Source organism: Tatumella ptyseos (assembly GCF_030552895.1).
In the GTDB taxonomy this organism is placed as follows: domain Bacteria; phylum Pseudomonadota; class Gammaproteobacteria; order Enterobacterales; family Enterobacteriaceae; genus Rosenbergiella; species Rosenbergiella ptyseos_A.
In genome coordinates, this window is record NZ_CP130649.1 from 634,388 (window position 1) to 749,730 (window position 115,343).

At 46.2% G+C, this 115,343-nt stretch carries 93 protein-coding genes, 3 tRNA genes and 1 pseudogene (2 of these 97 running past the window's edge); 74 read left to right on the forward strand and 23 right to left on the reverse strand.

The features are described 5' to 3' along the window. Positions 1-1,782, forward strand: partial view of an aminomethyl-transferring glycine dehydrogenase gene (gene gcvP, locus QJR74_RS03130; protein ID WP_304373156.1) — the 3' portion only. It extends 1,086 nt beyond the left edge of the window; 1,782 of the gene's 2,868 nt are visible here — the last part of the coding sequence; its start codon lies off the left edge, out of view; its stop codon occupies positions 1,780-1,782. Positions 1,783-1,922: 140 nt separating this feature from the next. Beyond that, entirely contained in the window at positions 1,923-2,576 is a 654-nt protein-coding gene (trhA, locus tag QJR74_RS03135; RefSeq protein ID WP_304373157.1) for a PAQR family membrane homeostasis protein TrhA, read from the forward strand. A gap of 88 nt (positions 2,577-2,664) precedes the next feature. Here the strand turns inward: trhA and ygfZ are convergent, their stop codons facing one another. Next, positions 2,665-3,630 (reverse strand): tRNA-modifying protein YgfZ, encoded by a 966-nt coding sequence (gene ygfZ, locus QJR74_RS03140; RefSeq protein WP_304373159.1) that lies wholly within the window; start codon positions 3,628-3,630, stop codon positions 2,665-2,667. A gap of 276 nt (positions 3,631-3,906) precedes the next feature. Between ygfZ and QJR74_RS03145 the strand changes: the two genes are divergently transcribed. Next, a complete protein-coding gene (locus tag QJR74_RS03145; RefSeq protein ID WP_244986472.1) occupies positions 3,907-4,125 on the forward strand; it encodes a succinate dehydrogenase assembly factor 2 in 219 nt (72 codons plus the stop codon). Beyond that, positions 4,100-4,516, forward strand: coding sequence for a protein YgfX (locus QJR74_RS03150; RefSeq protein ID WP_304373160.1), 417 nt, complete (start codon positions 4,100-4,102; stop codon positions 4,514-4,516). Before QJR74_RS03145 ends, QJR74_RS03150 begins: the two co-directional genes overlap by 26 nt. A gap of 3 nt (positions 4,517-4,519) precedes the next feature. Here the strand turns inward: QJR74_RS03150 and fldB are convergent, their stop codons facing one another. After that, positions 4,520-5,038, reverse strand: coding sequence for a flavodoxin FldB (gene fldB, locus QJR74_RS03155; protein WP_304373952.1), 519 nt, complete (start codon positions 5,036-5,038; stop codon positions 4,520-4,522). A 140-nt stretch (positions 5,039-5,178) separates the two neighbouring features. Here fldB and xerD point away from each other — a divergent pair, with 140 nt between their 5' ends. The 17 genes from xerD to QJR74_RS03240 all read left to right on the forward strand — a co-directional run bounded on the left by xerD (position 5,179) and on the right by QJR74_RS03240 (position 25,832). Further along, on the forward strand, positions 5,179-6,066 hold the full coding sequence (gene xerD, locus QJR74_RS03160; RefSeq protein ID WP_304373953.1) for a site-specific tyrosine recombinase XerD: 888 nt from the start codon (positions 5,179-5,181) through the stop codon (positions 6,064-6,066). Positions 6,067-6,094: 28 nt separating this feature from the next. Beyond that, complete coding sequence (gene dsbC / locus QJR74_RS03165; RefSeq protein WP_441007643.1) at positions 6,095-6,796, forward strand: bifunctional protein-disulfide isomerase/oxidoreductase DsbC; 702 nt, start codon at positions 6,095-6,097, stop codon at positions 6,794-6,796. Between the two features lie 4 nt (positions 6,797-6,800). Then, on the forward strand, positions 6,801-8,531 hold the full coding sequence (gene recJ, locus QJR74_RS03170; RefSeq protein WP_304373161.1) for a single-stranded-DNA-specific exonuclease RecJ: 1,731 nt from the start codon (positions 6,801-6,803) through the stop codon (positions 8,529-8,531). 87 nt (positions 8,532-8,618) lie between these two features. Next, positions 8,619-9,717, forward strand: a protein-coding gene (prfB, locus tag QJR74_RS03175) for a peptide chain release factor 2 (RefSeq protein ID WP_304373162.1) whose coding sequence is annotated in 2 segments (ribosomal slippage) — positions 8,619-8,693 and positions 8,695-9,717 — 1,098 coding nt in all. Because the reading frame shifts where the segments join, the coding sequence is not laid out codon by codon here. A 9-nt stretch (positions 9,718-9,726) separates the two neighbouring features. After that, on the forward strand, positions 9,727-11,247 hold the full coding sequence (lysS, locus tag QJR74_RS03180) for a lysine--tRNA ligase (protein ID WP_304373163.1): 1,521 nt from the start codon (positions 9,727-9,729) through the stop codon (positions 11,245-11,247). 646 nt (positions 11,248-11,893) lie between these two features. Beyond that, on the forward strand, positions 11,894-13,360 hold the full coding sequence (locus QJR74_RS03185) for a capsule assembly Wzi family protein (protein ID WP_441007644.1): 1,467 nt from the start codon (positions 11,894-11,896) through the stop codon (positions 13,358-13,360). 68 nt (positions 13,361-13,428) lie between these two features. After that, on the forward strand, positions 13,429-14,565 hold the full coding sequence (locus tag QJR74_RS03190; RefSeq protein WP_304373165.1) for a polysaccharide export protein: 1,137 nt from the start codon (positions 13,429-13,431) through the stop codon (positions 14,563-14,565). Continuing rightward, positions 14,565-15,002: an arsenate reductase/protein-tyrosine-phosphatase family protein gene (locus QJR74_RS03195; protein ID WP_304373166.1), complete on the forward strand. Its 438-nt coding sequence runs from the start codon at positions 14,565-14,567 to the stop codon at positions 15,000-15,002. The genes QJR74_RS03190 and QJR74_RS03195 overlap by 1 nt, the downstream gene beginning before the upstream one ends. A gap of 8 nt (positions 15,003-15,010) precedes the next feature. Further along, a complete protein-coding gene (locus QJR74_RS03200; RefSeq protein ID WP_304373167.1) occupies positions 15,011-17,176 on the forward strand; it encodes a polysaccharide biosynthesis tyrosine autokinase in 2,166 nt (721 codons plus the stop codon). A gap of 63 nt (positions 17,177-17,239) precedes the next feature. Next, on the forward strand, positions 17,240-18,643 hold the full coding sequence (wbaP, locus tag QJR74_RS03205; RefSeq protein ID WP_304373168.1) for an undecaprenyl-phosphate galactose phosphotransferase WbaP: 1,404 nt from the start codon (positions 17,240-17,242) through the stop codon (positions 18,641-18,643). Then, on the forward strand, positions 18,644-19,687 hold the full coding sequence (locus QJR74_RS03210) for a glycosyltransferase (RefSeq protein WP_304373169.1): 1,044 nt from the start codon (positions 18,644-18,646) through the stop codon (positions 19,685-19,687). 13 nt (positions 19,688-19,700) lie between these two features. Then, positions 19,701-20,516: a glycosyltransferase gene (locus QJR74_RS03215; protein ID WP_304373170.1), complete on the forward strand. Its 816-nt coding sequence runs from the start codon at positions 19,701-19,703 to the stop codon at positions 20,514-20,516. Further along, on the forward strand, positions 20,513-21,502 hold the full coding sequence (locus QJR74_RS03220; protein WP_304373171.1) for a glycosyltransferase family 2 protein: 990 nt from the start codon (positions 20,513-20,515) through the stop codon (positions 21,500-21,502). Before QJR74_RS03215 ends, QJR74_RS03220 begins: the two co-directional genes overlap by 4 nt. After that, on the forward strand, positions 21,492-22,367 hold the full coding sequence (locus tag QJR74_RS03225) for a glycosyltransferase (protein ID WP_304373172.1): 876 nt from the start codon (positions 21,492-21,494) through the stop codon (positions 22,365-22,367). The genes QJR74_RS03220 and QJR74_RS03225 overlap by 11 nt, the downstream gene beginning before the upstream one ends. A 16-nt stretch (positions 22,368-22,383) precedes the next feature. Next, positions 22,384-23,271 carry a glycosyltransferase family 2 protein gene (locus tag QJR74_RS03230; protein ID WP_304373173.1) on the forward strand — a complete coding sequence of 296 codons (888 nt, stop codon included), beginning with the start codon at positions 22,384-22,386 and terminating at the stop codon, positions 23,269-23,271. A gap of 14 nt (positions 23,272-23,285) precedes the next feature. Next, positions 23,286-24,596, forward strand: a complete 1,311-nt coding sequence (locus QJR74_RS03235) for an oligosaccharide flippase family protein (protein WP_304373174.1) — start codon at positions 23,286-23,288, stop codon at positions 24,594-24,596. Continuing rightward, positions 24,597-25,832 (forward strand): EpsG family protein, encoded by a 1,236-nt coding sequence (locus QJR74_RS03240; RefSeq protein ID WP_304373175.1) that lies wholly within the window; start codon positions 24,597-24,599, stop codon positions 25,830-25,832. Positions 25,833-25,886: 54 nt separating this feature from the next. On the opposite strand, the gene QJR74_RS03245 is transcribed toward QJR74_RS03240, so the two are convergent. After that, positions 25,887-26,942, reverse strand: a complete 1,056-nt coding sequence (locus QJR74_RS03245; protein ID WP_304373176.1) for a glycoside hydrolase family 43 protein — start codon at positions 26,940-26,942, stop codon at positions 25,887-25,889. 29 nt (positions 26,943-26,971) lie between these two features. On the opposite strand from QJR74_RS03245, the gene QJR74_RS03250 reads away from it, so the two are divergent. Then, positions 26,972-27,853, forward strand: coding sequence for a beta-1,6-N-acetylglucosaminyltransferase (locus tag QJR74_RS03250; protein WP_304373177.1), 882 nt, complete (start codon positions 26,972-26,974; stop codon positions 27,851-27,853). Between the two features lie 623 nt (positions 27,854-28,476). On the opposite strand, the gene QJR74_RS03255 is transcribed toward QJR74_RS03250, so the two are convergent. From QJR74_RS03255 to QJR74_RS03275, 5 genes are read right to left on the reverse strand one after another with little or no spacing between them, the layout of a single operon-like run. Further along, positions 28,477-29,424: a Csu type fimbrial protein gene (locus QJR74_RS03255; RefSeq protein ID WP_304373178.1), complete on the reverse strand. Its 948-nt coding sequence runs from the start codon at positions 29,422-29,424 to the stop codon at positions 28,477-28,479. Next, positions 29,421-31,787, reverse strand: coding sequence for a fimbria/pilus outer membrane usher protein (locus tag QJR74_RS03260; protein WP_304373179.1), 2,367 nt, complete (start codon positions 31,785-31,787; stop codon positions 29,421-29,423). The genes QJR74_RS03255 and QJR74_RS03260 overlap by 4 nt, the downstream gene beginning before the upstream one ends. Continuing rightward, a complete protein-coding gene (locus QJR74_RS03265) occupies positions 31,784-32,557 on the reverse strand; it encodes a fimbrial biogenesis chaperone (RefSeq protein ID WP_304373180.1) in 774 nt (257 codons plus the stop codon). The genes QJR74_RS03260 and QJR74_RS03265 overlap by 4 nt, the downstream gene beginning before the upstream one ends. Before the next feature lie 3 nt (positions 32,558-32,560). Further along, positions 32,561-33,091, reverse strand: a complete 531-nt coding sequence (locus QJR74_RS03270) for a Csu type fimbrial protein (RefSeq protein ID WP_441007627.1) — start codon at positions 33,089-33,091, stop codon at positions 32,561-32,563. Next, entirely contained in the window at positions 33,091-33,642 is a 552-nt protein-coding gene (locus QJR74_RS03275; protein ID WP_304373183.1) for a Csu type fimbrial protein, read from the reverse strand. Before QJR74_RS03275 ends, QJR74_RS03270 begins: the two co-directional genes overlap by 1 nt. 980 nt (positions 33,643-34,622) lie before the next feature. Here QJR74_RS03275 and manA point away from each other — a divergent pair. The 11 genes from manA (at position 34,623) to QJR74_RS03330 (ending at position 44,347) form a co-directional block, all read left to right on the forward strand. Then, positions 34,623-35,873, forward strand: coding sequence for a mannose-6-phosphate isomerase, class I (gene manA / locus QJR74_RS03280; RefSeq protein WP_304373185.1), 1,251 nt, complete (start codon positions 34,623-34,625; stop codon positions 35,871-35,873). Positions 35,874-36,040: 167 nt separating this feature from the next. Next, positions 36,041-36,991, forward strand: a complete 951-nt coding sequence (gene manX / locus QJR74_RS03285) for a PTS mannose transporter subunit IIAB (protein WP_304373186.1) — start codon at positions 36,041-36,043, stop codon at positions 36,989-36,991. Positions 36,992-37,045: 54 nt separating this feature from the next. Then, positions 37,046-37,840, forward strand: a complete 795-nt coding sequence (locus QJR74_RS03290; protein WP_241626939.1) for a PTS mannose/fructose/sorbose transporter subunit IIC — start codon at positions 37,046-37,048, stop codon at positions 37,838-37,840. Between the two features lie 10 nt (positions 37,841-37,850). Next, entirely contained in the window at positions 37,851-38,699 is an 849-nt protein-coding gene (locus QJR74_RS03295) for a PTS mannose transporter subunit IID (protein WP_304373187.1), read from the forward strand. Between the two features lie 46 nt (positions 38,700-38,745). Then, positions 38,746-39,210 carry a DUF986 family protein gene (locus QJR74_RS03300; RefSeq protein ID WP_304373188.1) on the forward strand — a complete coding sequence of 155 codons (465 nt, stop codon included), beginning with the start codon at positions 38,746-38,748 and terminating at the stop codon, positions 39,208-39,210. A 908-nt stretch (positions 39,211-40,118) separates the two neighbouring features. Beyond that, positions 40,119-41,180, forward strand: coding sequence for a dTDP-glucose 4,6-dehydratase (gene rffG, locus QJR74_RS03305; RefSeq protein WP_304373189.1), 1,062 nt, complete (start codon positions 40,119-40,121; stop codon positions 41,178-41,180). 18 nt (positions 41,181-41,198) lie between these two features. After that, a complete protein-coding gene (gene rfbA / locus QJR74_RS03310) occupies positions 41,199-42,068 on the forward strand; it encodes a glucose-1-phosphate thymidylyltransferase RfbA (RefSeq protein ID WP_304373190.1) in 870 nt (289 codons plus the stop codon). Beyond that, positions 42,069-42,602 (forward strand): dTDP-4-dehydrorhamnose 3,5-epimerase, encoded by a 534-nt coding sequence (rfbC, locus tag QJR74_RS03315; protein ID WP_304373191.1) that lies wholly within the window; start codon positions 42,069-42,071, stop codon positions 42,600-42,602. A 27-nt stretch (positions 42,603-42,629) separates the two neighbouring features. Next, positions 42,630-43,484, forward strand: coding sequence for a dTDP-4-dehydrorhamnose reductase (rfbD, locus tag QJR74_RS03320; protein WP_304373192.1), 855 nt, complete (start codon positions 42,630-42,632; stop codon positions 43,482-43,484). 132 nt (positions 43,485-43,616) lie between these two features. Beyond that, positions 43,617-43,976: a tlde1 domain-containing protein gene (locus QJR74_RS03325; protein ID WP_304373193.1), complete on the forward strand. Its 360-nt coding sequence runs from the start codon at positions 43,617-43,619 to the stop codon at positions 43,974-43,976. Next, on the forward strand, positions 43,973-44,347 hold the full coding sequence (locus QJR74_RS03330; protein ID WP_304373194.1) for a hypothetical protein: 375 nt from the start codon (positions 43,973-43,975) through the stop codon (positions 44,345-44,347). Before QJR74_RS03325 ends, QJR74_RS03330 begins: the two co-directional genes overlap by 4 nt. Before the next feature lie 146 nt (positions 44,348-44,493). On the opposite strand, the gene QJR74_RS03335 is transcribed toward QJR74_RS03330, so the two are convergent. After that, positions 44,494-45,417: a LysR family transcriptional regulator gene (locus tag QJR74_RS03335; RefSeq protein ID WP_304373195.1), complete on the reverse strand. Its 924-nt coding sequence runs from the start codon at positions 45,415-45,417 to the stop codon at positions 44,494-44,496. Between the two features lie 120 nt (positions 45,418-45,537). On the opposite strand from QJR74_RS03335, the gene hpxD reads away from it, so the two are divergent. Together hpxD and QJR74_RS03345 are read left to right on the forward strand one after the other, a co-directional pair. Then, positions 45,538-46,569 carry a molybdenum cofactor-independent xanthine hydroxylase subunit HpxD gene (hpxD, locus tag QJR74_RS03340; RefSeq protein WP_304373196.1) on the forward strand — a complete coding sequence of 344 codons (1,032 nt, stop codon included), beginning with the start codon at positions 45,538-45,540 and terminating at the stop codon, positions 46,567-46,569. A 10-nt stretch (positions 46,570-46,579) separates the two neighbouring features. Next, entirely contained in the window at positions 46,580-47,548 is a 969-nt protein-coding gene (locus QJR74_RS03345) for a PDR/VanB family oxidoreductase (RefSeq protein WP_304373197.1), read from the forward strand. Between the two features lie 40 nt (positions 47,549-47,588). On the opposite strand, the gene QJR74_RS03350 is transcribed toward QJR74_RS03345, so the two are convergent. Continuing rightward, positions 47,589-47,909, reverse strand: coding sequence for a hypothetical protein (locus QJR74_RS03350; RefSeq protein ID WP_304373198.1), 321 nt, complete (start codon positions 47,907-47,909; stop codon positions 47,589-47,591). Between the two features lie 370 nt (positions 47,910-48,279). Between QJR74_RS03350 and QJR74_RS03355 the strand changes: the two genes are divergently transcribed. Continuing rightward, positions 48,280-49,446 (forward strand): nucleotide sugar dehydrogenase, encoded by a 1,167-nt coding sequence (locus QJR74_RS03355; RefSeq protein WP_304373199.1) that lies wholly within the window; start codon positions 48,280-48,282, stop codon positions 49,444-49,446. A 292-nt stretch (positions 49,447-49,738) separates the two neighbouring features. On the opposite strand, the gene QJR74_RS03360 is transcribed toward QJR74_RS03355, so the two are convergent. Then, on the reverse strand, positions 49,739-49,876 hold the full coding sequence (locus QJR74_RS03360) for a hypothetical protein (protein ID WP_304373200.1): 138 nt from the start codon (positions 49,874-49,876) through the stop codon (positions 49,739-49,741). Between the two features lie 138 nt (positions 49,877-50,014). On the opposite strand from QJR74_RS03360, the gene QJR74_RS03365 reads away from it, so the two are divergent. From QJR74_RS03365 to QJR74_RS03420, 12 genes and pseudogenes are all read left to right on the forward strand, one after another. Further along, a complete protein-coding gene (locus QJR74_RS03365) occupies positions 50,015-50,323 on the forward strand; it encodes a hypothetical protein (protein WP_304373201.1) in 309 nt (102 codons plus the stop codon). Between the two features lie 214 nt (positions 50,324-50,537). After that, positions 50,538-51,050 (forward strand): hypothetical protein, encoded by a 513-nt coding sequence (locus QJR74_RS03370; RefSeq protein ID WP_304373202.1) that lies wholly within the window; start codon positions 50,538-50,540, stop codon positions 51,048-51,050. A gap of 41 nt (positions 51,051-51,091) precedes the next feature. Then, the gene (locus QJR74_RS03375; RefSeq protein ID WP_304373203.1) at positions 51,092-51,283 is read left to right on the forward strand and encodes a hypothetical protein; all 192 of its coding nucleotides are present in this window, start codon (positions 51,092-51,094) and stop codon (positions 51,281-51,283) included. A 70-nt stretch (positions 51,284-51,353) separates the two neighbouring features. Further along, positions 51,354-51,596 carry a HigA family addiction module antitoxin gene (locus QJR74_RS03380; RefSeq protein ID WP_304373204.1) on the forward strand — a complete coding sequence of 81 codons (243 nt, stop codon included), beginning with the start codon at positions 51,354-51,356 and terminating at the stop codon, positions 51,594-51,596. Positions 51,597-52,079: 483 nt separating this feature from the next. After that, complete coding sequence (locus QJR74_RS03385) at positions 52,080-53,825, forward strand: ShlB/FhaC/HecB family hemolysin secretion/activation protein (RefSeq protein WP_304373205.1); 1,746 nt, start codon at positions 52,080-52,082, stop codon at positions 53,823-53,825. Positions 53,826-53,835: 10 nt separating this feature from the next. Further along, positions 53,836-61,731, forward strand: coding sequence for a hemagglutinin repeat-containing protein (locus tag QJR74_RS03390; RefSeq protein WP_304373206.1), 7,896 nt, complete (start codon positions 53,836-53,838; stop codon positions 61,729-61,731). Continuing rightward, on the forward strand, positions 61,728-62,018 hold the full coding sequence (locus QJR74_RS03395; protein ID WP_304373207.1) for a hypothetical protein: 291 nt from the start codon (positions 61,728-61,730) through the stop codon (positions 62,016-62,018). The genes QJR74_RS03390 and QJR74_RS03395 overlap by 4 nt, the downstream gene beginning before the upstream one ends. 374 nt (positions 62,019-62,392) lie before the next feature. Then, positions 62,393-62,923, forward strand: coding sequence for a hypothetical protein (locus tag QJR74_RS03400; RefSeq protein WP_304373208.1), 531 nt, complete (start codon positions 62,393-62,395; stop codon positions 62,921-62,923). Positions 62,924-63,263: 340 nt separating this feature from the next. Continuing rightward, a complete protein-coding gene (locus QJR74_RS03405) occupies positions 63,264-64,100 on the forward strand; it encodes a VENN motif pre-toxin domain-containing protein (RefSeq protein ID WP_304373955.1) in 837 nt (278 codons plus the stop codon). Between the two features lie 276 nt (positions 64,101-64,376). Then, positions 64,377-64,531 (forward strand): annotated as a pseudogene (locus QJR74_RS15235) (VENN motif pre-toxin domain-containing protein); the annotation flags it as partial. A 203-nt stretch (positions 64,532-64,734) separates the two neighbouring features. Next, a complete protein-coding gene (locus QJR74_RS03415; RefSeq protein ID WP_304373210.1) occupies positions 64,735-65,658 on the forward strand; it encodes a VENN motif pre-toxin domain-containing protein in 924 nt (307 codons plus the stop codon). Further along, positions 65,658-65,966 carry a hypothetical protein gene (locus QJR74_RS03420; protein ID WP_304373211.1) on the forward strand — a complete coding sequence of 103 codons (309 nt, stop codon included), beginning with the start codon at positions 65,658-65,660 and terminating at the stop codon, positions 65,964-65,966. Before QJR74_RS03415 ends, QJR74_RS03420 begins: the two co-directional genes overlap by 1 nt. Positions 65,967-66,334: 368 nt before the next feature. Here QJR74_RS03420 and ykgO read toward each other — a convergent pair whose 3' ends face one another. The 3 genes from ykgO to QJR74_RS03435 all read right to left on the reverse strand — a co-directional run bounded on the left by ykgO (position 66,335) and on the right by QJR74_RS03435 (position 67,748). Next, positions 66,335-66,475 (reverse strand): type B 50S ribosomal protein L36, encoded by a 141-nt coding sequence (gene ykgO, locus QJR74_RS03425; RefSeq protein ID WP_048913566.1) that lies wholly within the window; start codon positions 66,473-66,475, stop codon positions 66,335-66,337. Then, a complete protein-coding gene (locus QJR74_RS03430; protein WP_304373212.1) occupies positions 66,472-66,741 on the reverse strand; it encodes a type B 50S ribosomal protein L31 in 270 nt (89 codons plus the stop codon). Before QJR74_RS03430 ends, ykgO begins: the two co-directional genes overlap by 4 nt. 86 nt (positions 66,742-66,827) lie before the next feature. Further along, complete coding sequence (locus tag QJR74_RS03435; protein ID WP_304373213.1) at positions 66,828-67,748, reverse strand: LysR family transcriptional regulator; 921 nt, start codon at positions 67,746-67,748, stop codon at positions 66,828-66,830. A gap of 109 nt (positions 67,749-67,857) precedes the next feature. On the opposite strand from QJR74_RS03435, the gene lysA reads away from it, so the two are divergent. After that, positions 67,858-69,129 carry a diaminopimelate decarboxylase gene (lysA, locus tag QJR74_RS03440; protein ID WP_304373215.1) on the forward strand — a complete coding sequence of 424 codons (1,272 nt, stop codon included), beginning with the start codon at positions 67,858-67,860 and terminating at the stop codon, positions 69,127-69,129. A 10-nt stretch (positions 69,130-69,139) separates the two neighbouring features. Here the strand turns inward: lysA and galR are convergent, their stop codons facing one another. After that, positions 69,140-70,147 (reverse strand): HTH-type transcriptional regulator GalR, encoded by a 1,008-nt coding sequence (galR, locus tag QJR74_RS03445; protein WP_304373217.1) that lies wholly within the window; start codon positions 70,145-70,147, stop codon positions 69,140-69,142. 439 nt (positions 70,148-70,586) lie between these two features. Between galR and QJR74_RS03450 the strand changes: the two genes are divergently transcribed. The 7 genes from QJR74_RS03450 to lplT all read left to right on the forward strand — a co-directional run bounded on the left by QJR74_RS03450 (position 70,587) and on the right by lplT (position 84,918). Then, the gene (locus QJR74_RS03450; RefSeq protein WP_304373219.1) at positions 70,587-72,320 is read left to right on the forward strand and encodes a penicillin-binding transpeptidase domain-containing protein; all 1,734 of its coding nucleotides are present in this window, start codon (positions 70,587-70,589) and stop codon (positions 72,318-72,320) included. Between the two features lie 201 nt (positions 72,321-72,521). Further along, on the forward strand, positions 72,522-73,745 hold the full coding sequence (locus QJR74_RS03455; protein ID WP_304373221.1) for an efflux RND transporter periplasmic adaptor subunit: 1,224 nt from the start codon (positions 72,522-72,524) through the stop codon (positions 73,743-73,745). After that, a complete protein-coding gene (locus tag QJR74_RS03460) occupies positions 73,745-76,942 on the forward strand; it encodes an efflux RND transporter permease subunit (RefSeq protein ID WP_304373223.1) in 3,198 nt (1,065 codons plus the stop codon). The genes QJR74_RS03455 and QJR74_RS03460 overlap by 1 nt, the downstream gene beginning before the upstream one ends. Then, complete coding sequence (locus QJR74_RS03465) at positions 76,939-80,043, forward strand: efflux RND transporter permease subunit (RefSeq protein ID WP_304373225.1); 3,105 nt, start codon at positions 76,939-76,941, stop codon at positions 80,041-80,043. Before QJR74_RS03460 ends, QJR74_RS03465 begins: the two co-directional genes overlap by 4 nt. Beyond that, the gene (locus QJR74_RS03470; protein ID WP_304373227.1) at positions 80,040-81,437 is read left to right on the forward strand and encodes an efflux transporter outer membrane subunit; all 1,398 of its coding nucleotides are present in this window, start codon (positions 80,040-80,042) and stop codon (positions 81,435-81,437) included. Before QJR74_RS03465 ends, QJR74_RS03470 begins: the two co-directional genes overlap by 4 nt. 122 nt (positions 81,438-81,559) lie before the next feature. Then, the gene (gene aas / locus QJR74_RS03475) at positions 81,560-83,722 is read left to right on the forward strand and encodes a bifunctional acyl-ACP--phospholipid O-acyltransferase/long-chain-fatty-acid--ACP ligase (RefSeq protein ID WP_304373229.1); all 2,163 of its coding nucleotides are present in this window, start codon (positions 81,560-81,562) and stop codon (positions 83,720-83,722) included. A gap of 2 nt (positions 83,723-83,724) precedes the next feature. Then, positions 83,725-84,918: a lysophospholipid transporter LplT gene (gene lplT, locus QJR74_RS03480; protein ID WP_304373230.1), complete on the forward strand. Its 1,194-nt coding sequence runs from the start codon at positions 83,725-83,727 to the stop codon at positions 84,916-84,918. Between the two features lie 7 nt (positions 84,919-84,925). Here the strand turns inward: lplT and QJR74_RS03485 are convergent, their stop codons facing one another. The 3 genes from QJR74_RS03485 to mutH all read right to left on the reverse strand — a co-directional run bounded on the left by QJR74_RS03485 (position 84,926) and on the right by mutH (position 87,191). After that, the gene (locus tag QJR74_RS03485; protein WP_304373232.1) at positions 84,926-85,966 is read right to left on the reverse strand and encodes an NADP(H)-dependent aldo-keto reductase; all 1,041 of its coding nucleotides are present in this window, start codon (positions 85,964-85,966) and stop codon (positions 84,926-84,928) included. Positions 85,967-85,979: 13 nt separating this feature from the next. Continuing rightward, positions 85,980-86,198, reverse strand: coding sequence for a YgdI/YgdR family lipoprotein (locus tag QJR74_RS03490; protein WP_304373233.1), 219 nt, complete (start codon positions 86,196-86,198; stop codon positions 85,980-85,982). A gap of 315 nt (positions 86,199-86,513) precedes the next feature. Next, positions 86,514-87,191, reverse strand: coding sequence for a DNA mismatch repair endonuclease MutH (mutH, locus tag QJR74_RS03495; RefSeq protein ID WP_304373234.1), 678 nt, complete (start codon positions 87,189-87,191; stop codon positions 86,514-86,516). A 681-nt stretch (positions 87,192-87,872) separates the two neighbouring features. Between mutH and rppH the strand changes: the two genes are divergently transcribed. The 13 genes from rppH to recD all read left to right on the forward strand — a co-directional run bounded on the left by rppH (position 87,873) and on the right by recD (position 105,100). Then, positions 87,873-88,400: an RNA pyrophosphohydrolase gene (rppH, locus tag QJR74_RS03500; protein ID WP_304373235.1), complete on the forward strand. Its 528-nt coding sequence runs from the start codon at positions 87,873-87,875 to the stop codon at positions 88,398-88,400. 3 nt (positions 88,401-88,403) lie between these two features. Continuing rightward, entirely contained in the window at positions 88,404-90,659 is a 2,256-nt protein-coding gene (gene ptsP / locus QJR74_RS03505; protein WP_304373236.1) for a phosphoenolpyruvate--protein phosphotransferase, read from the forward strand. Positions 90,660-90,780: 121 nt separating this feature from the next. Next, the gene (gene lgt / locus QJR74_RS03510; RefSeq protein ID WP_304373237.1) at positions 90,781-91,662 is read left to right on the forward strand and encodes a prolipoprotein diacylglyceryl transferase; all 882 of its coding nucleotides are present in this window, start codon (positions 90,781-90,783) and stop codon (positions 91,660-91,662) included. After that, the gene (gene thyA, locus QJR74_RS03515) at positions 91,659-92,453 is read left to right on the forward strand and encodes a thymidylate synthase (protein ID WP_304373238.1); all 795 of its coding nucleotides are present in this window, start codon (positions 91,659-91,661) and stop codon (positions 92,451-92,453) included. The genes lgt and thyA overlap by 4 nt, the downstream gene beginning before the upstream one ends. A gap of 288 nt (positions 92,454-92,741) precedes the next feature. After that, positions 92,742-93,452 (forward strand): bacteriorhodopsin, encoded by a 711-nt coding sequence (locus tag QJR74_RS03520; RefSeq protein WP_304373239.1) that lies wholly within the window; start codon positions 92,742-92,744, stop codon positions 93,450-93,452. Between the two features lie 29 nt (positions 93,453-93,481). Next, positions 93,482-94,264: a Brp/Blh family beta-carotene 15,15'-dioxygenase gene (locus QJR74_RS03525; RefSeq protein ID WP_304373240.1), complete on the forward strand. Its 783-nt coding sequence runs from the start codon at positions 93,482-93,484 to the stop codon at positions 94,262-94,264. 210 nt (positions 94,265-94,474) lie between these two features. Continuing rightward, on the forward strand, positions 94,475-94,951 hold the full coding sequence (locus QJR74_RS03530) for a prepilin-type N-terminal cleavage/methylation domain-containing protein (protein WP_304373241.1): 477 nt from the start codon (positions 94,475-94,477) through the stop codon (positions 94,949-94,951). After that, positions 94,948-95,499: a prepilin peptidase-dependent protein gene (locus tag QJR74_RS03535; protein ID WP_304373242.1), complete on the forward strand. Its 552-nt coding sequence runs from the start codon at positions 94,948-94,950 to the stop codon at positions 95,497-95,499. The genes QJR74_RS03530 and QJR74_RS03535 overlap by 4 nt, the downstream gene beginning before the upstream one ends. Continuing rightward, the gene (locus QJR74_RS03540) at positions 95,499-95,957 is read left to right on the forward strand and encodes a DUF2509 family protein (protein ID WP_304373244.1); all 459 of its coding nucleotides are present in this window, start codon (positions 95,499-95,501) and stop codon (positions 95,955-95,957) included. Before QJR74_RS03535 ends, QJR74_RS03540 begins: the two co-directional genes overlap by 1 nt. Then, entirely contained in the window at positions 95,950-96,237 is a 288-nt protein-coding gene (locus tag QJR74_RS03545) for a hypothetical protein (RefSeq protein WP_441007628.1), read from the forward strand. Before QJR74_RS03540 ends, QJR74_RS03545 begins: the two co-directional genes overlap by 8 nt. A gap of 61 nt (positions 96,238-96,298) precedes the next feature. Beyond that, a complete protein-coding gene (gene recC / locus QJR74_RS03550) occupies positions 96,299-99,727 on the forward strand; it encodes an exodeoxyribonuclease V subunit gamma (protein WP_304373245.1) in 3,429 nt (1,142 codons plus the stop codon). Continuing rightward, positions 99,724-103,272, forward strand: coding sequence for an exodeoxyribonuclease V subunit beta (gene recB / locus QJR74_RS03555; protein ID WP_304373246.1), 3,549 nt, complete (start codon positions 99,724-99,726; stop codon positions 103,270-103,272). Before recC ends, recB begins: the two co-directional genes overlap by 4 nt. Beyond that, positions 103,259-105,100 (forward strand): exodeoxyribonuclease V subunit alpha, encoded by a 1,842-nt coding sequence (gene recD / locus QJR74_RS03560; protein ID WP_304373247.1) that lies wholly within the window; start codon positions 103,259-103,261, stop codon positions 105,098-105,100. The genes recB and recD overlap by 14 nt, the downstream gene beginning before the upstream one ends. A gap of 2 nt (positions 105,101-105,102) precedes the next feature. Here recD and argA read toward each other — a convergent pair whose 3' ends face one another. Continuing rightward, positions 105,103-106,434 (reverse strand): amino-acid N-acetyltransferase, encoded by a 1,332-nt coding sequence (gene argA / locus QJR74_RS03565; protein ID WP_304373248.1) that lies wholly within the window; start codon positions 106,432-106,434, stop codon positions 105,103-105,105. 110 nt (positions 106,435-106,544) lie between these two features. Here argA and QJR74_RS03570 point away from each other — a divergent pair, with 110 nt between their 5' ends. Further along, the gene (locus QJR74_RS03570; RefSeq protein WP_304373249.1) at positions 106,545-107,759 is read left to right on the forward strand and encodes an N-acetylmuramoyl-L-alanine amidase; all 1,215 of its coding nucleotides are present in this window, start codon (positions 106,545-106,547) and stop codon (positions 107,757-107,759) included. A 54-nt stretch (positions 107,760-107,813) separates the two neighbouring features. Here QJR74_RS03570 and potE read toward each other — a convergent pair whose 3' ends face one another. Next, complete coding sequence (gene potE, locus QJR74_RS03575) at positions 107,814-109,136, reverse strand: putrescine-ornithine antiporter (RefSeq protein ID WP_304373250.1); 1,323 nt, start codon at positions 109,134-109,136, stop codon at positions 107,814-107,816. Between the two features lie 438 nt (positions 109,137-109,574). Between potE and adiA the strand changes: the two genes are divergently transcribed. The 3 genes from adiA to argS all read left to right on the forward strand — a co-directional run bounded on the left by adiA (position 109,575) and on the right by argS (position 114,378). Beyond that, positions 109,575-111,854 (forward strand): arginine decarboxylase, encoded by a 2,280-nt coding sequence (gene adiA / locus QJR74_RS03580; RefSeq protein WP_304373251.1) that lies wholly within the window; start codon positions 109,575-109,577, stop codon positions 111,852-111,854. Positions 111,855-112,128: 274 nt separating this feature from the next. Next, a complete protein-coding gene (argR, locus tag QJR74_RS03585; RefSeq protein WP_304373252.1) occupies positions 112,129-112,602 on the forward strand; it encodes a transcriptional regulator ArgR in 474 nt (157 codons plus the stop codon). A 33-nt stretch (positions 112,603-112,635) separates the two neighbouring features. Next, positions 112,636-114,378 (forward strand): arginine--tRNA ligase, encoded by a 1,743-nt coding sequence (gene argS, locus QJR74_RS03590; RefSeq protein WP_304373253.1) that lies wholly within the window; start codon positions 112,636-112,638, stop codon positions 114,376-114,378. Between the two features lie 42 nt (positions 114,379-114,420). Here the strand turns inward: argS and QJR74_RS03595 are convergent. From QJR74_RS03595 to QJR74_RS03605, 3 genes are all read right to left on the reverse strand, one after another. Continuing rightward, positions 114,421-114,497, reverse strand: a tRNA-Met gene (locus tag QJR74_RS03595). Between the two features lie 22 nt (positions 114,498-114,519). Next, a tRNA-Met gene (locus tag QJR74_RS03600) sits at positions 114,520-114,596 on the reverse strand. A 25-nt stretch (positions 114,597-114,621) separates the two neighbouring features. Continuing rightward, positions 114,622-114,698: transfer RNA gene (locus QJR74_RS03605), tRNA-Met, on the reverse strand. Positions 114,699-114,900: 202 nt separating this feature from the next. On the opposite strand from QJR74_RS03605, the gene mltA reads away from it, so the two are divergent. Then, on the forward strand, positions 114,901-115,343 hold the 5' portion of the coding sequence (gene mltA / locus QJR74_RS03610) for a murein transglycosylase A (protein ID WP_304373254.1). 679 nt of this gene lie beyond the right edge of the window; only the first 443 of its 1,122 coding nucleotides appear in the window; it begins with the start codon at positions 114,901-114,903; the stop codon falls past the right edge of the window.

Genomic DNA, 115,343 nt, shown 5'->3' on the forward strand with positions numbered 1-115,343 from the left:
CGTATTCACCGCTATACCAAGATTCTCGCGAAAATAGTGCAAGATAATGGTCTATCTCTGCGTTATTCACAGTGGTTTGATACCCTAACTATTGAGGTGTCAGATAAAGCCGAGTTACTAAAACGAGCCAAACAGCACCAGATTAATCTTCGCAGCGACCTTCATCATGCCGTGGGTATTACGCTAGATGAAACCACCCAGCGTCAAGACCTACTTGTGTTGGTAGAAGTCTTATTAGGAGAGCAGCGGCCCGTTGATTTAGACCAAGAAGATCGCCACGTAAGCCAACAACATATTATTCCACCAGCATTACACCGTCAGGAAGCTATTCTGACGCATCCGGTATTTAATCAGTATCATAGTGAAACCGAGATGTTGCGCTATCTCCACAAACTTGAACGTAAAGATCTAGCACTGAATCAGGCGATGATCCCGCTAGGTTCTTGTACGATGAAACTGAACGCCGTTGCCGAAATGTTACCTATTACTTGGCCGGAATTTGCTGATCTTCATCCATTCTGCCCGACAAGCCAAGCAGCTGGCTATTTGCAGATGATCGAACAACTCTCTGATTGGCTCATCACCCTTACCGGGTATGATGCATTATGTATGCAGCCGAACTCGGGCGCACAAGGTGAATATGCGGGGTTATTAGCGATTCGTCGCTACCATGAAAGCCGCCACCAAGCTCAACGTACTATCTGTCTTATTCCAGCCTCTGCCCATGGTACCAACCCAGCTTCAGCTCAGATGGCCGGAATGGAAGTGGTGGTGGTCGCCTGTGATAAGCAAGGTAATATCGATCTCGAAGATTTAAGAACTAAGGCAGAGCAGGTGGCCGAAAACCTCTCCTGCATCATGGTTACCTATCCTTCAACGCATGGGGTGTATGAACAGACTATCCGTGAAGTCTGTGAAATCGTACATCAGCACGGTGGGCAAGTTTACCTAGACGGTGCCAACATGAATGCCCAAGTGGGGATTACCACGCCAGGTCATATTGGTGCCGATGTTTCTCACCTTAATCTGCATAAAACATTCTGTATTCCGCACGGTGGGGGAGGACCAGGAATGGGGCCAATTGGGGTAAAAGCCCATCTCGCGCCTTTTGTGCCGGGTCATAGCATCGTTCAGTCAACGCTGCTTACCGAGCAAGGTGCGGTGACGGCAGCCCCATTTGGTAGTGCGTCAATTCTGCCTATCAGTTGGATGTATATCAGAATGATGGGGGGCGAGGGCCTTAAACAAGCAAGCTCGCTGGCGATCTTAAATGCCAACTATATTGCTAATCGGTTATCGTCGGACTACGACATTCTTTACACCGGACCAGAGGGAAGAGTGGCGCATGAGTGTATTCTTGATATTCGGCCTCTTAAAGAACGGACCGGGATCAGTGAGATGGATATCGCTAAGCGATTAATCGACTATGGTTTTCATGCCCCTACCATGTCTTTCCCTGTCGCGGGCACTTTAATGGTAGAGCCAACCGAATCGGAAAGCCTGACTGAGCTCGATCGCTTTATCAACGCCATGCAGGCTATCCGCCGTGAAATCGAAAAAGTCGAAAAGGGCGAATGGCCCTTGGATGATAATCCATTGGTTAATGCGCCACACATACAACAAGAACTGGTCAGCGACTGGCATCATGCCTATTCCCGCGAGATAGCCGTTTTCCCCGCAGGGGGAGAAGATAAATACTGGCCGACGGTGAAAAGAGTCGACGATGTTTACGGCGATCGTCATTTGTCGTGCTCCTGTGTGCCGATCTCCGAGTATCAATAAAGGTTTTTTAAGCCCTCTGCTGTCAGGGGGCTGTTACACCTCTTCACAGTTTTGTTTTAGCTTACAAGTGTACTCTGAATTTATTCTCAGCTAGTCTAGTTGCTCATTCATTGGATGATAGAGGAGTCAATATACCTGTTATGGCTAAAACACATACCCATTCTTCTGGATACTCATTGGCGGAAGAAATAGCAAATAGTGTAAGCCATGGATTAGGTTGTCTATTTGGTATTGTCGGCTTAGTCCTATTACTTGTTCAAGCCGTAGAGCGCGATGCTGATCTCATCACCTATGTGAGTTACAGCTTATATGGCGGCAGTATGATTGTGCTGTTCCTCGCCTCAACGCTCTACCATGCCATTCCGAATCAACAGGCCAAACCTTGGTTAAAGAAAATTGACCACTGTGCCATCTATCTGCTTATCGCAGGGACTTACACACCTTTTCTACTCGTCGGGTTACGCTCGCCTCTGGCGGAAGGCTTGATGGTGGTAATATGGTCGTTGGCACTGTTAGGAATTATTTTTAAATTGTTTTTTGCCCATCGATTTAAAGCGTTATCGCTGGTCACTTACTTGCTGATGGGATGGCTATCTTTGATAGTGATTTATCAAATGGCGACAAAGCTTTCTGCTGCAAGCGTATGGCTATTAGCAATTGGCGGGATAGTTTACTCGCTTGGGGTAATATTCTATGTGAATCGCCGAATACCTTTTAATCACGCAATATGGCACGCCTTTGTGTTAGGCGGCGCAATCTTCCATTTTTGCTCAATCTATTTTTATATCCGATAGTCTCCACGCAAGCGTAAGGCTTTTGGTGTCGGACTAAGGAGAATTGGGCAGCCCCTCTCAACAAATCGAGAGGGGTAATAGAATGATATCAAGCGTCGTCTAATGAATAAGGCAGTGGCTGGATCCGTAAGTCGCTCTCTTCGTCCCCTTCAAGACGAAATCGCTCCTCAGCCCCCAAATCATTATTCAGGACGACTTGCACCCATAGTGTGGTAGGGGCAACCATCACGGAACAAAGTACGGTACCGGTTTTACGCCAATTATCTCCCATCTGTAACGCTACGGCGTCACCTGCGGCAATGGTATGTGTCGCTGTTCCCGCTAACCAGTAAAGGGCGCGTTTATTGGCCCCACGGTACTTGGCGCGGGCAACCATCTCTTGGCCACTATAACAACCTTTTTTGAAGCTAATTGCATTCAGTGCCTGAAGATTGGTGGCTTGTGGAATAAGCTGTGCAGTATTTGCAGCCTCGATCACCGGGATACCTGCAGCAATGTCGGCGGCTAGCCATTGTTGTGGGTCACAGACCGCGTCTGCTTTACCGTTGAGCAATACTTCTGCCTGAGTAGGAGTAGTGATAACAATGTAACGATGCGCTGGCGTCGCTAACCATAACAATAATGTTTCACCTTCTTTAACCAGAGGTTGCGAGGCGTCGGGAAGCTGAGAAAAATGCGAGCTAAGGAAGTCAGCAGCTTGATGACCCATAACGCCGAGTAGAGTCCGACTGTCATCGGCGGTGAAGGTCACTTTAGAAAACACCGCGTATTTTTTTATTTCAGTTAGCTGCTGTTCGCGTACGTCACGGCGTAATAGATAGCTATAGCCCTCACCATCATGAAAAATACGCAGATTACTCCACATCTTACCTTTCGCATCACAGTGTGCCGCCAGTTGGTGAGCGTTCTCGGCTAATTGACTTAAGTCTGCCGTAAGTTGCCCTTGTAAATAAGCGGTAGCATCGGCGCCTTGAGCGGAGACTAGCGCCCAATCGCTTAGCGTGCAGAGAGCCAGCTCGGAAGAATAGGTGGCAGTTACGGGTTGAGAATTCATGACATCTCCTGTCGACCAACAGTGGAGGTAAAAACGACACAGGTCGCTTTACGTAATGGGTTTCATTATTCATTAAAGCGTAAAGCCTGAAAAGAGATTAGCAAGTACAAAAGTGCGAGCTAAGCCGAAGAGGTGACGATTTCTACTGCCGTTCGACGGGCCGCTGCGTTACACTCTCTTTCACTGGTTGAGGCTTTAATTAAGGAATAGTCTGTGGACTTAGCAGAAATTGGTATTGAAGACACTTCTCGTATTCACTGGGCATGTCGCCGAGGAATGTTGGAGCTGGATATCGCGGTTCGTCCTTTTTTCGAACACGAATATCACACCTTAACGGATGCGCAAAAGCGTACCTTTATCGCCTTGCTTAAAGCCGATGATCCCGATTTATTTAATTGGTTGATGGGGCATGGGCAGCCAGCGAGTGATGAACTTAAAGGAATGGTTGAGCTGATTCGGACACGTAATAGTGCACGCGGACCTGTGGCAAACTAAACTCCGGCCCTCGCGTTATGCCATCATCCTTATAAATACTTGGGTGTTGTTAACGCTCATCGTTATCTTTGTAACGCCGTGGTTTGGGGTATTTTATCTTCTTAAGCCCATAGCTATCGCTGGTGTGATTGTCGAAAGAGCGCGATCGCTCAAAAGAGTGTTATCGCGGGTAGGCGTGCTGGGGATTGATGATCAAGAGGTTTGGCATTGGCAGCAGCAACAGTGGCGACTGAGTGCGCCGCTCTGTTGGCTGCCTTGGGGCGTTATGATCAGCTGGCGATCGGCACAGCAGACTCAGCATTTTTGGTTGATGGCCGATACCATGCCTGAAGAAGCGTGGCGTCACCTACGTTTTTATTGGCTAAAAGGTCGCAACCGGCAATGGAAATAGGGGTTACAACAATTCCGCGACTTCTCCCAAAATCTGTTCGCACCAGTTCGCAATCCGCTCATCGGTTTCGTCGAACTGATTCACATCATCCAAGGCTAGCCCGACGAAATATTGTCCGTCAGCAGTCAGGGGCTTTTGGCTAATAAACTCATAACCGGCAATTGGCCAATAGCCGATAAAGGTGACCCCTTTTGGTTGCAACAAATCGTGCAGCATACCCAGTGCATCTAAAAACCATTCACTATAACCGGCCTGGTCGCCCATTCCATACAGCGCAATAATTTTCCCAGAAAGGTCAAGATCAGCGAGAGTTTGCCACTGTGCTTCCCAATCCTCCTGCAATTCACCAAAGTCCCACGTCGGCATGCCCAAAATGAGTAGATCATACTCGGTCATCGCAGAAAGGGGGGCATCCTTAACATTGTGTAAGGTCACCATCTCTTGGCCGATGAACTCTTGAATTTTTTCGGCAGCCATTTCGGTATAGCAAGTGCTTGAACCGTAAAATAACCCTATCTTCATTGTTGATTGACTCTCAGGTTCCAAATCTGCGTAGAGTGTATCAGAAAGCATACAGCGAGGCGTAGTTGATGCATAATAGCGGCAGACAGCGCAGGTAATTGGAAAATGACGTAATGAAAACATCGACGACACCCCCATTAATGGATCCTCTGCTGGAAGCCTTTCTTGATCAATTATGGATTGAGCGTAACTTAGCGGAGAATACCTTAGAAGCCTATCGCCGCGATCTTAAACAGTTAGCGGAATGGCTCGCGGCGCATCAGTTATCGCTACTCACCGTAAGTGCCCCCGAATTACAAGGCTTCTTGGCAGAAAAACTGGAAGGGGGTTATCGGGCAACCAGCTCTGCGCGGCAGCTCAGTGCGATGCGTCAGCTTTTCCAATACCTCTATCGGGAACAGCTGCGACTCGATGATCCCAGCGCGTTACTCTCTTCCCCCAAATTACCACAACGATTACCGAAGGACCTCAGTGAGGCACAGGTTGCCCGGCTTCTCGATGCGCCTTCTACCGAAATCCCCCTAGAACTCCGCGATAAAGCGATGATTGAATTGCTTTATGCAACGGGATTACGGGTATCCGAGCTGACCGGACTCACTCTCAGTGACCTCAGTTTACGGCAGGGGGTGGTAAGAATTTTGGGTAAAGGCAACAAAGAACGATTGGTACCGCTGGGAGAAGAGGCCATCCATTGGCTAGAAAATTATCTGGAACATGGGCGACCTTGGCTGATTAATGGCGCAAAAATTGATATAGTCTTCCCCAGTAATCGTGGGCAGCAGATGACTCGACAAACATTTTGGCATCGGATCAAACATTACGCCCTCATTGCGGGTATTGATAGCGCTAAGCTCTCGCCGCATGTGCTGCGCCATGCCTTTGCGACGCATTTATTGAACCACGGCGCCGATTTACGCGTTGTACAAATGCTACTCGGACACAGCGATCTATCAACCACCCAAATTTATACGCATGTTGCCAATGAAAGATTGCGTCAACTGCATCAACAGCATCACCCACGCGCTTAGCGGGATGATCAATAAGGATAAGGAAATGCTGAAGAAATCATTACTTTCAATGGTCGCAGTGTGCGCACTCTTTTCAAGCGCCAGTTACGCCAACAACGCCGCGATTATCCAATCATTAACCAAACTTGGCGTCAGTATCAGTGATATCCAACCTTCACCGCTCTCAGGTGTCAGTACGGTATTAACCGACAATGGTGTGCTTTATGTCACCAATGACGGCAAACAGATGATCCAAGGGCCACTTTACGATATCAGTGGTAAAACGCCGGTAAACGTCACGTTCCAAACGCTAGACAAAAAAGTCGAAGCCCTGGCGCCAGAAATGATTGTCTATAAAGCACCGAAAGAGCAGCACGTTGTCACCGTCTTTACCGATATCACTTGTGGTTACTGTCACAAATTACACCAACAAATTTCTGACTATAACGCGTTAGGGATCACCGTCCGCTATTTGGCGTTCCCGCGAGAAGGCATGCAGGGCGATGTGGCTAAAGCAATGAAGAACGTGTGGTGTGCCAAAGATCCTAAAGCGGCTTTTGATGCGGCGATGGGCGGCAAAACCCCGGCGGCAGCCAGCTGCAATATCGATATCGGTAAGCAGTACCAGTTAGGACTGTTATACGGTATTCAAGGCACACCGGCGATTCTCACCAAAAACGGGGTAATGATCCCTGGCTATCAAGGCCCTAACGAATTGAAACAGTATTTGGACCGTATCAACGCAGGATAATCCTTTGTCTTCACGCGCTACCCCTGAACTCCAACGACGTCAGCCACCGGCTGACGTCGAGCTTTCGACCACTATTCCCCCTTTATTGCAAAAATTATATCGGCAACGAGGGATCACTGACGCTGCGCAACTGGAGCGCGGGGCAAATTGTCTGCTACCTCCTCAAGGCTTAACCGGTATTGATCAGGCCGTTAGGCTGTTGCATCAAGCTATACAGGATGACCGCCATATTATGGTGGTGGGGGACTTTGATGCGGACGGTGCCACCAGCACAGCGCTATCAGTCTTGGCATTGCAACAGTTTGGCGCCCAGCGGGTGAGCTATCTGGTGCCCAATCGCTTTGAGCAAGGCTATGGGCTCAGTCCCGAGGTGGTCGACTTAGCCAATGCACGGCAGGCAGAACTCATCTTCACGGTCGATAACGGCATCTCCTCTTTAAGCGGGGTGGAACACGCCACCGCATTAGGCATCCCTGTGATTATCACTGACCACCACCTGCCCGGTGAGGTACTGCCCGCAGCGGCGGCGATAGTCAATCCTAATCTCGCGGAGGCAACCTTCCCGTCGAAAAACTTAGCCGGGGTAGGAGTGGCCTTCTATGTCATGCTGGCACTGCGCGCCTATTTACGCGATAAAGGTTGGTTCACCGGTGCGCTGCCGAACCTTGCCGATCTCTTAGATTTGGTGGCACTGGGTACGGTCGCCGATGTCGTGCCGCTCGATGCCAATAACCGGATTTTGGTATGGCAAGGCTTGCAGCGTATTCGTGCCGGGAAGTGTCGTCCAGGAATCAAAGCCTTACTGGAGGTCAGCCAACGTCAGGCAGCCCGCCTCAACGCCAGTGATCTCGGCTTCGCTTTAGGTCCACGACTTAACGCGGCGGGGCGTCTCGATGATATGTCCCACGGTGTTGAATTACTGGTCACACAGAGCGAGCCCCAAGCACGAATGTTAGCCGTTGAACTCGATGCCTTAAACCAGACCCGTAAAGAGATTGAGCAGGGGATGCAACAAGAGGCGCTGTTGATCTGTGAGCAGCTCGAGAAGCAGCAGTATCTTCCCAGTGGCTTAGCCTTCTACCATCCAGAATGGCATCAAGGGGTGGTGGGCATTGTGGCGTCGCGACTTAAAGAGCGTTTTCATCGCCCTGTCATTGCATTCGCCCCGGCTGGCGATGGGACCTTAAAAGGCTCCGGTCGCTCGATTACGGGCTTGCACTTACGCGATGTGCTGGAACGTCTTGATAGTCAACACCCAGGCCTAATTCTTAAGTTTGGGGGCCATGCCATGGCGGCGGGCTTGAGTCTAGCGGAAGAACAGTTTCCGCGTTTTCGCGACTGTTTTGCTCAATTAGTTACAGAGTGGCTGGATGACGATGCCTTGCAAGGCGTGATCTGGTCAGATGGCGAACTGGGCGCTCAATACCTCAATGTCGACACGGCAGAAATGCTCAGAAATGCCGGCCCTTGGGGGCAAAGTTTTCCTGAACCAATGTTTGATGGTGAATTTAAACTCTTGCAACAGCGATTGGTCGGGCAAAAACACCTAAAACTCTTGCTTGAGCCGGTCAATGGCGGCCCGCTGATTGATGGTATTGCCTTCAATATCGACTTACGGCAATGGCCCGATCCTAGTATTCAACGAGCAACCTTAGCTTATAAACTGAATGTTAATGAGTATCGCGGTCAACGCAGCGCACAATTATTAGTCGAATACCTCTGGCCAAAAGCCTAAAAAGAGGTTACACGCCGAGGGGAGTTTCGGGTAGAATCTCCACCCTCTGTGTTACATTTTTTTATCTTCAACTTAAGACAACAAACCATGTTTGAAATCAATCCGATAAAAAATCGTATTCAAGATCTTACCGAGCGCAGCGATGTTCTTCGGGGGTACCTTTGACTATGATGCAAAAAATGAGCGTTTAGAAGAAGTTAACGCTGAACTTGAACAATCTGATGTCTGGAATGAACCCGACCGCGCGCAAGCGTTAGGTAAAGAGCGCTCCTCGTTAGAAGCGATCGTCGAAACCTTCGATCTGCTCGCTCAAGGGCTTGAGGATGTCAGTGGCTTAGTCGAACTTGCGGTAGAAGCCGATGACGAAGAAACCTTTAATGAGGCAGTCGTCGAGCTGGAAGCGCTCGATAAGAAACTGGCTGAATTAGAGTTCCGTCGTATGTTCTCCGGCGAATACGACAGCGCCGATTGTTATATCGACCTGCAAGCAGGTTCAGGCGGAACTGAGGCTCAGGATTGGGCAAACATGTTGTTACGGATGTACCTGCGCTGGGCGGAAGCGAAAGGCTTTAAAACGGAAATCATCGAAGTCTCAGACGGTGATGTGGCCGGGATTAAATCTGCTACCGTGAAAATTATCGGTGACTACGCCTTTGGCTGGTTAAGAACCGAAACCGGCGTTCACCGTTTAGTTCGTAAGAGTCCGTTTGACTCCGGCGGCCGTCGTCATACCTCCTTTAGCTCAGCCTTTATCTATCCAGAAGTGGATGATGATATTGATATCGACATCAATCCTGCGGACCTGCGTATCGATGTGTATCGTGCGTCCGGGGCAGGGGGCCAGCACGTTAACCGCACGGAGTCTGCAGTACGTATTACCCACTTACCAAGCGGTATCGTGACCCAGTGCCAGAATGATCGCTCTCAGCATAAAAATAAAGACCAAGCGATGAAGCAGATGAAAGCGAAATTGTATGAGCTGGAAATGCAGAAGAAAAATGCTGAGAAACAGGTGATGGAAGATAACAAATCCGATATCGGCTGGGGCAGTCAGATCCGTTCTTACGTGCTCGACGACTCGCGGATTAAAGATCTTCGTACCAGTGTAGAAACTCGCAATACGCAGGCCGTCCTTGATGGCGACTTAGACAGATTTATCGAAGCTAGCTTGAAAGCTGGCCTATAAGGAACTTTTATGTCAGAACAAACCCCCGCGCCGGCAGATCTCGCCCTCGAACTCAATAATGAACTGAGCGCACGCCGTGAAAAGCTAGACGCCCTGCGTGAGAAGGGAAATCCTTTCCCGAACGACTTTCGTCCCACCGATCGCTCTGATGTGCTGCATCAGCGCCACGATGAGCAGAGCCAAGAAGAATTAGAAGACCTCGGTATCGAAGTGACGGTAGCGGGTCGGATGATGACGCGTCGTATCATGGGTAAAGCCTCGTTTGCCACGCTGCAAGATGTCGGCGGCCGTATTCAGCTTTACGTTTCCCGTGATGATCTGCCAGAAGGCTACTACAACGAACAATTTAAAAAATGGGATCTGGGCGATATCCTTGGTGCCCGCGGTAAACTGTTTAAAACTAAAACCGGTGAACTCTCAATTCACTGTAGCGAGCTGCGTCTGCTGACTAAAGCCTTACGTCCATTACCGGATAAGTTTCATGGCTTAGCTGACCAAGAGACGCGTTATCGTCAGCGCTATTTAGACCTGATTGCCAACGAAGAGTCACGTCACACCTTCCAAATCCGTTCTAAGATTATGGCGGGCGTGCGTCAATTTATGGTCGACCGTAACTTTATGGAAGTGGAAACCCCGATGATGCAAGTCATCCCGGGGGGGGCTTCTGCACGTCCTTTTATCACCCATCACAATGCGCTCGATATCGATATGTATCTGCGTATCGCCCCAGAACTTTATCTGAAGCGTTTGGTGGTGGGCGGCTTCGACCGTGTGTTCGAGATCAACCGTAACTTCCGTAACGAAGGGATCTCACCGCGTCATAACCCAGAGTTCACCATGATGGAACTCTATATGGCCTATGCCGATTACCGTGATCTGATCGAGCTAACCGAAAGCCTGTTCCGTACCTTGGCACAAGATGTGTTAGGCACGACAGAAGTGGCCTACGGCGAACAAACCTTCGACTTTGGCAAGCCATTCGATAAGTTAACCATGCGTGAAGCGATCAAGAAATACCGCCCTGAGACTGAGCTCTCTGATTTGGAGGATTTCGATAAAGCCGTCGCCATTGCGCAGTCTATCGGAATTAAAATCGAGAAAAGCTGGGGCCTAGGCCGCGTTGTTACCGAGATCTTTGAAGAGACCGCAGAAGCACAACTGATTCAGCCAACCTTCATCACCGAATACCCGGCAGAGGTCTCACCGCTGGCTCGTCGTAACGATGAAAACCCAGAAATCACCGACCGTTTTGAGTTCTTTATCGGCGGCCGTGAAATCGGTAACGGCTTCTCCGAGCTTAACGATGCGCAAGACCAAGCAGAACGCTTCTTGCAGCAGGTGAATGCTAAAGATGCCGGCGACGACGAAGCGATGTTCTACGATGAAGATTATGTCACCGCACTGGAACACGGCTTACCGCCGACGGCAGGCTTAGGTATTGGTATCGACCGTATGGTGATGCTATTCACTAACAGCCATACTATCCGCGACGTTATTCTGTTCCCAGCCTTGCGCCCAGGCAGTAAATAAGCTTACCTACCTCCCTTTCCATCAAACCCGCTTCGGCGGGTTTTTTTATCCTTACAGATTATCGAAACTAATGAAAAAATCGTAAATTTTTGGAAATTAGGAATTAGTCTGTTTTATTCCCCGTTAACACCCTTTAATGTCATGACAAATTTTGACAAAAATCTATTTTTAAAGAAGAATAGGTTGACTTAAATCAAAATATATTGTGGTTAAGTAACTGTTTTTTAAGTTTTAAGTAATTTTCCACACAATAAAGTTATTATTTAATACAGATTATTCTTAGTTCTAGGTGTCGATGAATAATTTTCATTCCGCTTAGTGAAATGAATTTTTAATCACAACTGAGAAACTGTTAAGATAAATCTCTAATAGAAACAGAATGTTGTAAAGGTACTCTGGTCGCCACATGCCAGGGGCGGTAGCGTGCCTTAAATACTCAGTAAAGAAGTTTAAAGAGTGGGTATGATTTTTGTTAAATTTACCTTAATTAACAGGTAAACTCCCACTTCAGAAGTCTAGTAGAAAAACTAAAAAAAATAATATATTAAAAATTAATCATCTTTCACCTTGGTTACCCGATACAGCCATCTTTTAACACCCTGTTAAGCGATGGATTAATTTTATGGATGTTACGGAGAAACAGCAGATGCAGCGAGCGTCAGGTGGTAAACGCTTTAATCGACACTCTTTATTGGCCTTAGTGATTGGGCTTTCCCTTTATCCTTCCCTGAACGCGACTGCCGCTGGCCTGATTTTGCCTGATAGCGATTTACGCTCGGATCTAAGCTGGCTCGCCGATCGTGGCGTGATTAAATTAAGTTTAAGCACTTGGCCATTAAGCCAAGAGGCGATTGAGCATGCCTTGGATAAAGCCCATCCCTCTTATGCTTCTGAGCAGTTAGCGGTCGAGCGCGTACAGGAACGTCTACAAACCTTGAAATCGGATGTTCGGCTTAATGCCTATGCCGCCACCGATAATAGCGGCCAGCCACGTAGCTTTGCTAACTCTCCCACCGCCGACACTAAACTTTCCGTCACCGCCAGCAATAGTGGCGAGTGGTGGGACGTCAACCTACAAGGCAATGTCGAAGGTAATCGCCAGATCCAATCCCCTTCTCACGTTAACCTTAATAACAGCTATGGTGCGGTAAAACTGTGGGGCCAGTGGCTCTCCTTTGGTGAAACGCCACAATGGTGGGGACCGGGTTATGAAGGCAGCTTAATTCGTTCCGATAACGCCCGCCCGTTAACTGGCTTTATGCTATCGCGCTCCAAACAGACAGCACCTGAGACTTGGTGGCTAAACTGGGTTGGCCCTTGGCAGTACCAGATCTCTGCCGCACAGGAATCACAATACAGCGCCGTGCCACATACCAAGATTATCGGTATGCGCCTAACCGTATCGCCTTTCGATTCCCTTGAACTAGGCGCCAGCCGGATTATTCAATGGGGCGGTCAAGGCCGTCCTCAGTCACTGAGTAACTTTTGGGATGCCTTCTCGGGTAATGATAACACTGGATATAACGATCCTAATGAACCCGGTAACCAGCTGGCTGGCTTCGATGGTAAGTTAAAACTTGAACCGACACTGGGGATTCCAATTAGCCTTTATGGACAGGTAGTAGGTGAAGATGAAGCGGGTAAACTTCCGTCTTCCAATATGTACCTAGCGGGAATAGAAGGCCACCACAGTATTGGTCGTAATGCCCTAAATTGGTACGTCGAAGGACACGATACCCGTACTGACTTTAAAAATAAAAACTATAGCTATCAACACCATATCTATACCGATGGTTACTACCAACAAGGCTATGCGTTAGGTGATACGTTGGGTGGAGATGGACGGATGCTAGTCGGCAAAACTGAACTGGTGACAGAAAACAATCAACGCTGGAGTGCGCGGTTATTCTGGGCGAAGGTTAATCCTAATAACCAAACACAAAACCGTACCTTCCCGCATGCCGATACCTTGAAAGGGGTAACCCTAGGTTGGGGCGGCGATATCTATAAGTCGGTGCGCCTAAACTTAGCGACCTGGTATACCGATGCTAATCACAATGATAGCGATGACTTGGGTGCCAGTGCCGCTATCGAGATCCCTTTCCAATTATAAAATAACGGCTGCCAGCTAACTGGAATCGGTTCTGGCAGTAATTTATTAATAAAACTGAATATATTCTGATGAAAAAATTAGCACTTAAACTCTCTGCAGCTGCAGTGCTGACCGCACTGTTAACGGGCTGTACTATTGTTCCGGGTCAAGGCCTGAATAGCCTGCGTAAAAATACCGTTGAATTGCCGGATAGCGACTACGACTGGGATAAGCTGGTTAATGTTTACCCAATGACGCCTGGTTTAATCGATAAGCTACGTCCTGCGCCGGTAATTTCCCAGCCTAACCCGCAGCTGGATAAGCAACTACAAAACTATCAATACCGCATCGGTCCTGGGGATGTATTGATGGTCACAGTCTACGACCACCCAGAACTGACCAACCCGGCAGGGACCTATCGTTCCGCTAGCGATACCGGTAACTGGGTCGGCGCCGACGGCACTATCTTTTACCCCTATATAGGTAAAGTCTATGTAGCAGGTAAGACCCTAGCTGAAGTACGGCAACAGATTGCCTCGCGCTTAGCGCAGTACGTCGAGAGTCCACAGGTGGATATTTCTGTCGCTGCCTTCCGTTCCCAAAAAGCCTATGTTACCGGTGAAGTCAGTAAATCGGGGCAACTGCCTATTACCAATATCCCATTAACAGTAGTGGATGCGATCAATGCTGCCGGCGGCTTTGCTGAGAATGCCGACTGGCGCCATGTGGTACTGACCCATAATGGTAAAGATACTGTACTGTCGATGCAGGCCTTAATGCAGCGCGGTGACCTACAACAGAACCGCCTGATGTATCCTGGCGATATTTTGTTTGTACCGCGTAACGACGATCAGAAAGTCTTTGTAATGGGTGAAGTCGGCCAGCAATCGACCTTGAAAATGGATCGCAGTGGTATGACCTTAGCGGAAGCCTTGGGCAGCGCACAAGGGGTGAGCCAACAATATGCCGATGCCTCCGGAATTTTCGTTATCCGCCAAATTCCAAAAGATAAAAATGGTCGTATTGCCAATATTTACCAACTTAATGCCAAAGATGCCTCGACCATGGTGATGTCCACCGAGTTTGAGTTACAGCCCTACGATATCGTCTATGTCACTACCGCGCCGTTGGTCCGTTGGAACCGAGTCATTTCACAAATCGTTCCAACCATTACAGGTGTGCATGACTTAACGGAAACTGTTAACTATTACAAGGATCTGAAATAATGTTTAATTCAATTCTTGTGGTCTGTACCGGTAATATTTGTCGCTCGCCCACCGGTGAGCGACTGTTAAGGCAATTACTTCCCACTAAAAAAGTTGACTCGGCAGGAACGGGAGCGCTGAAAGGTCACGCCGCCGACGCTACCGCATGCTTGGTGGCAGAGAAACATAACCTCTCCTTGGCTGACCACCAAGGCCAGCAATTTACCCGTCAGCTGGCACAGCAATATGACCTAATTCTGGTAATGGAAAAGCACCATCAGGAAGAGGTCTCCTCAATTGCGCCGGAAGCGCGGGGTAAAACGATGTTATTTGCCCATTGGCTAAATGGGAAGGCGATTCCCGATCCCTATAGGCAGAGTCAAGAAGCCTTTGAGCATGTTTATCAATTAATCGAGCAAGCGGCACAGGCTTGGGCGAAAAAACTGGGTACCAAATAGGAAGCGTTATGTCATCAGTGATTCAAAATAAACCCACTAATCCAGACTCCGATGAGATCGATTTAGGACGTTTAATCGGCGAGCTGCTCGACCATAAAAAATTAATTATTGCGGTAACAGGCTTATTTACTTTTTTAGCCATCTTCTATGCGCTATTTGCGACGCCGATCTATCAGGCCGATGCTTTAATTCAGGTCGAGCAGAAACAAGGTAACTCGATTTTAAGCAACCTAAGCCAAATGTTGCCAGATAGCCAACCCGTTTCAGCACCGGAGATTGCTTTACTGCAATCAAGGATGATATTAGGAAAAACTGTTGATGATTTGACCTTACAAGCACAGGTACAGCAAAAATATTTTCCACTATTTGGTCGTGGTTGGGCGCGGTTAACTGGACAACAGCAGGGACAGCTTGTAGTAAGTCGGATTTATGTTGCCCAACAAGAAGGCAAAATTCCAGAATTGACGGTTACGTCAATCGATCAACAGCACTATTTGGTTGAAGGCGGTGGATTCGAGATTAAAGGAAGAGTTGGACAAGCTATAGCAGAGAAGGGACTATCCCTGCAAATCGATAAGATTGATGCTGCTCCGGAAACTAAATTCACGCTTAACTATGTTTCTCGACTTGATGCAATCACGAGCCTGCAGCAAATATTCTCTGCAGCAGATCAAGGCAAAGACACCGGAATGCTTAACCTTACGCTGACAAATGCAAATCCTATATTAGCACAAAGCGAATTGCAGAGTATCAGCGAGAATTACTTAGCGCAAAATATTGCGCGCCAAGCGGCGCAAGATAGTAAAAGCTTAGACTTTCTTGAAAAGCAACTACCACAGGTACGCAGCCAGTTAGACGATGCGGAAAATAAATTAAGTGCCTATCGTAAACAGAGTGATTCGGTTGACCTTAATTTACAGGCACGTTCGGCGCTGGATCAGATTGTTAATGTTGATAATCAGCTTAATCAATTAACCTTTCGTGAAGCAGAAGTTTCGCAGCTTTATACTAAGGATCATCCCACCTACATTGCCTTGTTACAGAAGCGTAAAACCCTAGAACAAGAAAAAGGCAAACTAAATAAACAAGTTTCAGCAATGCCTGCAACACAGCAACAAGTGCTTAAACTAAGCCGAGATGTTGAATCCGGTCGTGCTGTTTATATGCAACTGCTTAATCGAGAACAAGAGCTTAGCATAGCTAAGAATAGCGCCATCGGTAATGTAAGAATTATCGATGATGCAGTGACTGCACCGAAACCGGTAAAGCCTAAAAAAGTGTTAGTTGTACTAATTGGCATGGTTCTTGGAGGCTTAATATCAGTAGGCTTGGTATTGATGCGAGTTTTCCTACGTAGAGGCATAGAATCCCCAGAGCAGTTAGAAGAGCTGGGAATTAATGTGTACGCTAGCGTACCGGTTTCCGAATGGATGACTAAGCAATTACCAAAAGGTTTGAAATCAAGGAAGAATAAGCAGAAAGAGAATCTTAGCTTTCTGGCCATTGATAATCCTGCCGATCTCGCAATTGAAGCAATTCGTAGTTTACGCACCAGTTTACACTTCGCCATGATGGAAGCGAGTAATAATGTATTGATGATTTCGGGTGCCAGCCCTAACGCCGGTAAGACATTTATCACCAGTAACCTTGCGGCAGTGTTGGCACAAGGCGATCAGAAAGTCCTATTTATCGATGCAGACATGCGTAAGGGCTATACCCATGAGATTTTGAAGGTCGGATTAGAAGGCGGATTATCCGACATCTTATCAGGAAAATCTTCAGTCGAGCAGGGTATCCATACTGTAACTTCGGCAGGGTTTGATTTTATCAGTCGTGGTAAAAATCCACCTAATCCTTCTGAACTGTTGATGCATAACCGTTTCCAGCAGTTATTGGCTTGGGCTAGTGAGAACTACGATATTGTTTTGGTCGATACCCCACCAATTCTAGCGGTCACTGATGCTGCTGTTATCGGCCGCTACGTCGGGACAACATTATTAGTGGCGCGCTTTGAAGAGAATACCGCTAAAGAAATGGAAGTGAGTATCAGACGCTTTGAGCAAAGCGGTATTGAAGTTAAAGGCTGTATTCTTAATGGTGTGGTGAAAAAAGCTAGCTCCTATTATGGTTATGGTTATAGTCACTATGGCTATAGTTACGACGATAATAAATAACCTCCCTCCCCCCGCATGAGCGGGGGCGATCTATGTTCGCTACATTTCTGTGGTGTGAAATCTATGACACGTTTATCCCGAAACTTGCTGGTCAGCAGCGCCTTAATATTATCTGATCTGTTTAGTTTGATGATCAGCTTAATTATAGCTGAAAAAATATTTGATGATTCGTTCCCATCTGGAAATATCAATAACTGGTTTCATCTTCATTGGTTAATTTCTTTTTGTTGTATCGGCTGGTATGGTATGCGATTAAGGCATTATTTTTATCGCAAAACATTTTGGTTCGAATTAAAAGAAGTTTTACGAACCATAGTTATATTCGCCATTTTTGAAATAGCGATTATTGCCTTTACACAATGGAATCTGTCCCGTTTTACTTGGGTAATGACTTGGTGCTTGATTGCATTATTAGTTCCAACAATGCGAGCGATTACAAAATTAATTTTGAATAAGATTGGTGAATGGCAACGAGATACCATCATTATTGGTTCAGGCCCTAATGCCCAAGAAGCTTATAAAGCCATTGCTAGTGAAAAAAACCTAGGGTTTAAAACAATACAGTTTGTCGGGAAGCCAAACGAAAGTATTAACATTATTGATGGAATAGCTGTTAGCCACGAACTTCCACAAGAACTAACCAAAAAAATAGATAAACGTATGCAATTCATCATTGCGGTAGAAAGCGATGAAAGTGAATTACGTAATTCATGGCTACAGCAATTGATGTTGAATGGTTATCGTTATGTGTCAGTGATACCTACACTGCGGGGGATGCCATTAGATAGTACCGATATGTCCTTTATTTTTAGTCATGAGGTTATGATATTTCGTGTACATCAAAGTTTAGCTAAATGGCCGTCAAGAATTATAAAAAGAAGTTTTGATATTTTAGCCTCTTTGATGATCATTACACTGTTATCTCCAGTACTATTATTCATTAGCCGTAAAGTTAAAAAAGATGGCGGGCCAGCGATTTATGGGCATGAACGAATCGGTAAGAATGGCGTACCTTTTAAGTGCTTAAAATTCCGTTCAATGTCAGTGCATTCTAAAGAATTACTTGCAGACTTATTAGCTAAAGACCCCGAAGCAAAAGCTGAGTGGGATGAAACCTTTAAGCTTAAGAATGATCCACGTATCACTCAAATTGGTCACTTATTACGTAGAACCAGTATGGATGAGCTACCTCAGCTTTTTAACGTATTAAAAGGTGAGATGAGTTTAGTAGGCCCAAGGCCTATTATCCATGAGGAGTTAGAGCGTTATCGCGACCAAGTTGATTACTACCTAATGAGTAAACCTGGTATGACAGGTTTATGGCAGGTAAGTGGTCGTTCAGATGTCGATTATGAAACACGCGTATACTTTGATGCATGGTATGTTAAAAATTGGTCGATGTGGAATGATATTGCAATATTATTTAAGACCATATCAGTCGTACTAAATAGAGACGGTGCTTATTAAATGAAAGTGTGTATCGTAATCGACGGGGTTTCTAATAGCGGTGGTACTGATAGAGTAGTTTCCAATTTAGCTAATATATTAACAGAAAAAGAAATTTCAACTGATATTTACTCTTTAACTACTGGTGCTCCATATTATTTTATAAGTTCTGAAGTAAGGATAATATACCCAAAATATAATAACAGGATTATAAATTTAATTAATTTCAGTATCAAAATAAAAAAAGAGAATTATGATAACGTTATAGTTTTATCTATGGGTAAATTATCAGCCCAATTGATACCTATGCTAAGAATATTTCTGATAAAATCTAAAATAATCTGCAATGATCATGTGTCATTTGAATCCTTCAGTTTGATTAAAAAAATGATCAAGTTACCTGCTTATTTTATATCTGATAATATCGTCGTTTTAACAGAGTCTGATAAAAGCTATTTAAAAAATATGTTAGGGAGTAAAGTTTCCGTTGTAAGAAATTCATCACCTTACGAAAATTATTCATTTTCATCAAATGATATTTATAAAAAAGAAAAGATAGTTATTGCAGTAGGTAGATTAACATATCAAAAGAATTTTCAACGATTGATTCGTCTATGGAATGAAGCAAAAACAATAGGGTGGAGATTAGTTATAATTGGTTCAGGTGAAGAAAAAGAAATTTTGGAGGATTCTATAAGGCAAAATAAATCAAATAATATTAACATAATAGAATCAACACCTGATTTAGAAAAATGGTATAGGAGATCATCACTATTATTAATGACGTCTAGATATGAAGGCTTACCGATGGTTCTGATAGAGGCGAAAAACTTTGCTTTACCAGTATTAGCTTTTGACTGTAAAACTGGACCAAATGAAATAATAGATAAAGATGGTATAGTTATTGATTATCATGATGACCAATCATTTATATTAAATTTAGAGAGAATACTAGTTGACTCTGAATTGAGGGAAAAATTTAGCAAAGAAGCCTTATTGAATTCAAAGTTTTTTAATAAAGAAGAGATATTCAAACAATGGGGATTGGTTCTAAATTCTAAATAAATGGAGGTTAAATATGTTATCAGTGTTAATGTCTTTATACGATAAAGAAAGCCCGAAAAACTTATTTGAATGTTTATCTAGTATAGCTCAGCAGTCATTGAAAGCTGATGAAGTAGTCTTGGTATACGATGGGTTTATAAATCAAAATCTAAAAGATATAGTAAGTGATTTTAAAGATATACTGAATATCAAGATTATTGAGTTGGAGAGTAATGTTGGATTGGGAGATGCGTTGAAAATTGGCTTGATAAATTGTAGTAATGAATTAATAGCAAGAATGGATACCGACGATATATGTTATAAATATAGATTTGAGTATCAAGTGAAAAAAATGCTTGAAAATAGTGACTTAGATATGGTCGGAGCAAGTATCATAGAATTTGATCAAAATGATAATAAACGTTTGAAAAAATTACCACTGACTAATGAAGAGATTAAATTATTTGCCAAATGGAAAAATCCATTAAATCATATGACAGTGATGTTCAAAAAACAATCTGTTCTTAAAGCTGGTAATTATAAAAAGCATTTATTTATGGAGGATTATAATCTGTGGTTGAGAATGATATCGATTGGGTGTCATATTATTAACATCGAAGAACCATTAGTTCATGCCCGTACAAATAATATGGTAGATAAAAGAAGAGGATTGAAGTATCTATCCAGTGAAATAAAATTAATGAAGCTTAAAAGAGAGTTAAATTTTGTTGGATTTATAAATGGAATTTTAATTTTCTTTGTGCGATCCATTACCAGAATTCTTCCGAAATTTATTCTTTCTTCTTTATATAATAAAGACAGGAAAATTATTAAAGAATATATAAAATGAAAGTTTCAGTAATTGTACCTGTTTATAATGTTGAGTCTTATGTTGAAGATTGTATTGATAGTCTGATTAATCAAGATTTTGATAGCTATGAAGTTATCATAGTCGACGATGGTTCTCAAGACCAGTCTATAAACTTAATAAGTAGAATGATCCAAAGAAATGATAATTTCAAAATAGTTAAGAAAGTAAATGGAGGACTTTCATCAGCCAGAAATTATGGAATGAATTATATTAAAGGAGAGTTTTTTACATTTGTAGACAGTGATGATATTCTCGATGTTAATTTTTTGAAAAGAACATATAATTCGATTGGTGACGCTGATCTGTGTTGTACTGGCTATAATGAAATTTCTGAAAGTGGGAATTATATCAAGACTACCATTAATAACTTTGACATAGATAAACAATACGAAAATATAGTTGAGGCGATCGATTTTATCCCTAATGCTTGGGGTAAATTATATAAAAAAAGTTCTTTTATTGAAATAAAATATCCAGAAGGTATGTTGTTTGAAGATTTTGCTATATCGTATGAAGTGTTTTTTAATAAAAAAATTATTTTCTTAGATGACCCTCTTTATAATTATCGAATCAGAGCGGGTTCAATAATGAGAGAATTCAATGATAAAGTTATATCTCACAAGATGCTTATCCTAGAAAGAATGAAAAAATTTCTTATAAGAAATAAAATTTTTAATAAATATAAATTTAACTATATCGATTCTTATAATTTTCATGGTGTCTTTGTTACCTCCTGTATGATAATGAATCAAAGGCCTGAGAATGCTTATAATATAATTAGAGCTTTCAAGAAAAGTCTTGATAAAAAAAATTTTAATATAAAAAACATACTTTTAAGCAAGAAGCTGAAATTAAATGTAAAAGTTTTTCTAATTATATTAAGTTTCTCCTGTAGGGGGGCTTTTTTACTGAAAAATGCACAACATATTTTGAAGTCTTTTAGAAAAGGAAAATATGAAAAATAATTTAAATCCATTAGTTACAGTATATATGCCAACTCATAAGCGCGGGGCTTTAATTAATAAAGCAATAGATTCGGTTTTGAGTCAGTCGTATAAAAACCTAGAATTGATAGTTTGCATTGATGGGTTTGATGGTAATACTAAAGAAGTTTTAGAGTCATATATTAAATTTGATGACAGAATAAAGTATGTTGTAAATGATGTAGCTTTAGGGGCGTGTCACGCAAGGAATAGATGTATCAATATTGCTAAAGGTGAGTTTATTACAGGTTTAGATGATGATGATGAATTCACCCCTGAAAGGATAGAACTATTTATAAAACATTTTAACTCAACAGCGGATGATATCATTTGTACTGGAAGGGTTTATTTTGATGGTGAAAAGTATAAAAAAGGAAATCAATCTGAGGGCTACATCACCATTGAAATGTTATCAAATGCTAATTTGATTGGTAATCAAATATTCACTAGAACTTCTTATATGAAGGAAGTTAATTGTTTTGATACTAATTTTCCAGCGTGGCAAGATTATGATATGTGGTTTAGATTAATAAAACATTTTGGGAAATGTTATAAATTAAGTGTTCCAACTTATATATTTCATGTTGATGACTCAAGACCTAGAATTACCACAGGAAGTAAAGCCCATGAGGGATATCAATGTTTCATTGAAAAGCATAGAGAGGCGTTAACAAAAAATCAACTAAGAAATCTGAATATTCAGGACCTATTGAATCGAAATCAAAAGTTGTTATTCGTAAATTTGATTAATAATTTCACATGTATGAATTTTAAAATTTATGTAAAAGAGAAATTAAAGAAAATTAAATTAATTGTTTCCGTCAGGAGATTTTTACTTAAATTATAATAGTAAGGTTTGTAATATGTCCGAAAATTTCAAAGTAATTGCATTAGTCGTTGTTAAGAATGAAGGTGATATAATCACCGAAACAATCACTTCAGCAAGTCAATGGGCCGATAAAATTATTATTCTTGATAATAATAGCGATGACGATACTTTTATAAAACTAAAATTATTAGAGAAAAAGTATCCAAATGTTATATTGTGGGGTCGGTATGATGGAAAGTTTAATGAAGGATTAAGACAAATTCTTTATAGAGACTTCCGTCATTTAGCTAACGAGAATGATTGGTGGTGCCGCCTTGATGGTGATGAGTTCTATATCGATAATCCTAAAGAATATATAAAAAAATTATCTAAGCACACAGACCATATCTACAATGCATCTTTCCAATACTATTACACAAATGAAAATTATATTAATGATAAATCCTCAAAAGTTGGTTTAACAACTCTGGACAGTCTTAAATGGTATAAGTGTAATCATTCAGAAATCAGATTTGTAAAAAATAAAAAAACTTTATGCTGGGTGCAAGGTGAGGGCTGGCCCTCAAATTTATTATTCGCTGATAATAAAAGAATAAAATTAAAACATTTCCAATACAGAAGTCTTGAACAAATTAAAAGAAGAATACAAACCAGAAGCACAACTGAATCAGGTGATGCTTTCAAACATGAAATTGTTTCTTTAGATGAATGGTACAAACGAAGAGGATTCTCAAAACCTTCTGATGATAAACTAATGTTATATAATATTGTTGATGTTTCAGAGTTAGACAGCTCTCCTACCTATAATTACAATGATAACGAATTACCTAGAATAGTGGGTTTCAGTTATAAGAAAGCTTTGAAATGCACTATAGTATATATCTATATGAAAACCCTTAATAAATTACTTTTCAGAATTTAGTATTGGAGGGGGATTTGAACAGCAAGATTTTGTCTAATTCTATCTGGATGATGTTAGAAAAAGTAGTATCAATTTTCGGACTAATATTCGTAACTTCTTTTGTTGCAAAATATGTAGGTCCAAAAATTTTTGGAGAAATTGCTTTCGCAGTTTCGATCTTTCAAATAGTACAAGTGCTTTCGCAACTAGGTAGCGATGTATTAATTTTTAAAAGGACCTCAAAAAAAATTTTATCGGGTATTCTACTGATTAATGCTACATTCAGTATAAGAATTTTTATTTACCTAATAGTCTCACTTCCAATATTATACTTTTTCTATGAAAAATATGAGTTTAACGATTTTTTATTCATTTTTTCAATTTTTGTTTCCTGCTTTTTTCTCTCTATAGATGTAGTTTCAATATTCAATGATGCAAGACTACAATCTAAGCAAAATACAGTTATAAATGTTATTGGATTGATTGTAAGCCTTGTAATACGATGGCTTATCCCATACATGAAGTTACAGCCTGTCCTTCTATGTATTCCAATAATATTAACTAGTATGTTACCTTTTTTTATACGTATTTATTTTTATAGACATAATTTTTCTATTAAATCGCTTTCTAGGAGGAATGCATATAAATATAAAAAATATATCGTCCTGTGTGGTTCTAGTTTAGTCATATCCTCTTTATCAGTAGCAATTTACCCTCGGTTAGGAATGCTCATATTGGGGAGTTTAGAAGATAAAGATGTAGTCGGAATTTTTTCTGTCGCTGTAACTCTAGCTGGATCTTGGGCATTTGTATGTAATTCTTTCATTACGTCATCGCTTCCAGGTATTTATAATGAGAAATCGGATGAGTTGAGTCTAAAGAAAGCTGCTTTTCTCAATATAGTTATAACATATTTTTCATCGTTTGTTATAGTTACCACTTTTTTTCTGGGGAGGTATTTTATTGAACTTTTATACGGAATTAATTATTCTGGTTCATTTTTCCCTCTCATAATATTATCTATATCTACATTTGTAAGTTTACTAGGTACTATTTCATCAAGATTTATTACTAAATATTCAGGATACTCCTATCTTTCAAAAAAAATGCTTATAGTAACCTTGTTAAGTGTGTTTTTTAACTATTTCTTCATAAGTCTTTATGGTATAACTGGTGCGGTAATTGCAACGGTATCTACCGAGATTATTTCATTGACGCTAATGAATTATTTCTTCAAAAATAAAATTATTATGAAGTTACACCTATTAACTATTAAAAATATTTTAAATGTCAATATTGGTCTTTCTAGTCTTCGAGAAGTTTTTTCTTTTAGAAAAGGTAATTAAATGAAAATAAGTAAATGCTTACCTTTAAGTTTTTTATTAACATTCATATTTCCTATTGCGGGGTTTTTTCTGTCACTTGTGTCGATATCAAAAAAAGGGATGAACAGATTTCCTTTTTTTTTGATTTCTTTTTTTTATTTTTGCTTTCTCATCAAGTTACCTCCATATGGTGATTCATATCGAAGGTATTTAGATTATGAGAGTTTCAATCAGGCTGCAGGGGTTTTAAATTTTCTTAGCGGGCATCCGGATATATTTTATTATTTATCTATCGTAGTATTTAAAAGCCTTTCTATACCTTACTTTATACTGCCCGCAATTTACGGGGCTGCAATGATTTATATGTTGCTTTGTTCTCTTAGAAATGGTTCTTTCATTGCTGGCGTCGAAATGTCGGGTAAAAGTAAAGTTGTTTGTTTCCTTTTAATACTCTCATCTTTTGATATTATAAATTTCTCACTTGGGTTGAGGTTTGGTTTAGCTATAGCTATGACCGTATATGGTATTACAACTTATTACAGTGGCAAGAAAAAGAAAGGGCTATTAGCATTAATCATTGCTTTAACTGTTCACTTCTCAATGCTTTTTGTTTTTTTATGTTTTATTTTAAGTAGATTCATAAAAATCAATAAGAAGCAAATATTATTGTTTTCGATATTATCTTATTTTTTCAGTGCCACTTTTTTACCATTTATTCTTAACCAATTTAGTTTTCTTAGTATTGCTCAATATGCATTAGAAGGATACGTTGAAAGTGATTGGGCTAATGCATCTCAAAATTTAAATACGTTAGGTGTATTTTTGTTGAGGAACTTATTACAGTTAGGAGTTCTTTTTTTATTTTTATTAAACAAAAAAGAATATAAAAAAATAGACGACTTCATTTCTATTTTTATTCCAGCAATATTTTTAGTTTCTATTTCTTTCTCAGCAGTACAAAGATATCTTGTAGTATGTAATCTAATAGTGCTTTCACGTATTTTACCCTGTTATTATCATTTAATATTTAGAAAAAGATTAATAACGTTATTTTTGTTTTTATATATTTTAATATCTGGAGTAGTGCTCAATATATACGTACAAAGGATTGCTATTATTTGGGGAGGATTGTGGTCAGGGTATTATACAACTCCAATTACATTACTTTTCTATACTAATGACGATTTTAGGATTTATCTTCAACAAGTTGATTATGATGGGAATTGGACGCAAAATAAACAGGGTGTAGGCCAGTAAATTGGATATATTCGTTTAATCTAGGCTATATAATAGTTATAGCCTAGAATTTATTTATTCCATGATAGTTGGTGTATTATTATTGAACTGTAAAGTTATCCATGTGTAAGAGCTTTTCCACAGGTTGGAATAACCACCTGCTGACGTATCCCATTTGTCCATCATAAGTACATATTCACCATTATTTTTTTTAAAAATAAAACTTGGTTGAGAGTCTAATAAATTTTTATTAACTCTTTTATTATCTACCATTATAGGGCTGCCTTTAGGCTTCCATGGTCCGAATATGTCACTAGATTCGTACAATCTCGGTGGGTTTGCTTTGTAACCAGTCAGTCCTGAAGTGATCAGGAATAGCTTTCCATTATACTTTATTATCGCTGGGGCTTCATTTTGTTGTCCTATGAGTATGCGAGAGTATTTTTTTGTGAAATTTTTATAATCTTCAGTTAATTCTACAACTTGTAATGAGTAGTCATCTTCGCTTTCGTATATTATATACGCTTTACCATTATCATCTACATATGTTGTTAAATCCCTTACTTGCTGTCCTTTATTAAAGTAAGTTGAAAATTTTTCATTGGCTTTTTTAACGAACCAATTCTTATTATCAGGTTGATAATTTTCAATAGGGGCTATTCCTTTGTTAGGTCTATCATACTTTATTAATTTAAATGGTCCTGCTATGTTGTTTGAAACAGCAACGCCTGCATATCCTTCAGTATATTTTCTGTTAGGTTCAAGATGAAACCACATAACAAATTCTTTATTTTTTTTATTATAAATTATTTTAGGCCTTTCTAGGTCCCAGTTATGTGTATCCTGTGAAAGATCAAGAATTACACCAATATAATTCCAGTTCTTTAAATCTGTTGATTCATACAAGTTCACCTTCTGGTTACTATCCCACTGTGTATGGTTATTAACTTTTGGGCTTCTATATTCACCATACCAATAATATTTTCCATCTTTGTATATAATTCCTCCAGCATGAGCGTTTATTATATTTCCATTCTGATCTTTATCGATAGATAAGTTTTTTGAACTTGCTGTGGATACATTGAATATTAATGTTTCCATAACCAAAATCATAACTAAGGTATATTTCATTATTAACCCTTTATTTTTGAGAAACAATCATGAAAAAAATTTTCTCTATTGTGTGTCATAAATTAACAAATCCGTTAATTTTCACTGTGAATTATCTTCGCTCCTTTGAGGATAATATAATTCTAGTTCATGTTGACGCTAAAACAAATATCGATGACTTTAAATTTCTTGCAAGTGATAACGTTATTTTTATAACTGAGCGAGTATCCGTTGAATGGGGCAGGGTTTCGCAAATTTACGCTACATTAAATCTTATGAACGAGTCTACGAGATTCGATTACGATTATTTTTTTCTTATATCTGGAGATGATATACCAATTATGAGAAATAAATCAATTAATGAATTTCTTAAAGATAATTCTCAATATGACTTTATACACTTCCAGGATTTTAGGAACACTTATGTTGATCCTTGCTCAAGAATAAAATATCGTTATCCAGATTATTTTTTCGAAAGAGAAATGGGATTAAAAAATAGAATTCTGAGGAAGTCTTTCAAATTTATTAAAGATATATTTTACCTTAATAAAGATTTTATAGAATATAAAAAAAAGGGTCTTGTTTTTTATAAAGGAACTAATTGGTTCACTTTGAGAAGAGAAAATATTGATTTTATAATGAAATTTATTGAGAGTGATCTGCAATTTCTGAATATGTTTAAAGGATCATTGTGTGCTGATGAGGTTTTTTTTCATACAATATTAAAATTAAATAAAAAAATAAATATTTATAATGATGATGAGGCTATCAATAACGCGTTGCGTTATATTGATTGGTCGTCGGGACCTGAATTCCCTAAGATACTAAACGAAAAAGATTATAATAAAATAACCTCAAGTAACTCTATGTTTGCGAGAAAATTTCCAAGTGATCTTAGTTATGAATTATTCCTCTCGATCATTAATAGGTAGTTTTATCAATTATATTCATTTCACCATTACTGGTTGAACGTTAATTTCTTTCAGTTTAAAATGAATACTCATAAATTTAATTATGTCTTAAAACTACACCCTCATTAGTCATTATAAATTTTTATCAACTTATTCTTGTAAGTTACCTAAGTCAAATATATCAGTTTTAAAATTACTACGTTAATGCTCCATTATTAAGCCTAATTAATAATGGCTAATCTCATCATATTTCATAGCTTAATATTTTGTAATAGTAACTCCCCTTAGGGCTTGATTTCTTTGTTATAAATATGTATTAATAATTAATTATCTAGGCATTCATTTATTAACTCATCGTCACCTTAAAGGTATAGCTATAACTGCCCGCTGGTCGGTTTCTCTGATCAGAATTAATGATAGCCGTATAATTTATTGTTTGTGTGCTGCCGGTATCCACCTGGCTAACCCCGGCGAAACGTCCTGCTTATTCGCTAAAATCAGTGAATTCGTGGCAGCCTCGCCATGGCGTCAATCTTTGGCTACAGTCATTTCACGTTTAGACTAAGTCCTCCAAGACCACCTCAGGGTGGTCTCCTTCTTACTCACCTCACATCTTCTCACATTATAAAACTCAACCAGTTTATCTAATAACTCACCGTCACCGTAATGGTATCGCTATAACTGCCTGCAGGCTGGTTACTCTGATCAGGATTAACGACAGCCGTATAATTTATTGTTTGCGTGCTGCCGGTACCGACCTGGCTTAAAGTATTGGTATCTGTCCAGACCGTGCCATCGCTCTGTTGTAATTGATACTGCAAGTAAGAAGTTCCGCTGGTTGTTGTGGCACTCATTTGCCGCCAATTGCCACTGGTTGTATTGCTACTGGCTAAACTCACTTTATAACTAGCATTGTTGGTACAGCGCACTCCTAACGATGCAGACACGTCTGCAAAATCCGCTGGTAATGCCGCGCTACCAAAATCGACATCGGGTGCGGTATCTATCGCACAATCGTTGGTGACAATTAATGTTACTGCGATAGTGGTCGTCGCGGTGCCAGTGGTGTAGGAACATACCCCTAAAATACCAACAAAACAGATTTTATAACTCCAATTCAGTGTCAGGGTATCCGTATAGGTTCCAGCCGGGACATTTACACCGCTACTGGTTTTTAAATATAGGGGAAGGGTGCCATCACTGGAATTAAAAAGTCCGAGTAAGCCAAGTAAAGTGGTAGAGCTCCACGTCTTGCTGCTACCAATACTGTATGTTGTGCTACAGGCGCTGTCACCACACAGAGTATAGGGGATATAACTGCCAGCACTGCTGCTATATAACTGTGGCGTTGTGCCTGAGGCATTAGTCGAGCTGGAGAAGGTTGCCGTGACCGTATTGGTACTGATTAACGACAATAGGCTCCCGCTGCAGGTAAACCCAGTGCCGGATTCGACCAGCTGTGAGCTACTTGCCAGAGTAAAAGAACTAACACTCCCAAAGCTAGTACTGCTAGAGCTGGCGGTGCAGGCAGCAAAGCTTGATGAACAACAAAATAGGCCGAACAACAAGATTAGCGATATGAACGATTTCACGGCGTGTGCTCCTGGCGAGGTACTTGTATGGCGCAGGTGATCTTTTCCGCCTGCAAATTGTTGTCGCGGTCATGATTATGGATAACGGTGGTACAAGAGTGATCGGGTGATAGCACAGTAATTCGGCTAGTGACCGGTAGATCATCGAACCAAGCTTGTCCCCCGTAACCAATCATGGCGGTTTGGCCACTGTTTAGCTCTTGAACCGCTATGCCTTGGGGTAAAGGCTGATTATGTTGATCCACTAGGGTTAATAACAGCGGATGGGTTTTATGCATGGCAAAGGTTACCAGTGCGCCACTTCCCTCTCTTACCGCCACATGTCGTTCAATACTCGGCAAAAACATATTCGGGGGTAGGGTCAGTGGGTCGATGCTCAGTTTAGCCGGGTACCAGGCACTCACATAGGGGACCAATAGATGTCCATGCGAATTGGTTTTACCTAGATAACGGTTCTCGTAATTTACCGGGATATCCTTAAAACCATTGGTACTGACCACAATAAAGGCATCGTTAATTTTACTACTCGCGAACAGGTCATTATCCATCCACACTAACGAGCCACTCATCTCTGCCCATTGGCTATGACTCGTTGAACTGCCATAGACCCCACCACTAAGTAATGCGTAATTATTTTTCCATGCTAAGTCCGCCTGCCGATATCCCCGCGACGTGGTGGAGGCAGCTAAGTTCCATCCAAGCCCGCCTTCTGTGGGAGTAGAGTGGCTATAGGTTAGGGTTTGGGTAGCGTGATTATCGGTCTCTCTACGTTGAGCAAAGGCGAGAGAGCTATCGTTTGCCAGCGGGATCAATAGCTGTAATTGTCCGGCAACCCCACTATCGCCTAAGGTCTTGTTCAATGACAGGTTCAAGCTACTATTTCCCCACAGACTTTTACTCCAAGAAAGGTTTGCTAAACGCGTGCGGGTATTATCGTGAGCGGTGATATCAAAATAACCGATGCCAATACTTCCCAGTCTTTGACCTAATGGAGCAAAACTTAATGTAGCTTGTTCAGCATGGCGGCTTAGCGTTGCCGAGCTATCGTAAACGGATAGATCGCTGTAATCTTGGGTGCGTTGAGTATGGCTTAGATTAAGGTTAAACAAGGATGAGACCCACGAGTAACCCACAGTGAATTGCTGTCCTGACTGTTGAGCTTCTGACTGACTCGCACTCAGTGAGAGCGTGCCCAATCGCCATGGCGCAATATCTAGGCCTACACCGCCTTTTACTAAGCCCTGACGTGCCTCACCTTGCATCGCTATTGTAAGAGAATGGGTTAAACCGTAGCGATAAAAACTACTCACTGCCCCCGCATTATAGTCAGCGTTACGTGATCCATAATTGGAACGGAGTGACCCCGCACTGAAGTCGTAATCGCTCAATCCTGGACTTAATAGCTGATTCGCCACGTAGAAGGGAATAGTACTTTCGACTTGCCGGCCTAGTGCATCAGTCGTCACTACCGTCGCCTCACCAGAGCCATTAATATAAGGAGTGTTGGTCAGGGTCCATGGGCCGGCATTCACGCTATTGTTACTCGTCTTGTACCCATTGATGAATAGATCAACACTGCTCGGTACAGCGGCCGTTCCATTAATAGTTAACAAGGGATAGGTCACCAAGTCAGGGCGAATCGAAAAATTTCGGCTAACCCGTAACCCACCTAAGCGCACAGAATTACTCCAACTTAAAGAGTCACTGACCACATCCCCCAACTGGTAACTCACCATTCTATCAATATCACTATAGCGCCACGTCGTGTCGTAGCGTAAGTAACCTTCAGAGCTGGATTCTCCCCGCCAATTTTTTCGGAATGTCCCAGTATTGGATAAATAACCCCTATTCGAAAAGTAGCGCTGCTCAAGCCATAGGGCGGTGTAGCTATTGCTATGACGGGTATTGATTGAATAAGCGTCGTAATTGACTAATAAACCCTGTGAACTACTTATCGCCTGATTGGCACTCGTGTTGGTCCCAAAGGCTTGCAGCGGCAGCCAATGATCCGGAACTCTTAACACTAATACCTGATGAAGGCTGTCGTAGCGTACGGTAACCTGCGGAAGGGTATTGACATCAATCCACTGCTTATCACTGCCAGTGTGAATAAAGTGGCTTTTCAAAACGCTATTCTGCACATAGTAGTGCTGGTTACGCACCTGTACTGGGGTCACAACACCATCGTTCCGGCCATTGGTATCCAAGGACAACCAAAGCGAATAGTGCGACAGGTTAGTCCTTAACACTGTGGGGGCTGGCAGTGCATCGTAGTCTGCACCCTCAGAACGGGGGGCCGTCAAGAGGGTAGCCACTATGACGAGGCCGCTAACCGTGGAACAATGCTGTTTTATTGCGCTCATTCGCCAACAGTTATAATCGGGCCATTATCATCAAGTTTCGTGTAGAGATGTAAACCGGTGAGGTTCGCGCTCACTGAATTCAGTGGAAAATCCATTGACTGTCCGGCCAGTACATAGCCGAGCAACCCTTTATTCACCACCACTGCAGAGGGATCGAGTTTAGGGGTTGGTGCAAAAAAGACTTGCGTGAGACGCGCATGAACAATACCGCTGTTACGTAGGGTCAAAAAACGTTGTCCTTGGCGAGTCGTTACTTGCCAGGTCAAATTGGGTTGGGTAGCACTAGCCTTATTCCGTGGCTTATCTTGGCGGGGTTTCGTCCAGATACCTTGGGCATAAGTAAATAGCGGGAGGACATAGCGCATTTGCAGGTGCAAACCGGCACTCTCTTTAGCAGCGTTATTGTCGCTAGGGGGGAGTTGATCAAGAATGATCCGGTAGGCTTTTTCACCCGAAGCCGGTGCGGGAGCGGTTCTTATCAAGCGGATAAGTTGTTTTTGCTTAGGCGCAATTGCTACAAAAGGCGGGCTGGCCACTATATCAGTTTGGTCTTCATAGTGATCATGTGCATCGCGTTGCTGCCAACTTAAGATCCGTGCTTGTAAATGAACTTCACTGTTGCCACGATTCTCTAGCCATAGTGCACTACCTTGCTGGTCGGCCTCGATGACTTGTAGGATTGGCCAAACCAATAAAACGTTACCGGCGTGGCTGACCAATGAGCAGCCTAATAAAATAAGGGAAAGCGTAAATTTTTTTATAATATTCATGATTTAATAAACCAAGGTCACTGTGACGGTGTCTGTGTAAGTCCCTGCGGCAGGGACAGTACTGCTTGAAAAAAGACGGCCATAGACGGGATAAGTTTGCGTGGTCTGAGGAAATGCACTGATACTGTATGCCAAGGTACCACTTCCCCAAACCGTACTGTGCGCGGCATCCTGATATAGCTGATATCCTAATAATTCCGATCCGTTGGACAGATAGCGCTCCGTATCGCTGCCTCCGTTCACGCCGTAATCTAACGAGATGGTCACTGCGGTACCTGGTGTACAGGTCACCACGATCGATCCAGCACCACTAGCGCTGGTGGCATCGACGTGATTAGCGAGATCAGCCATGGTACCGAAGCTGAGTGTCCCGAGATCCGTCGTCTCACTGGTCGTACTCGTTCCCAGCGCACAACCACTGGTAATCACCGCCGATACCGTAAAGGTATCGGTAGTGCTACTCGCCTGGGCGGTACCTAACCTGATCGCGACCAGCAAGAGGATAACTCCTGTCAGTCCACGGGCTCGGAACATTACCAACTAAGCGTCGCTGTCACCGTATCGGTGTAGGTCCCAGCGGTCGGTGCCGAAGAGTCCTGATCTGAAGGGATAATTCGGCCGTAAATTGGGATATTCTGCGCAGTACCATCCGCCGTAAGGGCTATGCTACCGTCTACCGCAACTTCGCTGCTGTAAGCGGCATCAGAATAGAGGCGATAAGGGATGACGGTACTACCCGAGATCATTGCACGTAACGAGTTGGTTTCATTCACGCCACCGTCCAGTTTTAGTGTTGGTGATAATCCAGAGGTACAGGTCACTGTTACAGTATCGGTACCATCTGACCCCAATACGCTACCGTTGATAATATTTGATAAATCCGCATAGGTACCAAAATCAATACTCCCCCATTCATTAACCGAACCGCTGGAATCATTATTGCCGACCGTACACCCTTCGCTAATCGTCACTTGAACACCGATTTGGCCACTCAAGGTTCCACTTGTGTCTGCGGCGTATAGAGTGAGAGGAGACAGGGCAAAAGGGAGCGATGTGCATAGCAATAACGCGTATTTCAAATTCATATAACACCTCTTATTATTAATTATTTTTTTAATTGCGAAGTAGGGGGGGATTATGGATAAGAATAATCCTACCTTGACTTAATTAAGTCAACGCGTGCGAGTGATTAATTAATGAAAGGTTTTTGTAATGTTATCGTTAAATTAATATTTGAGTTATAGTGATATAACTCAAACTATTAAAGTCTATTTTAATTAATATTAGTCACTTTTTACGATTCAATTGGGGGTTGATATTTATTTTTTGTTTTAAAACAATGTATTGCTAGTTTTTAAGCCGCTACTGTATTCCTTTCTGATAACGGTGTGGCAATAAATTGAGCAGTAAGAAACGGGATTATAACTCTTTGCTACTGGACCATGAAAAAAATGAATTAAACTCTTAAGTGACAAATATAAATAAGTAGTGATCGTTTTTTTTAAAATAGATGATTGTCGATAAATATTTTCCCTTCAAGTTATTTTGTTGTTTTTTATCCTAGTCAGATAAGCGTTAAAGTTATTTAATTCATGCTTCTTTCTATTTTTAGTCTATTTCGTATTAGCTCTACGTCATTCAAACGATAAATGAATTCTATCAATCAACCTACAGTGACAATGATGCCATTCCCTATAAAGCCTGACTCAAGTGTCACCTGCCAGCAGTGCTTAAGTTTTCCATAAAAGGACTAAGACTTGATTAGCGTAACGAGAAGGAGGGCAAGGGAGCAGCGTAGTGTGATGGGGTCGATCTTTATCAGCACCTAACACCGGCTCGATATATAAATTAGTACTGGTTCACAGTTTCATTCTGGTAACTGGCGTAGCAATAAGGCCTCATCGATCGATGTGGGGCATCTCGCTTCAGGAGGACAGTGTGACAGGATACAATTTCCGTAGTAGCCCAATCTCCCTCTCTTTACGTAATACCGATAAACCTTTCCTTCGACGACGATATAAAGTCGAGTCTGCTGCTACGCCATCATTAGGTAACAGGGGGCAGGATGTATAAATTAAATAATTGCGTACAGCATTATGATTGGGGGTCGTTCACGGCGTTGACTGAGCACTTTGGTTATGCAAACGTCGATCGGCTACCGATGGCTGAAGTGTGGATGGGGGCGCATTCCAGTGCGAGCTCAAGGTTATGGGATCAGGGCGAGTGGAAGAGTTTAGCCGCCGAAATTACCGCTCACCCTATTGCTATGCTTGGACAGGTCACTTATGAGCGTTTTCATCAACTCCCTTTCTTACTCAAACTCTTGGCAGCCGAAAAGCCGTTATCGATTCAGGTTCATCCCACCAAGCTTGCCGCTCAGCAAGGCTTTGCACGTGAAGATAGCCTAGGGATCCCTCTAAATCATCCCAGCAGAAATTATCGAGATACCAATCATAAACCTGAAGTTATCTATGCATTAACCCCCTTCAAGGCGCTAAATGGTTTCAAGTCTTTTGGAAAAATTGCTCAAGCTTTCCAGAAACTTGAATGGGACCATCCCGCTGTTAAGGGGTTTATTGAATGTCCTAATAGTAAGCAATTACGGCAACTGTTTATTGCCTGCCTGCAGCTTGCAGGAGAAGAAAAACAGCGAGTGTTAACGCGTTTGCTGCAAAGTGCCGATCAGCAAGAGGGGGTAACCACGCAAACGATCCAGATGATAGCGAAAGACTGGCCTAGTGACTGCGGACTGTTAATGCCTTTGTTTCTCAATAGTATTGATCTCAGGGCGGGGGAGGCGCTGTATCTGGCTGCAGGCACCCCACATACTTATCTGCAGGGCATGGGAGTAGAAATCATGGCTAACTCCGATAATGTGCTGCGGGCGGGGTTAACAACAAAACATATCGATATCGATGAATTAGTGGCTAACGTGCAATTTCAGGAAAAAAAGGTTGAGCAGCTTATACTCGGTCCTTTAGTTAAGGGTAATCAGTTCCAATACCCAGTGCCCGCTGCAGACTTTAGCCTGTCGATCGTTAACCTGATTTCTTCCGTTAAGCTAACTACTGAGGGTTTACCACAAATCCTACTATGCCTTAAGGGAACACTTCAGCTAATTTCAGCTCAACAACACTTAACGCTATCGTTAGGCGAATCGGTTTTTATTCCGGCTAATCAGGGTTCTTACACCCTTACAGGGCAGGGGCAGGGGCAGATCGCATTGGCGACGGTCGGCTCAATGGTTACCCCGACTGACAAGGTTTCTTTGTCTGAGGAAGGGAAGCGTGATGACCTAGGTGATTTTAAAATGTGATCCATCGCCAATATAAAGATCGATTTGATCGGGTCAGTGAATAGATAGATGCTTTCAGTCACATATTTATATCAGGTTAAGCCCTACACTCCATAAGCTTCTCTAACGAATGGATTTCCCAATCCTTTCCCCATTGCTCCAAAACGGGTAACAAAATAGGGGGTTCCTTGACGATAGCCATTATCATTGCAACGCATGGCCAAGCCGCCGAGCAGTTGCTCAACACAACAGAAATGTTATTGGGTGAACAAACCAATGTGGGTTCAATCGATTTTATCCCTGGCGAAAATACGGAGACCTTAGTTAATAAATACCACAACCTGTTGTCACGCTTATCGACGGCAGAAGGCGTACTCTTTCTTACCGATACTTGGGGAGGTAGCCCTTTTAATGCGGCAACACGCTTAGCCACGACACAACCCGATTATAAAGTCATTGCTGGCGTTAATGTTCCAATGCTGATTGAAACCTTTATGGCGCGGGATGATGATCCTAGTCTTGAACAACTGATCGAAATAGCCCTCGAAGCAGGGAGAGAAGGGGTAAAAGCCTATCAACATCAGTCAGCAGCCAAAGTCGATTCACCGACACCCCATCTCGTCCCAGCGGCCCCCTCAACGTCTCAACAAGGTGTCATGCAATTCGGTTTAGTACGTATTGACGATCGATTAATTCATGGGCAAGTCGCGACGCGATGGACTAAGGAGACCAAGGTCTCACGCATTATCGTGGTGAGCGATGCGGTGGCGGCGGATGAGGTTCGTAAAACATTATTAAAACAGGTGGCTCCTCCAGGTGTTACGGCGCATGTGGTGGATATCGCTAAGATGCTGCGTGTTTATGCGAATCCAAAATATGCCGGGGAACGTGTCATGTTGTTATTTACCAATCCTACAGATGTATTACGTGTCGTCGAAGGTGGGGTAAAGATTGACTCGGTCAATATTGGTGGTATTGCGTACCGAGAGGGTAAAACCATGGTGACGAATGCCGTTTCTGTCGATCAACAGGATATCGATGCGTTCAAACAACTCGCGGCGATGGGTATTGAATTAGAGGTACGTAAAGTCTCTTCCGATACTCGAGTGGGGATGATGGATTTACTTAAAAAACGTTGAAGTTAAGGCGTTACGGCACATTAGCCTTAGGGGTAATTATAGAGGAGAGGGTCAATGGAGATTAGCACGCTTCAGATCGTACTGGTGTTTATCGTTGCTTGTATTGCTGGAATGGAATCTATACTCGACGAATTCCAATTTCATCGTCCGCTGGTGGCCTGTACGCTTATTGGTCTAGTGTTGGGAGATATTAAGTCGGGTATCATCATTGGCGGGACGCTAGAGATGATTGCCTTAGGTTGGATGAATATCGGGGCAGCGGTTGCGCCTGACGCGGCCCTTGCCTCCATTATCTCGACGATTTTGGTGATTGCGGGTCAACAGAGTATTGGCGCGGGTATAGCCTTGGCCATTCCTTTGGCTGCAGCAGGTCAGGTCTTTACCATCATCGTCCGCACCCTGACGGTCGGCTTTCAACATGCGGCTGACCGTGCGGCCAATAAAGGCCAGCTAACCTCGCTCTCTTGGATTCATGTCTCGGCGCTCTTTCTGCAAGCCATGCGGATTGCAATCCCCGCGTTGATTGTCGCCATCTCGGTCGGGACCAGCGAAGTCCAGTTGCTATTAAGTAAAATCCCGGAAGTGGTGACGAATGGGCTGAATATTGCGGGAGGGATGATCGTTGTGGTCGGTTACGCCATGGTCATTAATATGATGCGAGCCGGTTATCTCATGCCGTTCTTCTATCTGGGCTTTGTGACGGCCGCCTTTACTAATTTCAACCTAGTAGCCTTGGGGGTGATAGGTGCGGTGATGGCGATCCTCTATATCCAACTCAGCCCTAAATATAATCGTTCAGCAGCCACTTCCCCTGCCGCGTCGCAGGACATCGATAACGAATTGGATTAGGGGTAAAGATATGGTCGATAACACTCAGCTAACTGAAAAAAAACTGACGAAAAGTGATATTCGTGGCGTCTTTATACGTTCTAATTTATTTCAAGGTTCGTGGAATTTCGAGCGGATGCAAGCCCTGGGATTTTGTTTCTCAATGATCCCAGCAATAAAACGGCTTTATCCTGAAAATAATGATGCTCGGCGCCAAGCGATTAAACGCCACCTTGAGTTCTTTAATACCCATCCTTATGTCGCCGCACCGATTTTAGGGGTTACCCTCGCGATGGAAGAACAGCGAGCCAATGGTGCACCGATTGATGATGGGGCAATTAATGGCATTAAAGTGGGGTTAATGGGGCCCTTAGCCGGAGTGGGAGATCCCATCTACTGGGGAACGGTTCGCCCCGTTTTTGCCGCCTTAGGAGCAGGAATTGCCATGAGTGGTAGCCTTCTTGGTCCGATACTATTTTTTGTCCTCTTCAACGCGGTACGTCTACTGACCCGATATTATGGAATTGCCTATGGGTATCGAAAGGGCATTGATATCGTGAAGGATATGGGCGGCGGTTTTCTGCAGAAACTGACGGAAGGCGCATCGATCCTCGGCTTATTTGTATTAGGCGCGCTGGTTAATAAGTGGACGCATGTCAATATACCCTTAGTGGTGTCAAGAGTGCCTGACGCCGCGGGCGGCGAAACCGTCACCACAGTGCAAAATATTCTCGATCAGTTAATGCCTGGGCTGGTTCCTCTGCTACTCACCTTTGGCTGTATGTGGTTACTGCGTAATAAAGTGAATGCGCTATGGATTATCATGGGGTTCTTTATCATCGGTATTCTTGGCTATTGGTCTGGCTTACTGGGCGTTTAACCTATTGCCTCAGTGGGAAGCTGAGGCAACGTTTGGGGGAGGCATTATGACACTGCAGACAGTTATTCTCGGTATTATCGTGAGCCTCTGTTTAGCCTTAGCGGTCTACAGCGAGTGGCTAAGACCGTTGCGGTTTCCGTTGACGCAATGGACCATCCCTTTACGTCGATTATCACGTAAAGATTGGGCAATAGTCACTGTGCTGCTGCTGGTGGTATTTATTCAACAGTTGTTGCGCGCAGAGGGCTATCTGAACAGCGGATTACTGTTAGGGTTAATTTTGCTGGCACTTTGGTATGGTTGGATACGCCAACCCATCGCGCGGGTTAGCGCAGAGGGAATAGTGATTCATGGACAATTTATTCGCTTGGCCCATATTCAGCGTTATCACCTTACCGCAGAAGGATCGTTGATTCTGACAGTGGCAGGGCAGCAGGTCACTCTCAGCGTCCAACATGCCGACGATTTGCAACGTCTTTATCAGCATATTATTGCGCAGCCTAATCAATAACCTTTACTCAGGGGCAAACTAAGCAAGATTCTTTGCTGCAATCACCTCAATGCTCTCACTCAACTGTTGTATCACTCGCTGTGCGGCGCGAGATAGCTGACGAGAAGGGGCGACACGTTCCTACATCAATGCCGTTCGGAAGTAACATCTGGCTAGTAATACAGCTACCAGCAGTACCACGGCTGAGAGCATGGAAGAGGCTCAGCCGGGTCGTAACGCCATTCTTTGCATAGTTACAAGGAGGTTCCCCAGTACGTAATACGCACTGCAATGAATATCCAATAAATGGGAAGGATGGGTACAGGCCACTGAGTTTTCAGTCATGTGATTAAAGCGATAACTTTCTGGGGATCTTTCTCGTCACTACGGCGGCTTGTTTAAGCCTCTCTTTTTCCATCTCTAAGCGCTTTGTTTTCGCTTTAATTTACTGAATTTCATGTTGCTAGGTAGGTAGCAATCCCCAAAGATACAATACCTAATAGTGGCTGTTTGTACAGCCGTATCCATTCATGAAAATGATCAGGATTACCTTCGTGCGTCTGCGCGACTTCTTTAACATCTGTCAGGAATTTAACCACCGGCTCAATAACTTGACGTTTGAATGCCTAAGCAAAAGTACGTTTAATCTGGCGAGTTTCAATCATGTCTCACCTCATTTCTCCTGTTTTAATAATAATAGGATTTCGATGTGTACTGAACGGCTGATCCCCTACACGCTGACAGTACATAGCGTAGTGATGATTTAAACGTTATCGTTTTCAACGTCGGCAGAGTTATATGATAAAGTTATGGGCCATTAGCTGACCTCAAAAGAACATCAATAATTTATAGCTACTGACTAAATTTTGTGCTTATTTCTGAGAGGTGTTCTAGGTGCTTGATTTATAAATACTAATTCTGGAGTTCAGATGAATATTTTAGTGACCGGTGGTGCTGGCTTTATTGGTTCCGCAGTAGTCCGTAATATTATAGAAAATACTAAAGATGAAGTGATTATTGTCGATAGTCTGACTTATGCCGGGAACCTTGAGTCATTAAACACGGTTGATCAAGACAACCGTTATCATTTCGAAAAAGTCGATATCTGCAATCGTGCTGAGTTGGATCGCGTATTTGCACAATACCAGCCTGATGCGGTAATGCATTTAGCTGCTGAAAGTCATGTTGACCGTTCGATTGATGGCCCTGCCGCCTTTATAGAAACCAATATTGTAGGTACCTACACCTTGTTAGAGGCAGCCCGTAGCTATTGGAACGGTCTTGATACCGACAAAAAGCAGGCCTTCCGTTTCCACCATATCTCTACTGATGAAGTCTATGGTGATCTTCATGGTACGGATGATCTCTTTACCGAAACGACCCCTTATGCGCCGAGCAGTCCTTACTCAGCCTCTAAGGCTTCAAGTGACCACTTAGTACGTGCTTGGCAGCGTACCTATGGTTTACCTACCATTGTGACTAACTGTTCGAATAATTACGGCCCCTATCATTTCCCAGAAAAATTGATTCCCCTCATCATTCTTAATGCACTGTCGGGCAAATCTTTACCTGTCTATGGCGATGGTTCACAGATCCGTGACTGGTTATACGTCGAGGATCACGCCCGTGCACTTTACAAAGTCGTGACAGAGGGGGGGGTGGGCGAAACCTATAATATCGGTGGTCACAACGAACGTAAAAATATTGATGTAGTGAAAACAATTTGCCAGCTGTTGGAAGAGCTAGTACCGAATAAACCCAATGGTATAAACCACTATGCTGACCTGATTACCTATGTTAAAGACCGTCCCGGTCATGATGTTCGCTATGCTATTGATGCAAGCAAAATTGCCAAAGAGTTAGATTGGACACCAGCAGAGACTTTCGAGACGGGCATCCGTAAAACCGTCGAATGGTATCTAAATAATGAAACTTGGTGGCAACGTGTGCTGGATGGTTCATACGCTGGTGAACGTTTAGGCTCACTCTAATTTAGGAATCTAGAAATAATGAAAGGTATTGTCTTAGCAGGTGGTTCAGGAACCCGTTTGTATCCTATCACCCAGGGTGTCTCTAAGCAGTTAATGCCTATTTACGATAAACCTATGGTGTTCTACCCAATCTCCGTACTGATGTTGGCCGGAATCAATGAGATTTTGATTATCACTACACCGGATGATATGCCAGGCTTTAAACGCCTTTTAGGCGATGGTAGTCAATTTGGAGTGAAATTTAGCTACGCTATTCAACCCAGTCCAGATGGCTTGGCTCAAGCATTTATCATTGGCGAAGACTTTATCAATGGTGACAGCTGTGCATTGGTCCTCGGCGATAATATTTACTTTGGTGAGAGCTTTGGTAAGAAGCTTGAAAACGTAATGCAGCGTAACGAAGGGGCTACTGTCTTCGGTTATCAAGTTCTCGATCCTGAGCGTTTCGGCGTAGTGGAATTTGACGACAATAATCGAGCTATCTCTTTAGAAGAGAAACCTGAAAAACCTAAATCTAATTGGGCAGTGACTGGACTTTACTTCTACGATAAAGATGTGGTCGAAATGGCGAAGCAGGTTAAGCCTTCACGCCGTGGTGAACTTGAAATTACTACGCTTAACGAGATGTATTTAGAAAAAAATAGTCTTCATGTTGAGAAACTGGGTCGAGGTTTTGCTTGGTTAGATACAGGTACTCACGATAGTTTGTTAGAAGCCTCTCAGTTCATCCATACCATTGAAAAACGCCAAGGCTATAAAGTGGCCTGCTTAGAAGAGATTGCCTATAAAAAAGGTTGGCTAACTAAAGAACAAGTCGCTTCCCAAGCTAAATTACTCGTAAAAACCGGCTATGGCCAATATTTACAACGTTTAGTGGATACCGAATAAATGCAAGTTATCGATACTAATATTGCCGATGTGAAAATTATTCAGCCTAAAGTCTTTGGCGATGAACGGGGTTTCTTTCTAGAGACCTTTGAACAAAGTCGTTATAAAAAAGCACTAAATATCGATTTAGATTTTGTACAGGACAACCATTCACGTTCTTCCAAAGGTGTGCTACGTGGCTTACACTTTCAAACTAAAAATCCGCAAGGAAAATTAGTGCGTTGCGTACGGGGTGAAGTGTTTGACGTTGCCGTTGATATTCGTAGAAATTCTCCTACCTTTGGACAATGGGCGGGTGTTATTCTTTCTGAGGAGAATAAGACGCAATTTTGGATCCCACCCGGGTTAGCTCATGGGTTTGTGGTACTATCCGATATAGCTGACTTCGAATATAAATGTACTGATTATTACACGCCTGGATTTGAAGGCTGCTTAGCTTGGAACGATCCGGAGGTCGGTATTGAGTGGCCAATTGATTTCGAACCAGTATTATCGGTAAAAGATAAAAACGGATTATTTCTTAGATCACTGTAAAATAGATAAGTTCCGCAAGGCCTAACCATGAAAATCCTCCTCACTGGCGCTAACGGCCAGCTTGGTCGTTGTTTACAAGCTCTATTCCCTAAAACGGCTGAAGTACTAGCTCTAGGCTCGGCTGAACTGGACATCACTCATTACATTGCGGTCATGGCGCAAGTTGATCAGTTCCAACCGACAATCATTATCAATGCAGCGGCTTACACGGCTGTTGATAAAGCAGAATCGGAGCCTGAGCAAGCTGCAGCAGTAAATACCTATGCACCCGCCTATTTAGCCAGTGCGGCTAAGAAAGTGGGGGCTAAGTTTGTACATGTCTCGACTGACTACGTTTTCGAAGGTAACGGTACTCAACCGTACACCGAATCCGACGCAGTTTACCCTCTGAGCGTTTATGGTAAAACCAAACTGGCTGGCGAATTACTCGTACAAAGTATTTTACCAGAAGCCATTATCATTCGTACTGCATGGGTCTTCAGCGAATACGGCAATAATTTTGTGAAAACCATGCTGCGTTTAGCGAAAGACCGTCCGGAGCTTGGCATTGTCAGTGATCAACTCGGTTGTCCTACTTATGCTGGGGATATCGCACAGGCGGTTCTTAATACTTTAGAAAAATCAGCCCCAGGTGGCATCTACCATTTCTGTGGTGATGAGCAAGTGACTTGGGCAGAATTTGCATCGGCTATCTTCGAGCAAGCTGAGCAACAGGGCAAACTAGCCGCTCAGCCGAAGGTGAACGCTATTACTACCGCCGATTTCTCAACGCCGGCGAAACGTCCTGCTTATTCGGTAATGTCTACCGCTAAAATCAGTGAATTCGTGGCAGCCTCGCCATGGCGTCAATCTTTGGCAACAGTCATTTCGCGTTTAGACTAAGTCCTCCAAGACCACCGTAGGGTGGTCTCTTTTCAGACTCTCTCCAAAACCTTCCCTTCTACGGTATTCCGCCGATATTCGTTCGATCTTTTATCTTCTAAGCTAGTGACCTCACGTATTTGGAGGTCAACTATGCCATGGATCTTTCAGCAATCAACTGGGCGTTTATCACACAACCAACAATCTATTGAGCAAGGTTACAGCGGATTCCCACCTCATGTTAATCGCCCAGACTCTCAACATAGGGTTAATCTAGGTCCTATCCCTATCGGGGAGTATCGATTAGGGATAGTAACCTCTTCGCGTGGTCCTCTTACAATTGTATTACATCCCTCACCACATAATATTATGTTCGGCAGGCACAGCTTTCGTATTCATGGCGATAGCTTGACAAAGCCTGGTTACGCCTCGCAGGGTTGTATTAACTTGAAGGCTCGAACTCGCCAACTTATGGCTAATTCCGCGGATAGGTTAGTGAGAGTGATAAGATGAAAATATTCTTTTTTGGGGTGTTATGCCTCTTCTTAGCCTCAACAGTTTATGCGGCATCGAATATCGAATACTGTGCATCGCCACAAGCTTGGGCCGCACAACTCACGGTGGCTAAGTTACGAAATAACGGCTTTGAACCTCAGCCCTTGCCTAAAGTCGAATTAGTGGCACAACAAAAGTTAACCAGTACGCGCTTACTTCCAGCAGCCTCAAAAGATTTTGGTGACCTCTATAGTCAAACGCTATTGATTACCGTGGCGTCCTCAAGGCCGGAACAACCAATCAAACGCTTTATTGTTAACGCCATAATCTCTGAGCAAGAATGTTCAATCGCCGACCCCCTTATCATTGACTACGCGCTATTGGGTTAAGTCATATGCTGACATCATATAGGATAAACACAATGCTGAATGTTAGATATCGGCGGGACATTTTCAAAGAGAAAGTAATTATTTAGCATCGCTATGTTAACTGATATAAGGGGCTAACTTTCCTGACGCTAAGCTGTTCCGACCGGCTAGTCGAACCTAGGATTTTTTGCCGCAATCACCTCTATGCTCTCACTCAATTGTTGTATCACTCGCTGTGCAGCACGAGATAGTTGACGAGAAGGGGCAACACACAAGGCTAAGGTAAGGGGGGAGGTCGGATTATTATGTAGCGGCACAAAGACTAAATTTTTCTGCTCCACATCCCACTGCACATCAAGGCGGCTGAGCATTGCCACACCACTATTTTTGGTCAGAAAGCGGCGTATTAGCGCAATATCGTTACAGACTATCGTATTGTCGATTGATAACGCCGCCCGTTGATAGAGCGCAATCACCCTACCATGGACGACCAAATCCTCGCCCGGTAAAATATGTCGCTGGTCGTGTAGGTCACTGACCCGCAAGCTTCTCTCCTGGGCCAGCGGATGCAGAGGAGAAAGGGCTATTCCCACTTCAACCTCGCAAAAACTCCTGACCTCTAAACCGGGGACTTCGCCAGGATCGAGTAACAGCCCGACATCCAGATTAGCGTTTCGAAGCTGCTCGCCAATGGCTTGGCTACTATCAATCACTATTTCTAAGGTCAGAGCGGGATACTGCTCGACGAGTCGTGCTAAACAATCGGCAATTTCACCTTGGTTCAGGGCTTGTACTAAGCCTATTTTCACCTTACCTCGCTGTAAGCCTTGGATCTCATCGAATCGTTGCTTAGTCACCTCAAATTCTCGCTGCCAGCGTAATAGGTCGGCATATAGCAGTTCGCCCGCTGTGGTCATCCTTAGCCCTTCAGCCAGACGTTCGAATAGCGGGGTGCCTAACGACTCCTCTGCCTGCAGAATCTGTCGATTAATCGCCGATGCAGAGATATGTAGCTGCTCTGCCGCTTTACGCAGGCTGCCGTGACGGACAACGGCTAAAAAGTACAGGGCGAAGCGTGAAAATGGACTCATAGTAACTGTTCTCTTTTTTGCAACACTCTACTGAATTCTTACTGATGGATTGGAACAGCTAAAAGGTTTATCACTAATTACATAACAAAAACAGCTTTCCGTACGATTAAGGAATTTATTATGAGCAAGGTCACCCCTCCCGCACACTGTACATTCGAACCTGATGATTGGTTAAAACTGGCTGCACAATGGCATCCGGTTGCTCGGGCGATGGATATTGGCGGCGCACCGGTGAAAGCGGTGCTGCTGGATGAACAGTTGGTACTATATCGAATTGCGGGGGAGGTCGTTGCCGCGCGCGATGTCTGTCCGCATCGGGGTGTCCCCTTAACCTTAGGCTTTCACGATGAAGCCGGTATCGTCTGTCCCTACCACGGCCTCCGTTTTGGCGAAGGCGGTAAATGTAATCGTATTCCGTCAAGTCCCGGACAACCTATCCCCGCCAAACTCAATCTCTCGACCTTTGCCGTTGAAGAGCGCTATGGCCTAATTTGGGTCTGTCTGGCGCCGGATAATGAACAACCAGCTAAATTACCGGTTATGCCACACTGGGAGACGGCAGGTTTTCAGCAGATTAACTGCCCAGGTTTTGAGGTCAATGGTTTTGCCGGACGCCAAGTCGAAGGTTTTCTCGACGTCGCCCATTTCGCCTGGATCCATACTGAAACCTTTGCTGATGCTAATAACCAGCAGGTCCCTGACTATCAAGCCGTTGAGCGAGAGTATGGCTTTGAAGCTGACTACTGGAGTACGGTCGGTAACTACCCAGCTAGTAGCGAATTTCGTGCGCCTGAGGGCTTTAAGTGGTTACGTCACTTTGAAATGCATCTTCCCTTTACCGCTACCTTGACCATTCACTTTCCCGGTGAGGCTCGCTTAGTGATCATGAATGCCGCTTCGCCGGTATCGGCTCGTAAAACGCGGATGTTTGCGCCGATTGCGCGTAATTTTGATCTCGATATTCCGGTGGAGGAGGTTTATGCCTTTAACCAGCGTGTCTTTGAAGAAGATCGCTTGATGGTAGAAACCCAGATGCCGGAACGTCTTCCGCTCGATCTCAGTCTTGAAGCGCATATTCCCGCCGATCGGAGTTCAATCGCTTACCGCCGTGGGTTGAAAAAGATGGGCTTTGGCGATTTCTTCTTAGTGTGAGGGGTATTCCATGGAACAATTATCGGTCATTGTAGAGAGTCTGTGCTTACAGGGAACGGGGAATTTAGCCGTTAGTTTTGTGCCAGACTCACCGAATACCTTATTACCTGAGTGGCAGGCGGGGGCACATATTGATGTGCACCTAGCCCCTGGACTGATACGCCAATATTCACTGACCGGATCGTCAAACGACCGCAGACGTTACGAGATCTGTGTGGCGCATGACGCGGCCTCGCGGGGAGGATCGCGTTATGTGCATCAACAATTGCGCCCAGGCGATCGAGTGACCCTCTCAACGCCACGTAACCTCTTCGCCCTACAGCCCGCTAAACGTGTGTTATTAATTGCTGCGGGGATTGGTATTACGCCTCTCTATGCCATGGCATTAACGTTAGAACAGCAAGGGGTAGCCTTCACTTTGCACTATTACTGTCGCCATGCACCACAAGCGGCTTACCAGTCTGTATTAGCCGCACCTTGGCAACATGGCGAATGCCATTTGTGGTTGAGTGAAGAAGGTAACAGCCCTCGCCAGCATCTGGCGCCAGAATTGATGGAACCCGAGTCAGACACCTTAATTTATCTCTGTGGCCCCGAAGCCTTTATGCAGCATCAACGTGAGGCTGCACTGGCAAGGGGCTGGAGTGCGGAGGTAATTTATACCGAAGCCTTTAAACCGGCAGTGGCTACTCGCGAGAGCGGAGATGACGACACCTTTATTATTACCTTAGCCTCCACTGGCCAACAGTGGCCAGTGAGCGCAGATCAAACCATCGCGCAAGTTTTGCTCGAGCAGGGTGTCTCTGTACCGCTTTCTTGTGAAATGGGGATGTGTGGCGCATGCTTAACCAATGTTATTTCGGGAGAGGTTGATCACCGTGATACGGTGCAAAGTGAGCAAGAGAAGGGTGGCTCACAACAGCAAATTGCCCTGTGTTGTTCGCGCAGTCGTAGTGAAGTATTAGTGTTAGACTTGTGAACGCAGGTCCTATCCGAGGATAGGACCCTGACCCTAATAACTAGGGTGAAATATCATTTTTGAGGTCTTCTGCACTTTCTTTAGTTTTATCCCAGCCTTTTTCCGCGCCTTGCTTGGTGCTGTGCCAAGCCTTTTGCGAACCTTCAGAAATTTTACTGCCGGTGGAGTTGGCTTTCCCTTCTGCGGCATGCTTCGCTTTAAGCTTCTGCTGGGCGCCTGTGTTCTGGGCTTCATGCAGTTTTTCTTTAGCGGTATCCGCGCCTTTGTGAGCGGTGGCTAACGTCTCTTCACTAGCTTGTGTTGCGGCGAAGGCACCAAAGGAAAGGGTTAATGCTGAAGCAAGAATCGCTAATCGTTTCATTCTCATTCTCCATAAGGGATATATCACTTTTTATTATAGTGCAGACTCCTCCAAGTGTGGGCTGGAGGCAAGAAAAAGAGAATACTCTGAGTTTGAACCCTCACTTACAGTTCCCAAAGTAGCTCTAAGACTAAAGCTGATCGAGCAACCCTAGACGTGCTTTTTGATACGTTCAGCATAAAAGGCGCTAAACATTTTTTAGTCTCCCCCCTGTAAACTGAAAGAATTGCAATGGATTAACTTATTCTTTTAATCTGAAAATGAACGGGTTAGATAATTAGTTTTCGCAGAATGTAAATAATGCAGGCATACTACAGGCCTAAAAAATTAAAAATTCTAATTATTCGACCCAAATACAGGAAATCAGGTAATGAAGATTGCTATTGCTGGCACTGGTTATGTTGGACTTTCGAACGGCCTTTTACTTGCACAACATAATGAAGTCGTGGCGTTGGATATAGACCAGCAGAAGGTTGAAAAATTAAATAATAAACAATCACCGATTGTTGATAAAGAGATAGAGTTTTACCTCGCTAACAAGCCCCTCAATTTTACCGCAACGACCGACAAAAATTTGGCTTATCAAAATGCTGATTATGTCATTGTGGCGACGCCCACCGACTATGATGTCGAGTCAAACTACTTTAATACACGTAGCGTCGAGTCAGTGATTGACGATGTTTTAGCGATTAACCCGCAGGCCACTATCGTAATTAAATCGACCATTCCGGTCGGATTTACTCGTGCGTTGAAGGATAAATTAGGTGTGGAGAATATTATTTTCTCACCTGAATTCTTACGTGAGGGTAAGGCCCTGTATGATAATTTGCACCCTTCACGCATTGTGGTGGGTAGCCAAAGTGATGCGGCCAAGAAATTCGCACAGTTATTGGCTGATGGGGCTGAAAAGCAAGATATTCCTGTACTCTTTACTGATGACACGGAAGCGGAGGCAATCAAACTCTTCGCTAATACCTATCTTGCGTTACGTATTGCCTACTTTAATGAGCTAGATAGCTATGCTGAGCATCACGGTCTTGATGCACGCCAGATTATTGAAGGGGTGAGTCACGACCCTCGGATTGGTGACCATTATAATAACCCTTCTTTTGGTTACGGTGGTTATTGTCTGCCTAAAGATACCAAACAGCTCAGAGCCAACTACGAGCAGGTTCCGAATAATATTATCAATGCTATTGTCGATGCGAACCGCACCCGTAAAGATTTTATTGCTGAAAGTATTCTAAAAAAACAACCGAAACGTGTCGGGATTTATCGTTTGGTCATGAAAGCAGGATCCGATAATTTCCGTGCCTCCGCTGTCCAAGGCATTATGAAACGCCTTAAAGCTAAGGGTATTGACGTCATGGTCTATGAACCGGTTCTGCATGAAGAGACCTTCTTCAATTCGCCGGTAACCCATGACCTGCAACAATTAAAGCAGCAGTGTGATGTGATTATCGCTAACCGCCTAGTCGAAGAGCTGCAGGATGTTCGGGATAAAGTCTATACCCGTGATCTTTTTGGCAATGATTAACGTTTAGCACGAAAAAAAGGCTGACATCTGTCAGCCTTTTTTATTTTGTACGGTGCACTTGGCATTATTATCAGTATCTTGCGGTATAGAACAGAGATTTATCTAGGTACACCACTCAAACAAGCGCCTAATCATCCTTTAATTCGCCTCTACCGGCTTACCTCCGTGCTTACTCCTTGCTCTCCCACCATTCAGACCGTCGGAGTTGTTTAATCAGACGGTTGTTACCGAGATTCATGTTCTGCAGTTCACTCTTACTAGTGGCGAGGGGTTGTTTCTCCTCATCCAAGACTTAGAGAATAGTACTCAACCGGCTTTGGATAATACGATAGCTCCCATCAACTTCGCGAAATAACTCAAGTGCGAAGCGACGCTGTTGGCGTGAACCAGAAAACGGGTCGACAAAAAACAGGGGCTTTTTCTCGGACATTACTGCTCTCCTTTCTGAACTCTCGACACTGTAACTATAATTTAACTAATGTTTATATTTTGAGAAAATTCCGCCTAGAGTTATCGCCAGTAAAATTCCTATACTCGACCTTATTCTCGGAGGAATAGAGGGGGGGAAATGTACGATTTTAAGCAGGATGATCGGGATACCTTTGGTGAACTCCTGAGTCGTACTTTTCGGCGTAAGGGGAGTCATCGTTGGGATACCTGCGTTTTTAAAAAGCGTGACAACGAAATCTATGTGGTCTATCGGCATTCCAAAGGCCAAGTTGATCCTGATGGTATCAAGCGTAATCACAAACGAACTGAGACAGTATTCCGCGCGCAAAGCCTCTTCGCTCTCCGTCAGCTTGATCTGCCTACTGGGCCAGATACTGATCAGCTGTTCGATTCATTATTTTGGAAAAACCTACCTTTGAGTGAATGAGTCTAGGCAGACTCAGTAAAGGTAAATTGATTACCCGCTCAACACGCGTTTTGACACAGCGCGAATGACCCATGCCTACCTTTGCTACACAATAATGAATGGATATCATCAGGATTCAATATAAAGTATCTTCCTAATACTATTTCTCTGTGCTGAAAATAGGGCACAATCACTCGTGCTTATAATTGAACGCAACCACTCAGGAGAGTGAGAAATGAAATTCGCGATACTATCTGTTGCAGTTGTCTCACTACTGGGCTGTACTCACTATTATCAGCCTATTCATACCGACTCACCCAATATGGTACAGGTTGAAAAGTATGAGCACTGTACCGTCGCTTATCGCTCACAGCAGTCACCGAATGGGACACTACTGCTCTCTCGCGCGACGGTTTATACTGTTGGCAGTCGTTTTCAGGCCGATTTCATGACCAGCAGCAAGACGCGGCTGGTGTTGAGCAGTCCTGACATACCAGCGTCGAAGCAGGGGGCTTTCTCTGCAAATCACCATTGGTTCTACCGACTCACCGCTCTCCCCAAACAGAATAGCAAGACCTTCTCGGTGATGACTGAGTTAGATTCTACGTTACCGACAATTTTTACCCTGACCTGTCTGACTCGGCTTAAACAGTCGGCAACGGTCGATTTTCTTCCTAGTGGAAACTATATTGTTGATAATCAGCTCAAGCCGGTGAGCTTCGATAAAGCTGTGATGATTAATGAGTAAACTAGAATTTGATGTCAACGATTGGAGGAGATTAGCTAAAAATGGCATCATCAGAAGTCAGCCTAGACGGCAAAGGCGTGAATAGAATAAAAATAGAGAACGCAGAAGGAAATAACGTCTCTCAAGGTAATAATCCTATATTTAATCTTGAGACGTTAATGCGTCTTGTGACAAAAGAGAATATTCACCAGTATATCGATTTGGGTCGGCGAGTTGGAAAAGAGAAAATTTAACAACGCGGCCAAGAGTTAAGACTCGATGGATCGCCCAAAGCATGGCAGTTAACCTGCTAAAGGAGCATTGATGAATTACCCGCGTAAGTCACCCCACCCAGGTCGCTATATCGCCGAAGAGATGCCAGAACTGCAATTGGACAAGGTTACTTTAGCTGAACGCCTTGGTATTTCGGTCGATCAGCTAGATAGCTTGATAAACGGCTGTTCTGATGTTACGCCAACGCTGGCGGTTAAGTTGGCGGAGACTATTGGTAGTACACCAGAAATGTGGATGAGGCTACAACAGTCGTATACGGCCAGTCATTCATAATGAAAGTATTGGTATCTGTAAGCTGAAGGCTACGTCTTAATCCCTCCGCGATGACTAGACTCGTTAAAATACGACTAGATTAAGTCTTCGGCCAGTCTTATTTAGCCGATACGTTAAGTAAGAATAGTACTAACTATCGCTTCAAATAGGAAAAAATCACTGAATTAGGATTCGCTACTAATTTTTATCAAATAACAGGCTAGTAGTGTTTCGATTTATAAATACCATGATTATTATTTTCAGTAAGAGTTAAGAAATAAACTAACCCCTTAATTATTATTTATTGTTGGTTGAGTGAGTGGCTGCAATAAATTTTAATTTTAATGTGATAAAGCACAATAAATAATACGAAAGTACTACTGATTTTAAAATAACACTGTATTTGTGTCGTGAGCCCTTGCTAAGGTGAGGGGCGGCGTTAATATCGCCTTCGACAGCAACGTGTAACAGGATGGTTACGCGCTCAATACGAAAGGGAATCTCGTGGTAGATTATTTCACTTTTCCTCGACACTTGTTATTACCGGTGTTGGGTTTACTCTGTTTTTTGGGTCAGAGCCAGGCCTCTTCCGAGCCACTTTGGCGAGAGGCATCGTCTACATCGCGACAGGTATCTACACCTCCCCCCCGCGATGATCTGCAACGCATTCATCAACAAGCGCAGCAGCGGGCGTTGGAGCAACGCTTAGCACCAGAGCAGCCGACCATTCATCTTGACGTGCCGACAACGCCTTCTCCGCAAAGCGGTTTTCCTCAAGAAATACCCTGCTTTCCAATCGGACAGGTTTCGCTTAGCGGTAGTGAAGCGATCCCTCATTGGGTGCCGCTACAGCGACTGGCTACGACAGCAGTAGGGCAGTGTTTAGGCGGAACAGGGATTAATCTTCTTATGCGTCGCCTTCAGAACCTGCTGGTGGATCATGGTTATGTCACCACTCGCGTGCTGGCTTCTCAGCAAGATCTCACCACAGGGCAGCTTTCTCTAACAATAGTTCCGGGTAAGCTCAAACAGTTGATCGCCACCGCAGCATCAACTCGAGCTGTGACGTTAAGTAATGCGTTTCCTACGCGAACGGGAGAGCTACTTGATCTTCGCGGATTAGAGCAAGGTTTGGAAAACCTACAGCGGCTGCCGACCGTCCAAGCGAGTATGGAGATTGTGCCTACCGAACGACCAGGAGAGAGCGATATCGTCGTCAACTGGCAGCAATCCCGTAAGTGGCGACTAGGGGTCTCGCTTGATGATTCCGGTACTCGCAGTACAGGCCGCTATCAGGGCGGGACGACACTTTATCTCGATAATCCGCTTTCGTTCAGTGACAGTCTATATCTTTACGCCGGACGCTCCTTATTACCTGGCGGAGGGAAGGGGACACATAACTATACCGGGCAGTATTCGCTACCTTATGGTTACTGGCTTGCCAGTCTCACGGCGAGCTATAGTGATTACAGTCAGACTATTGCCGGCGCCAATGCAGATTACCGTTACCGCGGCCAAAGTCACCAGCTCGCGCTACAGTTGGGACGGGTTATCCATCGAGGGAGCCAGCACAAAACTCGGCTAACGGGAGAAGTGGCGCTGCGTGAATCCAGGAACTTTATTGATAACACGGCGATCGATGCTCAACATCGAAAAACTACCTCATGGAAAGCCAGCCTACAACATCAGCAGTTTATTGATCGTGCTGTCCTGAATCTTGGTGTGAGTTATCAACAGGGCACGCGCTGGTTTGGTGCCTTAACGGCGAGTGAGGAGACCTTTGGCGACGCCACGGCACTCAGTCGTATCCTTCAGCTTAGCGCCGATATTGCGTTCCCTTTCACCCTCGCGAGCCAGCAGTTTCGCTATCAGCTGCAGTATCAACAGCAATTCACGTCAACAAAGTTAACCCCCTCGGAACAGTTCTCAATCGGCAGCCGTTGGACAGTGAGAGGTTTCGATGGTGAGCGTTCACTCAACGCCGATCAAGGGGCATTGCTACGTAACGAATGGAGTTGGTTTACCCCCTTCAGCGCACAGCAACTCTATCTGGGGATCGATTATGGCTTACTAAATGGTAAAGGTTCGCCTCAGCAATTAGGACGGTATCTGGTAGGCAGCATTGTAGGCGTGCGGGGACAGCTGTTATCCACCGGATATGAGACTTTTATCGGTGTCCCTTTAGCGGCCCCGCAAGGTTTTATGAAAGATAGCTTCACCCTTGGCTTTTCGCTCAATTGGCAATACTAAGGATTCATGGATGAATAAAAATCGCTACCGTATCGTATTTAATCCCGCTCGAGGTATGTCGATGGTGGTCGCCGACATTACCGTATCGGCTAATACCCTTACCGCCCCCTGCACCTGCGCTGCTCGGCCGATCGCCTCGGCATTTCGCTTAACCCGGCTAAGCCTAGGGATGTTATTGGCGGCAGGAGCTATCAGTGTTCCGGCACAAGCAAAGGTTATCGCTAACTCGCAAGCCTCTTCCCATCAGCAGCCGACTATTTTACAGACGGCGAATGGTCTTGAGCAGATCAATATTCAAGCCCCCAGTGCTGCAGGGGTTTCTCATAATAAATATACGCAGTTCGATATCGAGCATCGGGGGGCGATTTTGAATAATGGCCGTACCACCAGCCAGACTCAGCTTGCCGGACAGGTGGTCGCCAATCCATGGCTTGCCAAAGGCGAGGCGAAAGTCATCCTTAATGAGGTGAATAGCCGAGACCCTTCTTTATTGAACGGCATGTTGGAGGTTGCGGGCCGCCAAGCCGATATTATTATTGCTAACCCCGCGGGGATCACCTGTGACGGTTGCGGCTTTATTAATGCCAATCGCACAACGTTAACCACTGGGCAGGTCCACTTAGCGAATGGCAACCTTAGCCATTACAAGGTGGAGCAGGGAACGATACGTGTCGAGGGGAAGGGGATGGAGAGTACCCGCCAAGATAGCACGACGCTACTGGCCCGTGCGGTGAAGATTAACGCGGCATTGCAGGCACAAACCCTGTCGATCACCACCGGCCAGAATACTATTAATGCCCATGACGGAACGGTCAGGGTCCACAGCACGCAAGGCAGTGAGCGTCCGCAGTTTGCGGTGGATGTCTCTCAGTTGGGAGGCATGTATGCCAATAAAATCCTGTTACGCGGCACCGAGTCCGGCGTCGGGGTCCACAATGCCGGGACCATAGGCGCTGGCGCAGGCGATGTGGTGATCACTTCTCAGGGGACACTCACTCACCGGGGACACCTACAAGCCAGCCAGAATATTCAACTCACCTCCCAAGGCAGTCTAGCGAGTAGCGGTACTCTGGCGGCGGGAGTCAAGCGTGACGGGCAAATGGGTCCAACCGGTCATCTACATCTCAGCAGTAATCAGGCGATCACCCTGAGCGGTGATAACCGAGCGAAAGAGGGTGTGGTGGTCAAGGCCACAGCGGTGAATGCCGATGGCAGCCAGACTCATGCCAACAGTGTCGATTTTATCTCTACATCAGGGAATATCGATACGCGCAATGCGGTGGTCGCTGCACAGGATATCCGTATCAACAGCGCGCAGCAGCTGAATAATGATGCAGGTCATTTAAGTGCTGAGAAACTCTCGATAAAGGCAACGCGTCTCTCCAATCGCTCCGGCACCTTGCAGCAGAGCGGCGAACAAGCCTTAACACTCTCCCTTCAGGAAGGGATGGACAATTATCAAGGCCGCCTGATTACGCAGAGTCAGCGCTTAACCTTGACCGGCGGGCAACTCAATAATCAGCAGGGAAAAATTAGCGCAGCAAAGCTAGCGATTCATACCGATTTATCCAGCCTCAATAATCAGCAAGGGGTGATTAGTGCTAGTAAAAATCTCACGCTCACCAGTCAAGGTATCGATAACGATCGGGGACTGATCCAAGCGGGTGAATCGCTAACCCTCACCGCGAAACAGGGCAAGATCACTAACCGAGAAACGTTGCAAACGGGGGGGATTGTAAGTCAGGGCAACTTAACGCTGAACGGTGAGGTACTGGATAATCAGGTGGGTAGGATCCTGAGTGGGGGAGATCTCTCTATAAAATCGGCCGGATTAACCAATGTGCAAGGCTTGATCCAAGCGAATCAACAACTCACCCTGACGACGCAGCGCGCGGCACTCAACAACACCCAAGGTGAACTGCTGGCGGGTAAAGACTTATTGCTTGAGAGTGGCGCGCTTATTAATACCCAAGGACGTATTGCGAGCAAAGCCAATATGCGCTTACAGACTGCGGGTCAAGCGCTGGAAAATACCACAGGACGCCTAGCGGCGGGGGGGCAGTTACAACTGAGTACCGGACAGCTGAACAATCATCAAGGGACGCTGCAAGCCATCGGTAATATTCAGGCAAGTATTGCGCAGGGGCTTGATAATCGTCAGGGCACGATACATAGCCAAGGCAACCTCCATGTCACCATGACGACCTCTCTTAATAACGATGCCGGGCGGCTTGCTGCGGGCCAGCAATTACAGGTGCAAGGGACGTCCGATACGCTCGTCCATAACGAGGCGGGCAACATGGTGGCTGGGCAACAGCTAGTGATCCAGGCTGGCGCGCTGCAGGGGGTGGGCGACCTATTATCTCATCGTGACATGCAGCTTAGCTTCGATCAGCGTTTTCTCCATCGCGGGCGGATACGCGCGAAGGGAGACATTACCGCCTCTTTTCAACAAGGCCTTGATAACCAAGGTCTACTAAGCGCGGGGGGGATAATGGCCCTGCGACTTCCCTCACTGACCAACCTGCAACAGGGCGAAATCAGCGCCAGTCACACCGATATTGAGGTACAAAATACCCTACTTAATCAGGGGCTGATTGATGGCGACCTAACGCTTATTCGCGCTGAACAGCTGGATAATATTGGGAGCGGGCGGCTCTATGGCGACCATTTAGCGTTAGAGGCTCAGCGCTTCACCCAGCGCCAAGAGGCTGGCCTATCGCCGATTACCGCGGCGCGTCAGCACTTATCGATCGCCACGTATCACCTCCATAATCTGCTAAATAGTCTTATTTTTAGCGCTGGCGAGTTAGTGGTCGGGGCCAAGCTTGATGCGCAGCGACGAGCCCAAGGCCAAGCGACTGAATTATATAACTCGAGCGCCACCATCGAGGCATTGGGATCGATGACGCTAAACAGTCAGCGTATCACTAACCTTAACGAGACCTTAACCACAGCCTTAGTTGAGGTGGAAAATACGACTCACCACGAGGCGGCACTCAGCGGTTCTGCACAGCGTTACGATTGGCAGGAGGTTGATACCCGCGATAAAAATAAATATGGGGTCCATACGGCAAAAATGCCGGATGGTACACAGAGCGAGGATTTTTATGAGTATCGCTATCAGCGTACCGTACTGGAAACACAGATCGTAAAAAGCGATCCCGGAAAAATTATTGCCGGCGGCGATTTAACCCTCAGCAGTCAACAGGTGACCAACCAAGACAGTATCGTGATGGCGGGCGCAAGGTTACTGGGGACTATCGGTTCGCTGAGCAATATTGTGACGTGGGGGGAGCGGATCACCACCGATATTGGCACGGTCACTCGATGGTATGCGAAGAAAAGCTCTGGGATATTAGGCACCGTCACCAGTCAAGGTAAGCGCACTAGCGGTTACGCCCCCCAGCCCACGACCACGACGATCGATTTTCAGCAGCACCGTTGGCAGGAAAATAGTTCCGCGCAGAGTAGTGGAAAGACAATCGCGGGGCGGACGTCGCAGGCAGTTCCTGCTGAGGGCAGTCACACCAGTACCCTCGATAACCTGCAACAGCCTGATGCCCAACAGGCCATTAACCGCGTGGTCAGCGAAACGGGGAAAACGATCCACTTCGTCCCCGCGAAGGTGACGTTACCGAACAGTGCACTGTATCAGCTACGCCCGGCAGCCGATGTGCCGTACTTAATTGAAACCGACCCCCGTTTTACCGACGCTAGGCAGTTTCTTAGTAGTAACCAGGTATACGGCCAGTTCTCCTGGACAGAAGGTTTACTGGCTAAGCGCTTAGGCGATGGCTTTTATGAGCAAGCCTTAGTACGAGAGCAAATTATTACCTTAACCGGTAGCCGCTTTTTACAAGGCTTTGACAATGACGAGCAGCAATATCGCGCACTACTGGAGGCCGGAGTCGCTTTTGCTCAGCGTTTTCAACTCACCCCTGGAATAGCGTTAACCACCGAGCAGATGGCGCAGCTGACCAGTGATATGGTGTGGTTGGTTCAACAAGAGGTCACACTGGCTGATGGCGCTACGCACAAGGTGCTAGTGCCCCAAGTCTACGCACAGGTTCAAAGCGGCGATGTCACTCGCGAAGGTGGGTTACTCTCTGCACGGCAGATGTCATTACAACTCACTGGCGATTTGGTGAACAGTGGCAGTCTGCTAGGACGCGAGTCAGTGCAGATCAAGGCTGACAACATCACCCATCTTGGCGATCTTTTCGGTCGTCAGGTGGCATTGACCGCGCTGCACGATATTACTCAGTTGGGAGGGCTGCTGCACGCCGATCAAAGTCTCTCGCTGTTAGCGGGAGGAAACATCACCAGTCAAACCGTGATGGCAGAAGAGGGTGAACATCGTTGGCGGGATCGGCCTGCCTCGATTTTTGTGCAGAGCGAAGGTGGGAGCTTAAGGTTACACGCACAGAACGACCTCACTTTGGCAGGCAGTTTGGTCGAAAATAAGGGGAAAGGTAGCCATACACAACTATCGGCGGGCAACGATCTGCAACTGACTACCGTGACGACCACAAGCCACGAGTCGTTAGAGTGGGGGAAAGGCAACGATCGACGCGTCACCCAGACGAGCGAACTGGGAAGTCATGTCAAAGGAAATGGCCAAATAACCTTATCAGCGGGACGTGATATCAGCCTACAGGCGGCAAAGGTGAGTGCGGGGGATGGCCTAAGTTTGACAGCGGGGCGTGATCTCACGCTGAAAAGTGGTCAGTCGCAACAGTGGGTGACTGAGAATAGTCAGCAACGTAGCGGCGGATGGTTATCCAGTAAAACGCAGACGCGCCATGATAGCGTTTCGACGACACAGGCATTAAGCAGTGCGGTGGAAGGTGAGCAGGTCCACCTGCAGGCGGGACATGATCTGAGCTTAGTCGGCAGTCGCGCTATTGGGTCGCAACAGGTCGTCCTGCAAGCCGGTAATGCACTGAGCTTGACGCAGGCAGAGAACAGTCGCCAAGAGATCCATCGCTACGAAGAAAAACGTAAGGGATTATCGGGGACAGGTGGGATTGGCTTTAGTTATGGACAACAGACACAACGCTCGACGGATGAGGGGCGTTCGGTAACTCATCTAGGGAGCTTAGTGGGCAGTAGCGAAGGTAGCCTAACCTTGACGGCGGGCAAGGGGCTAACCCTGACCGGCGCTGAACTGTTAGCAAAACGCGACCTAAATTTAATCGCCCAGAACGTGACTATCTCGGCCAGTGAACAGCACAGCAGTCAAAGCCATTTTTCTGAGCAAAAAAGCAGTGGCTTCACCTTAGCGCTCTCTGGCAGCGTCGGGGCGTTGGTCAATCAAGCCATTAGCCAAGCGACCTCCGTGAGCGAGGAAAACTCAGGACGCTTAGCGGCTTTAAAAGGCGTACAGTCAGCCTTGACCGGTGTCCAAGCCTACCAAGCGGTACAGGCTAACGGATTGAGTTCGGAGCCCGCGGGGACCATGGTGGGGATTAATCTCTCTTGGGGAACCCAATCATCGACCTCCACCCAAGTCCACGCGACGCAGCAACATCAAGCCAGCCAATTGATAGCCGGTAATAATCTTACCATTACCGCCCATGACGGCGATATCCGACTGACGGGCAGTCGTGCTCAAGCAGGTCAGGATATCACCCTTAAGGCGACAGGCGATGTGCTGCTGGAATCGGCAATAGACCGCCAACAAGTCAGCGGAAAAAATAGCAGTCAGGGCGGCTCTGTTGGGATTGGGTTTAACTTTGGTACTGGAGCTAAAGGGATTTCTGTCAGCGCCAGCCTTAATACGGCGAAAGGGCGTGAGAAGGGGAATGCCCTTTCCCATCGTGAGACGACGCTTGATGCCGGTGAAAAACTTACTATCGTCAGTGGCCGGGATACCCAACTCACCGGTGCGCAGGCAAGCGGCAAGAAGGTTGAGATGACGGTAGGTCGTCACTTGACCCTGACTAGCGAGCAAGATACCGATAATTACGCTTCAACACAGACCAGTGCCAGCGTGGGGGGTAGCGCAAGTATGGGCGGTGGCTCATTCTCGCTCAACCTCTCGCGCGATAAAATCGATAGTACTTACGCCTCAGTACAGGAGCAAACGGGGATTTTCGCCGGGCAGGGTGGGTTCATGATTGAGGTGGGACAACACACTCAATTGCACGGCGCAGTTATCGGCTCGACGGGTGCTGCGCAGAATAATCGTCTAGAGACAGGGACACTTGGGTTTTCGGATATCCGTAATCATGCGCAGTATAAGGTTGAGCACCAAAGTGTTGGAATGAGTTCGGGGGGCGACCCAGTAGGGCAACTAATTAAAGATGCCGCGACCTCTTTACTGTCGGCAAGTCAGGGTACTGGGAGTGCTGAATCCTTCACCCAGTCAGCGATAAGCCAAGGGACGCTAGTCGTTCGCGATCTGGCTGAGCAGTCACAGTCTTTAGCGTCGCTCAGTCGCGATGTCAATCATGCGCATGAGACGCTCAACCCAATATTTGATAAGGAAAAGGAGCAAAACCGTCTACGCGAAGCGCAATTGATTAGCAGCATAGGTGCACAAGCGGCGAATATTGCTGAGACCCAGGGCAAGCTTTCGGCGACTAAAACGGCGCAAGAGAAACTCGCCCAGCTCACCCCCGCGCAGCGGGAAGAGATGACAGGGCAGTGGCTTGAGCAGCATCCCGGTCAACAACCCGATGAGCGTAAGCTGGTAGAGTTCGCCTACCAGCAATTTTACCAGCAGGCAATGAAAGACTCGGGTTTAGGTGTTGGTGGCAGCGTTCAGCGAGCCATTCAAGCGGCGACCGCAGCAGTACAGGGCCTTGCCGGCGGGGATATTAGCGGAGCATTAGCGGGCGGATCAGCTCCCTATATTGCTAATGTTATTGGCCAAAGTAGTCTCGATACCTTCGGCAAGCAATTAGCGCATGCGACGGTGAATACGGCGCTGGCTGCGGCACAGGGTAAGGATCCTTTAGCCATGGCAGCTGGGGCCACCAGTGCAGAGCTAGTAGGGATTATCGCCAGCCAAGTTTATGGCCTTGAGGTTAATGAGCTTAGCGAGGATAAGAAGCAGACGGTCAGCGCCCTAGCAACCCTTGCCGCCGGTTTGGCTGCAGGTTTAGTTGGGGGCGATACTGAGAGTACGTTAGCAGGGATGCAGGCGGGGAAGGTGACGGTTGAGAATAACTACCTCAGTAGTGATGATATCAAAACCTTTACAGATAAATACGCCAAGGCCAAAACCGATACCGAGAAAGAAGCTCTCATGGCCGAGCTGAAGAAACTCGATATTGAGCAGCAAAAACAGGCGTTATATACAGGGATTTCGATAAACGCTCAGAAAGAGGTGCTGGCTGATCTGAAAACACTCGCTGCATCGCCAGAATGTATTGCGAAATGTCAGGAGCTGACTGCTTATTCTATTAGTGAGCTTGAACCAGTAGCTAACAATACGCAATTACATGAAGACAATCTGAAAAAGGGAATACTGGCCAGCGTTATCTATGCTCTGACTATAGAGAAACCGACCTCCGTTAGTTCTGGGTCTGGCTTGTCTTTGCTGACGAAAGAGCAGCAACAATTAATCAGAAATGCTGAAACGATCACGACAGCTAAAGGAATACAGAATCCTTATCCGAGAGATTTAAACGAAAAGGTTTTATGGAATGGGGTTAAAAATAATCCATCTAACGGTCAACCACTTAAAGGAATGAATAATGACCCTCGTTTCCCTGCATCTGCTGGTTTTCAGAAAATGCAAGTGAGTCAAAAGCTATCAGATGGTTCCAGTATAACGATTCATTACCAGTACAACTCAAATACTGGTAAGGCTTATGATATGAAAATTACTACACCACAAAGAGAACCGAGTAATCCATCTAATGTTATTGATAAGATTAAGGAAACCATTAAATGATAGTAAAAGATCAATATGAAAAAATTGATGTTTTCGCAATTTACTGGATCGGCGGAAAGACTTATTTTTATGGCCTCTCTAAGGGGTATAATGGCCTGTTAGCTTACAATGCAAAAGATGTTGAGATTATTGACTCCGTAATGACTGGTGACTTTGTATTCTATGATGATGGTGTTTTTTTTAAACCCTTGATAGAAGAAAAATTACTTGATGATTTAGTTGAAGGTGACGAGATTGCCTATAAACGTTTCTTAGAAATTCTAAAAGAAGAGGGTCGTATAGAATAGCAGTAATTTCAGTCCTTAAAGAAATCCCGCCCATAGTTGGAGAGATTTTTCTTTGAATCCATCAACAACAGACAAGATGTATTTTTGGAGTACCGCCATCTGCGCCGGTGCTTCAAAAGACGACATGGTGAGGGCCGCACCTCGACATCCGATCCCAGTTTAAAATTTAATTCACTTTAGTGCACTAAAGTGCAACTTTATGAAATTATGTTGAGAATAACTGGCTGAGTGGCCTGGAAGGCTTCGGTACTGGCTTCCAGAATAATATCCAGGCCCAGGGATCGCTGGTAAATAATACCAATCTAACTGATGAGCATGGCAAAGTACTTAATCCGGTAACCCCAGAGCAAATTAAGTATGCTTCAGACAAGCTCGTGACGGGTGAATTACCTGCCGGACAGAATACAGCAACTGGCTTATTAACGGCATGGAGTGCAGGAATGAGCACAGTTATGGCGCCTGTTCTTCTTCCCGCTACAGCAACGGCGGGAAGTATTATCGGTGCAGGGGCAATCGGCGGATCGGTAAATGTGTTCAATCAGTTGAACAGCGGGGGGCCTTTCAGTGCCACTGATGCGCTTATCGCGACAGGTATCAGCGGGCTAACTCAGGGCAAAGGGTTCTGGTTTACTGGAGCCGCAAGTGTGGGCGGAGCCTATGTTGGGGCTAAGTTGCAGGGGAACGATGCTATAGTTCCGATGATAGGTGCCGGCTTTGGAACCTTTGGAGGTGCTACCAGAGGTAAAGGTGTGGAGCGACTACAAATTACAATTCCTCAATTCACTATACCTAAAATAACAGGGGCAGTCGCTGAATCTGCCGGTTCTGAATATCTCGGCAGTTCCGCACAAAATCTAGCCGAAAAAGTTCAGCAAAAATTGGAGAAAAAGAATGATAAAAAATAAGAAAGTTAAGCTCTTATTATCATTGATCACTTCGTGGATAGTTGGTCTTTTCATCACTCTTGTAGGTAGTCGATTACTTATATCTCTGGCATCCTATTTTTTAGTGGGTGATTTTGATTTTGATCGAAATAACTTAATCAGAGGCACAGAAATATCAATCGGATGCGGGACTATTATTGGTGTGGGGCAATGCCTCATGTCGAAAGAGAAACCGTCCGCGCCTTTTAATCCCAAGTAACATACGCAAATCCCGGCCATAGAGCCGGGATAATGGTTGATAATAACTGGCTGAGCCTACCATCAGGAATATTAGCGAGAGGAAGCTGAGCTAGTAGGGATTATCGCCAGCCAAGTTTATGGCCTTGAGGTTAATGAGCTTAGCGAGGATAAGAAGCAGACGGTCAGCGCCCTAGCAACCCTTGCCGCCGGTTTGGCTGCAGGTTTAGTTGGGGGCGATACTGAGAGTACGTTAGCAGGGATGCAGGCGGGGAAGGTGACGGTTGAGAATAATTATCTGAGCCTTCCATCAGGAATGGCAGATTATGGCCAGTCAGCGTCTTCATTAGCAGCCTCTATGGTTCAAAAAGGCGCAACCCCAAATGAAATTAAAACAGCGCTTAGTCAGCATGTGAAAGGGGACTTACCTGAGGGAGCTAATATAACAAAAGCAATTGTTGAGGGATATACGGATGGTTTACTAATTGCGGGAGCTTGGTATCTGGGGCCAGCGGCATCAGTAGGCAAAGTGATTGGCGGAGGAGTTATCGCAGAGATAGCGAATGGAAGCTACCAGTGGTTTGATTTAAGTAAACCCGGAAATGAAAATAAGAGTTGGGACTATAAAGGTAGTATAGCATCAGGAATTACCGGGATGCTGGCACCTGGACGGAGTATCCAGCAGAACGTTGGAATAGCGGTAGGCGGTGCGGTTTTTATTGATGGGCCTGATATGGGGTCTGTTGGTGGTGCTGTTTCAGGTGGTACTGGGTTGGGATGGGCATTTGGTGAACACGCACCAAGAGTTTTTAATTCGTTGACTGGGAAGGAAGTACCTGGATTTGTATTTGATGCTATAGGCTCACTAGGCACAGAATTTTTGGGAGGATACACAAAAGACCTCTTAAATACACCGGTACCGCAAAATCCCCCTGAAAAAACTAAGGAGGGTAAAAAATGAACGCATATATCAAATTGCTAATTTATTCTTGTGTTTTTTGTATACTGCTTTGCTTCATTTTAGGTGCTGGCACCTCATTCATTATATACATCAAGAATGGATATTTTTTGATTCCCAATGGGCAGATAAAAAGAGCTATTATTTTCGGGGGCATTGCAGGAACAGCTATTACATCGGCGACAATAGTCTTTAACCTAATAGATAAATTTAACTTCCGCAAAAAACCGCCCTCCGAACCTAAGTAGCTTCGCCAATCCCAACCAATTGGCTGGGATTGCTGTTGAGAATAATTATCTGAGTCAGAAACAACAGGCTCAAAAGAAAGAAGAACTCGCAGAATGTAAAGCATCTCCTGTAAAGCACAGACGCAGGCAAAATGGACAGCGATTGACCTAGGGCAGGATGGCAGCTTTGCGGCGGGTATGGTGGCAGTGTTCAGCGAGCCATCCAAGCGGCGACCGCAGCAGTACAGGGCCTTGCCGGCGGGGATATTAGCGGAGCATTAGCCGGCGGAGCCGCCCCCTATATTGCTAATGTTATTGGCCAAAGTAGTCTCGATACCTTCGGCAAGCAGTTAGCGCATGCGACGGTGAATGCGGCGCTGGCTGCGGCACAGGGTAAGGATCCTTTAGCCATGGCAGCTGGGGCCAGCAGTGCAGAGCTAGTAGGGATTATCGCCAGCCAAGTTTATGGCCTTGAGGTTAATGAGCTTAGCGAGGATAAGAAGCAGACGGTCAGCGCCCTAGCAACCCTTGCCGCCGGTTTGGCTGCAGGCTTAGTTGGGGGCGATACTGAGAGTACGTTAGCAGGGATGCAGGCGGGGAAGGTGACGGTTGAGAATAATTATCTGAGTGATAAGGATATAAAAACTTTCACTGAGAAATATACTGCCGCGAAAACAGATTCTGAGAAAGAGCAGCTTTTGGCAGACCTGAAAAAACAGGACGCAGAAAAGCAGAGGCAGGCATTATCTACGGGGATCTCAATAGCCGATCAGAAAGTTGCTCTGGCAGATCTTAAAGCGCTTGCTGCCTCATTAGAATGTACCGCTCAATGCCAGGAACTGGCGGCTTATTCCATATCAGAACTGGAACCGGTAGTAAACAACACGCAACTGCACGAAAATAATATCAAGAAAGGAATATTGGCTTCAGTAATTATTGCGTTGACAGTGGATAAACCTGTCAGCAATAACTCAGCGCCAGGTTTGTCTTCTTTGACGAAAGAGCAGCAACAGTTAATTAATAATGCAGAATACATTACAACAGCCAAGGGAATACAGAATCCATTCCCGCGTGATTTGAATGAAAAGGTTCTGTGGAATGGAGTTAAGGCTAATCCATCTGCTGGAGAGGTACTCAAGGGAATGAATAAAGATCCCCGCTTCCCTGTATCAGCGGGATTCCAGAAAATGCAGGTTACTCATGAATTACCTGATGGCTCTAATATCACAATACATTATCAATACAACTCAAATACGGGAAAGGCTTATGATATGAAAATGGTGACGCCGCAAGCTAATCCATTGCAGCCAGGTCCATCGTTAAAGGGAAAATAATGAAAATACAAAATAATAGTTCTGAGAAAATCATTGATGTTTATGCTGTTTATTGGAGCCATGGAGAAACTTATTTCTACGGTTTTTCAAAGGGATATAATGGACTTCTTGCTTATAAAGCAAGTGATGTGAAGATCATTGATCCAGCGTTATCTGGTGATTTTATATTTTTTGAGGGCGGAATTTTCTATAAGCCACTAATAGATGAAAAACTTCTTGATGATCTACTTGAATATGATGAATGCGCTTATAACAGATTCCTTGAGATCCTGAAAGTTGAAGGTAGAGTAGATCCAGATTATTATTAACCTTTAACGACCCCAGCCAATCGAGCCGGAATATTTTGACTCACCGCTTATTCCTCAGCCAGCCGGATGATCAACTCCCCCTGCTCACACAGCATTGCGAGGAATAACGGTAATGACAGCGATTAATGCGCTGTTACACTGAACGGGGGCAAGGCAATCGCAACGGCCGGGCGATAGCCTGCGTGCGAGGGCAAAACTATAAAGATACGGCGTCTAAGAGTATTTTTAAATAACGCTATAAAATGCTTAAAAATTGATACATTTAGTAAACTGATAGCGAATCTGATGAAAGCTCTAATTATTGGTGATACGGGTGGGGCTTGTCCAAACACAAAGCCAGAATATTCTGGCTTTAGTCATTTAAAAACCTAACGTTTTTTCTTAGTACCTTGAACGGCTTTAAAACGCGGGTTGCTTTTACAAATCACAAATACGCGACCATGCCGACGGACGATCTTGCAATCAGGGTGACGCTGCTTTGCCGATTTCAGTGAGCTGAGGACTTTCATTCTTTTTCCTTTTTGGTGTGTTCAAAAAAACGACCGAAGCGTTGTGCAAAGCGTGCAGCACTGCCTTCTTTGGCAAACTCTTTCTGCTTACCGGTATAGAAAGGGTGCGAATGGGCAGAGACGTCTAACGTGACGTAAGGATAAATTTCGCCTTGATATTCGACAGTACGGTCGGTTTTGATCGTCGATCCAATCACCATATAGTGATCAGCGCCTAAATCGTGGAATACCACTTGACGATAAGTCGGGTGAATAGAGGGTTTCATTCTCGCTGCTAAATGTAATGTTATAATATAACAATAAAGGATCTTCAGGAGCGGTGCAAGTCTCTTCGCTCACTATGATCAGATGATTAGGTTAGCGCCTGCTCGATGCGTTGCTGCAACCTGGCACTGGTTATCCTTAAATAGTGGCTGAACATACTGCGAGCGGCAGAGTCAGGGCGATGGCGAGGGGTCACCACACTGACGGTAAACGGGACCGAAACACTAAATCGCCGCATCACTACGTTGTGGGGTAAGTAATCGATAGCGGTTAGCGGATTGATGATCGACACCCCACAACCTTGTCCAACCATGGCACAAACAGAGGCTGCACTATGAGTTTCAAGGGCAAGACGACGCGAGACCTCTTCCGTTTGGAACAGTGAATCAAGTAATTGTCGATAGCTATCGGTGCGCGACAGACTAATAAAGGGTAACTCACTAAAGTCTTGAGGAGTGAGCACCTTACGCGAAGCTAAAGGATGGTTGCTGGGCAGCACACAGACTTCATCGACTGTCAGTAAATGATCAATTTCACATCCTTCAGGAACAGATTGTGTCTCAGTAATCCCAAGGTCAAAACGTTGTGCCGTCAACCACTCTTCCAGTAAGGGCGATTCCTGCGGGGTGATAGTCATATTCGCGGCTGGGTAGTCGCGTAAATAGTCTGCGCAAGCCTGAGGCAGGAGTGATTGTGAAAAAGCGGGTAAGCAGGCGATGGTGATTTCCGATTGGTCGAACTGGGCCAAACTGGCGGCGGTTTCTTGGATACGCTGACGGCCGTACCAACTACGCTGAACCTCCTCAAATAATCGGAAACCTTGCTGAGTCGGGTGTAGGCGCCCTTGGCTACGGCGAAATAAGGGCACCGTGAGCTGCTGTTCAAGACGCGCTAATTCTCGGCTTAAGGTTGGCTGAGAGGTGCGTAGTAAGGCGGCCGCACTGGTCAGGGTGCCTTGAGTCATCACCGCATGGAAGATTTCGATTTGTCGCCAGCTTAAAGGGGTCATCACACTTCTCGTTATCGCTATATCAAAAATGAATAGAGTATCGATTAAATGATATTTTTCAATATAGAAAGAGTATGGCTTACTAAGACCCTAGCTTAAGGAGAATAGTATGCCGACCCCGATCACTGATACCGCAACTGCTTTACACCAGACTCAACTGTTGGCTTTAGCTCAACACTATCAAGGGCCTTACTGGGCCTATGATGCCGAAATTATTCGCCAACAAATCGCTAAGTTACGCCAGTTTGATGTGATTCGTTTTGCGCAGAAGTCTTGCTCAAATACCCATATCTTGCGTCTAATGCGAGAGGAAGGGGTTAAGGTTGACTCGGTATCGGTTGGGGAATTGACCCGTGCGCTGCAGGCAGGCTATCAACCGCAGGGCAACGATATTGTCTATACCGCTGATCTGCTTGATCGGGAAGGCTTGGCTCGGGTCGTCGAACTTAAGGTTACGGTCAACACCGGTTCTATTGATATGCTTAAGCAATTAGCGGACTTATCGCCGGGACATCGGGTCTGGTTGCGTATTAACCCTGGTTTTGGGCATGGACACAGTCAGAAAACCAATACCGGTGGTGAGAACAGTAAGCATGGTATTTGGTACCAACAATTACCGGATGCTTTAGCCGTGATTCAGCAGGCCGGTTTGCAGCTTGAAGGCCTACATATGCATATTGGCTCGGGAGTTGATTATCAACATCTGCAACAAGTCTGTGATGCAATGGTCGACCAAGTGCTAAGCAGTGGTTGTGATTTGCAGGCAATCTCGGCAGGTGGCGGGTTATCGACGCCTTATACCTTTGAGGATCAAGAGATCGATCCTGCCCATTACTTCTCGTTATGGGATCAGGCTCGTCAACGTATTGCGGCACACCTTGGCCATGCAGTGACCCTTGAGATCGAACCTGGACGCTTCCTTGTCGCCCAATCTGGGGTACTAGTCAGTGAAGTGCGTGGCATCAAATGGATGGGGAACCGTCATTTCACCTTAGTCGATGCGGGTTTTAGCGATCTTATGCGTCCAGCAATGTACGGCAGCTATCATCATATTTCGGTGATGCCTGCTAATGGCAGTGACGCGAGTGAGCGGCCTCATCAGCAGACGCTGGTGGCCGGACCGCTCTGTGAATCAGGTGATGTATTTACTCAGCTGGCGGGCGGGGAGGTTGAACCGCGTGACCTGCCACAAGCCCAAGTGGGGGACTATCTTGTCTTTCATGACACCGGCGCTTATGGGGCGTCTATGTCCTCGAATTACAATAGCCGCCCCTTAATTCCTGAGGTCTTGCTGGATCAAGGGCGTGCTATCGAGATCCGTCGTCGCCAAACGCTGGACGAGCTACTCGCGCTTGAGGAAGCTCTGCCCCTAAACGGCTAAGCGCGAATGGCTACAGCTCTTCTAAGCGCGCTACCGAATGGCGAATAACTAAGGTCGGTTGGAAAAGATGTGTCACTGGCGGTGGCGCTAAACCATTTCCTAAGGCTAGCGCGAGATGGGCTGCCTGCTGTGCCATCGCGACGACAGGGTAACGAACCGTTGTCAGACGTGGGCGGACATAGCGAGAGACGTGGACATCGTCAAAGCCTATCATCGAGATCTGTTCTGGTACCTGTAAACCGTTGTCGGTCAAGGCTGCTAGCGCCCCCGCAGCCATTGAATCATTATAGCAAGCGACCGCAGTAAAACCTCGGCCCTGCGCTAACAGGGAAACCATCGCTTGCTCACCGCCATGCTCATCCGGCTCTCCATAGGCAATAAATTCACTCTGCGGGATCAATCCATGATCTCGTAACGCATCGTGATAACCTGCAAGTCGTTCTTTCGCATCAGAAATCGTATGGGTAGAACAGATATAGGCGATTTTCTGATGACCTTGGCTGATCAGGTGGCGGGTCGCTAACCAACTACCATAACGATTGTCGAGGGCGATACAACGCGACTCGAACCCCTTTACCACCCGGTTATTAACCACCATGCCAGGTATTTGACGCATAATCGCTTGCAGATCGTCATCACTGATCATCTTGGCATGAACGACCAAACTTTGGCATTGGTGGCGGATGAGTTGCTCGATGGCTAATTTTTCTTGCGAAGCGCGGTGATAGCCGTTACCAATCAATAAGAAGTTGCCGGTCTGAATCGCGACTTGGTCTACTGCCTTCACCATCGCCCCGAAGAAGGGATCGGAGACATCGTTGACCAGAAGACCTAATGTCGCGGTGGATTGCTGGGCAAGGGCGCGGGCATTGGCGTTAGGAATATAATTTAGCTGCGCCATCGCCTCAGCCACCACTTTTTGTGAGTGAGTACTAGCTTTAGGGGATTGATTGAGGACTCGCGACACTGTTGCGACGGAAACCCCCGCTAATCGGGCAACGTCCTTAATAGTGGCCATAATAATACTTCCAGGGTAAACGTTTACACCACCTTATGGTACGCCAAACCTCCGACGCTGTAACCTCGACAAATGCCGCTCAGATCTCAGTTTTGCGCTAAAGTCCAAACAATTAGCATGAAAACGTTACGATACTTATTGTTAGTTACATTTTGCGGGGTTCTGTTGCGTTTTAAGGCTGGCGGTTTGTTGTGGGGTTTCAGTAAAGTAACTCTCCCAGAGGTATTAATCGGTGAACATCTATCCATGGATTACACCAGCCTGCGCATCAGCGCAGGTTTTTTTTTCACTAAAATAACCCTTAACCATTACTTTTCAATAAGTTACTAAATTTCTCATAATCCAATTACGAACTGAAACACAGTTTTCAGTCCGGATAATCCCTTTTTAAGGTAAACTATCGATAAATTTATCTTTATTGTAAACCTATCGGACTGCTATGCCCCGGATGAAAAAGAAAACAGGAAAAGACTCAGCTAAATCGCCCTTTAACTCATTTCGATTTCGTCTGGTCTGCCTCGGGGTCGTGGCCTGCTTAGGGTTATTGTTGTTACGCGTCGGCGATCTGCAATTGGTCGACCAACCGATGCTGGAGCACGAGGCTGATCAGCGCTCTCTACGTACGGTTACCTTGCCAACTAATCGTGGAACCTTATTAGACCGTAACGGTGAAACCGTTGCCTTAAGCGTCCCGTCACGCGATATTATCGCCGACCCGTTAAAAATCCTTGAAGCGAATCCTAATTTTTATAGCCCGAAATGGGCTTATCTGGCTAATGCCTTAAATATGCGTCCGGAGCAGTTGGCTAATTTAATTATGGCCAACGCTAAAAAACGCTTTCTCTATCTGGGGCGTAAAGTTGAATTGGGTATCGCCAAAGATATCTCCAGCTTACATTTGCAGGGGCTGACCTCAGTCTATGACGACAGCCGTTATTACCCGATGGCGGAGGCCGCCGCACCGCTGATTGGTATTGTCGGTGCCGATAATAAAGGCCTGAATGGTTTAGAGCATAGTTTTGATACCTTATTACAAGGTGTTCCGGGTAAAGAGAAATATCGCCAAGACCGCCACGGGAATATTATCTCCATGCTCAGCTATCAGCCGCCAACTCAGCCGCCGACAGTGCAATTGAGTATTGATAAATTTATTCAATACACCATGTATTCGAAATTACGTGATGGTGTTGAACTAAATAAGGCGGACTCTGGCGCAGCAGTGATGGTTCGTGTCGATACCGGTGAAGTGTTAGGGATGGCCTCTTATCCTTCTTACAACCCCAATAATTACGAGGGGGCGAATGCTGCGCAGATGCGTAATGTGGCGATTAACGATAGTTTTGAACCGGGCTCGACGGTAAAACCCTTGGTCATCATGGAGGGATTACAGCGCCATCTGGTTCGCCCCGACTCGGTGTTAGATACCATACCTTATCGGGTTGACGGTCATTTAATTCGCGATGTGGGGCACTGGCCGCGTCTAACCATGACCGGTATTCTTCAAAAATCGAGTGATATCGGCGTGTCGCATATTGCGTTAGCGATGCCTGCAGATGTGTTAGTGAACACTTACCGCTCTTTCGGCTTAGGCCGCTCGACGGGCTTAGGGTTGACCGGAGAAAGTGTCGGCTACTTCCCACTGCATCGTCAACGCTGGGCAGATATTGAACGGGCTACCTTCTCGTTCGGCTACGGCCTACGGGTCACGCCGTTACAAATTGCGCGCGAATACGCGACACTTGGTTCCTTTGGGCTCTATCGTCCATTATCGATTACCAAGGTCACGCCACCAGTGGTTGGCACCCGTGTGGCGGACGAAGATGTTGTTCGTAGCGTCGTGCATATGATGGAGAGTGATGCCTTACCCGGAGGCTCGGGGGTGCGTGCGGCGGTCCCTGGTTATCGGCTTGCCATTAAAACGGGTACCGCCGAGAAGATGGGAAGCAGCGGTAAATATGATGGCGGTTATATCAACTACACCGCAGGGGTCGCCCCAGCCAGTCATCCGGTAGTCGCCTTAGTCATTATGATTAACCACCCTACTGCAGGCGACCACTTCGGCGGAAGCGTTGCCGCACCAGTGTTTGGTAATATCATCGGCCCAGTATTGAAACATATGAATATTGCGCCAGATGCCATCTATACCCCGCAAGATCCTCAGGCACAACATTAAGCTGTATAAGGACGGCCAATCGGCCGTCCTTCTCTTTTCTCAGTTCGATGTTTACGCTGGCAGAAATAATTTAACGCCTTCCTTACCAATTTATTCTGGCAACTGAGCGACAGCTTGCTAATAATGTAGGTTACTTTGACCTCACTGTTTGCCTCTTCGCGACAGAAGGTTGTTGATGTCTTTTGATGATTAAGAAGAACCATGACCAATACTTCTCAACGACCCGCGCGTCGTGTTTGGCTCAAAAAACTGGCCATTATTCTTGTTATTATTGTGCTAGCTGTGATTGCTTGGCGTCTGTTCTTTACTCACTCCTCTTCTTCAGCAGGCGGCGCACCATCAGGAAGACATGCAATGAGGCCTGGGATGGGGGCGGGAAGCGCCACTATCGTTCATGCTGTGACGGCGAAGCAGGCAGACGTTCCAGTCTATGTGTCGGCACCCGGTACCGTTATTCCTAATGCTAGTGTCACGGTGACGAGCCGTATCACTGGTCAGCTCGATAAGGTCCTGTTCACCGAGGGGCAGAAAGTGACCGCCGGGCAACTCTTGGCGCAAATCGACGATCGCGATTACCAAGCAACCCTCGCGCAGTACCAAGGGGCCTTGGCGGAAAACCAAGCGTTGCTTAAGAACGCCGAGTTGACCTTAGCGCGCTACCGTAAGCTTTATGCTCAAGATTCTTTATCCAAACAAGATTTAGAAAGCCAAATTGCGACGGTGGGCCAGTATCGTGGCACCGTGCAGCAAGATATTGCGCAAATTAATAATGCGAAGGTCAGCATTAGTTATGCTCGGATCACTGCCCCAGTCACCGGACGGGTTGGCTTGCGTCTGGTCGATGCCGGCAACTTAGTGCAGAGTGGCGATAGTACTGGCATTGTGACCATTACCCAGATGCAACCTGCTGCGGTCACCTTCAGTGTCCCGCAGAGTTATGTTAGCCAATTGGCCAGTAAGCTCCATCAAGGGCAAGCCTTGCCGGCGACTGCCCTCGATCAAGACGGTTCAACCGTCCTCGCTCAGGGTGACGTTCGCTTTATCAGCAATACTATTGATACCAGCACAGGCAGTGTGGCGCTAAAAGCGATGTTCGCTAACCAAAATGAGGCGCTCTTTGCTAATCAGTTTGTGAATTTACGTTTGCAAATCGATCTTTTGAAGCAGGCGACGGTGGTGTCAAGTCAAGCGATTCAACTAAGCAGCGATGGTAGCTTTGTATTTATTGTCAAACCGGACAATACCGTGGTGCGTCAAGCGGTGAAAACGGGGCCGCTATTCGGTAACGACCAGCAGGTCATTCTATCCGGGGTGAAGCCGGGTGATAAATTGGTCTCTGACGGCATTGATCGACTGACCACCGGGAGTAAGGTGACGGTTGCCGAGGCAACAACCACTCAGACTGCAGAAAACAAGGCTGAGTAATGAATCCTTCTCGTCTCTTTATCCAACGCCCGGTCGCCACCGTCCTGTTGATGGTGGCTGTATTACTCTCGGGGATTTTCGCCTATCGTTTCCTATCGGTTTCAGCATTACCCCAAGTTGATTACCCAACGATTCAGGTGACCACTCTCTATCCTGGTGCTAGCCCAGAAGTGATGTCGACATCGGTAACGGCACCCCTTGAGCGTGAGTTAGGTGAGATGAGTGGCTTAAGTGCCATGACCTCAAGCTCGTCCTCAGGCTCGTCATTGATCACACTACGCTTCGGTTTAACCACCTCGCTTGATGTGGCGGAGCAAGAAGTACAAGCGGCGATAAACTCGGCGAATAGCTTATTGCCCAGTGATCTACCGAATCCACCAACCTATAAAAAGGTTAACCCCGCGGATACTCCGGTTGTTACCATTGCCGCGACCTCAGACAGTCTATCCTTGACACGGGTACAAGATCTGTTAAATACCCGAGTGGCGCTAAAGCTTTCGCAGATTTCCGGTGTGGGCTTAGTGAGCTTAGACGGGGGCAACAAGCCAGCGATTCGTATTCAGTTAAACCCCACCGCGTTAGCCGCCCATAAGCTCACCCTAGAAGAGGTGAACACTGTCGTCGGCAACAGCAATGTTAATGGTTCTAAGGGCGGCTTCGATGGAAAGTTCCACTCGGTCACCATCGATGCGAACGACCAACTGCGCACTCCTGAAGAGTACGCTAACCTCATTATTACTTGGCAGAATGGGGCGGCACTAAGGCTGAAAGATATCGCCACCATTACTCAAGGTGCCGAAAACACTTTCCAATCGGCTTGGGCTGATAATCATCCGGCAATCATTATGAACGTTCAGCGACAACCGGGTGCGAACGTTATTCAGGTGGTGGATGATATTAAGGCGCAGCTACCGAAACTGCAGCAGACCTTACCTGACGGGGTAAAATTACAAATTGTTGCGGACCGTACTCAAACCATCCGTGCTTCGATCAGTGATGTCCAGTTTGAGATGGTGCTCTCTATTGCCTTGGTAGTCATGGTGACATTCCTGTTTTTACGCAATATTGCCGCGACCTTGATCCCAAGCGTGGCGGTACCGCTCTCGCTGATTGGGACGTTCGGCGTGATGTACCTGCTAGGCTTTAGCCTCAATAACCTCTCTTTGATGGCGTTAACTATTGCTACCGGATTCGTGATCGATGATGCGATTGTGGTGGTGGAGAATATCTCGCGCCGTCTGGAAGAGGGTGAATCGCCGATGCAGGCGGCTTTAAAAGGCTCGCAACAAATTGGTTTCACCATTATCTCGTTAACCTTTTCGTTAATCGCTGTACTGATCCCATTACTCTTTATGGGCGATGTCGTGGGGCGCTTATTCCGTGAGTTTGCGATTACGCTGGCGGTATCGATCTTAGTGTCGATGTTGGTTTCATTAACCCTCACCCCCATGCTCTGTGCTTACTTATTGAAGCATACGCCTCCCGAGCAGCAGTCACGCTTCGCGCAGAAGGGCGAGCAGTGGTTTGAGAAAATTGTGCGGGGCTATGACCGGCTATTAAGCGTCGTCCTGAACCATCAGAAGTTAACGCTACTGGTGGCGGTAGGAACCTTCGTGTTGACGGCGTTACTTTACGTGGTGGTTCCTAAAGGCTTTTTCCCACAACAAGATACCGGCATGATCCAAGGCATTACCATCGCCTCGCAAGATGTATCGTTTCAAGAGATGGCGAACCGGCAAAAACAGTTAGCCGCGATCATCCTTAAAAATGACAATGTTGATGCCTTAACCTCGACGATTGGTATTGATGGCACCAATACCAGCCTGAATAGTGGGCACTTACAAATTACGCTGAAATCTTTTGAGGACCGCAGTGAGCGGGCCGATAAAGTAATCACCGAATTAAAACAGGCAGCTAAACAGGTACCGGGTATTCAGTTGTATTTGCAGTCGTCGCAAGACTTAACCGTTAACGACCAAGTGACGCCGAACCAATACCAATTTACCCTCACCGATCTCAGTAGCGAAAACTTGGTGAAGTGGACGCCTCAATTAATTGCGGCGCTTGCCAAACGGCCAGAGTTCAGCGATGTGGTCAGCAACTTACAGGACCAAGGCCGCATTGCCTACGTCGATTTGGATCGCGATAAAGCTTCGCGCTTAGGGATCACCGCAGCGGATGTCGACACTGCACTGTATAACGCCTTCGGCCAGCGGTTAATTTCGACGATTTTCACCCAATCTAACCAGTATCGCGTCGTGTTAGAGGTGGCGCCTCAGTATCAGCAAACACCGTCTTCACTTGACGATATTTGGTTGAAAAGCTCGGTGACATCAAACAGCACGTCGAGTAGTTCGACGTCGTCGACCACTAGCTCAAGCTCGACCACTTCGTCTAGCACTAGCTCGACCTCTACCGAGAGTGGCATGGTCAAACTGACCGCGGTCGCGACGGTTCATCAACGCCTTGGCTCGTTAATGAACATGCGCCTTAACCAATATCCTGCGGTGATGGTCTCGTTTAATTTAGCCGATGGCTACTCGATTGAGGAAGCACAGCAGGCGATTACGGAAGTGAGCCAACAGCTCTCATTACCAGACAGTATCTCGTTACAATACCAGGGTGAAGCAGCGTCGTTTGAGAGTGCCACCAGTAATACGCTTTGGCTAATTTTAGCCGCACTGCTCACCATGTATCTGGTGTTGGGGATTCTCTATGAAAGCTTTATTCATCCGGTCACCATTCTTTCCACACTCCCTTCAGCGGCGATTGGCGCGCTATTAGCGCTACTGCTTAGCGGCAGCGAATTCAGTTTGATTGCGCTAATCGGGGTCATTTTGCTGATAGGTATCGTCAAGAAAAATGCGATTATGATGATCGACTTTGCCCTGCAGGCTGAGCATGAACAGCATATGTCGCCGCGTGACGCCATCCATCAGGCATGCTTACTACGTTTTCGCCCAATCCTTATGACCACTATGGCTGCTTTGCTGGGGGCGTTGCCCTTAATGTTAGCCAGTGGTTCGGGAGCCGAGCTGCGCCAGCCTCTAGGATTAGTGATTGTCGGCGGATTGATTGTCAGTCAAGTTTTAACGCTTTTCTCGACGCCAGTGATCTATCTTTGGTTTGATCACTGGTCGGAACGTGGACGCCGTTTTATCGCAAGGAAACAACAACGTCGTCGGGATGAACGATGAATATCACACGCTTATTTATTTTCCGCCCGGTTGCAACGTTATTGTTGACTGCAGCGTTGGTACTGTTGGGCTTTTTGGGCTATCGGCTCTTGCCGGTAGCGCCTTTACCTCAGGTAGACTTCCCGACCATTATGGTCTCAGCAAGCTTGCCAGGGGCTAGCCCTGAAACGATGGCGGCAACGGTCGCTACGCCGCTAGAACGCGCATTGGGGCAAATTGCGGGTGTATCTGAGATGACGTCCAGCAGCTCGCAAGGGTCGACTCGGGTCGTCCTACAGTTTGATCTAGATCGTGATATAAACGGTGCCGCCCGTGATGTGCAGGCAGCGATTAATGCATCACGTAGCCTACTGCCCAGCAGCATGCCGTCATTACCGACCTATCGCAAAGCTAACCCTTCCGATGCGCCGATCGTATTACTCGCACTGACCTCGAAAACGCGTACTGCCGGGCAGTTATACGATATTGCTGAAAGTAAAATCGAGCAGGTCTTGGCGCAGGTCAGTGGGGTAGGCGAAGTGTCGCTGATGGGCAGTGCGCTGCCTGCCGTGCGTATCGACTTACAACCTAATAAATTGACGCAATATGGCGTTTCCTTGGACGAAGTGCGTCAAGCCGTCGCCAACAGTACCTCGAACCTTCCGAAAGGGATTATTCAAGGTCCGCATCTCTCTTGGGCGATCGACGGCAACAGCCAATTAGATAAAGCTGCGCTCTATCAGGATCTCATCATTCGTTATCAGGATGGCAAAGCGTTACGCCTTAAGGACGTGGCGACCATCTACGATGGGGTTCAGGACAAGTATGTTGGGGGGGCGTTGAATGGTAACCCCGCGGTGATGCTTGGGGTGACTCGCCAAGCGGGGGCTAATATGCTGGTGACCATTGACGAGATCAAAGCTAAGTTGCCGCAACTCCGTGAACAATTACCGGCAGATACTTCATTGCAGCTGGTCTTAGACCGCTCACCTAATGTTCGCTCTTCCCTTTATGAAACCGAGGAAACGTTACTGGTCGCGGTGATGCTGGTGGTCGCGGTGGTTTTCGTCTTCTTACGGGATTGGCGTTCGGTACTAATCCCTGCCTTAGCACTGCCGGTATCCTTAATTGGTACCTGTATTTTTATGTATCTACTGGGCTATAGCCTCGATAACTTATCGTTGATGGCCTTGATTATCGCTACCGGCTTCGTGGTCGACGATGCCATTGTGGTGCTGGAAAATATCATAAGGCATATAGAAGAGGGACTCAGTCCGGTACGGGCAGCTATTCGTGGCGCAAAGGAGGTGAGCTTTACGGTACTTTCCATGACCGCCTCCCTTATCGCGGTCTTCATTCCCATCCTGCTGATGGGCAGTATTGTTGGGCGCCTATTCAGAGAATTTGCGGTGACCTTATCGATTTCGCTGGTGATTTCGATGTTTGTTTCACTCAGTTTGACGCCTATGCTCTGCGCACGTTTACTTAAACGTCGTCCACCAGTGACACAGCGTCCCCATCCCGTTTTCCAATGGATTGAACGTCGACTTACCGCATTATTAGCCCTGTATAGCCGTGGATTGAAGTGGGTACTTGCCCACCAGAAATTGACCATGCTCGGCCTATTAGCGACTGTGCTACTGAATTTCTATTTATTTACCGTGGTCCAGAAAGGATTTTTCCCAGATCAAGATACGGGGATGTTGATGGGAATGGTCAGGGCTGACCAAAGTGTCTCGTTCGAGGCGATGACGCCGAAGGTCAATCAATTTACCCAGCTGATCTTACATGACCCTGATGTCGATGCGGTGATGTCTTCGCGCGGCGGAGGAATGTTTGGCTCGCGTAGTTCGGCGACCTTTTTTGTGAAACTCAAATCCTTAGATCAGCGGAAAGCGTCCGCGACGGAAATTGCTAACCGACTCAGTATGAAAGGCAGTCAGATTGCCGGTGCTCAGATGTTCTTGATGGCGGCGCAGGATCTACGTGTCGGTGGCAGGAGCGCCAATGCCTCTTATCAATACAGTTTACAAGCCGATGACTTGGCGCTATTACGTGAGTGGACCCCAAAAGTACAGAAGGCCTTTAGCGCCTTACCGCAATTAACCAGTGTTGACTCCGACTCGCAAACCGGCGGTCAAGAAGTGATGATTACCATCGATCGCGATGCGGCAACACGCCTTGGGGTGGATGTTGATATGCTGGATACCATGCTGAATAATGCCTTCAGTCAGCGGCAAATTGCGACCATCTATAAAACCTTGAATCAATACAAGGTGGTCATGATGTTACAAAGTAGCAATACACAGGATGCGGATGAGCTATCAAAAATTTATGTTCTCAACGACGATGGTGACCGAATCCCCCTTTCTGCTATTGCCAAATTCAGTGGGGCGAATGCCCCGTTGTCGGTTGCACACCAAGGACAATCGGCCACCAGTACTATCGCGTTCAACTTAGCGGATGGCGTCTCGCTTGAACAGGCCCAGGCCGTCATTAAGCAGACGATGGCGAAGATTGGCGTTCCCGATACTATTGCCGCCAGTTTCCAAGGGACTGCCCAGGCTTTTAGCCAGTTAACCGCGACCTTACCTTGGTTGATTTTAGCGGCCTTAGCTGCGGTCTATATCGTGCTTGGGATGCTCTACGAGAGTTATATCCACCCGCTGACCATCTTATCAACCTTACCTTCCGCTGGGGTCGGCGCACTGCTATTGTTAATTTTAACCAATACGCAGCTGACGGTGATTGCACTAATCGGCATCATCTTGCTGATCGGAATTGTGAAGAAGAACGCCATTATGTTGATTGATTTCGCGTTAGAGGCTGAGCGGCGCGGGATGACATCACAACAAGCGATCACTGAGGCCTGCTTAAAGCGTTTTCGCCCGATTATGATGACCACGTTAGCGGCATTTTTTGGGGCGTTACCGATGGCATTAGGCAGTGGCGGCGATGCTGATTTACGAAGCCCGTTGGGTATCGCGATTGCAGGGGGGCTTGCCCTCAGCCAGTTATTAACGCTGTTTACGACGCCAGTGGTGTATCTATGGTTAGATAAAGTGAGTCGGGTAACTCGGCAGCGCTGGCACCGTTATCGTCATTCAGGAAATGAGTCATGAAAGTAGCTTTTAAAATCTCGACCCTCAGCGTTATGCTGCTATTAACTGGGTGCATGGTTGGTCCAGACTATCATCGCCCCACGCAATCTATGCCGCTGGCCTTTAAAGAAGCCAAAGGATGGCAGCAAGCCCAGCCACAGGATAGGGTGCAGAAAGGTGAGTGGTGGCAGGTCTATCAAGATCCGCAACTGAGCCAATTACTCTCGCAAGTGGCTATCTCAAACCAAAACGTCGCCATGTATGCTGCGCAGTATCGTCAAGCCTTGGCGCTTACCGACCAGGCCACCGCAAATCTTTATCCGACGGTTACCGGTGATGTACAATCGACGCGTAGTGGGAGCGCCAGTTCGGGGCAACGCACTACCAGTAATAGTCACTCGGCACAACTTAGCGCCAGCTGGGAACTCGATCTGTGGGGCAAATTACGCCGTCAAGCCGCTGAGGATCGGGCGAGTGCGCAGTCGAGTCAAGCCGATCTGGCTAACGCGACGCTCAGTGCGCAAAGTACTTTAGCGCAAGATTACTTCCAATTACGGATCCTCGACCAGCGTATTGCGCTCTATCAGAAAAGTATTGACGCTTACCAAGGCTACTTACGGATTATTAATAATAAGTATCAGGCGGGTAGTGAAAACCGTGCAACGGTTGCCCAAGCGCAGATGCAGTTACAGAGCGCGCGCTCGACCCTGCTCGGTATCACTTGGCAGCGGGCGCAATATGAACATGCTATCGCCACGCTATTAGGTAAAACGCCGGCAGAGTTCTCCTTAGCCGCTGCCCCCCTTACGGCGACCTTACCGCAAATCCCCGTGATGGTGCCTTCTAAGTTACTCCAGCGTCGTCCAGATATTGCGGTAGCGGAACGTTCCATGGCTGCAGCGAACGAGGCAATTGGGGTTGCCATTGCTGGTTATTTCCCTGATTTAACGCTGAGTGCCTCCGGCGGGACCAGTGCCAGCGAGCTGCATAACCTGTTCTCGCTCCCTTATCGGGTTTGGTCACTCGGCCCGGAACTGAGCGGAACGATTCTAGACTTCGGTGCGACCAAAGCCTCCGTGGCCCAAGCACGCGCTGCCTATGATGCGCAAGTGGCCAACTATCGACAAACAGTGTTAACCGCGATGCAGGATGTGGAGGATAACTTAGTCGAATTAAACACGCTGGGCGAAGAAATCAAGGCACAGCAAGCCTCGGCCCAAGCCGCCATGACTTCAGCCCAAGTCACTCGTAATCAATATGATGCGGGGATGATCGATTATCTTGATGTGGCAACTACCGAAAATAGTAGCCTGAGTGAGCAGCAATCCTTACTTCAGTTGCAGAGTCAGCAGTGGGTAAGCAGCGTTGCATTAATTGCGGCATTAGGGGGCGGTTGGCATACGCCCGAACAGTGATTATCACACTAAGTCATTAAATTAGTTAACCTATAATTAACGACAAAATTTGTCAGCAAGACGTTAAACGTGTTTAATCAAAGGTATCAAATTTTGATACCTTTGATTTTTACAGGGAAAACATGTTGCTCAAATTTCTGCGGTGGGTCTGCCAACTCTTATGGCGCGTTGAAGTACAAGGAGAGACGTCGAGTTTTACCTCCCAAAAAGTGATTATCACGCCTAATCACGTCTCCTTTCTTGATGGGATTCTTCTCACGCTTTTTCTTCCTGTTAAACCGGTTTTCGCCATTACGTCCACCTATGCCAACCACTGGGCACTGCAGCGGGTAAAACGCTGGGTGGATATTGTTGCGTTGGACCCGGCCAGACCCATGACCATGAAGCGCCTAATTAAAGAGGTGAACAGTGGCCGTCCGGTGATTATCTTTCCTGAAGGTCGGATCTCAGTGACCGGCTCTCTAATGAAAATCTATAGTGGCGCGGGGTTTATTGCTGCGAAAACAGCTGCAACGGTGATCCCCATTCGTATCGAAGGGGCAGAGTACACGCCGTTCAGCCGTTTACCGGCTAAACGCCGTTTATTCCCTAAAATTCGTCTCTTTATTTTACCCGCTACGCATATCCCTATGCCGCAAGCCGCCAAAGCCCGTCAACGACGAGTGTTAGCCGGTGAGCACCTTGCCCATATCATGCAAGAAGCACGAATGGCGGTTCGTCCACGTGAGACACTCTATGAAGCCTTCATCCATGCCGGCCAACGTTTTGGTTGGTCCCATGGCTGCGTAGATGATAGTAATTTTTCCGTAAACAGCTATCGGCAATTGCTGAAGAAAATATTGGGGGTAGCCTGTATTCTCGACAAGCAAACCCAACCAGGGCAAAACATTGGCCTGCTGTTACCCAACAGCGTCGTCACTGTCGCAACGATCTTGGCGGCGACGGCACGAGGCCGCGTGCCTGCCATGCTCAATTACTCAGCGGGAAATAGTGGGCTACATGCCGCGATTAAGGCGGCTGAGATCACCACTATTTTTACCTCCCGCCAGTTTCTCGATAAGGGAAAATTGCACTTTTTGGTTGAGAATGCCCCGCATGTTCGTTGGCTCTATCTCGAAGACTTAAAAGAGACGCTAACCAGAGAGGATAAATGGTGGGTAGCGAAGCATCTCTTCTTCCCTAAAGCGGCGCAAATCGCTCAACAGCCGGAAGACGCTGCGGTAATTCTGTTTACTTCTGGTTCAGAAGGCGTCCCGAAAGGTGTGGTACACAGCCATAAAAGTTTGTTAGCCAATGTTGAACAGATTCGTACTGTTGCTGACTTTTTGCCGCGCGATTGCTTTTTATCTGCCATGCCGCTGTTTCATGCCTTTGGTCTGACGGTAGGCTTACTTTTACCGCTCGCTACTGGTGCGAAAGCCTTTCTTTATCCCAGCCCTCTGCATTATCGGGTTATTCCTGAACTGGTGTACGACCAAGACTGCACCGTGTTATTCGGTACCTCGACCTTCTTAAACTATTATGGGCGTTTTGCTGAGGGCTACGATTTCGCTCGTTTACGCTATGTGGTGGCCGGGGCGGAGAAGCTGCAAGAAAATGTCCGTCAGTTATATGCAGAAAAATTCGGTATTCGTATCTTAGAAGGCTACGGCGCAACAGAATGCGCTCCAGTCTTATCGATAAATCTGCCGATGGCGGCTAAGATTAATACCGTCGGACGCTTATTGCCCGCCATGGACTTTCGTTTGATTGCGGTATCGGGTATTGAGCAGGGGGGGCGCCTACAGGTTCGTGGTCCGAATATTATGAAAGGCTACTTACGGGTTAACAATCCGGGGCATATCGAACCCCCTGCGGCAGACAATGGCGAAGGGCAGCTCGACGCTGGATGGTATGATACCGGCGATATCGTTAGCTTTGATGAAGACGGTTTTTGCCGAATCCAAGGACGAGTGAAACGCTTTGCTAAACTCGCGGGTGAGATGGTTTCACTGGAAAGTGTCGAGTCTCTCGTGATGGCAGCCTCTCCCGATCAACAGCATGCGGTGACGGTAAAAGAGGATTCGCAGAAAGGCGAGGCGCTGGTGCTTTTTACGACCGACACGCACTTACAACGTGATGTGTTATCGAACGAAGCTAAAGCCAAAGGATTGAGTGAATTACTGGTGCCACGCGATATTCGCGTGGTTGAGAGCTTACCAGTACTCGGCAGCGGTAAACCCGATTATGTTTCGCTTAAAGCGATGGCAGCAGAGCCAGCGCGTTCACTTTCTGACAATGGGTAACAATGAAATTATCTGCAGAATCACCCCTTAATGTACCGGGCATTCGCCCGGTTTTATTGGCGCAATTTTTCTCCGCCTTCGCGGATAATGCGCTACTTTTTGCTACCTTGGCCCTGCTCAAAAATGCCGAGTATCCAGATTGGAGCCAGCCAATCCTACAAATGGTGTTTGTCATTGCTTATATCCTGTTAGCACCCTTTGTCGGCCATTTTGCGGATCGTTTCTCCAAGGGACGAGTTATGATGGTGGCTAACAGTATTAAGCTGATTGGCGTCATTGCGATTGGCGTCAATTTCAGTCCATTCCTTGGCTATAGCTTGGTCGGTATTGGTGCAGCGGCTTACTCGCCAGCTAAATATGGTATTTTGGGCGAGTTACTGCCAAGCAAGCAGTTAGTGAAAGGAAATGGCCTGATGGAGGGATCGACCATCGCAGCCATTCTGCTAGGTTCAGTCAGCGGCGGTATTTTGGCCGATTGGCATGTCTCTACCGCTCTCTTAGTCTGTGCCATTATCTATGCCCTAGCGGTGATGGCAAATGTCATGATCCCCAAGTTGGAAGCGGCACGCCCTCATGGTAATTACAATCCAAAACGCCTGATAAATCAGTTTGTGCAGGCGACTCAAACCCTGTGGCATGATAAAACCTGCCGCTTTTCGTTGATTGGTACCAGTATGTTCTGGGGAGCTGGGGTGACCTTACGTTTCCTGTTAGTTATCTGGGTTCCGGTCGCGCTAGGTATTCAAGATAACACCACACCGACCACCTTGAATGCGATGGTGGCCCTAGGGATTGTTGTGGGGGCCTTTCTGGCGGCGAAATGGGTCTCTTTACAGCATGCGGGTAAAGCGTTACCGGCGGGCATAGCGGTAGGATTATTAGTCGTGGTTTTCGCGCTAGAAACCCATTTACTCCCTGCTTACGGATTATTAGTCTTAGTTGGTATCTTTGGGGGCTTTTTCGTTGTCCCTCTTAATGCCTTGCTCCAAGAGCGTGGACAACAAACTGTGGGAACGGGAAGTGCTATCGCCGTACAAAATCTCGGTGAAAATAGCGTGATGCTGGGCATGTTGGTGCTGTACAGCGTGGCAATTTGGCTAGGGGCTTCTGCAGTAGTAACAGGCGTCGCGTTCGGCATTTTGTTTGCGCTCGCGATCACCTGTTTATGGTTGTGGCAGTTAAAAAGAAAAGCGTGATGACGTCTTAAGGCGCAGGATTAGGAAAACGGCGATGGATCGCCTCAATACCCGCGAGAACCTCTTCATTCAACGTCACCTCGAAACTATCAATATTCTGCTTCAACTGTTCTAAGGTGGTTGCACCTAGCAAGGTACTTGCAACGAATGGTTGTTGCCGCACGTAGGCTAACGCCATCTGGCAAGGGTCTAGCTGGTGTGCTTCAGCCAGCGCGACATATTGCGCGATAGCTTGTTCAGTGTATTCGCCGTTATAGCGCGTAAAGCGGCTAAATAAGGTGTTACGAGCCTTCTCTGGACGTTTCCCCCCCAAATATTTACCGCTCAGTGTGCCAAAGGCGAGGGAAGAGTAGGCGAGTAATTCAATCCCTTCGAACTGACTGATTTCAGATAATCCAATCTCGAAGCTACGATTGACTAAACTGTAAGGATTTTGGATCGATACGATTCGTGGAAGGTCATGTTTTTCTGCAAGTTGCAGATAACGCATCACTCCCCATGGTGTTTCATTCGATACGCCGATATAGCGAATTTTTCCTGCCCGCACATGCTCCGATAACGCTTCCAATGTCTCCAATAAAGTTACCGGGACATTATCTTCGCTGTATTGATACTCCAATTTACCAAAACAGTTCGTGGGGCGCTGGGGCCAATGTAATTGGTAAAGATCCAGATAATCGGTATTGAGACGGCTAAGGCTTGCTTCCAAAGCTTGGCGAATATTTTTTCGGTCTAAGGCCTGTTGTGGGCGAATAGAGGCATCATTGCCACGGACCGGACCTGCCACTTTGCTGGCGAGTATGATCTTGTCGCGTTCCCCGCTTCTCTTTAACCAACTCCCAATATAGCTTTCGGTGAGACCTTGGGTTTCAGGGCGGGGGGGAACGGGATACATTTCGGCAGTATCAATCAGGTTGATTCCACGTTCGCGTGCATAATCAAGTTGTTGGTGGGCATCCGCTTCGCTGTTTTGCTCACCGAAGGTCATGGTACCCAAGCCTAATTGACTAATCTCGAGACTACTATGGGGAATACGGTGATAGTGCATGCATCAATCCTTATTATTTTTTTATAATACTGGAAATATCGTCGCTATTAATTTGCGTAGTGTGGCCCTGTTGGTCAGTGTACTCAACCAGTCCGGTCTCTTTATCTATAATGGGTTTGCCTTCAGTAACCAGCATTTTCCCATCTTTAGTGGCCATCACGTAATCGCTCGAACACCCGCTCAGTAATAAGCTGCCGGTTACGCCGACGAGTAGTAAAACAACTTTAATCATCTCTTTTCGTCCTCTTTTCATTAGCGCAACAGTTAAGCGATGATAACGATTAGCATAAACCAGAATTGTCTGGTTTCCTCTCTACACGAGGTGGGGGGGCTCATTAACCTTTTAGCACGCGGTGTGACTGCTGAAAACAATAATTTAATTATTTGAATTCTAAGCAAAAATAAAATCAGGGTCCAACAAGCGGTCGACGAGATTAAAACGTAAAAAGATATGTCTTTCTAGCGCCAACTCAGATGAGTAATTACGCTTAACTATCAGTAAGCTAAAGCCTAACCCCTTACTTGGCAAGCCCTTAGTAAAGGTCTCTTAACCAAAGTGCCTAGCCAGTAATGGAGCAGTAAAACGCTTCTTCAAATAGAAGCCACGTGGCAGCGTGAGAATTTTATTCCCGGAAGGCCCGATCGCCTCGGTCAAGGCCCGATTGTTGGCGGCTTTAGGGCGGATCTGTAGGTATTCACCATGGCGAGCGGTAATCGCTTCGACACGACCTAATGCAATCATCTCCATTAACTCCTCCCAATCCGTTTGCAATTGGTGGTCTTCTTCTGGAGAAGGTTGCCACAGAAGCGGTGCACCAATACGACGTTCGGCAAGGGGAATCGTTCGCTCACCTTCAATAGGTATCCATAGGACCTTAGCCAGTTTTTGGCGAACATGGCTTTGCGGCCAAGTGACGCCGATATTGCCGGTTAACGGTGCCACGCAGACAAAGGTCGTTTCCAGCGGTTCGCCTTTAGCATTGATTGGAATGGTTTTTAGTTCTATCCCCAAGTGCGCGAAATCTTGCTCAGCTTTACTGCCCGCTTGTGCCCCGAGTGCTAACTCAATTAAATTCCCCACCCAACCTTTATTACGTTGTAGGTTTGCTGGCATTTGCACACCGTGTTCAATGGCCACGTCAGCAAAGGTTTTCCCTGCAATCCGTTGCGCTCGGCTCAGCAGTTCTCGTTCAGAGGTGGGTGGATCAAGATAGGCTAATGGCATTGCTCACTCTTTTGTATGAAAAATAACCAGTGTTAACTAGGGTTTTAAAAACAGACGCTTTAATTCACTAGATTAAGAATAATAGCATGAAATATCATGGTTTTTTACGGGAATACTTTATCGACCAAGAGGCGTATTGATCGGGTTATCCCAGTTTCAAGACATTCATAAACAGCTTTGTCACCCTAGTTATCCACAGAAAAATTGGATAACTCTCGAATTTTGAGAGTACTGTTTCTATTTACAGCCTTGACACTGGGGTTTGACTAGTTTTTTTTCGACTTATGCGTAACATTCAGGCATCTTCTGTGGATAATTTAATAAATGGTTAAATTTTAACCTTTGTGTTGAATGGTCAGAAAGTCATAGCAGGAAAGGCTAATAAAATGTTGTTTATAAAGTCGGTAACTTCCTGTATTTTATCGTTTTTATATGGGTGGTTTATTAAGGATTAAAGCAGGTTTAAAAGTGATTATTCAACTGAATCCCATCTTTTTCACAAAGCTATCCACAGAAAAGGTGAATAAAATAGGTTAACTCTGTGCTAATTTGTTTATAACTTTACTTTTAGCCCTAAGTTATCCCAATAATCCCTGGCGTTTTTGGCGTAAGTCAATGGTTTACCGCCCGAGTGGAGTGTGAAACAATCAGGATATCTAAAAAGAATATTGAGGTAGTCCAGTGATCGATGATGATGGCTACCGCCCTAACGTGGGTATCGTAATTTGTAATCGCCAAGGACAGGTTTTATGGGCTCGGCGATTTGGACAGCACTCTTGGCAATTTCCGCAAGGCGGGATTAATTCTGGCGAGACGGCTGAACAGGCGATGTACCGAGAATTATTTGAAGAAGTGGGACTGCACCGTAAAGATGTGCGTATTCTTGCTTCGACACGTAATTGGTTGCGCTACAAATTACCTAAACGTCTAGTGCGATGGGATACTCGGCCTGTGTGTATCGGCCAAAAACAGAAGTGGTTTCTGTTACAACTTCAGTGTCAAGATTCTGCCGTCAATGTGCAACGGAGCAGTACGCCGGAATTTGATGGGTGGCGCTGGGTGAGTTTTTGGTATCCAGTCCGTCAGGTGGTCTCTTTCAAACGGGACGTTTATCGACGGGTAATGAAAGAATTTGCAACATCGTTAATGGCTCAACCGGAAGGGGGAGGCCAGCGTTCGAATTACTCAGGCCGGCGTAAAAGGGGTTGATCGATGGCATTGAAGCTCACACAGTTACGGGATATTGTTGAAAAAGTGGCGAGTGCGCCGCGGCTCAATGATGCATTAGAAATTCTCGTAAATGAGATTTGTCATACGATGGAAACAGAAGTCTGTTCCATCTACTTGGCAGATCATGAGCGTGGTTGCTACTATTTGATGGCAACCCGGGGCCTTAAAAAACCTCGTGGCAAAAACATCACCCTCGCCTTAGATGAAGGTATTGTTGGTTTAGTAGGACGCCTTGCTGAACCAATAAACTTAGCGGATGCGCCTTCTCACCCTAGTTTTAAGTACATTCCTTCGGTTAACGAAGAACACTATCGCGCCTTTCTTGGCGCCCCGATCGTCTCACGCCGTACGGTACTCGGCGTGCTGGTCGTGCAACAGCGTGAACCCCGTCAGTATGATGAAAGTGAAGAGTCGTTTCTCGTCACCTTGGCGACCCAGGTCGCCACACTGCTCTCTCCCTCGCAACTTCGCCAATTATTTGGTTTATATCGTCAGAGTCGCCTTCAGGGCATTGCCGCCTCGCCTGGCGTGGCTATAGCACCGGGGTGGGTTGACCAGGTACAGCCACTTCTCGAACAGGTTACCCGAGCTTCAGCGCTCGATATTGAGCAAGAACAAGAACGCATGTTATTGGCCATGTCTGAAGCCGCAGAGGAGTTTCGGCGTTACAGTAAACGTTTTTCAGGCAGCGCGCAGAAAGAGAGCGCAGAGATTTTTAATCTCTATTCCCATTTATTAAGTGAGCCTCGGCTGAAAAAAAGCCTGCTGGCGGAAATCGAGCAAGGCATTGTGGCAGAGTGGGCGGTTAAAGTCGTGATTGAAAAATTCGCCGCACAGTTTTTGGAGCTAAAAGATAACTATCTGCGCGACCGCGCCAACGATTTACGGGAGTTAGGTCAACGCCTACTTTTTCACCTCGATGACTCCTTACAGGGGAGTAACAGCTGGCCCGAACGCTTTGTTTTAGTTGCCGACGAATTAACCGCGACATCGCTTGCTGAGATCCCTCAAGATCGCTTGGCAGGGATAGTCGTCAGAGATGGCGCTGCAAACTCCCACGCCGCCATTCTGACACGCGCCATGGGTATTCCCACCGTAATGGGCGTCGATATCCGGCCGGAACAACTTGATAAGCGTCAGCTAATAGTCGACGGTTACCGTGGTGAAGTGTTAATAGAGCCGGAACCGATACTGATTAAAGAGTATCAACGCCTGCTTAAAGAGGAAAATGCACTTAGTAAAACGGCGGAAACCGCGGCCGAGTTACCGGGCGAATTGAAGAGTGGAGAGCATATTGCCATTATGCTTAACGCGGGATTAAGCGCCGAATTGGAGCTCAATCAAGATAAATGGGTTGAAGGGATAGGGCTTTACCGCACAGAAGTTCCCTTTATGTTGCAAAGTGGCTTTCCTTCGGAAGAGGAGCAAGTCGCTCAATATCAAGGGATGTTACAGCTCTTCCACCAGAAACCGGTGACCTTGAGAACGCTCGACATTGGGGCAGATAAGCAATTGCCTTATATGCCGATTAGCGAAGAGAACCCGGCCCTGGGTTGGCGGGGTATTCGGTTGACCTTAGATCAACCCGAAATCTTCTTGGTCCAGATCCGTGCGATGTTAAGGGCGAATGCCGCGTCGGGTAATTTACGGATCCTGCTGCCGATGATCACTAGCATCGAAGAGATCGATGATGCCCGCCACCTGATTGATCGCGCGATTTATGAGGTCGAAGAACTCCTGGGTTATGAGATCCCTTCGCCGGAAGTTGGGATTATGCTGGAAGTACCCTCAATGATCTTTTTGATCCCACAATTGGCACGAAAGGTCGACTTTATTTCGGTAGGGACCAACGATTTAACCCAATATTTGCTAGCGGTAGACCGTAATAATACCCGGGTCGCGAACTTATATAGTGCCTTACATCCCGCGGTTTTACAGGCGCTCTACCGTATTATGACCCTCGCTACGCGCGTCAACTTACCTGTCTGTTTATGTGGGGAAATGGCTGGCGACCCAACTTGTGTGCCGCTACTGGTCGGGATGGGCTATCGCCACTTGAGTATGAACGGGAAAAATATCCCGCGGGTAAAATACCTATTACGACACTTAGAATGTAATGAGACCGAACAACTGGCGGCGCAAGTTTTACAGTCCAGTACGACCAGCGAGGTCCGCTACCAAATCTCGGTCTTTATGGAACGTCGTGGATTAGGCGGGTTAATCCGCGGCGGTCGTTAATACTCGGCTACATTTACTGGCCCGCAATCTTGCGGGCTTATGCTATGATTTCGCCCAACCTATTTGTTCACCCCCTTAATAATGAGGCGCGAGTGATTGATTTAACAACCAATGGTGCAAGATGACTGCGAGCTATCTTAAGTTTCCACAATTTGACCCGGTAATTTTCTCTATCGGTCCAATCTCCCTTCACTGGTATGGGTTGATGTATTTGGTCGGCTTTATTTTCGCCATGTGGTTAGCAACCCGGCGTGCAAATAAGCCTGGCAGTGGTTGGACCAAAAACGAAGTTGAAAATCTTCTCTACGCCGGTTTCTTAGGGGTATTTTTAGGGGGCCGGATCGGTTATGTCTTATTCTATAACTTACCGCTTTTCTTAGAAAATCCGCTCTATCTATTCAAAGTTTGGGACGGTGGAATGTCGTTCCACGGTGGGTTAATTGGTGTCATTGTCGTGATGCTAGTATTTGCCCGTAGAACCCACCGTAACTTCTTCCAAGTTTCCGATTTTATTGCGCCGTTGATTCCATTTGGCTTAGGCGCAGGTCGCTTAGGTAACTTTATCAATGGTGAGTTGTGGGGACGTGTAGACCCTAATTCGTCTTGGGCAATGTTGTTCCCAGGCTCCCGTGATGAAGACATAGCCTTAATCCCAAGCCATCCGCAGTGGCAATCTCTGCTAGACACCTATGGCGTACTGCCGCGTCACCCCTCGCAGCTATACGAATTAGCCTTAGAAGGTGTGGTCCTCTTTATTATTCTGAATCTGTTTATTCGTAAACCGCGTCCAATGGGCAGTGTTTCGGGTCTATTTCTGATAGGCTATGGCGCTTTCCGTATTATCGCCGAGTTTTTCCGCCAGCCTGATGCGCAGCTTGGGTTATTCGGTGGGGTGATCAGCATGGGGCAGATCTTGTCTATCCCAATGATTGTCGCTGGAGTGATAATGATGATTTGGGCATACAAACGCCAGTCAAAGACTGTAACGAGTGAAGTAAAATGAACCAATATTTGCAACTGATGCAGAAAGTCCTCTCTGAAGGCGCGGTAAAAGACGACCGTACCGGTACTGGAACCTTATCTATTTTTGGTCACCAAATGCGCTTCGATCTGCAACAGGGTTTTCCCCTCGTCACCACCAAAAAATGCCATCTGCGCTCAATTATTCATGAGTTACTGTGGTTTTTGAAAGGCGACACTAATATCGCTTACCTGAAAGAGAACAAGGTAACGATTTGGGATGAGTGGGCAGATGAGCAAGGGAACTTAGGTCCGGTTTATGGTCAACAATGGCGTAGTTGGCCAGCCGCTGATGGCCGTCATATCGACCAAATTAGTGAAGTGATCCGCCAGATTAAACAGGACCCCGATTCACGCCGCATCATCGTATCAGCGTGGAATGTGGGAGAGTTAGATAAAATGGCGCTGGCGCCTTGTCATGCCTTTTTCCAATTCTATGTGGTAAACGGTAAATTGAGTTGTCAGCTCTATCAACGCTCTTGTGATGTGTTCTTAGGCTTACCTTTTAACATCGCCAGTTATGCTTTATTAGTGCATATGATTGCGCAGCAGTGCGATCTCGAGGTGGGCGATTTCGTCTGGACAGGCGGAGATACGCATCTCTATTCCAATCACTTGGAACAGGCGAACCTACAATTAAGCCGCGAACCTCGAGCGCTTCCTAAATTGGTCATTAAGCGTAAGCCTGACACCATTTTTGATTACTGCTTCGATGATTTCGATATCGAAGGCTACGATCCACATCCAGCGATCAAGGCCCCCGTCGCAATTTAAGTCGTCGAGTTTCAACCTTAACGGCCGAAAGCGTCTCAGTATCCAAGTCTGTAACCCTATTAGGGTTGCAGACTTTTTTCATTTCAATACCCTATAATTCGTTATCTTTTCAGCGCATGCTTAATCTACAATCTGGATTTTATCAAGCGGCGAGAAGAGTATTTATTTTCATAAATATCGCTGTTTAAATTTGCAGAAAATTAATCCCCTCATATACTTATCTTCATATGATTATCCTGATCATTATGTTCAATAAGAACTATTATAACTCTGTCTGGAGGGGGTTTAATGGGCCAAGTTCCACTGATTGCCGGTTTTACAATAATGTCACTCTCGACATTATTAATTTACCTTTCTGGAAGGAAAAAAGTTGCCATTAAAAATCATGTTATGATGCATGCCATGGTCACCTTTATCGCTGCTACCGCTTATTTAGCGATGGCGTTAGGGGTGGGAAATGTAATGTCTGATAATGGAACAACTATTTATTTTGCGAGATATATTGACTGGTCTGTGACAACACCTATTTTATTAGCAGGCTTGGTGATGATTGCCTTTCATGAATATGGTCCTTCAAGCCAAATAAGTGGATATTTAACGGCAATTATTGGCTTAGATATTATCATGGTCATTACAGGATTATTATCCTCGCTGGCAGATGCTTTTATGTTGAAAGCAATCTGGTATTTATGGTCTTGTGTCGCCTTCCTGGGTGTACTTTTCTTATTATGGCGGCCCTTACGTAAAATTGCTGCGACGCGTGAACTCACGACTGCAGGAGGATATTACAAAAATATTACTCTGCTGACCTTAGTCTGGCTTATTTACCCTGTTGTTTTTCTGCTTGGGCCTGAAGGCTTAGGTGTAATCAGTGATGCAGCATCGGTATGGAGCTTCCTAGTGTTAGATGTTATCGCAAAAGTCTTCTATGCATTCTATGCGGCAAGAGTCTTAGTAAAATCTTTCCAAACATCGACCATTGATAATACTACGGTATGAGTGTCAAGCTGAACCGTAAAAGGGGCTGGATGTTACTTTATGGGGCAGCTTTCGCTGCCTCTTTTTGTCCACTAATGGTTCAACTACTCTTCGCCAGCGTAGCGATTGGCATCGTGGGTATGGCCCATGGCGCCAGTGATTTAGCCGTCGTTCCACCTGAAAAAAGAGTCGGATTCCTTTGCGGCTATGTCAGTATTATGACGGTCTGCTTGCTAGGCTGGCAGCACTTTCCCACCAGCGCATTACCTGGTTTCTTAGTGGCTTCAGCGATACATTTCACACTTGAAGAGCCGACGCAAAGCGGCTGGCTTACTCGTGTGGCCTTAGGTATAGGATTAGTAACTATCCCAGCGGTTTTTTATCGTAGCGATACGGCCGATCTCCTAAACTATGCTGGATTCTCACCGGCAGCATTGGGGGTGATGATGAACCTACTCCAAGGGACCGGGGCACTCTGCGCCGGAGGATTAATTTGTCTGATGCTGTTTACTCAACAATATCGACGTTTCACTGGTGTGGTGGCGTTACTTTTTTTCCCACCATTAGTGGGGTTTTCTGTCGGTTTTTTAATTCTTCATGCTTTTCCACAAACTGATGAACGCTGTACTGCCTTGGGTTGTCGTAATTATTATGATTATTTACGAGTAACATGGCCTATATTAGTCGGTGCACTTCTCTTTACTTTTGCTGCTATATTTTTTTTATTACCTTCAGCACAAAATAGCGTACGTAATCTCTTTACACTACTTACCGCTTTAGCATTGCCGCATTTATTAGTTACCCCTCTCTTTGAAAGAAAACGGATATTCTAATTTCTATAGTAGTCATAAATATTTTTTAGAAATTGATTTCATCTATATTCTCTCCTGCGTTTGAAAAAGTAATCAATTGATTTTCGTTTCGGGATCGAGATCGTATTATAAATAACCAAAATAACGAGTAGGGATATTAATTAAAGCTTTCCTCGCAGAATAAAGCTAATGGTTTGGTTGTTCTTTTTCATAAAGCAGTAAACTGTACCAATGCGATTATATTCTAGGATGTCTACCGCTGGATTCACCCTGCTAGAGATACTGATAGTGTTAGTGATCACTGCAGTATTAACAGGCTTAGGGAGTCAGTCCTTAAATCAGTGGCAATCTCGACAGCAGGTCAAGGCCAGTGCAAAAGAGTTAACCTATTTTTTAGATCGTTTACGCCAGCAGGCCAATGCCTATCACTTAACGATAAAATTTAGGCATTCGCTACAAAATGAGGAGACAGAAATTAGTGCGGTAAGCGAACGCTGGACCGGTAGGAACAAAAAGTGGACGTGGAAACCTAACACTCCCAAAGTAAAGTTGTTAGCGGTGGTGGGTGAGCCCCGTTTTTTTGGAAAACATGGCACCGCTTGGCCGGGAAGCTTTGAAATTGGGAATCAGGCTACACGTTGGAGAGTCATTATTTCTACCCATGGCAGAGTCCGTTACTGCGAGAGCCATATTAAGGGGTGTCAATGAAGTCAGCTATTGAACGTCAAGCCGGTTTTAGTCTGATTGAACTCCTGATCGCCTTAACGATTGGCGCCATACTTCTACTTAGTGCTGAACGTTTATTACCCTTGGTATGGCAACAGATGTCAGCGATGGAACAACGGCAATGGGTCCGCACTGAAATGCAACGATTACTACTCTTACTCGAAAAAGCGATTCGTCGAGCAGGATTTTGTAATGGAGATCGCTGTGGCGGGGTCAGTATGGAAATCAAAGATGAAGGTAAGTGTTTACTTATTCGCTGGGATGATAATGCCAATGGTCAATGGGAAGGCCCCGCGCATTCACAAAGCGATTATTTCGGTTACCGATACCGTGGGCTAGCCATAGAGAGTGCCAGAGGGGTGGTCGATTGTCACTCAGGGCAGTGGTCGCGCTTAACCCTCCCTACACAGGTGCAAGTGGTTGATTTCCAGGTAAAGAGGGTCGCTCAGCAGGTAGAAATCTACCTAAGGATAAAAGCGGGTAAGTACACACTTAATCGCCAACACAGAGTTAATCGAGAGAATAGCTAATGGCTATTTCATCTCGTAGCTCATCACAAGCAGGGAGTGTGGCCTTATTAAGCGTCCTACTGGTCATGATGTTAGCAATAGGTGTTTTACGCTTGAGCAGTGATTCTCTGCGTTATGGAGCACAGCAGGTCAACGATGAGAAAAATTATTTTCGAGCATTCTATCAAGCGCAGTCAGCGTTGGCTTGGGGGCGAGCCTTCACCTGGTCAGTGGCACAAGGGTGGCAATGCCCGTTATCGCCGTCAGCTTCTTTCTCGGTCTGTTTTTTACAAACTTCGCCATCGGAGGGCTGGTTACGAGGTGCCTCTGAAAAGAGTGAGTGGTTACTTTGGCAGCGAGTCATTTTCAATGAACTTTCCCCAGGACGACTCCGGCGACATCCTCGCGGCTGGACCGATGACTGCCCACTGTCCACCGAACTGTGCACCGCATCATTGTTTAGGGATAAGCTTGGTTGAGGTGCTGATTGCCTTAACATTATTATCGATCAGTAGTTTACTGATTTTACAGTTTATCAGTAGCTTACAGCTCAGTGAGCAGACTCTGTGGCAACGCCGTGAAACGTGGTGGGTATTAGCGCAACAGTTAGAAGGACGTCAGAGCGCTAACGACGCCATTATCGAACAGCTGATTGCGGAAACCCATGGCTGCTATTGGCAACGTGTCGCCTGGCAAGTGGCAAAGCGTTCACCACTGTATTTGGAACGTTTACATTGTCCGCAGAAAGGGGACGAGTAGGTCGTGATCCGCGACGAGGCAAGGTATACTGCTGTACTGGGTTGTAGGAGAAGAGGTCACAATGTTTCGTGTTTGGCATTCAAATCGTCTTGATTTATTGAAAGATCTGGTCACCTCGATAATGGAGAATGATCCGCTACCCGACCCCCTTGAACAGGAAGTGGTATTGGTACAAAGCCCCGGCATGGCACAGTGGCTGCAAATGGAATTAGCCTTAGGTTTTCATTCGCGTATTGCTGCTAATATTCATTTTCCGCTCCCTGCAACCTTCATTTGGCAGATGTTCGTTGCCGTCTTACCTAATATTCCCACTGAGAGCGCGTTTACGAAAAGTGCGATGACATGGAAACTGATGCATCTCTTACCTTCTTTGCGAGAGGAGCCAGCGTTTCAGGTGCTTAGCGATTATCTTGCTGAGGAGGGGGATCCCCGCAAGTTATACCAACTTTGTGCACAAGTCGCTGACCTCTTCGACCACTACCTAGTGTACCGTCCTGACTGGTTAGCGCTATGGGAGCAGGGAGAGTGTATTGCGGAATTAGGGGGTGCTCAAACATGGCAAGCGCCGCTATGGCAAGCACTGGTCGACTACACTGCGCAGATTGGTCAACCCGAATGGCACCGTGCTAATCTTTATCAACGCTTTATACAGCGTCTCGCCGGCACTGACTTGCAGGCCGTTTTACCCAAGCGGGTCTTTATCTGTGGGATTTCCTCTTTACCGCCAATCTATTTGCAGGCGCTCGAAGCCTTAGGTCGGCATTGCGAAATCCATCTTCTCTTTACCAACCCGTGCCAACACTACTGGGGCGATATTCAAGACCGCGCATTCCTTGCTCGGCTACTCACCCGGCGACGTAAGGTTTATGCACTGAAGCAACAACAGTGGCAAGACACCGGTGAGCAGCGCGCTTTATTTAAAGCGCCGGATATTGCGCCACAACTATTTAGTGAAGAGGGTGAACAAGCGCTGCCGAACCCTCTACTCGCTTCATGGGGGCGACAAGGACGGGATAATCTCTATCTGCTGGCGCAGATGGAAAGTGTGAATGATGAGATTCATGCGTTTGTTGAAAGTGAACCGACTCATCTGCTCTCGCAACTGCAGCACGATATTTTACAATTAGAAGATCATTCAATCGTCGGATTAACGTCTGAACAGTTTATCAACAGCAACAGCAAGCGACCGTTGGCGCATGACGATCGCTCAATCACCCTAAGTAGTTGCCACAATGCTCAGCGTGAAGTCGAAGTTCTGCGGGACTATCTTCTCACGTTACTCGAGAACGATCCGGACCTCAGTCCACGCGATATTATCGTGATGGTGGCCGATATCGATATCTATACCCCGTATATTGAAGCGGCTTTCTCGAAAGCGAATAATGAAGCTTATTTACCTTTTTCTATCTCGGATCGCAGTGCCAGCTATGCACACCCAGTCATCCAAGCGTTTATCCAATTATTAATGCTACCTGATAGCCGTTTTACATCAGAACAGGTATTGTCCCTGCTTGAAGTGCCGGCACTCGCTGAGCGTTTTGCTATCAGTGAAGAACAGCTACAGCGCTTGCGTCATTGGGTCGAAGCGTCTGGGATTCGCTGGGGATTAGATGATGAAAGCGTTGCCGATCTCGCGCTACCCGTCACCGGTCAGCACACTTGGCAGTTTGGGATCCAACGTATGCTTCTCGGTGTCGCCATGGATAGTACGCAAGGGGATTGGCAGGGCATATTACCCTTCGATGAAAGTGCAGGATTATTGGGAGAATTAGCCGGACAATTGGCTGAGTTTCTGGCCGCACTCCGTGAGTGGCGTGAACGTCTCACCCAATCCTACACGCTCGAGGAGTGGTTACCCTATTGTCGGCAATTGACCGAGCGCTTTTTTATTGGCGATGCAGAGAGCCAAGCCGCGTTAGAAGTGATTCACGAACAGTGGCGTAAGGTGATCCAAGAGGGGATTACGGCGCAGTACACGCAACCTATTCCTATGACACTATTACGGGATGAACTTCGCGGCAGACTTGAACAACAGCGTATTAGCCAGCGATTCTTAGCGGGACAGGTTAACTTCTGCACATTAATGCCTATGCGCTCTATCCCCTTTAAGGTGGTCTGTCTGTTAGGCATGAATGATGGGGTCTATCCACGAACTTTGCTGCCTTCCGGTTTTGATCTGATGCCGAAACAACCCCGTAAAGGGGATAGAAATCGCCGCGACGATGACCGCTATCTCTTCCTGGAAGCTTTAACCTCGGCACAGCACTATTTTTATGTCAGCTATGTGGGGCGCTCGATACAAGATAATCAGCCTCGCCTTGCCTCGGTATTGGTCACGGAGTTATTGGAATATATCGGGCAAAGTTTTTACCTCGAGGGCGATGCACACTGTGATGTCGATGAAAGCGCACGGCGCGTCCAGCAACATCTGGTTTTAGCCCAAGCCCGCACGCCGTTTTCTGCGGAAAATTTTAGTGAACAGAACCCTTGGCACTCCTTTGCTCAGCAATGGACAGCGGCGGCGAATCGTGAAGGGCTGCCACAGCCGCTCTTTTCCCAACCTCTCGACCCTTATATTCCTGAAGAGCTTTCTCTTACCGCCTTCATCAGTTTTTGGCGGCACCCGATTCGAGCATGGTTTACTCGGCGCTTAGGCGTCTATTTTCAACGTGAAGAGGTTGGACTTCCTGAGAGTGAACCTTTTATCCACGATAATTTGACCCGTTATCAGCTCAACCAACGGTTATTAAATACCTTAATCGACGAACAGCCGGCTGAGCCGCTTTATCGCCATTATCGTCTATCAGGGCAGCTGCCTTATGGTGCATATGGCCGACTACTCTGGCAGCGACAATGTCTCGAGATGGAGAAAATCGCCGATACCGTTGTGGCGGAAAGACAGCCTACCCAGAGCTTGGAAGTCGATCTTATGTTGAAGGAAACCCGTGTAGTGGGGTGGTTACCTCAGGTTCAGGCAGATGGTCTGCTACGCTGGCGTCCCGGCAAGCTCAATTTAACCGATGGGTTAGTGTTATGGATTGAACACTTACTCTATTGTGCGATGGGGGGGCAAGGTATCAGCCGATTATATGGACGGGACGAGAGCTGCTGGCGTTTTTTACCCCTGTCAACGGAGGCGGCGAAAGTCGAGCTGGAACGACTGATGCAGGGCTATTACCAAGGGTTGGTCGAACCACTCTGGTTGTTGAAAGAGAGTGGGGGGAGTTGGTTGCAGGCAGCATTACTTAAAAATAGTCAACCTCCCGTCATTGATTGGCAGGAAAGTACGCAGGAGCGTGCCTTACAACACTTACACAGCGCCTGGAATGAAGGGTACCTGATGGACGGAGAGGGGAGCGACCCCTATCTACAACGGTTAGCACCGCAATTAACTGCAGAACAGGTTACGGCTATTTGTCAGCAAGCAGAATGTTGGTATTTACCGGTATTGCAATCACATTGCCCTGTAACGTCGGAGGCCGCATCATGAACCCTACCTCTTCGTCGATAATTCTGAATCCTTTTACTCTACCTTTGCAGGGGCAACGACTTATTGAAGCCTCAGCCGGTACAGGTAAGACCTTTACGCTGGCCATTCTCTATTTACGCTTGCTGTTAGGACTGGGCAAGGAGAACGCTTGGCCCCGACTACTCTCAGTGGAAGAGATTTTAGTGGTGACCTTTACCGAGGCGGCCACTGAAGAACTTCGAGGGCGTATTCGCGATAATATTCATCAGTTAAGGATTGCCTGTATTCGCGGTGATTCCGAACATCCGGTGATGAAACAATTATTAGCGGAAATTGACGATAAAGCGCAAGCCGCGATGACCTTATTATTGGCCGAAAGGCAGATGGATGAATCGGCCATTTATACGATACACGGCTTCTGTCAGCGAATGTTAAATCTTAACGCCTTTGAATCGGGGATGTTGTTTCAACAACAGTTACTGGAGGATGAGCAACAACTCTTACGCCAAGCAACAGAGGATTTTTGGCGACGCTATTGTTATCCCTTAGAAGACGCGATTGCGCAAGAGGTGATGGCACTGTTCAGTGGCCCTGAGCATCTATTGCACTCGGTTAAAAGCTGGTTACAGGGTGACGCCCCTGAACTCAAACACCCGCTCTCTACGCCAGATTTGACGGCGTGTCATCATGAAAATAGCCGTCGTATTCTCGCATTAAAGCAGCAATGGCGAGAGGTTGCTGCGGAAGTGTATGACTGGGTGATGAAGTCTGATGTCGATAAAAGGAGTTATTCTTCGCGACACGTCCCTAACTGGATTAGTGTGATAACGCTTTGGGCGGAAAGTGATGAGACTGGTTATCAGTTGCCACAAAAAGAGTTAGAAAAATTTGGTCAGGCATTGCTCATTGAGAAAACCAAAAAAGGGCAAGCGCCCCAACAGCCGATCTTCGAAGCAATAGATCATTTTCTCGCTACGCCGATCTCATTATATGAGCCATTAGTCGCCTTAGCGCTTAACGATATCCGCGCAAATTTACGACAAGAAAAAGAACGTTACGCCCTGCTGAGTTTCGACGATCTATTAACGAAGCTCGATCACGGCCTTCAGTCAGCACAGGGCGAAGCGCTGGCCGAAGCGATCCGCCAACGCTATCCCGTAGCGATGGTTGATGAGTTCCAAGATACGGATCCGACTCAGTACCGGATTTTTAGCCGTATTTATGCCCAGCCTTCAGATACGGCCTTACTGCTGATTGGCGATCCTAAGCAAGCGATCTATGCTTTCCGTGGCGCAGATATTTTTACTTACCTTAAAGCGCGCGATGAAGTCACTGACCACTATTCACTGCATACTAATTGGCGCTCCTCGCCAGGTATGGTTGATACCGTTAATCGGCTATTTCAACAAGTCGAACATCCTTTTCTCTTTGCCGATATTCCCTTTTTGCCTGTTGCTTCTGCGCCTAATAATCAGTCACTGAGTGTGTGGCGAGAGGGTAAACAGCAACCTGCAATGCGCTGGTGGCTAAAGGAGGGAGAAGGATGCAATGTGTCCGATTACCACCAGACAATGGCGCACTATTGTGCGAATGATATTGCGCAATGGTTGACGGCAGGGCAGCAGGGAAAGGCATGGCTGGCCAGAGGCGAGACGCGCCGTAAGGTTACTGCAGCAGATATTACCGTGCTGGTGCGCAGTCGTCGTGAAGCCAGTTTGATCCGCGATGCACTGCAACAACTCGGTATCGCGTCGGTCTATCTATCGAGTCGAGATAGCGTTTACCAGACAGTGGAGGCACAAGAGTTACTCTGGGTAGTAGAGGCTATTTTGCACCCGCAGCAAGAGTCATTATTACGGACTGCACTGGCGACCCAGCTGTTAGGCTACTCTGCTGCGCAAATAGAGGCGCTAAATCACGATAGTGGGCAATGGGATGCACTTACCGATCAGTTTACTGAGTGGCAACAACAGTGGCGAAAATTTGGTTTTTTACCCATGTTTCGTCAAGTATTACGTGACTATGGTCTGGCCGAGAATCTCTTATCAAGCCCACGGGGGGAGAGACGACTGACCGATCTATTGCATGTCAGTGAGCTCTTACAAACCGCTTCTTCAGAACATGATACGCCCCATGCTCTGTTACGTTTTTTTGCCCAGCAAGTCGATCAACCTGACGACAATGCGCGCAATCAGCAATTACGCTTGGAGAGCGACCAAGATCTTGTGCAGATTGTCACGATCCATAAATCGAAGGGCTTGGAATATCCGTTGGTATGGTTACCCTTCATTGCAAGTTACCGAGAAACGAAACAACCGCTATACCACGATCGACAACATTTCTCGGCGGTACTCGATCTACAAGGTGACGAAGAGAGCTTAACCTTAGCAGAAGAAGAGAGGCTGGCCGAGGATTTACGCCTGCTCTACGTAGCCCTAACACGGGCAATTTGGCACTGTAGTATTGGTATCGCCCCGCTATTTTATCGTAAACGCAAGTATCAAGGGCCGACCGAATTGGAGCACAGTGCTGTAGGGTATTTGGTACAGAAAGGCCAAGCGGCTAGCGCAGAACAGCTTGCTGAGGCTCTTGAGAACATGGCGGATGCTGAGTGTGAGGTCGTATTGACCCATGCCTCAACGTCCACTCGCTATCAACCAGAGTCTGCGGTCACGACAGCCGTGTCGGCAAAAGTGCTACAACGGTCGTTACAGGATCATTGGCGTGTGACCAGTTATTCAGCCCTGACACACCATGCGAGTAGCCGACAACTCTTTGTACCCGGATTTGATGCTGAAGTCATTACCGAGCAGGAGGAAGCGCTTTCGCCGCTTTCGACCGTGCATCAGTTCCCAAAAGGCGCTGCACCCGGGACATTCTTGCACCACCTATTCGAAAATCTCGATTTTACAGCGCCGCCCCAGACGCAGTGGGTGGCAGAGCAATTGCTCGCGTGGGGATATGAAGAGAGTTGGACGCCAGTCGTTCAGAAATGGATTGAGCGCGTCTTAGCGCAACCCCTTCCCGATGCCGGTACTTCACTTTCCTCGATTCGAGAGCGTGATCGATTAATCGAAATGGAATTTTGGATCCCGATTGAAAGGAGGCTCGATGCCATTAGCGTCGATCACTGTATCAAAGATCATGATCCCTTATCTGCTCAAGCAGGACAGTTAGTCTTCGCTCAGGTTCAGGGAATGCTGAAAGGCTTTATTGACTTAGTTTTTCGTTGGCAGGGTAAATATTATATCGCCGATTACAAGTCGAATTGGCTAGGCGCGGATAGCCAAGCTTATACTCAGAGCGCCATGCAAGGGGCAATGATTGAACATCGCTACGATTTTCAATATCAGTTATATACTCTCGCACTTCATCGCTACTTGCGTCATCGCCTGCCTAATTATGATTATGAACAGCATTTTGGCGGTGTTTATTACCTATTTTTACGAGGGATGGCGGATGATCTCCCCGGAAATGGGATCTTCTTTACACGTCCGTCTTTTGCCTTAATTGAACAACTGGATCATCTCTTCAGTAAAGAGGAAGCAATTGATGAATCTCATTGATCAGGTTATTGCTTTTGCCCACTCCACGCAGCTATTTCGTGCCGTGGACTTACAATTTGCTCGGTTAGTGTGTGAAGGCGATAGGGCTGACTATTTCCTTGCTGCAGCCTGTGTCAGTGCGAGTGCTGGCGAGGGGCATGTGTGTCTCGATCTGGTGGCATTAACGCCTGATGTCCTGTGGACAGGACAACAGCGTGTTGCGGCTCAACAGCTTTGGCAGCTATGCCACGCCCCAGAGGATGCCGAAACCTGGCAGCATCGATTGGCCAATTGGTCAGCGCTCACTTCGGCGGCGCAAGTGGGTCCACTTTGCTTAGTCGATCAGCAACTTTACTTACAGCGTGCTTGGCATCATGAACAACAGGTCGCGGCGTTTTTCAACGCATGTTTGGAGCAGAAGTTAAGTGACGAAACACAGGCGCGTCAGATTTTAGATCAGTTATTTGGTGATGCGGTCAATAACGATCAAAAGGTTGCCGCCGCGGTCGCCTTGACTGCCCGCCATGCGATTATTTCTGGTGGGCCCGGGACAGGAAAAACCACGACGGTCGCCAAACTGTTAGCGGCCTTGATTCAACTTAGTCCAGACAAGTTACGGATTCAAATGGCCGCACCGACCGGTAAAGCCGCTGCGCGATTAACTGAGTCGCTAGGCAAAGCGTTACTCGCCTTACAGGTCGATGACACAATCCGCCAACGTTTTCCACGAGAGGCAACCACGTTACACCGCTTATTAGGGGCTCAAGCTACCACACGCCAACTGCGCTACCATGCACAAAATCCCCTGCATCTGGATATTTTAATTATCGATGAGGCTTCTATGGTCGATCTGACCATGATGGCGAACCTGATCGCGGCACTCCCTCAACAGGCACGCGTTATCTTCTTAGGGGATCGCGATCAACTTGCTTCGGTCGAGGCCGGATCGGTATTGGGGGATATTTGTCGCAGTGCAGAATATGGTTACAGTTCGGCACGTGCAGCCCAATTAGCTCGCCTTACCGGTTGCGAGGTTGAGGGGGAAGAGCATCCCTCAGCACCACAATTGCGAGATAACATTTGTTTGCTCAGACATAGCTACCGATTTGATGCGACATCCGGAATTGGCCAGCTTGCAAGAGCCGTGAATCAAGGACAAACCTCGAAGGCTCAAGCGCTACTTTCAGCGGAACTTCCTGATGTCCAGTGGCGTGGTCTTAGTGATGAAAGCCACTGGCGCACGATGCTAAATGAGGTCTGTGAGGGCTACCGACCATTCTTAGAATCGGTTGTTGGGAGGGAGGCGCCTCAGCAAATTATTGCAAGGTTCTCAGAATATCAATTGCTGTGCGCGCTTCGCGAGGGTGCTTTCGGGGTAAAGGGGCTCAATCAGAGTATTGAAACGGCCTTGCGTCAACGAGGACTACTCGCATCGGTCTCCTCTACGCAGCAAGATTATGTGGGTCGACCAATAATGATTACCCGTAATGATAATGGTCTGGGATTATTCAATGGGGATATCGGCATCACCTTGTTAGATGGCGAGCAGCAATTAAAGGTTTATTTCCAATTACCCGATGGGGAATTACGGGCGGTACAGCCTTCACGATTACCCGCGCATGAAACAGCATGGGTGATGACAGTGCATAAATCTCAGGGCTCTGAATTCACCCATACCGCTTTAGTCTTGCCACGTCAGTTTAGTCCTGTACTTTCGCGTGAACTACTCTATACCGCGATTACTCGTGCGAGATCTCAATTAACGCTTTATAGCGAGGCGACGATCCTTCATCGCACGATCCTTAACCAGACCGCGCGTCGCAGTGGGCTTACCGCCGCCTTGCGCTAAGATTATTGATGTAAGTCTAGCATCAATATTTTAGAACGACGTTGATAATTATAGAGTTTCTGCTTGCTCTCAGGCAGAAACTCTATATCGACGGGTTGGAAGCCACGTTCTTGAAACCAGTGAATACTCCGCGTCGTGAGAACAAAAAGCTTCTCTAAGCCTGACTGTCTTGCTTGTTGGCTAACTTGCTGGAGTAAGACATCACCCCGCGAAGAGCTACGGTAATCAGGGTGTACTGCGACGCAGGCCATCTCGCCTATTTTCTCCTGCTCAAAAGGATAGAGTGCGGCGCAGGCGATCGTTAATTGGTCGCGTACGACTACCGTAAATTTATCAATTTCCATTTCCAGCTGTTCACGAGAACGCCTGACTAAAATACCTTGCTGTTCAAGAGGGCGTATGAGTTCCAAAATACCACCGATATCATCTATCGTCGCTTTACGAACTTGTTCAGCCGATGCCATAACGACTTGAGTGCCGATCCCTTCGCGAGAAAACAGCTCTTGTAGTAACGCACCATCCTCTAGATAACTAATTAAATGGCTGCCCGGTACGCCACTTCTGCAGGCTTGCATTGCACCCCGTAAAAAACGCACGGTACCGGAGAGATAATCGCCGGTAGATTCATATTGTTCGATCCGTTGTTGAGCTTGATCAGGGAACATCTCAGAGATAATTTTACCTTCTTCATCAGGAACACCTTGCTCTGAGCAAAAACCTATCATCTTCGCGGCATTCAGTTTGATGGCAACTTGTGTCGCAATCTCTTCAGAAGTTAGATTAAAACTCTCACCCGTTACCGACACGGCTACTGGGCCAATCAGAACAATGGCGCCCGTGTCTAATTGCTGATTGATGGCTTGATAATCGATACGGCGGATACGACCAGAATGACAATAATCCACGCCATCATCGACTCCTAAGGGTTGAGCAATAATAAAGTTACCACTGACAACATTAATATGTGCGTTTTGCAGGGGGGTATTACCTAAGCTCATTGAGAGCCGCGCGGTGATATCTAATTGCAATCTACCTGCCGCTTGTTTGACTAATTCCAAGGATTGCGCATCGGTAACTCGAGTATATTTATGATAAGTTGGCTCAATATTATGCTCGAGTAAATTGGCATCAATTTGTGGACGCGCACCATAGACCACGACGAGACGAATACCTAAACTGTGTAAAAGACCGATGTCGCTGACGATACTAAGGAAATTTTCGTGGCAGATCGCCTCTCCCCCAAGCATGATGACAAATGTCTTGTTGCGATGCGTATTGATATAAGGGGCGGTATGACGGAAACCTCTAACCAGTTCAGTGCTACGTTCTGTCACGGGAACTCCAAGTGAATTTTTATTCGTTATAATTGTATTTTTATTCTTAATAAGAATAAATTGCAAGTATAGTTTTTGCTATTTGCGAACTTATCTTTAGGGAAAAGGATATGTTGTTCCAAAAAGGATCGGCCAGTTATCCATACTGGCTTCTAAGCGTAGCTATGCTTATTTACCTTGTGATGATGTCACCGGTGCAGGCTGCAGAAGGGCTGGAATTTAGTTCCACTCGAGTGTGGCCTTCTACGCTCTATACGCGGCTTACTTTCGAGTCGGTCACTCTGCCTCGCTATCGTTCATTTATGTTAGCGTCGCCACAGCGGTTGGTTATCGATATTGAAGACTTCAAATTAAGCCCGATATTGCATAACTTAACCCAGCAGGTTAAAGGAACTGACCCCTTTATTAAACGAATTCGTATCGCAAAATTTGATGCGAAAACGTTGCGGGTCGTGGTGGATCTCAAGCAAGCGGTCAGAGCAGATATTTTCACATTAAAGCCGGTGGCGAATTTTCAACATCGACTTGTCGTGGATCTCTATCCTAAATTGAATAGTGACCAAGATCCGCTAAGTCTATTTCTTGCCAATACTCCCGCAGTACATACGCCATTCAAACCTCTGGTTACAGCGAAAACGTCGAAGCCGTTTATTGTAATGATCGATCCTGGGCATGGTGGCGAGGATCCTGGGGCGCATGGTTTACATAAAACGCTTGAAAAGAATGTGGTGTTACAGATTGCCCAGCGGTTGAAAACGCTGGTGGATCAACAGCCCGATATGGCCGCAGAGATGACACGCAGTGACGACCATTTTGTTCCGCTCGCCATGAGGGTCGCAAAAGCGCAACAGCAAAAGGCGACCATTTTTGTGTCCATTCATGCTGACGCGGTAGCTAATCGGCAGGCACGGGGCGCATCGGTCTTTACGCTATCAACGCGAGGCGCTACTTCAGCCGCAGCTCGATTCCTGGCTAACTCTCAAAACCAATCTGATTTAATCGGTGGTGTTAGTCGTAGTGGCGATAATTATCTGGACAGTACGCTTCTGGAACTGATGCAACATCAAACCTTACATGACAGCGCGATATTGGGGAGTGCGGTGCTCAAGCAGTTACACAAGATAAACCCTTTACATAAGTCACGCGTCGAACGGGCGGGATTTGCAGTACTAAAAGCGCCTAATATCCCGTCCATCTTGGTCGAGACCGCCTTCATTAGCCATCCTGAAGAAGAGCGGAAATTACGTACTGCACGCTATCAGCAGCAAGTTGCTGAGGCAATTTTGGCAGGGATTCAGCGCTATAAGTCGACACATCATGAGTAATAAAAAATAAACCCGCCTAGAGTTTTTACTAGGCGGGGAGAGGAAAGTCGGGGCTTAGCGTTGAGACAGTTGGTGCTCTTTTTCACGTCCTGCAATGAAGCCGTAAAAGATATAGCCAATCATGGTGATAATCGTCCCGCCGAATACAGCTTCTACACCGCATGAATAGACGCCATAAATGCTGTAAAGCACGGCTGCGGTACTGACGATTGAGGCAATGCGGTATTCCGATGCGCTCACTTGGCTTTTTTGCAACATAACTTGCAGGCCTGTCATGGAGAGCACATAAGGAACCATATTGATAAAGACTGCTAAGTTAAGCAGCATGTTGAACTGTTTGAGTAAGTTAGGTGAGATGGTCATTGAAGCCAGTAGTAGTTCCAACACTAACATAATGAGCATTCCTGCAATAGGGGCATCGTCCTTACTCAGCTTACTGAAAATAGCAGGAAATAAATGGTCGTCGGCAGCCGATTTAGAGACTTGCGCATTGGTAAATTGCCAGCCTAACAGTGAACCAATACACGCAATAACGGCTAGACCTGTCACGATCATACCGATGGTGGGGTTGAACATTTTCGCAAAGACCAGCCCAAAAGGTGCATTACTTGCGGCGAGCTCGGCATTCGGGATGATCCCTTGTATCACGGTCGTGGAAGCAATGTAGACGATAGCGGCAAACCCCGTTCCGAACAGACATGCCAGCGGCACATTACGTTCTGGGTTTTCCACGGCATCAGAGTTAGCCCCAGCCGATTCCACCCCTAAGAAAGCCCACAAGGTTAGGGAGATACCAGATGAGATTGCGCCACCGGTTGTTAAACCATGTGGATTCCAAGCAGAGCTGAAGATAGCGGGATCAAACCAGAACCACCCTATGATCGATAAGCCTGCTACCGGAATAATAATTCCCCACACCGTAATGTTAGAAATACGCCCAGTGATCTTAGGACCTTTGAAATTGGCCGCCATCGTTACGACCAAAATGGCCACGACGGTAATGAAGGTATGCACCGGTGTTTCTTTGATCCATGGGGCAAATGGCGCCATGTAGCCTGTTGCCGACACAGCGATCGCCACACAGCTAATGACTAAACAGATGTAGTAGGTATAAGACGCAATAAAAAAGGCTGATTTCCCATGTGCTTCGGAAGCATACGCTGACATGCCGCCTGACCGCTTACATAAGGCTCCACAGCGAGCAAAAGTATAAGCGATACACATTGCCCCCACTACGGTGACCATCCAAGATAAGACCGAAATCGCCCCGGTTTCTGCTAAACTCGCGGGTAGCATAATAATGCCTGAGCCCATCATATTAACAGCAACCAACACAGTTAGGTCTATTACCCCCATTTTCTTTGATTTAGTCGTCATAAACTTTCTCCTAGTATTGAAAGAGTGCCCTTTTATTTTGAAATTTATATTCTTAATAATGCCTATAAATATTCATTAGTTATTTATTAAAAGGGTTTTTATATTTTTAAATTACGACTTAACCCTAGGTTTTGTAATTGATTAATATCAATTTAACTAGTGCTAAAATTATTTTTAGATAGTTATTCACAAAGCTTTTTATTGATTAAATTGTTGTTTTAAATTGATTTTTATCTATTTGTCGGATGGCTTTTATATATTAAAAGTCACGATTATTTAATAAATATCTAAAAATAAATTTTCGATAAAAAATAGGCTGGAATTTATTTTAAATTGGCGTTAGGTTTTTATTATCTTCCTTATTTAATTCCTTATCAAAACTGTTCGTGATGAGTGAATAAATGGAGTTAATAATTTTAAAATAATAAAGAGGTCTATATGTGTGACAAAAATTATTTAGTCGCCCTACACCAGGCGAGAATACAGCAAAGCAGTCTGACTCCTCTTGATGAGACGATTAATACCATCAGTCACTTACTGCGCAGTAAAGGTGAGCATGTTAAATTTACTCATCACTACCAAGAGGCGACGACTTACGTCAGTTCAATGGCGCCTATTGACTGCTTTATGATTGAGTGGGTTCCTTCACAAAAAGAGGCCATTTATCATCTTCTTAAGCAGTTGAGAATCCGGCATGAAAAGGTACCGGCGTTTTTGTTGGTTAATACCCACGATGAAGGAAAATCCATCCCTGCTGAAGTGATGAGTAATATTGTTGAGACCTTTTTAGTCCTTGATGATACGACTGATTTTATCGTTGGCCGATTACAGGCAGCGGTCGCCCGTTACGAAAAAATCATTATGCCGCCATTGATGTCTGCCATGATGAAGTACGCTAAAGAGAAAGAATATTCATGGTCGGCACCGGGCCACCAAGGGGGGATTGGTTTTTGTAAGACGCCTGTTGGTCGTAAGTTCTTCGACTTTTACGGTGAAAATATTTTTCGTACCGATATGGGGATTGAGCGAGCTTGCCTCGGGTCGATGCTTGACCATACTGGAGCCTTTGGTGACAGTGAAAAATATATTGCAGAGGTATTCGGGGCGCATCGTTCCTACTCCCTAGTGGTGGGGACATCAGGCGCAAACCGTACAATAATGCAGGCCTGCTGTACCGATAACGATATTGCTATTTGTGATCGTAATAGCCATAAATCTATCGAACAGGGCTTGATGTTAACCGGCGTTGCTCCGGTTTATATGACGCCAACCCGCAATGCTTACGGGATTATCGGGCCTATTCCCAAAGCGCAAATGACGCAGAAAGCGATTCAACAACGTATTGCTGATAACCCCTTTGCTAGCAAGGCAGTCAATAGCCGTCCGGTTTACAGCGTCGTGACCAACTGTACTTATGATGGGCTTATTTATAATGGCGATGCCATTCAGCAACTACTGGGTGAAAGCTGTGATCGTATTCATTACGATGAAGCCTGGTTCGGTTACTCGCGTTTCAACCCGATTTATCAGCACTTCCACGCAATGCGTGGCGATAAAGCGATGCATGGCGCAGATCAACCTACGCTGTTTGCTACCCATTCGACGCATAAATTATTGAATGCGTTATCACAAGCTTCTTACATTCATATGCGCGAAGGTCGTGGGTCAATTAAACCTGTACAGTTTAGTCAAGCCTATATGATGCATGCCACGACTTCGCCTCTTTACTCTATCGCTGCCTCCAACGATGTGGCGGCCGCAATGATGGAAGGTAATCAGGGGATTAATCTGACCACAGAAGTGATTGAAGAGGCGGTTGAGTTCCGACAAGCGGTAGCTCGTGCGCATCAGCAAGCCAACGCCGAGAACAGCTGGTTTTTCAAACCTTGGAATCCTGAGGTAGTCACCGATCCCCGTACCCAGCAAAGCTATGACTTCGCTGAGGCACCACGCGACTTATTAGTGAAAGAGCAAAGCTGTTGGATGCTGAATCCTTCTGATCGCTGGCACGGTTTTGAAGGATTGGACGAGAACTGGGTCATGTTAGATCCCGTTAAAGTTAGTCTATTAACGCCTGGTTTGAATGATGATGGGTCATTACAGGAAGAAGGGGTGCCAGCAGCGTTAGTAACAGCTTACCTTTCAAGCCTTGGTATCGTTCCGACACGTACGACTGACTTCCAAGTGATGTTCTTGTTCTCAATGGGGGTGACTAAAGGGAAATGGGTAACCCTAATGAATAGCTTATTATCCTTTAAAAAACATTATGATGCCGATGCGCCACTCAGCGAAGTCTTACCGGGACTGGTTGAGACGGACCCTGTTCTGTATGGAACGATGACGATGCAACAGCTGGGTCGTCGTATGATTGCCTTCCTGAAAAAACATAACCCAAGCGATCAATTGAATAAAGCCTATTCAAGTCTTCCACAAATGGATAGGTTACCGCGCGATGCTTACACGCAACTGGTGAAAGATAATGTTGAACTGGTCTCAATCTATGAGCTTGCCGGTCGAACTGCTGCGAACTCTGTGATTCCTTATCCACCAGGAATTCCAATGCTGATGTCAGGAGAAAATTTCGGTGATCAGCACAGTCCACAAATTGCATACTTGCAAGCGTTACAAGCTTGGGACGATGCCTTCCCTGGATTTGAACATGAGACAGAAGGGGCGGAAAAAGAGGGCGGTGTTTATCATGTGATGTGTATAAAGTAATAGTCTATAAGCCTAAATAAAACCGAATAAAAATTAAATACGTTGGGGTAGCAATAGTTTAATTGTTACCCTTTTTTATTTAATCTTTATTCAATTAATATATTTACTTTAATTTAGATCAATTATGAATGATAAAAACAAGAGGGCGATTTTAATTTAAAATATCATGATTAAGGTCAAGGTGATGGTGGAGTAAGACTTCTTTTCATAACGGAGGTGATTAATAATATAGAGGTGGTATTACTTTATGCCAATTATATAAGGTGATCGTTTTATGTTGAAGAAAAATAAATGCCTTGACCTAGATCGTGTATTTAAAAAATTATTAGAAGATGAATGTATTGGTTCACAATCAGATTTTGTTGAACATTTAACACAGCAGGGTTTTGAGCATATTAATCAATCAAAAATCTCTAGAATGCTCACCAGTTATGGCGCCGTTCGTAAGCGTAATGCACGAATGGAAATGGTCTATAGCTTACCCGCTGAACGAGGTGTACCAACGGCTAAAACTACCCTCAAAAGTTCTGTGTTAAGTGTTGAGTACAATCAGTGGATGGTAGTTATTCATACTGTTCCCGGTGCAGCCCCACTCATCGCTCGCTTACTCGATTCCTGTGGAAGAAATGATGGAATACTTGGCACAGTAGCAGGTGATGACACAATTTTTACCGTTCCCGTCATCAATGCTGAAATTAACGATATTTATCGCTCTGTTATACAAATTCTAAATTCTGATAACAATTAATACATTATTGAAAAATGAAGTGTAGAGGGAAAAATGAATATATCAGCACGACTCTCAACTTACGCCCAAGAGGCTTTACATCAATTAGAAATCTCTCCCGTTGTGGCGATTACGGCTAAAGTTTCATTACGTCCTGAATTGGCTGATTATCAAATCGACTCCATGCTTCCTCTTGCCAAAATAATAAAGATTCCACCTCGTCAATTAGCGGAGCAAGTAGTTGAACAGATGAAAAAAAATGTTCACTTTAGTGGGATGATTCACAGTGTGGAAGTGGCTGGTGCAGGGTTTATTAATATACGCTTAAACAATAGTTGGTTGGCAGAGGCAGTAGCAGGATTGGCTAACGATCCACGATTAGGGGTTTCCCTACAAGACCCGACCCACATTGTTATCGACTACTCTTCACCTAATGTGGCGAAAGAAATGCATGTGGGCCATTTGCGTTCGACAATTATCGGCGATGCTAGCGTCCGCACTCTTTCGTTTCTTGGGCACAAGGTGACTAAAGTTAATCATATTGGCGACTGGGGAACGCAATTTGGGATGTTGATTGCTTACTTAGAGGAAGCCGATCATCAGGATCAACTCTCGCTGTCGGATCTAGAAGGGTTTTACCGAGAGGCAAAAAAACGTTACGAACAGGATGCTGAATTTTCTCACCGCGCTAGACAGTATGTTGTAAAGCTACAGCAAGGTGACGAGTATTGCCGTCAGATGTGGCAGCGTTTGGTTGAGATCTCGATGCAGCAGAATCAACACAATTATGATCTGTTGGGCGTATCACTTACGCCTGACGATATCCGCGGAGAAAGTGCCTACAATACGATGCTGCCAGAGATTGTCGATGATCTATTACAGCGTCATATCGCACAAGAAGAGCAGGGTTCTGTCGTTGTTTATCTCGATACTTATAAGAATAAGCAAGGGGAACCAATGGGGGTGGTGATTCGTAAGAAAGACGGAGGCTATCTCTATACCACCACAGATATTGCCTGTGCGAAATACCGCTATGAAACCCTCAAGGCAGACCGCGTCTTGTACTATATCGATGCTCGCCAACACCAGCATCTTATGATGGCGTGGGCTATTGTACGTAAGGCGGGTTATGTGCCCGAAGACGTTGCGTTGGAGCACCATAAGTTTGGCATGATGTTGGACAAGCAAGGACAACCTTTCAAGACACGCGAAGGGGGAACGATCAAATTATCCGAACTGTTGGCAGAGGCGGTAAGTCGGGCGAAGCGGATTATCGAGCAGAAATCGCCCCATATTACTGGGGAAGCTCTGAATGAGCTGGCGACCATTATTGGGATTGGTGCGGTAAAATATGCCGATCTTTCTAAAAATAGAACCACTGACTATATCTTTGATTGGGACAGTATGTTGAGTTTTGAAGGTAATACTGCACCTTACATCCAGTATGCCGGAGCGCGCATTCACTCTTTACTTGAGAAAGCTCGACTGCAAGGATTGAGTTGGCAGGATCCTAGAGGAGTGGAGGTGATGACTGACGAGGAGCGCGCCATCGTTTTGGCTATTTTACAGCTTGAAGAGCGTATTAACTTGGTGGCGAGAGAAGGGCTGCCGAATATGATGTGTCAGTATCTCTATGAGTTAGCCTCTCTATTCTCGCGCTTCTACGCTACTACGCCAATTTTAACCGAGGGGGATGGGGCGAAAAGAAAAAACCGCCTTTACCTAACGGAGTTGACTGGGAAGGCTTTAGCACTGGGGTTGTCGACGTTAGGCATTCAGGTGCCAGAAAGGATGTAAAAAAAAAGCTTATCAAATTTAATTTGATAAGCTTTCTTAGATTGGTTGCGGGGGCCGGATTTGAACCGACGACCTTCGGGTTATGAGCCCGACGAGCTACCAGGCTGCTCCACCCCGCGTCCGAGTACTGTCGTATTATATTGGTTGCGGGGGCCGGATTTGAACCGACGACCTTCGGGTTATGAGCCCGACGAGCTACCAGGCTGCTCCACCCCGCGTCCGAGAACGACTTTCATATTGTATTGGTTGCGGGGGCCGGATTTGAACCGACGACCTTCGGGTTATGAGCCCGACGAGCTACCAGGCTGCTCCACCCCGCGTCCGTGGAAGCGCACTATACGGATTACACCGATCTTTGCAAGCCTAAATTTCTAATAACCCGAAAAAAAGTCAATTTTCGCTATAAAATTATCCGAATAGTCCTTTTTTTAAGCATTTTTTGCGGGGGATACGCTTTAGAGTTTTAATCTTTTAGGGGCTCTGCTATCTTCGCCAACAGACATCGAGCGATAAGAGAGACTCATGAAATTCCCATTACTCAAACTAGCTGTCACTGGCTCCTTGGTCGCGATGTTACTCGCGGGGTGCTCCTCGAAACCCACGGATCGCGGTCAACAATATAAAGACGGAAAAATCACGTCGCAATTTGCCCTTCGAAACCAGCCTAATGCTATTGGTGCCCCAGTAAACGGCGGCGACTTCGTTAACCAAGTTCAACAGGTACAAGGTGCTTCTTCGCGTATGTATCAGCGTCAACAAAGTACTTTCAATGCTATTCAAAGTTGGCTGAACGCTGGAGGCGATACACGCCAATTACGCAACTATGGTATTGAAGCGTGGCAGATGGAAGGGGCCGATGATTACGGTAACGTTCAATTCACAGGCTACTACACTCCGGTGATTCATGCGCGCTATACCCGTCAAGGGGAATTCCAATACCCCATTTATCGTATGCCACCGAAACA

What these genes read in the sequence shown, in the direction of transcription:
- galR (WP_304373217.1), bottom strand. Translation starts at nt 70,147, where the DNA reads ATGGCCACTATTAAGGACGTTGCCCGATTAGCGGGGGTTTCCGTCGCA.
- QJR74_RS03535 (WP_304373242.1), top strand. Translation starts at nt 94,948, where the DNA reads ATGAAGTCAGCTATTGAACGTCAAGCCGGTTTTAGTCTGATTGAACTC.
- lysS (WP_304373163.1), top strand. Translation starts at nt 9,727, where the DNA reads ATGTCAGAACAAACCCCCGCGCCGGCAGATCTCGCCCTCGAACTCAAT.
- QJR74_RS03325 (WP_304373193.1), top strand. Translation starts at nt 43,617, where the DNA reads ATGCCATGGATCTTTCAGCAATCAACTGGGCGTTTATCACACAACCAA.
- aas (WP_304373229.1), top strand. Translation starts at nt 81,560, where the DNA reads ATGTTGCTCAAATTTCTGCGGTGGGTCTGCCAACTCTTATGGCGCGTT.
- QJR74_RS03465 (WP_304373225.1), top strand. Translation starts at nt 76,939, where the DNA reads ATGAATATCACACGCTTATTTATTTTCCGCCCGGTTGCAACGTTATTG.
- QJR74_RS03215 (WP_304373170.1), top strand. Translation starts at nt 19,701, where the DNA reads ATGTTATCAGTGTTAATGTCTTTATACGATAAAGAAAGCCCGAAAAAC.
- QJR74_RS03375 (WP_304373203.1), top strand. Translation starts at nt 51,092, where the DNA reads ATGGCATCATCAGAAGTCAGCCTAGACGGCAAAGGCGTGAATAGAATA.
- QJR74_RS03300 (WP_304373188.1), top strand. Translation starts at nt 38,746, where the DNA reads ATGACACTGCAGACAGTTATTCTCGGTATTATCGTGAGCCTCTGTTTA.
- QJR74_RS03530 (WP_304373241.1), top strand. Translation starts at nt 94,475, where the DNA reads ATGCGATTATATTCTAGGATGTCTACCGCTGGATTCACCCTGCTAGAG.
- QJR74_RS03295 (WP_304373187.1), top strand. Translation starts at nt 37,851, where the DNA reads ATGGTCGATAACACTCAGCTAACTGAAAAAAAACTGACGAAAAGTGAT.
- QJR74_RS03195 (WP_304373166.1), top strand. Translation starts at nt 14,565, where the DNA reads ATGTTTAATTCAATTCTTGTGGTCTGTACCGGTAATATTTGTCGCTCG.
- wbaP (WP_304373168.1), top strand. Translation starts at nt 17,240, where the DNA reads ATGACACGTTTATCCCGAAACTTGCTGGTCAGCAGCGCCTTAATATTA.
- QJR74_RS03260 (WP_304373179.1), bottom strand. Translation starts at nt 31,787, where the DNA reads ATGAGCGCAATAAAACAGCATTGTTCCACGGTTAGCGGCCTCGTCATA.
- argR (WP_304373252.1), top strand. Translation starts at nt 112,129, where the DNA reads ATGTTGAAGAAAAATAAATGCCTTGACCTAGATCGTGTATTTAAAAAA.
- QJR74_RS03200 (WP_304373167.1), top strand. Translation starts at nt 15,011, where the DNA reads ATGTCATCAGTGATTCAAAATAAACCCACTAATCCAGACTCCGATGAG.
- QJR74_RS03525 (WP_304373240.1), top strand. Translation starts at nt 93,482, where the DNA reads ATGTTACTTTATGGGGCAGCTTTCGCTGCCTCTTTTTGTCCACTAATG.
- QJR74_RS03185 (WP_441007644.1), top strand. Translation starts at nt 11,894, where the DNA reads ATGCAGCGAGCGTCAGGTGGTAAACGCTTTAATCGACACTCTTTATTG.
- manA (WP_304373185.1), top strand. Translation starts at nt 34,623, where the DNA reads ATGTATAAATTAAATAATTGCGTACAGCATTATGATTGGGGGTCGTTC.
- QJR74_RS03330 (WP_304373194.1), top strand. Translation starts at nt 43,973, where the DNA reads ATGAAAATATTCTTTTTTGGGGTGTTATGCCTCTTCTTAGCCTCAACA.
- QJR74_RS03345 (WP_304373197.1), top strand. Translation starts at nt 46,580, where the DNA reads ATGGAACAATTATCGGTCATTGTAGAGAGTCTGTGCTTACAGGGAACG.
- recB (WP_304373246.1), top strand. Translation starts at nt 99,724, where the DNA reads ATGAACCCTACCTCTTCGTCGATAATTCTGAATCCTTTTACTCTACCT.
- QJR74_RS03380 (WP_304373204.1), top strand. Translation starts at nt 51,354, where the DNA reads ATGAATTACCCGCGTAAGTCACCCCACCCAGGTCGCTATATCGCCGAA.
- hpxD (WP_304373196.1), top strand. Translation starts at nt 45,538, where the DNA reads ATGAGCAAGGTCACCCCTCCCGCACACTGTACATTCGAACCTGATGAT.
- ptsP (WP_304373236.1), top strand. Translation starts at nt 88,404, where the DNA reads ATGGCATTGAAGCTCACACAGTTACGGGATATTGTTGAAAAAGTGGCG.
- lplT (WP_304373230.1), top strand. Translation starts at nt 83,725, where the DNA reads ATGAAATTATCTGCAGAATCACCCCTTAATGTACCGGGCATTCGCCCG.
- recD (WP_304373247.1), top strand. Translation starts at nt 103,259, where the DNA reads ATGAATCTCATTGATCAGGTTATTGCTTTTGCCCACTCCACGCAGCTA.
- QJR74_RS03290 (WP_241626939.1), top strand. Translation starts at nt 37,046, where the DNA reads ATGGAGATTAGCACGCTTCAGATCGTACTGGTGTTTATCGTTGCTTGT.
- QJR74_RS03210 (WP_304373169.1), top strand. Translation starts at nt 18,644, where the DNA reads ATGAAAGTGTGTATCGTAATCGACGGGGTTTCTAATAGCGGTGGTACT.
- QJR74_RS03490 (WP_304373233.1), bottom strand. Translation starts at nt 86,198, where the DNA reads ATGATTAAAGTTGTTTTACTACTCGTCGGCGTAACCGGCAGCTTATTA.
- rffG (WP_304373189.1), top strand. Translation starts at nt 40,119, where the DNA reads ATGAATATTTTAGTGACCGGTGGTGCTGGCTTTATTGGTTCCGCAGTA.
- QJR74_RS03270 (WP_441007627.1), bottom strand. Translation starts at nt 33,091, where the DNA reads ATGTTCCGAGCCCGTGGACTGACAGGAGTTATCCTCTTGCTGGTCGCG.
- QJR74_RS03370 (WP_304373202.1), top strand. Translation starts at nt 50,538, where the DNA reads ATGAAATTCGCGATACTATCTGTTGCAGTTGTCTCACTACTGGGCTGT.
- QJR74_RS03230 (WP_304373173.1), top strand. Translation starts at nt 22,384, where the DNA reads ATGTCCGAAAATTTCAAAGTAATTGCATTAGTCGTTGTTAAGAATGAA.
- ygfZ (WP_304373159.1), bottom strand. Translation starts at nt 3,630, where the DNA reads ATGAATTCTCAACCCGTAACTGCCACCTATTCTTCCGAGCTGGCTCTC.
- QJR74_RS03450 (WP_304373219.1), top strand. Translation starts at nt 70,587, where the DNA reads ATGCCCCGGATGAAAAAGAAAACAGGAAAAGACTCAGCTAAATCGCCC.
- QJR74_RS03395 (WP_304373207.1), top strand. Translation starts at nt 61,728, where the DNA reads ATGATAGTAAAAGATCAATATGAAAAAATTGATGTTTTCGCAATTTAC.
- QJR74_RS03245 (WP_304373176.1), bottom strand. Translation starts at nt 26,942, where the DNA reads ATGAAATATACCTTAGTTATGATTTTGGTTATGGAAACATTAATATTC.
- QJR74_RS03225 (WP_304373172.1), top strand. Translation starts at nt 21,492, where the DNA reads ATGAAAAATAATTTAAATCCATTAGTTACAGTATATATGCCAACTCAT.
- xerD (WP_304373953.1), top strand. Translation starts at nt 5,179, where the DNA reads ATGGATCCTCTGCTGGAAGCCTTTCTTGATCAATTATGGATTGAGCGT.
- QJR74_RS03240 (WP_304373175.1), top strand. Translation starts at nt 24,597, where the DNA reads ATGAAAATAAGTAAATGCTTACCTTTAAGTTTTTTATTAACATTCATA.
- rfbA (WP_304373190.1), top strand. Translation starts at nt 41,199, where the DNA reads ATGAAAGGTATTGTCTTAGCAGGTGGTTCAGGAACCCGTTTGTATCCT.
- QJR74_RS03540 (WP_304373244.1), top strand. Translation starts at nt 95,499, where the DNA reads ATGGCTATTTCATCTCGTAGCTCATCACAAGCAGGGAGTGTGGCCTTA.
- QJR74_RS03220 (WP_304373171.1), top strand. Translation starts at nt 20,513, where the DNA reads ATGAAAGTTTCAGTAATTGTACCTGTTTATAATGTTGAGTCTTATGTT.
- QJR74_RS03435 (WP_304373213.1), bottom strand. Translation starts at nt 67,748, where the DNA reads ATGACCCCTTTAAGCTGGCGACAAATCGAAATCTTCCATGCGGTGATG.
- rfbC (WP_304373191.1), top strand. Translation starts at nt 42,069, where the DNA reads ATGCAAGTTATCGATACTAATATTGCCGATGTGAAAATTATTCAGCCT.
- trhA (WP_304373157.1), top strand. Translation starts at nt 1,923, where the DNA reads ATGGCTAAAACACATACCCATTCTTCTGGATACTCATTGGCGGAAGAA.
- lysA (WP_304373215.1), top strand. Translation starts at nt 67,858, where the DNA reads ATGCCGACCCCGATCACTGATACCGCAACTGCTTTACACCAGACTCAA.
- QJR74_RS03470 (WP_304373227.1), top strand. Translation starts at nt 80,040, where the DNA reads ATGAAAGTAGCTTTTAAAATCTCGACCCTCAGCGTTATGCTGCTATTA.
- QJR74_RS03335 (WP_304373195.1), bottom strand. Translation starts at nt 45,417, where the DNA reads ATGAGTCCATTTTCACGCTTCGCCCTGTACTTTTTAGCCGTTGTCCGT.
- QJR74_RS03350 (WP_304373198.1), bottom strand. Translation starts at nt 47,909, where the DNA reads ATGAAACGATTAGCGATTCTTGCTTCAGCATTAACCCTTTCCTTTGGT.
- QJR74_RS03355 (WP_304373199.1), top strand. Translation starts at nt 48,280, where the DNA reads ATGAAGATTGCTATTGCTGGCACTGGTTATGTTGGACTTTCGAACGGC.
- ykgO (WP_048913566.1), bottom strand. Translation starts at nt 66,475, where the DNA reads ATGAAAGTCCTCAGCTCACTGAAATCGGCAAAGCAGCGTCACCCTGAT.
- QJR74_RS03420 (WP_304373211.1), top strand. Translation starts at nt 65,658, where the DNA reads ATGAAAATACAAAATAATAGTTCTGAGAAAATCATTGATGTTTATGCT.
- QJR74_RS03250 (WP_304373177.1), top strand. Translation starts at nt 26,972, where the DNA reads ATGAAAAAAATTTTCTCTATTGTGTGTCATAAATTAACAAATCCGTTA.
- QJR74_RS03190 (WP_304373165.1), top strand. Translation starts at nt 13,429, where the DNA reads ATGAAAAAATTAGCACTTAAACTCTCTGCAGCTGCAGTGCTGACCGCA.
- lgt (WP_304373237.1), top strand. Translation starts at nt 90,781, where the DNA reads ATGACTGCGAGCTATCTTAAGTTTCCACAATTTGACCCGGTAATTTTC.
- QJR74_RS03365 (WP_304373201.1), top strand. Translation starts at nt 50,015, where the DNA reads ATGTACGATTTTAAGCAGGATGATCGGGATACCTTTGGTGAACTCCTG.
- QJR74_RS03275 (WP_304373183.1), bottom strand. Translation starts at nt 33,642, where the DNA reads ATGAATTTGAAATACGCGTTATTGCTATGCACATCGCTCCCTTTTGCC.
- thyA (WP_304373238.1), top strand. Translation starts at nt 91,659, where the DNA reads ATGAACCAATATTTGCAACTGATGCAGAAAGTCCTCTCTGAAGGCGCG.
- mutH (WP_304373234.1), bottom strand. Translation starts at nt 87,191, where the DNA reads ATGCCATTAGCCTATCTTGATCCACCCACCTCTGAACGAGAACTGCTG.
- QJR74_RS03415 (WP_304373210.1), top strand. Translation starts at nt 64,735, where the DNA reads ATGGCAGCTGGGGCCAGCAGTGCAGAGCTAGTAGGGATTATCGCCAGC.
- QJR74_RS03520 (WP_304373239.1), top strand. Translation starts at nt 92,742, where the DNA reads ATGGGCCAAGTTCCACTGATTGCCGGTTTTACAATAATGTCACTCTCG.
- QJR74_RS03460 (WP_304373223.1), top strand. Translation starts at nt 73,745, where the DNA reads ATGAATCCTTCTCGTCTCTTTATCCAACGCCCGGTCGCCACCGTCCTG.
- QJR74_RS03430 (WP_304373212.1), bottom strand. Translation starts at nt 66,741, where the DNA reads ATGAAACCCTCTATTCACCCGACTTATCGTCAAGTGGTATTCCACGAT.
- recC (WP_304373245.1), top strand. Translation starts at nt 96,299, where the DNA reads ATGTTTCGTGTTTGGCATTCAAATCGTCTTGATTTATTGAAAGATCTG.
- argS (WP_304373253.1), top strand. Translation starts at nt 112,636, where the DNA reads ATGAATATATCAGCACGACTCTCAACTTACGCCCAAGAGGCTTTACAT.
- potE (WP_304373250.1), bottom strand. Translation starts at nt 109,136, where the DNA reads ATGACGACTAAATCAAAGAAAATGGGGGTAATAGACCTAACTGTGTTG.
- QJR74_RS03485 (WP_304373232.1), bottom strand. Translation starts at nt 85,966, where the DNA reads ATGCACTATCACCGTATTCCCCATAGTAGTCTCGAGATTAGTCAATTA.
- QJR74_RS03145 (WP_244986472.1), top strand. Translation starts at nt 3,907, where the DNA reads ATGTTGGAGCTGGATATCGCGGTTCGTCCTTTTTTCGAACACGAATAT.
- QJR74_RS03570 (WP_304373249.1), top strand. Translation starts at nt 106,545, where the DNA reads ATGTTGTTCCAAAAAGGATCGGCCAGTTATCCATACTGGCTTCTAAGC.
- fldB (WP_304373952.1), bottom strand. Translation starts at nt 5,038, where the DNA reads ATGAAGATAGGGTTATTTTACGGTTCAAGCACTTGCTATACCGAAATG.
- adiA (WP_304373251.1), top strand. Translation starts at nt 109,575, where the DNA reads ATGTGTGACAAAAATTATTTAGTCGCCCTACACCAGGCGAGAATACAG.
- QJR74_RS03265 (WP_304373180.1), bottom strand. Translation starts at nt 32,557, where the DNA reads ATGAATATTATAAAAAAATTTACGCTTTCCCTTATTTTATTAGGCTGC.
- QJR74_RS03360 (WP_304373200.1), bottom strand. Translation starts at nt 49,876, where the DNA reads ATGTCCGAGAAAAAGCCCCTGTTTTTTGTCGACCCGTTTTCTGGTTCA.
- QJR74_RS03455 (WP_304373221.1), top strand. Translation starts at nt 72,522, where the DNA reads ATGACCAATACTTCTCAACGACCCGCGCGTCGTGTTTGGCTCAAAAAA.
- QJR74_RS03390 (WP_304373206.1), top strand. Translation starts at nt 53,836, where the DNA reads ATGAATAAAAATCGCTACCGTATCGTATTTAATCCCGCTCGAGGTATG.
- rfbD (WP_304373192.1), top strand. Translation starts at nt 42,630, where the DNA reads ATGAAAATCCTCCTCACTGGCGCTAACGGCCAGCTTGGTCGTTGTTTA.